The sequence below is a fragment of the Zoogloea sp. genome (assembly GCF_017302315.1).
Classification (GTDB): Bacteria; Pseudomonadota; Gammaproteobacteria; order Burkholderiales; family Rhodocyclaceae; genus Zoogloea.
On sequence record NZ_JAFLDT010000007.1, the window covers coordinates 1 to 101,530 of the forward strand.

The 101,530-nt window shown below is 64.6% G+C and carries 91 protein-coding genes and 1 tRNA gene; 42 read left to right on the plus strand and 50 right to left on the minus strand.

The genetic code is table 11. The features are described 5' to 3' along the window. The coding region (locus tag J0L98_RS03875; RefSeq protein ID WP_296410213.1) for a histidinol dehydrogenase at positions 1–351 on the plus strand (351 nt) is incomplete at its 5' end. Between the two features lie 1,002 nt (positions 352–1,353). On the opposite strand, the gene recQ is transcribed toward J0L98_RS03875, so the two are convergent. From recQ to J0L98_RS03890, 3 genes are all read right to left on the minus strand, one after another. Next, the gene (recQ, locus tag J0L98_RS03880; RefSeq protein WP_296410214.1) at positions 1,354–3,174 is read right to left on the minus strand and encodes a DNA helicase RecQ; all 1,821 of its coding nucleotides are present in this window, start codon (positions 3,172–3,174) and stop codon (positions 1,354–1,356) included. Between the two features lie 34 nt (positions 3,175–3,208). Further along, entirely contained in the window at positions 3,209–4,183 is a 975-nt protein-coding gene (locus J0L98_RS03885; protein ID WP_296410215.1) for a hypothetical protein, read from the minus strand. 70 nt (positions 4,184–4,253) lie between these two features. After that, a complete protein-coding gene (locus tag J0L98_RS03890; protein WP_296405884.1) occupies positions 4,254–4,517 on the minus strand; it encodes a hypothetical protein in 264 nt (87 codons plus the stop codon). Positions 4,518–4,662: 145 nt separating this feature from the next. On the opposite strand from J0L98_RS03890, the gene J0L98_RS03895 reads away from it, so the two are divergent. Then, on the plus strand, positions 4,663–5,607 hold the full coding sequence (locus J0L98_RS03895) for an MBL fold metallo-hydrolase (protein WP_296410216.1): 945 nt from the start codon (positions 4,663–4,665) through the stop codon (positions 5,605–5,607). A gap of 418 nt (positions 5,608–6,025) precedes the next feature. Here J0L98_RS03895 and glnE read toward each other — a convergent pair whose 3' ends face one another. Beyond that, positions 6,026–8,713: a bifunctional [glutamate--ammonia ligase]-adenylyl-L-tyrosine phosphorylase/[glutamate--ammonia-ligase] adenylyltransferase gene (gene glnE, locus J0L98_RS03900; RefSeq protein WP_296410305.1), complete on the minus strand. Its 2,688-nt coding sequence runs from the start codon at positions 8,711–8,713 to the stop codon at positions 6,026–6,028. Between the two features lie 192 nt (positions 8,714–8,905). On the opposite strand from glnE, the gene J0L98_RS03905 reads away from it, so the two are divergent. From J0L98_RS03905 to J0L98_RS03925, 5 genes are read left to right on the plus strand one after another with little or no spacing between them, the layout of a single operon-like run. Then, complete coding sequence (locus J0L98_RS03905) at positions 8,906–12,781, plus strand: YhdP family protein (protein ID WP_296410218.1); 3,876 nt, start codon at positions 8,906–8,908, stop codon at positions 12,779–12,781. Beyond that, complete coding sequence (locus J0L98_RS03910) at positions 12,778–13,590, plus strand: carbon-nitrogen hydrolase family protein (protein WP_296410220.1); 813 nt, start codon at positions 12,778–12,780, stop codon at positions 13,588–13,590. Before J0L98_RS03905 ends, J0L98_RS03910 begins: the two co-directional genes overlap by 4 nt. Positions 13,591–13,617: 27 nt before the next feature. Beyond that, entirely contained in the window at positions 13,618–15,075 is a 1,458-nt protein-coding gene (gene tldD, locus J0L98_RS03915) for a metalloprotease TldD (protein ID WP_296410222.1), read from the plus strand. Position 15,076: 1 nt separating this feature from the next. Beyond that, a complete protein-coding gene (locus J0L98_RS03920) occupies positions 15,077–15,892 on the plus strand; it encodes a type IV pili methyl-accepting chemotaxis transducer N-terminal domain-containing protein (RefSeq protein ID WP_296410224.1) in 816 nt (271 codons plus the stop codon). Next, on the plus strand, positions 15,876–16,457 hold the full coding sequence (locus J0L98_RS03925) for a hypothetical protein (protein WP_296410226.1): 582 nt from the start codon (positions 15,876–15,878) through the stop codon (positions 16,455–16,457). Before J0L98_RS03920 ends, J0L98_RS03925 begins: the two co-directional genes overlap by 17 nt. A 150-nt stretch (positions 16,458–16,607) precedes the next feature. Here J0L98_RS03925 and J0L98_RS03930 read toward each other — a convergent pair whose 3' ends face one another. Then, positions 16,608–17,687 (minus strand): PA0069 family radical SAM protein, encoded by a 1,080-nt coding sequence (locus J0L98_RS03930; protein ID WP_296410227.1) that lies wholly within the window; start codon positions 17,685–17,687, stop codon positions 16,608–16,610. A gap of 136 nt (positions 17,688–17,823) precedes the next feature. On the opposite strand from J0L98_RS03930, the gene J0L98_RS03935 reads away from it, so the two are divergent. From J0L98_RS03935 to aroG, 4 genes are all read left to right on the plus strand, one after another. Continuing rightward, the gene (locus J0L98_RS03935) at positions 17,824–19,365 is read left to right on the plus strand and encodes a DUF4118 domain-containing protein (RefSeq protein WP_296410228.1); all 1,542 of its coding nucleotides are present in this window, start codon (positions 17,824–17,826) and stop codon (positions 19,363–19,365) included. After that, complete coding sequence (locus J0L98_RS03940; protein ID WP_296410229.1) at positions 19,362–20,048, plus strand: response regulator; 687 nt, start codon at positions 19,362–19,364, stop codon at positions 20,046–20,048. The genes J0L98_RS03935 and J0L98_RS03940 overlap by 4 nt, the downstream gene beginning before the upstream one ends. Positions 20,049–20,074: 26 nt before the next feature. Next, on the plus strand, positions 20,075–21,949 hold the full coding sequence (locus J0L98_RS03945; RefSeq protein ID WP_296410230.1) for a potassium transporter Kup: 1,875 nt from the start codon (positions 20,075–20,077) through the stop codon (positions 21,947–21,949). A 99-nt stretch (positions 21,950–22,048) separates the two neighbouring features. After that, positions 22,049–23,131, plus strand: a complete 1,083-nt coding sequence (gene aroG, locus J0L98_RS03950) for a 3-deoxy-7-phosphoheptulonate synthase AroG (protein WP_296410231.1) — start codon at positions 22,049–22,051, stop codon at positions 23,129–23,131. A gap of 293 nt (positions 23,132–23,424) precedes the next feature. Here aroG and J0L98_RS03955 read toward each other — a convergent pair whose 3' ends face one another. From J0L98_RS03955 to J0L98_RS03965, 3 genes are all read right to left on the minus strand, one after another. Next, positions 23,425–24,489 (minus strand): acyltransferase, encoded by a 1,065-nt coding sequence (locus J0L98_RS03955; RefSeq protein ID WP_296410233.1) that lies wholly within the window; start codon positions 24,487–24,489, stop codon positions 23,425–23,427. 452 nt (positions 24,490–24,941) lie between these two features. After that, complete coding sequence (fdhD, locus tag J0L98_RS03960) at positions 24,942–25,802, minus strand: formate dehydrogenase accessory sulfurtransferase FdhD (RefSeq protein WP_296410234.1); 861 nt, start codon at positions 25,800–25,802, stop codon at positions 24,942–24,944. Positions 25,803–25,887: 85 nt separating this feature from the next. Then, positions 25,888–26,856 (minus strand): helix-turn-helix domain-containing protein, encoded by a 969-nt coding sequence (locus J0L98_RS03965; RefSeq protein WP_296410235.1) that lies wholly within the window; start codon positions 26,854–26,856, stop codon positions 25,888–25,890. A gap of 289 nt (positions 26,857–27,145) precedes the next feature. On the opposite strand from J0L98_RS03965, the gene eat reads away from it, so the two are divergent. The 6 genes from eat to J0L98_RS03995 all read left to right on the plus strand — a co-directional run bounded on the left by eat (position 27,146) and on the right by J0L98_RS03995 (position 33,314). Further along, the gene (gene eat / locus J0L98_RS03970; RefSeq protein WP_296410236.1) at positions 27,146–28,534 is read left to right on the plus strand and encodes an ethanolamine permease; all 1,389 of its coding nucleotides are present in this window, start codon (positions 27,146–27,148) and stop codon (positions 28,532–28,534) included. Between the two features lie 191 nt (positions 28,535–28,725). Next, complete coding sequence (locus J0L98_RS03975) at positions 28,726–30,108, plus strand: ethanolamine ammonia-lyase subunit EutB (protein ID WP_296410237.1); 1,383 nt, start codon at positions 28,726–28,728, stop codon at positions 30,106–30,108. A gap of 12 nt (positions 30,109–30,120) precedes the next feature. After that, positions 30,121–30,921, plus strand: a complete 801-nt coding sequence (gene eutC / locus J0L98_RS03980; protein ID WP_296410239.1) for an ethanolamine ammonia-lyase subunit EutC — start codon at positions 30,121–30,123, stop codon at positions 30,919–30,921. Between the two features lie 44 nt (positions 30,922–30,965). Then, a complete protein-coding gene (locus J0L98_RS03985; RefSeq protein WP_296410240.1) occupies positions 30,966–31,814 on the plus strand; it encodes a TorF family putative porin in 849 nt (282 codons plus the stop codon). A 226-nt stretch (positions 31,815–32,040) separates the two neighbouring features. Next, positions 32,041–32,598, plus strand: coding sequence for a cold shock domain-containing protein (locus J0L98_RS03990; protein WP_296410242.1), 558 nt, complete (start codon positions 32,041–32,043; stop codon positions 32,596–32,598). Between the two features lie 296 nt (positions 32,599–32,894). Further along, positions 32,895–33,314: a BLUF domain-containing protein gene (locus J0L98_RS03995; protein ID WP_296410243.1), complete on the plus strand. Its 420-nt coding sequence runs from the start codon at positions 32,895–32,897 to the stop codon at positions 33,312–33,314. Here J0L98_RS03995 and J0L98_RS04000 read toward each other — a convergent pair. The 6 genes from J0L98_RS04000 to J0L98_RS04025 form a co-directional block, all read right to left on the minus strand. Further along, positions 33,311–34,624, minus strand: coding sequence for a GGDEF domain-containing protein (locus J0L98_RS04000; RefSeq protein WP_296410244.1), 1,314 nt, complete (start codon positions 34,622–34,624; stop codon positions 33,311–33,313). The two genes, J0L98_RS03995 and J0L98_RS04000, sit on opposite strands and share 4 nt — an antisense overlap. Before the next feature lie 217 nt (positions 34,625–34,841). Next, positions 34,842–36,488, minus strand: a complete 1,647-nt coding sequence (lldP, locus tag J0L98_RS04005; RefSeq protein ID WP_296410245.1) for an L-lactate permease — start codon at positions 36,486–36,488, stop codon at positions 34,842–34,844. 177 nt (positions 36,489–36,665) lie between these two features. Further along, complete coding sequence (locus J0L98_RS04010) at positions 36,666–39,446, minus strand: FAD-binding and (Fe-S)-binding domain-containing protein (protein WP_296410246.1); 2,781 nt, start codon at positions 39,444–39,446, stop codon at positions 36,666–36,668. Positions 39,447–39,521: 75 nt separating this feature from the next. Further along, positions 39,522–40,982, minus strand: coding sequence for a LutB/LldF family L-lactate oxidation iron-sulfur protein (locus J0L98_RS04015; RefSeq protein ID WP_296410247.1), 1,461 nt, complete (start codon positions 40,980–40,982; stop codon positions 39,522–39,524). Then, positions 40,979–41,653 (minus strand): lactate utilization protein, encoded by a 675-nt coding sequence (locus tag J0L98_RS04020; protein ID WP_296410249.1) that lies wholly within the window; start codon positions 41,651–41,653, stop codon positions 40,979–40,981. Before J0L98_RS04020 ends, J0L98_RS04015 begins: the two co-directional genes overlap by 4 nt. Further along, the gene (locus J0L98_RS04025) at positions 41,650–42,471 is read right to left on the minus strand and encodes a (Fe-S)-binding protein (protein ID WP_296410250.1); all 822 of its coding nucleotides are present in this window, start codon (positions 42,469–42,471) and stop codon (positions 41,650–41,652) included. The genes J0L98_RS04020 and J0L98_RS04025 overlap by 4 nt, the downstream gene beginning before the upstream one ends. Positions 42,472–42,743: 272 nt before the next feature. Here J0L98_RS04025 and J0L98_RS04030 point away from each other — a divergent pair, with 272 nt between their 5' ends. The 3 genes from J0L98_RS04030 to J0L98_RS04040 are packed head-to-tail and all read left to right on the plus strand — an operon-like array spanning position 42,744 to position 45,087. Next, entirely contained in the window at positions 42,744–43,565 is an 822-nt protein-coding gene (locus tag J0L98_RS04030; protein ID WP_296410251.1) for an FCD domain-containing protein, read from the plus strand. A 35-nt stretch (positions 43,566–43,600) separates the two neighbouring features. After that, on the plus strand, positions 43,601–44,929 hold the full coding sequence (locus J0L98_RS04035) for a leucine-rich repeat-containing protein kinase family protein (RefSeq protein ID WP_296410253.1): 1,329 nt from the start codon (positions 43,601–43,603) through the stop codon (positions 44,927–44,929). After that, positions 44,926–45,087 (plus strand): hypothetical protein, encoded by a 162-nt coding sequence (locus tag J0L98_RS04040; protein ID WP_296410255.1) that lies wholly within the window; start codon positions 44,926–44,928, stop codon positions 45,085–45,087. Before J0L98_RS04035 ends, J0L98_RS04040 begins: the two co-directional genes overlap by 4 nt. A 165-nt stretch (positions 45,088–45,252) precedes the next feature. Here J0L98_RS04040 and J0L98_RS04045 read toward each other — a convergent pair whose 3' ends face one another. The 4 genes from J0L98_RS04045 to J0L98_RS04060 form a co-directional block, all read right to left on the minus strand. Continuing rightward, the gene (locus tag J0L98_RS04045) at positions 45,253–45,669 is read right to left on the minus strand and encodes a hemerythrin family protein (protein WP_296410257.1); all 417 of its coding nucleotides are present in this window, start codon (positions 45,667–45,669) and stop codon (positions 45,253–45,255) included. Between the two features lie 98 nt (positions 45,670–45,767). Beyond that, positions 45,768–46,457 (minus strand): response regulator transcription factor, encoded by a 690-nt coding sequence (locus J0L98_RS04050; RefSeq protein WP_296410258.1) that lies wholly within the window; start codon positions 46,455–46,457, stop codon positions 45,768–45,770. Then, positions 46,457–47,866 (minus strand): HAMP domain-containing sensor histidine kinase, encoded by a 1,410-nt coding sequence (locus J0L98_RS04055; RefSeq protein ID WP_296410260.1) that lies wholly within the window; start codon positions 47,864–47,866, stop codon positions 46,457–46,459. The genes J0L98_RS04050 and J0L98_RS04055 overlap by 1 nt, the downstream gene beginning before the upstream one ends. Positions 47,867–48,017: 151 nt before the next feature. Further along, positions 48,018–48,094: transfer RNA gene (locus J0L98_RS04060), tRNA-Met, on the minus strand. Positions 48,095–48,143: 49 nt separating this feature from the next. Between J0L98_RS04060 and miaB the strand changes: the two genes are divergently transcribed. From miaB to J0L98_RS04095, 7 genes are all read left to right on the plus strand, one after another. Continuing rightward, a complete protein-coding gene (gene miaB / locus J0L98_RS04065) occupies positions 48,144–49,478 on the plus strand; it encodes a tRNA (N6-isopentenyl adenosine(37)-C2)-methylthiotransferase MiaB (protein WP_296410261.1) in 1,335 nt (444 codons plus the stop codon). Between the two features lie 55 nt (positions 49,479–49,533). Further along, positions 49,534–50,514, plus strand: a complete 981-nt coding sequence (locus tag J0L98_RS04070) for a PhoH family protein (protein ID WP_296410262.1) — start codon at positions 49,534–49,536, stop codon at positions 50,512–50,514. After that, entirely contained in the window at positions 50,511–50,993 is a 483-nt protein-coding gene (ybeY, locus tag J0L98_RS04075; protein WP_296410263.1) for an rRNA maturation RNase YbeY, read from the plus strand. Before J0L98_RS04070 ends, ybeY begins: the two co-directional genes overlap by 4 nt. Positions 50,994–51,081: 88 nt before the next feature. Further along, positions 51,082–51,924, plus strand: a complete 843-nt coding sequence (locus J0L98_RS04080) for a transporter associated domain-containing protein (protein ID WP_296410264.1) — start codon at positions 51,082–51,084, stop codon at positions 51,922–51,924. Beyond that, positions 51,924–53,417 carry an apolipoprotein N-acyltransferase gene (gene lnt, locus J0L98_RS04085; RefSeq protein ID WP_296410265.1) on the plus strand — a complete coding sequence of 498 codons (1,494 nt, stop codon included), beginning with the start codon at positions 51,924–51,926 and terminating at the stop codon, positions 53,415–53,417. Before J0L98_RS04080 ends, lnt begins: the two co-directional genes overlap by 1 nt. Before the next feature lie 55 nt (positions 53,418–53,472). Beyond that, entirely contained in the window at positions 53,473–53,874 is a 402-nt protein-coding gene (locus J0L98_RS04090; protein ID WP_296410266.1) for a hypothetical protein, read from the plus strand. 79 nt (positions 53,875–53,953) lie between these two features. After that, entirely contained in the window at positions 53,954–55,327 is a 1,374-nt protein-coding gene (locus J0L98_RS04095; RefSeq protein WP_296410267.1) for a TrpB-like pyridoxal phosphate-dependent enzyme, read from the plus strand. A gap of 93 nt (positions 55,328–55,420) precedes the next feature. Here the strand turns inward: J0L98_RS04095 and J0L98_RS04100 are convergent, their stop codons facing one another. Further along, a complete protein-coding gene (locus J0L98_RS04100; protein ID WP_296410268.1) occupies positions 55,421–57,046 on the minus strand; it encodes a methyl-accepting chemotaxis protein in 1,626 nt (541 codons plus the stop codon). Positions 57,047–57,285: 239 nt separating this feature from the next. On the opposite strand from J0L98_RS04100, the gene glyQ reads away from it, so the two are divergent. The 6 genes from glyQ to gloA are packed head-to-tail and all read left to right on the plus strand — an operon-like array spanning position 57,286 to position 62,715. Continuing rightward, a complete protein-coding gene (gene glyQ, locus J0L98_RS04105) occupies positions 57,286–58,194 on the plus strand; it encodes a glycine--tRNA ligase subunit alpha (RefSeq protein ID WP_296410269.1) in 909 nt (302 codons plus the stop codon). Beyond that, the gene (gene glyS / locus J0L98_RS04110; RefSeq protein ID WP_296410270.1) at positions 58,194–60,278 is read left to right on the plus strand and encodes a glycine--tRNA ligase subunit beta; all 2,085 of its coding nucleotides are present in this window, start codon (positions 58,194–58,196) and stop codon (positions 60,276–60,278) included. Before glyQ ends, glyS begins: the two co-directional genes overlap by 1 nt. Before the next feature lie 9 nt (positions 60,279–60,287). Continuing rightward, a complete protein-coding gene (gene gmhB, locus J0L98_RS04115; protein WP_296410271.1) occupies positions 60,288–60,821 on the plus strand; it encodes a D-glycero-beta-D-manno-heptose 1,7-bisphosphate 7-phosphatase in 534 nt (177 codons plus the stop codon). Between the two features lie 11 nt (positions 60,822–60,832). Continuing rightward, positions 60,833–61,582 (plus strand): lysophospholipid acyltransferase family protein, encoded by a 750-nt coding sequence (locus J0L98_RS04120; protein WP_296410272.1) that lies wholly within the window; start codon positions 60,833–60,835, stop codon positions 61,580–61,582. Beyond that, the gene (locus tag J0L98_RS04125) at positions 61,582–62,301 is read left to right on the plus strand and encodes a SprT family zinc-dependent metalloprotease (protein WP_296410273.1); all 720 of its coding nucleotides are present in this window, start codon (positions 61,582–61,584) and stop codon (positions 62,299–62,301) included. Before J0L98_RS04120 ends, J0L98_RS04125 begins: the two co-directional genes overlap by 1 nt. 15 nt (positions 62,302–62,316) lie before the next feature. Further along, positions 62,317–62,715 (plus strand): lactoylglutathione lyase, encoded by a 399-nt coding sequence (gloA, locus tag J0L98_RS04130; protein WP_296410274.1) that lies wholly within the window; start codon positions 62,317–62,319, stop codon positions 62,713–62,715. A gap of 184 nt (positions 62,716–62,899) precedes the next feature. Here the strand turns inward: gloA and J0L98_RS04135 are convergent, their stop codons facing one another. The 7 genes from J0L98_RS04135 to fliO are packed head-to-tail and all read right to left on the minus strand — an operon-like array spanning position 62,900 to position 71,573. Continuing rightward, positions 62,900–65,992, minus strand: a complete 3,093-nt coding sequence (locus J0L98_RS04135; protein ID WP_296410275.1) for a response regulator — start codon at positions 65,990–65,992, stop codon at positions 62,900–62,902. Beyond that, positions 65,989–67,035, minus strand: a complete 1,047-nt coding sequence (locus tag J0L98_RS04140) for an HD domain-containing phosphohydrolase (RefSeq protein WP_296410276.1) — start codon at positions 67,033–67,035, stop codon at positions 65,989–65,991. The genes J0L98_RS04135 and J0L98_RS04140 overlap by 4 nt, the downstream gene beginning before the upstream one ends. Before the next feature lie 52 nt (positions 67,036–67,087). Next, positions 67,088–69,316, minus strand: coding sequence for a PAS domain S-box protein (locus tag J0L98_RS04145; RefSeq protein WP_296410277.1), 2,229 nt, complete (start codon positions 69,314–69,316; stop codon positions 67,088–67,090). Continuing rightward, positions 69,316–70,119, minus strand: coding sequence for a flagellar biosynthetic protein FliR (gene fliR, locus J0L98_RS04150; RefSeq protein WP_296410278.1), 804 nt, complete (start codon positions 70,117–70,119; stop codon positions 69,316–69,318). Before fliR ends, J0L98_RS04145 begins: the two co-directional genes overlap by 1 nt. 11 nt (positions 70,120–70,130) lie before the next feature. After that, positions 70,131–70,400 carry a flagellar biosynthesis protein FliQ gene (gene fliQ, locus J0L98_RS04155; protein ID WP_296405725.1) on the minus strand — a complete coding sequence of 90 codons (270 nt, stop codon included), beginning with the start codon at positions 70,398–70,400 and terminating at the stop codon, positions 70,131–70,133. A 10-nt stretch (positions 70,401–70,410) separates the two neighbouring features. Continuing rightward, complete coding sequence (gene fliP / locus J0L98_RS04160) at positions 70,411–71,139, minus strand: flagellar type III secretion system pore protein FliP (protein WP_296406137.1); 729 nt, start codon at positions 71,137–71,139, stop codon at positions 70,411–70,413. Between the two features lie 14 nt (positions 71,140–71,153). Next, positions 71,154–71,573: a flagellar biosynthetic protein FliO gene (gene fliO, locus J0L98_RS04165; RefSeq protein WP_296410279.1), complete on the minus strand. Its 420-nt coding sequence runs from the start codon at positions 71,571–71,573 to the stop codon at positions 71,154–71,156. Between the two features lie 170 nt (positions 71,574–71,743). Here fliO and J0L98_RS04170 point away from each other — a divergent pair, with 170 nt between their 5' ends. After that, entirely contained in the window at positions 71,744–71,956 is a 213-nt protein-coding gene (locus J0L98_RS04170) for a hypothetical protein (RefSeq protein WP_296410280.1), read from the plus strand. A gap of 18 nt (positions 71,957–71,974) precedes the next feature. On the opposite strand, the gene fliN is transcribed toward J0L98_RS04170, so the two are convergent. From fliN to fliF, 9 genes are all read right to left on the minus strand, one after another. After that, the gene (gene fliN / locus J0L98_RS04175; RefSeq protein ID WP_296405717.1) at positions 71,975–72,433 is read right to left on the minus strand and encodes a flagellar motor switch protein FliN; all 459 of its coding nucleotides are present in this window, start codon (positions 72,431–72,433) and stop codon (positions 71,975–71,977) included. A 9-nt stretch (positions 72,434–72,442) separates the two neighbouring features. Continuing rightward, positions 72,443–73,435 (minus strand): flagellar motor switch protein FliM, encoded by a 993-nt coding sequence (gene fliM / locus J0L98_RS04180; protein WP_296410281.1) that lies wholly within the window; start codon positions 73,433–73,435, stop codon positions 72,443–72,445. 14 nt (positions 73,436–73,449) lie between these two features. After that, positions 73,450–74,022 (minus strand): flagellar basal body-associated FliL family protein, encoded by a 573-nt coding sequence (locus tag J0L98_RS04185; RefSeq protein WP_296410282.1) that lies wholly within the window; start codon positions 74,020–74,022, stop codon positions 73,450–73,452. A gap of 93 nt (positions 74,023–74,115) precedes the next feature. After that, the gene (locus J0L98_RS04190) at positions 74,116–75,240 is read right to left on the minus strand and encodes a flagellar hook-length control protein FliK (protein WP_296410283.1); all 1,125 of its coding nucleotides are present in this window, start codon (positions 75,238–75,240) and stop codon (positions 74,116–74,118) included. Between the two features lie 73 nt (positions 75,241–75,313). Then, positions 75,314–75,763 (minus strand): flagellar export protein FliJ, encoded by a 450-nt coding sequence (fliJ, locus tag J0L98_RS04195; RefSeq protein WP_296405710.1) that lies wholly within the window; start codon positions 75,761–75,763, stop codon positions 75,314–75,316. A gap of 84 nt (positions 75,764–75,847) precedes the next feature. Further along, positions 75,848–77,251, minus strand: a complete 1,404-nt coding sequence (gene fliI / locus J0L98_RS04200) for a flagellar protein export ATPase FliI (protein ID WP_296410284.1) — start codon at positions 77,249–77,251, stop codon at positions 75,848–75,850. Then, complete coding sequence (locus J0L98_RS04205) at positions 77,251–77,964, minus strand: flagellar assembly protein FliH (protein ID WP_296410285.1); 714 nt, start codon at positions 77,962–77,964, stop codon at positions 77,251–77,253. The genes fliI and J0L98_RS04205 overlap by 1 nt, the downstream gene beginning before the upstream one ends. Before the next feature lie 15 nt (positions 77,965–77,979). Continuing rightward, the gene (gene fliG, locus J0L98_RS04210; RefSeq protein WP_296410286.1) at positions 77,980–78,981 is read right to left on the minus strand and encodes a flagellar motor switch protein FliG; all 1,002 of its coding nucleotides are present in this window, start codon (positions 78,979–78,981) and stop codon (positions 77,980–77,982) included. Further along, positions 78,965–80,671: a flagellar basal-body MS-ring/collar protein FliF gene (fliF, locus tag J0L98_RS04215; protein ID WP_296410287.1), complete on the minus strand. Its 1,707-nt coding sequence runs from the start codon at positions 80,669–80,671 to the stop codon at positions 78,965–78,967. The genes fliG and fliF overlap by 17 nt, the downstream gene beginning before the upstream one ends. A gap of 155 nt (positions 80,672–80,826) precedes the next feature. Between fliF and J0L98_RS04220 the strand changes: the two genes are divergently transcribed. The 3 genes from J0L98_RS04220 to fliE all read left to right on the plus strand — a co-directional run bounded on the left by J0L98_RS04220 (position 80,827) and on the right by fliE (position 83,737). Then, positions 80,827–81,930, plus strand: coding sequence for an ATP-binding protein (locus J0L98_RS04220; protein ID WP_296410288.1), 1,104 nt, complete (start codon positions 80,827–80,829; stop codon positions 81,928–81,930). A 34-nt stretch (positions 81,931–81,964) separates the two neighbouring features. Continuing rightward, the gene (locus J0L98_RS04225; RefSeq protein WP_296410289.1) at positions 81,965–83,353 is read left to right on the plus strand and encodes a sigma-54 dependent transcriptional regulator; all 1,389 of its coding nucleotides are present in this window, start codon (positions 81,965–81,967) and stop codon (positions 83,351–83,353) included. Positions 83,354–83,416: 63 nt separating this feature from the next. Then, positions 83,417–83,737, plus strand: a complete 321-nt coding sequence (gene fliE, locus J0L98_RS04230; RefSeq protein ID WP_296410290.1) for a flagellar hook-basal body complex protein FliE — start codon at positions 83,417–83,419, stop codon at positions 83,735–83,737. A 102-nt stretch (positions 83,738–83,839) separates the two neighbouring features. Here fliE and J0L98_RS04235 read toward each other — a convergent pair whose 3' ends face one another. From J0L98_RS04235 to rpiA, 3 genes are all read right to left on the minus strand, one after another. Beyond that, positions 83,840–84,604, minus strand: a complete 765-nt coding sequence (locus J0L98_RS04235; RefSeq protein WP_296410291.1) for a flagellar brake protein — start codon at positions 84,602–84,604, stop codon at positions 83,840–83,842. A gap of 145 nt (positions 84,605–84,749) precedes the next feature. Then, on the minus strand, positions 84,750–85,448 hold the full coding sequence (gene phoU / locus J0L98_RS04240; RefSeq protein WP_296405694.1) for a phosphate signaling complex protein PhoU: 699 nt from the start codon (positions 85,446–85,448) through the stop codon (positions 84,750–84,752). A gap of 66 nt (positions 85,449–85,514) precedes the next feature. Next, entirely contained in the window at positions 85,515–86,177 is a 663-nt protein-coding gene (rpiA, locus tag J0L98_RS04245) for a ribose-5-phosphate isomerase RpiA (RefSeq protein ID WP_296410306.1), read from the minus strand. A gap of 227 nt (positions 86,178–86,404) precedes the next feature. Between rpiA and J0L98_RS04250 the strand changes: the two genes are divergently transcribed. After that, positions 86,405–86,836, plus strand: coding sequence for a YidB family protein (locus tag J0L98_RS04250; RefSeq protein WP_296410292.1), 432 nt, complete (start codon positions 86,405–86,407; stop codon positions 86,834–86,836). Between the two features lie 29 nt (positions 86,837–86,865). Here J0L98_RS04250 and J0L98_RS04255 read toward each other — a convergent pair whose 3' ends face one another. The 7 genes from J0L98_RS04255 to clpS form a co-directional block, all read right to left on the minus strand. Beyond that, positions 86,866–87,720 (minus strand): sulfurtransferase, encoded by an 855-nt coding sequence (locus tag J0L98_RS04255; protein ID WP_296410293.1) that lies wholly within the window; start codon positions 87,718–87,720, stop codon positions 86,866–86,868. 12 nt (positions 87,721–87,732) lie between these two features. Then, entirely contained in the window at positions 87,733–88,095 is a 363-nt protein-coding gene (locus tag J0L98_RS04260; protein ID WP_296410294.1) for an STAS/SEC14 domain-containing protein, read from the minus strand. A gap of 184 nt (positions 88,096–88,279) precedes the next feature. Continuing rightward, positions 88,280–89,143: an EamA family transporter gene (locus tag J0L98_RS04265; RefSeq protein WP_296410295.1), complete on the minus strand. Its 864-nt coding sequence runs from the start codon at positions 89,141–89,143 to the stop codon at positions 88,280–88,282. 137 nt (positions 89,144–89,280) lie between these two features. Then, positions 89,281–90,582 carry an isocitrate lyase gene (gene aceA / locus J0L98_RS04270; protein WP_296410296.1) on the minus strand — a complete coding sequence of 434 codons (1,302 nt, stop codon included), beginning with the start codon at positions 90,580–90,582 and terminating at the stop codon, positions 89,281–89,283. A gap of 308 nt (positions 90,583–90,890) precedes the next feature. Continuing rightward, positions 90,891–91,370 carry a ribonuclease E activity regulator RraA gene (gene rraA / locus J0L98_RS04275; protein ID WP_296405679.1) on the minus strand — a complete coding sequence of 160 codons (480 nt, stop codon included), beginning with the start codon at positions 91,368–91,370 and terminating at the stop codon, positions 90,891–90,893. An 83-nt stretch (positions 91,371–91,453) separates the two neighbouring features. Continuing rightward, complete coding sequence (gene clpA / locus J0L98_RS04280) at positions 91,454–93,736, minus strand: ATP-dependent Clp protease ATP-binding subunit ClpA (RefSeq protein WP_296410297.1); 2,283 nt, start codon at positions 93,734–93,736, stop codon at positions 91,454–91,456. Position 93,737: 1 nt separating this feature from the next. Then, a complete protein-coding gene (gene clpS / locus J0L98_RS04285) occupies positions 93,738–94,046 on the minus strand; it encodes an ATP-dependent Clp protease adapter ClpS (RefSeq protein ID WP_296405675.1) in 309 nt (102 codons plus the stop codon). A gap of 390 nt (positions 94,047–94,436) precedes the next feature. Here clpS and J0L98_RS04290 point away from each other — a divergent pair, with 390 nt between their 5' ends. After that, positions 94,437–94,640, plus strand: a complete 204-nt coding sequence (locus J0L98_RS04290) for a cold-shock protein (protein ID WP_079433360.1) — start codon at positions 94,437–94,439, stop codon at positions 94,638–94,640. A 198-nt stretch (positions 94,641–94,838) separates the two neighbouring features. Here the strand turns inward: J0L98_RS04290 and rpmG are convergent, their stop codons facing one another. The 3 genes from rpmG to radC all read right to left on the minus strand — a co-directional run bounded on the left by rpmG (position 94,839) and on the right by radC (position 96,068). Continuing rightward, positions 94,839–95,006 (minus strand): 50S ribosomal protein L33, encoded by a 168-nt coding sequence (gene rpmG / locus J0L98_RS04295; RefSeq protein ID WP_153161166.1) that lies wholly within the window; start codon positions 95,004–95,006, stop codon positions 94,839–94,841. Between the two features lie 28 nt (positions 95,007–95,034). Next, positions 95,035–95,271, minus strand: coding sequence for a 50S ribosomal protein L28 (rpmB, locus tag J0L98_RS04300; protein WP_079433361.1), 237 nt, complete (start codon positions 95,269–95,271; stop codon positions 95,035–95,037). A gap of 119 nt (positions 95,272–95,390) precedes the next feature. Next, positions 95,391–96,068, minus strand: a complete 678-nt coding sequence (gene radC, locus J0L98_RS04305; protein WP_296410298.1) for a DNA repair protein RadC — start codon at positions 96,066–96,068, stop codon at positions 95,391–95,393. Positions 96,069–96,115: 47 nt separating this feature from the next. On the opposite strand from radC, the gene coaBC reads away from it, so the two are divergent. From coaBC to J0L98_RS04320, 3 genes are read left to right on the plus strand one after another with little or no spacing between them, the layout of a single operon-like run. After that, positions 96,116–97,306 carry a bifunctional phosphopantothenoylcysteine decarboxylase/phosphopantothenate--cysteine ligase CoaBC gene (gene coaBC, locus J0L98_RS04310; protein ID WP_296410299.1) on the plus strand — a complete coding sequence of 397 codons (1,191 nt, stop codon included), beginning with the start codon at positions 96,116–96,118 and terminating at the stop codon, positions 97,304–97,306. 27 nt (positions 97,307–97,333) lie between these two features. Next, positions 97,334–97,783, plus strand: a complete 450-nt coding sequence (dut, locus tag J0L98_RS04315) for a dUTP diphosphatase (RefSeq protein WP_296410301.1) — start codon at positions 97,334–97,336, stop codon at positions 97,781–97,783. Further along, on the plus strand, positions 97,783–98,211 hold the full coding sequence (locus J0L98_RS04320; RefSeq protein WP_296410302.1) for an NUDIX domain-containing protein: 429 nt from the start codon (positions 97,783–97,785) through the stop codon (positions 98,209–98,211). Before dut ends, J0L98_RS04320 begins: the two co-directional genes overlap by 1 nt. A gap of 57 nt (positions 98,212–98,268) precedes the next feature. Here the strand turns inward: J0L98_RS04320 and J0L98_RS04325 are convergent, their stop codons facing one another. Both J0L98_RS04325 and J0L98_RS04330 read right to left on the minus strand, forming a co-directional pair. Continuing rightward, on the minus strand, positions 98,269–100,947 hold the full coding sequence (locus J0L98_RS04325; protein ID WP_296410303.1) for a 3-hydroxybutyrate oligomer hydrolase family protein: 2,679 nt from the start codon (positions 100,945–100,947) through the stop codon (positions 98,269–98,271). Between the two features lie 138 nt (positions 100,948–101,085). Continuing rightward, on the minus strand, positions 101,086–101,530 hold a 445-nt coding region (locus J0L98_RS04330; RefSeq protein WP_296410304.1), incomplete at its 5' end, for an isocitrate dehydrogenase kinase/phosphatase-domain containing protein.

The window sequence follows — 101,530 nt, forward strand, 5'->3', positions numbered from 1 at the left end:
GCCGAGGCCTGCGACATCGCCAACCGCATCGCGCCGGAGCACCTGGAGCTGTCCCTGGCCGAGCCGGGCCCGTGGGTGGATCGCATCCGCCACGCTGGCGCGATCTTCATCGGTCACCACTCCGTCGAGGCCCTGGGCGACTACTGCGCCGGCCCCAACCACGTGTTGCCGACCATGCGCAGCGCCCGCTTCTCCAGCCCCCTGGGGGTCTACGACTTCCAGAAGCGCACCAGCCTGATCGACGTATCCGAAGCCGGCGCCCAGACCCTGGGCCGCATCGCCTCGGTGCTGGCCCACGGCGAAGGCCTGCAGGCCCATGCCCGCTCGGCGGAGATGCGGCTGAAGCCTTGATCCGGCGGCTTTCCGTGGGTTCGAGGTCATTCGGCCTCGAACCGGTGAGCTCTTACGGACGGCTTTCCCTTGTATTACGTCACATTGGCCGGGTCTCGCCCCGGCGGGCGACCTTCTTTCTTGTTGCACGACAAGAAAGAAGGCAAAGAAGCGTGCCCCGCTGTCGCGCCCCCTTCGGGGGTTCCCGCCCACGGTCGGATTTGCACATCCGACCGGCTGCGGTGGCGCGGAGCATGCTCCGCGAAACCCCACCTTCGCCCTTCCGGGCCCGTCAGGCGGGGTCTGCGCAAACTCGCCCTGCGGGCTCAAACATGCGCAGCCCTTTTTCCGTCTGCCGAACCCTCCAGTCGGCGTGCCAGAGGGGAAAGGAAATGCAGGCGATCAACGGTCCGTTGCCCAGCCCTGTATCAGTAAAGGCTCGATGTGTGTGAAAGCCCGTCTGAGCCGCCGAGCAGCGCAGCAACGGGCGGGGAAGTCCGGCGCGGCTGTTTGAGCCCGAAGGGCGAGTTCCGCGCCGGCCGCCCGTTGGGAGCAGCGCAGGGGAGTCGGCCGAAGGCCGACCGGTGAAGCCGGGTCGCCTTCTTTGCCTTCTTTCTTGGCGAAGCAAGAAAGAAGGTCGCCCGCCGGGGGCGAGTCCCCGGCCGATGTGACGTAATGCAACGGAAAACCGTGCCGTAAAGGCTCACCGGTTCGAGACCGAATGAACCTGATTTCCTCCGTTTGACGCGTCGTCTGACAGTCGATACGGCCTCTCCTGTAGGGGCGACTTCAGTCGCCCATCCGCGCGTTAATCACCGACACCCCCTTGATTGACGTCCGCGGGCGACTGAAGTCGCCCCCACAGTCCCTCTAGCTGCCCTCAGCGCGTTCCATAAACCCCTTCAGCTTCACCCATCGGGTGATCCGGTCACGGAGGACGAACCCGCGTCAGCATTGGGTTTGCGCCTGGTTCGGGGAGGACAACCGAGGAAAACAGGATGAATCCGACCCTAAGGCGCTCGATCAGTCGGTGTCGGCGAGAAGCGCCAGGATGTCCTTGCCGTAGGCTTCCAGCTTCCGGTCGCCCACCCCCGAGATGGTCCCCAGGCCTTCGACGCTGTCGGGGCGCTGGTGGGCGATGTCGCGCAGGGTGGCGTCGTGGAAGATCACATAGGCCGGCACGTTGCGTTCCCGGGCGGTGGCGGCGCGCCAGCTACGCAGGCGTTCCAGCAGGCGGGCCTCGGCACCGCTGGCTTCGGGCCACTCGCGCAGCTTGCGGGTGGTGTCGGCCTTGCGGCTCTTCTTGGCCGGGGCCGTGTCGATGCGCAAGGTGAAGCTCGTCTCGCCGCGCAGCAGGGGGCGGGCGGCTTCGGTGAGGGTCAGGGCGCCGTAGCGTTCATGGTCCACCGCCAGGGCGCCGTGGGCGACGAGTTGGCGGATCAGGGTGCGCCAGCCCTTGTCGTCGAGCTCGGTGCCAATGCCGAAGGTGCTCACCTGATCGTGCTGCCATTCCTTCACCTTGTCGGTGGTCTTGCCGATCAGCACATCCACCACATGGCCGGCACCAAAGCGGCTGCCGGTGCGGAACACGCAGGACAGGGCCTTCTTGGCCGACTCGGTGGCATCGCGCACCTGGGGTGGGTGCAGGCAGGTGTCGCAGTTGCCGCAGGGGGCCGAGTCTTCGTCGAAGTAGCCCAGCAGGCGCTGGCGCCGGCAGCCGGTGGTCTCGCACAGGCCGAGCAGGGCGTCGAGCTTGGCGGTGGCCACGCGCTTCACCTCGGCGTCGGCTTCGCCCTGATCGATGAAGCGGCGCTGCAGCACCAGGTCGGCCACGCTGTAGGCCATCCACGCCTCGGAGGGCAGGCCGTCGCGGCCGGCGCGGCCGGTCTCCTGGTAGTAGCCCTCAATGGAGCGGGGCAGATCCAGGTGGGCGACGAAGCGCACATCGGGCTTGTCGATGCCCATGCCGAAGGCCACGGTGGCCACCATGACGATGCCGTCCTCGCGCAGGAAGCGATCCTGGTTGGAGGCGCGCTCGTCGGAGGCCATGCCGGCGTGGTAGGGCAGGGCCGTGATGTCCTTCTCCGCCAGCCAGGCGGCGGTCTCGTCCACCTTCTTGCGTGAGCTGCAATACACGATGCCGGCCTCGCCCAGGTGCCCGTCGCGGATGAAGGCGAGGAGCTGGGCGCGGGGGTTGTCCTTGGGGACGATGGTGTAGCGGATGTTGGGCCGGTCGAAGCTGGAGACGAACTCCCGCGCGGTGGTGAGGCACAGGCGCTCGGCGATCTCGCGGCGGGTCTGGGCGTCGGCGGTGGCCGTGAGGGCGATGCGCGGGATCTGCGGGTAGCGCTCCTGCAGGATGGACAGCTGCAGGTACTCGGGCCGGAAATCGTGGCCCCATTGGGACACGCAGTGGGCTTCGTCGATGGCGAACAGGGCGAGCTGGCCGGCCTCGTGGAGGTGGTCCAGCAGGTCCAGGAAGCGCGGGGTGACGAGGCGCTCCGGCGCCACGTAGAGCATGTCCAGCGCCCCCGCCAGCATGGCCCGCTCGATCTCCATGGCCCGGTCGAAGCTCAGGCTGGAATTCAGAAAATCCGCCGCCGCCCCGACTTCCTTCAGCGCACTGACCTGGTCCTGCATCAGGGCGATCAGCGGCGACACCACGATGGCCACCCCGGGGCGCAGCAGCGCCGGGATCTGGTAACACAGGGATTTGCCGCCGCCCGTGGGCATCAGCACCAGGGCGTCGCCGCCCGCCGCCACGTGCTCGACGATGTCCTCCTGGGGACCGCGGAACTGGGTGTAACCGAAGACGTGGAATAGGGTTTCGCGGGCGCGGCTCATAGGGCCGGGATTTTACCCCGACCAGCCGCGCACATCAGAACAGCTTTGCGAGGTGGCCTTGCAGGCCGGTCGGGCTCACGAAAGTGAGTTCGTACATGCTGGAGAGGCCCGCCGCCTGCTCGTCGCCGAGGCCCAGGCAGCACAGGATGAACTGGCTCCGGTCGATGCCCAGGCGTTTGCGCAGGCGCAGGTACTTGTCGATGTCCTGGCGGAACTCGCCGGTCTTGCATTCGATGCACACCGGCGTGTTGCCATCCACCAGGAAGAACACATCCAGCTCGTGCAGGTCTTCATTGGGGAAGATCACGGACAGGTTGCGGGTGCAGGAAAAGGGCTTCTGCCGCTCCTGGAAGAAGGTCAGCAGCTTCATCAGGGCATACCACTCCAGCCAGTCGCCGGCAAAGAAGTTGCGAATGGCCGGGGCCGTCTGGATGGTGGCCCGGCCGAGCTTGTCCTGCTTCTGGTAGTAGTACTTGGACAGGAAGGTGTGGTCATGGAGACGCTTGCAGAAGGCGTTGATGGCCTGACCATCCTTCTGGCTCAGTTCGCCGAGCTTGAGGCTGAAGTTGGGCACGTCCTTCTGCTGGGCCCAGCGGATCTTGCCGACGACATCACCGAGCAGGGCGTAGTTGTCGCCGATCTCCACCGCGAACTCATCGAAGAACCCGGTGGTGTCCACCGCATCGGGGCTGGTGCGCACAGTGATCTGGCGGCGCTGGAACCAGCCCACGATCTCGGCGTGCCAGGCCTCGCTGGTGAGATGCGCGGTGTTGTGGAGGTCGATGCCCGCCAGATTGTTGCCCGTTGCCGAACTGGGAGTGGGGGCTGGGCGCAGTTGCTTCACTTCTTCCTGAAGTGCGAAGTACTGCTGAAGCACCTTGCGCACGAACAGCACCGTGTCGTAGACCGGAACCTGATTGCCGCAGGCCGGGCAGGGGGTGTGGGTGCCGATCTGGTCAGCAGGGGCCTCGGCCACATGGCCGCATTTGTTGCAACGAAGGAGGGCCATCGGGGAGCCAATGAAAGACGGGTCGGCGAATTATGCCAACCCGCTGCCCGTCTGGCGACCCTGGTGCTGTTCAGGCGCCGCCGTGGTGCTCGGCCAGATAGTGTTTGAGGACGGTTCGCAGCAGGGCGGCGTGGCGGACGTCACCCCTGTCCCGGGCATGCTGGATGTCGTCGGCGATCATGCGGCGGATGCGCTTGTCGCCATCCGGGGTGTGGCACAGATAGCAGCCCATCTCGACGGCCACCATCTCGGGCAGGTGCTCATGCTCGGCGATGGCGAGGATTTCGTCTTCGGTCAGATCGGACAGTTCGATACAGTCTTGTAGTGTCAACATGGGAAGCCCTCCTACTTTCTTCTGGTGTGAAAGCTTCGTTACGTTGATTTGACGCCTGTCACGGAAAGACCGTGTTGATCCAGGACAAGTGGGACCGTACTGCTGCAATGCGGCTAAAATCAATGTTTTTTCAAGGGGATGGGCAATGCAGGGTCTGACGCACTTCGGGGATGGCATCTACGCCGTGGATTCGGGTTACACGGGGCCCGATGTGGCGGCCATCCACCTGATCGAGGAGGCCGGCCGGGCGGCGCTGGTGGATACCGGCAACAACGACTCCCTGCGCCATGTGCTGGAAGCCCTGGCCGAGACCGGCCTGTCGGCAGAGGCGGTGGATTACGTGCTGCTCACCCACATCCACCTGGACCACGCGGGCGGGGCGGGTGCCTTCATGCAGGCCTTCCCGAACGCCAAGCTGGTGGTGCATCCGCGGGGCGCCCGCCACATGGCCGAACCATCCAAGCTGTTTGCCGGGGTGTCGGCGGTTTACGGGCCGGAGCGGGCGAAGGAACTGTATGGCGAGCTGATCCCCGTGCCGGTGGAGCGCATCATCGAGGCCGGTGACGGCCATGAGCTGAAGCTGGGCGGGCGTGTCATCCGCGTCTTCGACACCCCGGGCCATGCCCGCCACCACGTGTGCTACTTCGATACGAAGAGCCGGGCCTTCTTCACCGGCGATACCTTCGGCCTGTCCTACCGGGCCTTCGACGTGGATGGGCGGCCGAGCATCTTCCCGACCACCACGCCGGTGCAGTTCGAGCCGGAGGCCATGCACGCCTCCATCCGCCGCATGGAGGCCGAGCAGCCCACCGCCATGTACCTGACCCACTACGCCCAGGTACGCGACGTGCCGCGCCTGGCCGCCGACATGCACCGCCTGATCGACGCCCACGTGGCCATCGCCGAACGCCACGAGGCGGCCGAGGGTCGCAAGGCCCTGATCGAGCAGGACATCTGGGCGCTGGTAGGCGAAGAGGCCGCCAGGGCGGGCTGGGGTGTGCCGGAGGCCGAATGGCGGCGCATCCTCGCGCTTGATGTGGAGCTGAATGCCCAGGGGCTGGATGTGTGGCTGGAGGCGCGCAAGGGCTGAGCGCAGCCGGGAGTGCCGCTGTGCAGGCGGCTTTCCGGCTTGATCGCTTTACGTTGGCCGGAAATTCGCTCCTGCGGGGTCGGAGCGGGCTTTGATCGTGGTCGGTGACTTACTGGTACTGCGCTTCGGATGGCTGGAGAGACTGTGGGGGCGACTTCAGTCGCCCGCGGACTTCAATTAAGGGCATGCCGGTGATCGGCGTGCGGATTGGGCGACTGAAGTCGCCCCTGCACGTCGCCCCCACAAGTCGCCCCTGCACGTCGCCCCCACAAGTCGCCCCTGTGGGGGCGGCTGCACGGATCGTCAGGCGACGCATCAAACCGGGGAAATTAGGTTCATTCGACCCCGATGCTCTGGATCAACGGCCTGCCTTTGATCGGAGACGGGGGCCGATTGAATGCGCCCCCACAAGGGCCGCTCAGCGGGCGGTGCCGAAGACGGTCTGCCACAGGGCCTGCACCCCCGCCGCCGCTTCGGCGACCTGTTCCCGTTCGACGCGGGAGGCTTGGTTGTTGAGGCGCAGGCCGTGTTGCAGGCGGCGGTATTCCCGGTAGGTGTCGGCCACGGTGCTGGCCTGGTCGGTGGGGATCAGGCCGAGTTCGCCGGCCATGTGGAGCAGGGCGATGTTGCCCAGGTTGCCGCACAGGCCGGGGTGTTCATGGGCGTGGCCCAGGACCAGGTACTGGACCATGAACTCCACGTCCACCAGGCCGCCCTTGTCGTGCTTGAGGTCGAACAGGCTCGTCTTGTTGGGGTGGCCGTCGGCCATGCGCTCACGCATGGCCAGCACTTCCTCGCGCAGCTTGGTGAGGTCGCGTTTCTGGCGCAGCACTTCGATGCGGATGGCCTCGAACTTGGCACCGATGGCCTTGTCGCCGGCGCAGAAGCGGGCCCGGGTGAGGGCCTGGTGTTCCCACACCCAGGCGTTCTCCAGCTGGTACTGGCGGAAGGCATCGAGGGACACCACCATCAGGCCCGAGTCGCCGTTGGGGCGCAGGCGCAGGTCGGTCTCGAAGAGGTGGCCGGCGGGGGTCTGGGCGGACAACCAGGTGTTGGTGCGCTGCCCCAGGCGGGTGTAGACCTCGGCGGATTCGGGGGCGTCATCGTCGTGCACGAAGACCATGTCCAGGTCGGAGGCGTAGCCCAATTCCTTTCCGCCCAGCTTGCCGTAGGCCAGCACGGCAAACTTCGGGTCGTCCCGGTGGCGGGTCTTGATTTTGCGCCAGCACATGGTCACGGTGAGGTCCACCATGATGTCGGCCAGGGCGGACAGAAAGTCCGCGTGGCGTTCGACGGTGAGCTTGCCGGCGATGTCCTTGGTGAGCAGGCGGAAGACCTGGGCGTGGTGCTGCTCGCGCATCAGGTCCATCTGGCGTTCCATGTCGGGCTCGATCTCGTCGAGCTGGGTTGCCAGGTCGGTGCGGAAGGCGCTGAGGTCGATCTCCTCCTCAAGCATGCGCGGGTCGAGGGCTTCGTCGAGGAGGATGGGGTGACGGTTGAGGAACTGGGCGGCCCAGGCCGAGGCGCCCACCAGCTCGGCCACCTTGTGCAGGGTCTGGGGATATTGCTGCAGCAGGGCCAGGTAGGAGCCGCGCCGGCTGATGGCGTCGAGCATGTCGAGGAGGCGCTCGAAGGTGGCGTTGGGGTCGGTGGTTTCGGCGGCGGCCTCGACGACCCGCGGAATCAGCGGGTCGAAGCGGGTCTTGATGGACGGGGGCATCTGCAGGTAGCGGTTGCCGGTCTTGAGGGTGGCCAGGCGGCGGGCGGCGGCGGCCGGGTCGGGGTAGCCCAGGCGTTGGAACTCCTCGCCGCAGCGTGCTTCGTCACCGGCGCAGGCCCACAGGGTGTCCAGGTCGTGGCCCTTTTCGTTGGGGTCGCCGAAGACGCTGTTGAAATGGCGGGCAACGGCGGAGCGGTGATCGTCCAGCTCGGTAAGCAGGGCCTCGTAGGAGCCAAAGCCCATGGATCGGGCGATGATGGCCTGGTCGGCGGGTTCGGTCGGCAGGTTGTGGGTCTGGGCGTCGTCCAGGTATTGCAGGCGATGTTCCACCCTACGCAAGAAGTCGTAGGCGGCGGCCAGTTCGCGATCGGCCTCGTGGGTGATGATGCCCCGTTCGGCCAGACGGCCCAGCACCTTGAGGGTGGGCTTGATCTGCAGGGAGGTGTCCCGCCCGCCGCGGATGAGCTGGAAGACCTGGGCCAGGAACTCGATTTCGCGGATGCCGCCGGGGCCGAGCTTGACGTTGTTCACCATATCCTTGCGGGCCACCTCGCGGCGGATCTGGGCGTGCAGATCACGCATGGCGTTGATGGCACCGAAGTCGAGGTATTTGCGGAAGATGAAGGGCCGGGAGATGGCGGTGAGCTCGGCGCTGCGGATGCCGGTCATCACCCGGGCCTTGATCCAGGCGTAACGCTCCCACTCGCGGCCCTGGGTGATGAAGTAGTTCTCGAGCATGTCGAAGCTCGCCACCAGGGGGCCGGATTCGCCATTTGGGCGCAGGCGCATGTCCACCCGGAAGACCTGCCCGTCACCGGTGATGTCGTTGATGGCCTGGATCAGGCCACGGCCGAGCTTGGTGAAGAACTCGAAGTTGTCGATGATCTTGGGGCCGGCGGTGCTGCCGTCCTCGGGGTAGACAAAGATCAGGTCGATGTCCGACGACACGTTGAGTTCGCGACCGCCGAGCTTGCCCATGCCGATGATGATGAACTCCTGCTCGCGCCCGTCGGCCGACAGGGGCGTGCCGTGGCGGGCTACCAGTTGTGCCCGCAGGACATCGTGGGTGGCCTCCACTGCAATGTCGGCCAGCAGGGTCATGGTTTCGGTGACTTCGGTGAGGTCCGCCAGGTGGGCGATGTCGCGCACCATCACGTGGGCGATCACCCACGCCCGCAGCTTGCGCAACACCGGCTTGAGGGTGTTGTCGTCCACCTTTTCATCGCGCAGGTAGTCGCGCAGGGCGGTGGCGTCGAGGGGGGCGCCGATGCTTGCGGCAAGGCGTTCGGCGAGCCACGGGCGGCTGTCGAGCTGGCGGCGCAGGAAGCGCGAGCAGGCCAGGGCGTCGAGGATGGGCTGGGGCAGGATGGCGGGCTGTTCGGACATGGCGTGGGGCGATTGGTAGAATGCGGAATTGTTCATGTTCACCCCGTCTTATGTCTGCCGGACTGATATTCGTCAAGCCTGATGCCGGATGGGCCGCCATCCGCGTGCCTGTCCGGTCTTTCCGTGATGCCGTCGCCAGGCCGCTGTCACCTGCCCCGATGGCCTGCCATCCGGCGCGTGGCTGAGGGCCGCTTGTCCCTCCTGCGGCCCTCGGGCCGGTGGCTCAGGCGCCTGGCGTGGGCGGGGCTGATCGCCTACTTCGTCTGCGGTCTGGCTTTCCTGGGGCTGCGCCACCTCGTGCTGCCCGAGGTGCCGGCCTATCGGGGCGAGGTGGCGCGGCTCCTGTCCGCGTCCCTTGGCTTGCCCGTGGCTATCGCCAGTCTCTCGGCCGACTGGCAGGGGCTGCATCCGCGGCTGCATTTGGGCGGGGTGACGATCCATGATGGTGCCGGCCGCGCCGCCCTGAGTCTCGACCGGGTGGACGCCGAAGTGGGCTGGAGTTCGCTGTTGCGGATGCGCCTGCGTCTCCACCGGCTTGAGATCGACTCGCCGCAACTGGCCATCCGGCGCGGTACCGACGGGCAGGTGTTCGTGGCCGGCCTGCCCGTTGTCGCCGGGGGCGACCAGGGGGATTTCACCGCGTGGCTCCTGGACCAGCGCCAGGTGGTGGTCCGCAATGCCCGTGTGGCGTGGTCCGACGCCTTGCGCGGGGCTGACACCTTGGTGCTCGACAAGCTGGAGTTCCGCCTCGACAACCGGGGCGATCATCACCGCTTCGGGCTGCGTGCCCAGCCTCCGGGCCAGTTGGCCGCTGCCCTCGATCTGCGTGGCGACCTGATCGGGCGCGATGCCGCCCATCCCGAGACGTGGCGTGGCGAGCTCTACGCCAGCCTCGACTACGCCGACATGGGCGCCTGGCGGGCCTGGGTGGACTATCCCCTCGATATCAGCGGTGCCGGGGGCCTGCGGGCCTGGCTGGAGATCGCCGATGGCACGCTGCTGGGGGCGACGGCCGACTTTGCCCTGCGTGACGCCCGCGTGCGTTTGGCCCCCGAACTGGAAGACATCGCCATGACCGAGGCGGCCGGCCGCCTGCGGGTGCGCCACCTCAAGGGCGGCCTGGAGGCCAGTGGCAGCAAGCTGCGTCTGCAAACCGACGATGGCCTGAAGGTGCAGCCCACCGACTTCTTCCTGCGGCTTGTGGCGTCCGATGGCACCCAGCCTGCCCGGGGCGAGTTCGTGGCCAACCAGCTCGACCTCGGCGTGCTCTCGCGGCTGGCCGGCCGTCTACCCTTCGACCAAGGGCTGCGCAAGCGTCTGGCCACCCTGGCCCCGGCGGGTCGGGTGGCGCCGGTGGATCTCAAATGGAGCCTGAAGGGCGACACATTGGCCACCTACACGGTGGATGCCCGCTTCGAGCGGCTGGGCATCGAGCCCCTCGGCGCCTGGCCGGGCTTTGCCGGCATGGCGGGGCGCATCGAAGGCAATGAGCGGGGCGGGCGTTTCACCCTCAGCGGGCGGGACGCCGGCCTTGAGCTGCCCCAGGTCTTTCCCGAGGCCCATCTGCGACTGTCGGAGCTGGCGGCGGAAGGGAGCTGGAGCCACCCCGAGGGCGCATTGGAGGTGACGCTGGCAAGCGCCAGTTTTGCCAACGAGGATGCCCGCGGCACCGCTTCCGGCCGCTACCGGGCCACGCCCGACACCCCCGGACGGATCGACCTGCAGGCGCGCCTCTCGGAGGCGGATGCCACCGCCGTGTGGCGCTACATTCCCCATGTGGTGGGCAAGGCGGCCCGCGACTGGCTGCAGCGGGCACTGGTGGGCGGCAAGGCGGCGGACACCCGCCTGGTGCTGAAGGGCGACCTGTCGCGCTTCCCCTTCCGTGATCCGCGGGAGGGGAGCTTCCGGGTGGCTGCGCGGATCCGCGACGGGCAGTTGGACTACGCCCCGGGATGGCCGAAGATCGACGGCGTCGCCGGTGAGCTGGTTTTCGAGGGTGCGGGGATGACGGTGAAGGCCCAGAGCGGGCGCATCCTCGGGGTGGCGCTGAAGGATGTGAGCGCCGTTCTGCCCGATTTCGAGACAGATTCGGTCATCACCATCCGGGGCGCGGCGGAGGGGCCGACGCCGGATTTCCTGCGCTTCATTGCCGAGAGCCCGGTGGCCGGCATGATCAACCACTTCACCGACCCCTTCCGTGCCGAGGGGCGGGGCAAGCTCGACCTGCAATTGGTGCTGCCCCTGCACAAGTTGGAGCAGTCCCGGGTCAAGGGCGAGTACCAGTTCACCCGCAACCAGCTCCAGCCCGACCCGGCCATGCCGGTCCTCACCGAGGCGTCGGGGCGGGTCGAGTTCACCGAGAGCCAGCTTGGCGTGCGCAACGGCGCGGCACGGATCTTCGGCGACCCGGTGAGCGTCTCCGGGGGCAGCCGGCCCGATGGCAGCATCCTTCTCAATGCCCAGGGCAGTCTGAGCATGCCGGCCCTGCGCCGGGAGCTGGATCTGCCCTTGCTTGATCATCTGTCGGGTGCCGCGGCCTGGAAGGGCAGCATTGCCGTGATGCCGCGGGGCGGTGTCGAGTTCGTGCTTGACAGCGGTCTGCAGGGGGTGTCGTCGAGTTTGCCCGAGCCCCTCAACAAGTCGGCCGCCGCCACCCTGCCCTTCCGCTTCGAGATGGCGGTGGCACCGGGGGGGGGCGTTCCCGGCGACACCCTCAGGCTGGCCGCCGGGTCGGTGTTCCAGGCGCAGTTCCAGCGTCGCCGCGAAGGTCGGCAGATGATCATCACGCGCGGTGGCGTCGCCCTCAACGAACCGGTGCGTCTGGCAGAGAAGGGCGTGCTTGTGGCGGTCCGGGCGGATCGCCTGGATGCGGATGGCTGGCGCAAGGCCCTGGCCGGCAAGCCGGCGTCCGGTCAGACCGGCAGCGGCCAGGGTGCGGGGGGGGAATTCCCCCTCTCCGGCCTGGCCCTGCGGGTCGGCGAACTTCAGGTTCTTGGTCGGCGCCTCAATGACGTGAACTTGCGCGCGGTGATGGAGGAGGGGGGCTGGCAGGCGCGCCTCGGCAGCAAGGAGGCCAGCGGCGACATCCTCTGGCGCGAGCAGGGGCGGGGGCGTCTGCAGGCTCGTTTCAAGCAGCTTTCCATCGGCACCGCCCCCGGTGGTGCGACGGAGGCCCCGGGCACGCCCCCCGACGAGGATCGCCTGTCCGGGCTGCCCGGCCTGGATGTCAGTGCGGAGAGTTTTGTACTGCGTGGTCATTCCCTGGGTCGCCTGGAGCTGAAAGCCGTGAACCGGGGTGACAACTGGCTCCTGGAGCAACTCAGTATCGTCAATCCGGATGGCAGTCTGAACGGGGATGGGGTGTGGCGCCCGGGCGCCCGGGAGGAGACCCGCCTCAAGTTCAAGCTGGATGTGGGTAGTGTTGAGAAGATGCTCAACCGCCTTGGCTACCCCGAGGCGGTGCGGCGTGGCCAGGGCAATCTTGAGGGGCAGCTCGTGTGGAAAGGGCCGCCGACGGCCTTGCATCTGCCCAGCCTGACCGGAAAGATGGAGGTCCGGGTGACCAGCGGCCAGTTCACCCAGCTCGAACCCGGGGTGGGGCGCCTGCTCGGGGTGCTCAATCTGCAGGCGCTGCCCCGGCGGATCACCCTGGACTTCCGCGACGTATTCTCCGAAGGATTCGCCTTCGACCGCATTTCCGGTAGCATCGGACTTGATGGCGGCGTGTTGCGCACTGAAGATTTCGAGATTCTCGGCCCCGCGGCCCGTGTGTTCATGAAGGGCGAAGCTGACGCCGTGAGGGAGACCCAAAGCCTTCGTGTGAAGGTTCAGCCGACCCTCTCCGAGTCCGTCGCGGTGGGCTCGGCCATTGCCACCACCGGCGCCCTCAACCCGGCCCTCGGATTGGCGGCCTACCTGGTGCAGAAGGCCCTGCGTGATCCCGTGGAAAAGCTCTTCAGTTTCGAGTACGCCGTGACCGGTGGCTGGTCCGACCCGAAGGTGGAGAAACTTTCGGGCCTTCCCGCAGCCTCATCTCAACCTGCCGTGCCCTCAAGGACTCTCCCATGAACACTCCGGTTTGCCGAATCGCCGCCATCCAGATGGTTTCCGGGCCCGAAGTGGACCGCAACCTGGCCGAGGCCGACCGTCTGATCGGCGAGGCCGCCGCAGCCGGAGCACGCCTCGCGGTGTTGCCGGAGTACTTTCCCCTGATCACCGGCGACGAGACCGCCAAGGTGCGTATCCGCGAGCTGGAGGGGGCGGGGCCGCTGCAGGACTTCCTGCGGGACGCCGCCCGACGTCACAAGTTGTGGTTGATCGGCGGCTCCTGCCCCATGGCGGCCGACAGCCCGGACAAGGTCAAGAACTCGACGCTGGTCTTCGACGATGATGGCCGGCGGGTGGCCCGCTACGACAAGGTTCATCTCTTCGGATTCCGCAAGGGCGAGGAGTGTTACGACGAATCCGCCACCATCGAGGCCGGTAACGAGGTGGTGGCCTTCGAAGCGCCCTGTGGCCAGGTGGGGTTGTCGATCTGCTACGACCTGCGTTTTCCCGAACTTTTCCGGGCCATGGGCGAGGTGGATCTGATCGTCCTGCCCGCGGCCTTCACCTACACCACCGGCCAGGCCCACTGGGAGATCCTGCTGCGTGCCCGGGCCATCGAAAACCAGTGCTACGTGCTCGCCAGTGCCCAGGGCGGGCGCCACCCCAGCGGCCGCCGCACCTGGGGCGACAGCATGATCATTGACCCCTGGGGCGAGGTGCTTGCGCGCCTCCCCGAAGGCCCCGGTGTGGTGGTGGCCGACCTGGACCCCGCCCGCATCGCCGATGTTCGCGCAAGCCTGCCGGCGCTGCGCCACCGCAAGATCAGTTAAGCCAACCGAATTCATCCCCGAGAGACCATGAGCAAGAATCCCCCCCCCAATGCCCTCAAGCTTGCCAGCAAGCTGCTGCTCAAGCCCTACGACCTGGACTTCGAGGATCTCGACAAGGTCTTCAGCAAGCTCTACCGCCATAAGCTCGACTACGCCGACCTCTATTTCCAGTATCACCGCTCCGAGGCCTGGAGCCTGGAGGAGGGCATCGTCAAGTCGGGCAGCTTCAACATCGAGCAGGGTGTCGGTGTGCGTGCCGTCACGGGCGAGAAGACGGCCTTTGCCTACTCCGACGACATCAGCCTGAAGGCGCTCAAGGATGCCGCCGACGCCACACGGGCCATCGCCGACAGCGGGCGTCGCAAGACCTGCAAGATCGAGGTCGCGAAGAAGTCTCCCCCCGCCCTCTATCGGGCCGACAACCCCCACGACTCCCTGGACGATGTCAGCAAGGTCAAGCTGCTGGAGCGCCTCGAAGCCATGGCCCGGGCCGAAGACCCGCGGGTCAAGGAGGTCATGGCCAGTCTGGTCGGCTCCTGGGAGGTAGTCATGGTGGCCCGCAGCGATGGCCACCTGGCGGCTGATGTGCGCCCCCTGGTGCGGGTGTCCGTGACGGTCATCATGGAAGAAAACGGTCGCCGCGAGCAGGGCTCCGGCGGTGGCGGCGGGCGCTACGACTACAGCCGCTTCAGTGACGAGGTGCTCACCGGCTTTGCCCGTGCGGCCGTGCGCCAGGCCCGGGTCAACCTGGGCGCCAGCCCGGCCCCGGCCGGCCTGATGACCGTCGTGCTCGGCAACGGCTGGCCCGGCATCCTGCTCCACGAGGCCATCGGCCACGGCCTGGAAGGTGACTTCAACCGCAAGGAAAGCTCCGCCTTCGCCGGCCGCATCGGCCAGCAGGTGGCGGCCAAGGGCGTGACCGTGGTGGACGACGGTACGCTGCCGGATCGCCGCGGCTCGCTGACCATCGACGACGAAGGCAACCCGACCCAGCGCACCGTGCTGATCGAGGACGGCATCCTCACCGGTTACATGCAGGACACCCTCAACGCCCGCCTGATGGGCGTCAAGCCCACCGGCAACGGGCGTCGCGAGTCTTTCGCCCACCTGCCCCTGCCGCGCATGACCAACACCATCATGCTGGCCGGCGAGCACGAGCCCGCCGAGATCATCGCCTCGGTGAAGAACGGCCTGTATGCGGCCAACTTCGGTGGCGGCCAGGTGGACATCACCTCCGGCAAGTTTGTCTTCTCCACCTCCGAGTGCTACCTCATCGAGGATGGCAAGGTGACCCGCCCGGTGAAGGGCGCCACCCTGATCGGCAACGGCCCCGACTGCCTGACACGGGTGTCCATGATCGGCAACGACATGGCCCTCGACCCAGGGGTTGGCACCTGTGGCAAGGATGGCCAGAGCGTGCCGGTGGGGGTTGGCCAGCCGACCCTTCGCATCGATGGGCTGACGGTCGGTGGCACGGGGGGCTGACATGGATCGGCGAGTCTTTCTTGCTCTGGCGGGCGCGGCGTGCGCCCTTCCCCTGGAGCAGGTTCGGGCGGCACGTGTGGCGCCGGCGGCGGTCGCCGGCCTGTCGCTGCCGGCGGCCATCAACAAGGCCGGCCGTCAGCGCATGCTCTCCCAGCGCACGGCCAAGGCCTGGCTGATGTTGGTGCTGGGCGTGCTGCCCGAGCGCGCCAAGACCCTGCTTGCCCAGTCCACAGCGCTCTTCGAAGCCCAGCTGGCCGAACTCAAGACCCTGCTGCCCAGCGACGAGCTGCGTACCCTGTGGCTGCAGCTTGAACATGACTGGGGGCGCTATCGTCCCTTGCTGGTGGATATCCACAGCGATGCGAAGGCCGTCTGGGCGGGCAATGAGGCCGTGCTGGCCAGTGCCCACAAACTGACCCTGGCCTACGAGAAGTTTGCCGGCTCTCCCGCCGGGCGCCTGGTCAACCTCTCCGGTCGGCAGCGCATGCTCTCCCAGCGCATGGCCAAGGCCTATTTTTTCCGGCAGATGGACGTCAACGCCGGCCCGGCCGGGGAGATGCTCGATACCGCCATGAAGGAATTCGCCAAGGCCCATGAAGAGCTCAAGTCGGCGGGTGTCAACACCGCCCAGATCCGGGACGAGCTGACCCTGGTGGAACAGCAGTGGTTCTTTTTTCAAAATGCGCTGGGAATGCGCGATGCCGGCAGCCAGAAAAAGGCCGCCTCCGATGTGGCTACCACCAGTGAGCGCATCCTCGAACAGATGGATCTGGTCGTGGGGCATTACGAGCGGCTTGCCCTTGGCACCCCCCGCTGAGAGCCGTGTCGCCCTGCGTCTGCGGGGCCTTCTGTGTGCGGCCATGCTGCTGCTGGCGGCCTGTGCCACGCCCCCTTCGTCCGATCCCCGGGCGGTGCGCCGTCTCGATCCTGCCGAGCTCGCCCGCACGGACGCGGCTCGCCCGGGGCGACCCCTGGCCTTGGACGAAATCGTGCGCCGTTCGCGGGAGGGCGTGCCGACTGCCGCGCTCCTCGACGTCCTGCGCAGTACCGGGACGCATCATGCCCTCAGCCCCTCCGAGGTCTTGCGCCTGCGTGAGCAAGGCGTGGCGCCGGAAGTGCTTGACGCCCTGGCCGAGGCCCAGGCTCGCCACGACCGGGACCAGGCCACGGCCGACAAGGTGCGTCAGCAGACCGAACAGGCCGCAGCCGTCGAACGGGCCAGGGCCGAGGCCTATCGCCGGGGTGTGCGGGACGCGTATCCGGCCTACCCTTACGGCACGATCCGCTACGGTTATCCCCAGCCCTTTGGTTTTCCGTACTACGGCCCAGGCCTGCCTCGGGGGCGAGGCGGTATTCACTGGGGTATTGGTATCCGCCACTGAGTATTTGTGAATATCGGCCCGTTTTGCCCTAGCGACGCGCATCATGTCCCATGTATGGCTGCGCTTCTCTGCGTGCACTCGAACCGCTTGCTACGATTTCTTCACTCCCCCCTGACCTGTTTTTCCGGGCCGATTAAGCAGGACCGGCGCCTAGAACAGGTTCATCTGTGGCCCCCGGGCCGGCGGGCGGAAAACTTCGGTATTCAGCGGGCGATGCGTGCGCTGGAACCCCAGCCGTTCACAGGTGCGTTGCATGCGCTGACGGTAAAGGTCGGCAAACACGCCCTGGCCACGCATGCGGTGGCCGAAGCGGCTGTCGTTGAGCTGGCCGCCGCGTAACTGGCGCACGAGGCTCAAGACATGGCTTGCCCGGTCGGGGAAATGGCTGTGAAGCCAGTCTTCGAAGAGGGCCTTCAATTCGAGGGGCAGGCGCAGCAGCACGTAGCCTGCGCTTTCGGCCCCGGCAGCGCGGGCCGCTTCCAGCACCCGTTCCAGCTCGTGATCGTTCAGTGCCGGAATCAGCGGTGCGAACAGCACGCCGACCGGCACGCCGGCCCGGTGCAGGGCTTCCATGGCGGCCAGGCGGCGTGCCGGGGATGCGGCCCGGGGTTCGAGCCGGCGGGCCAGAAGCGGGTCCAGGGTGGTGATGGAGAACATCACCTGCACCAGGTGGTCCCGGGCCATGTCGGCCAGCAGGTCCGCATCCCGCTCGATGAGTGCCGATTTGGTGACGATGGATACCGGGTGGCGGGTTTCGGCCAGGACTTCAAGCAGGCGGCGGCTGAGGCCCAGCCGTCGTTCGACGGGCTGCCAGCCATCCGTGCTGATACCGAGGGCAATGGGCGCACAGCGGTATCCCGGGGCAGCCAGTTCCTTGCGCAGGATCTCCGGTGCATCGGGCTTCCAGACGATCTTCGTCTCGAAGTCGAGCCCGGGCGAGAAGCCCAGGTAGGCATGCCCGGGCCGCGCAAAGCAGTAGCTGCAACCATGTTCGCAGCCCCGGTAGGGGTTGATGGACTGGGTGAAGGGAACATCCGGCGACTGGTTGCGTACGATCACCGAGCGGGTCTGATCGAGGATCAGCGTGGTGAGGGGCCCATTGCCCGACTCCGCTTCGGGCGCGGCACCTTCCGCCCAGCCATCGTCACCGGCATCGCGCTGCCATTCGGTGAAGCGGTTGTCGGGGTTCAGGCGGCTGCCACGGCCGCGGGGTGGGGCGGGAGGGCTCATGGGGATGTTTGTGTATAAAAATACAGTATATCCCGGCCTTCGTGATCAGCAATTCGGCAGCGCGGTTTTTACGCCTTTTTTATGGAAGCGGTGCAACAATTTTCGGGTGTCGCCCCCACGATCGCCCGGAGTTGCCATGCTGTCGTCCATCCTGTTGTCGGAAGACCCGCTTTCCCCGCCCTGGCAACGCTACGGTCTGGCCGTGCTGGGCTGTGGCGCGGTGGCGGCGGTGCTATGGCCGTTCAGCAGCCAGCTGGATCTGCCCAACACGGTGATGTGCTTCCTGTTGGCGGTGGTGGTGGTGGCCCTGCGGGCCGGGCGCGGGCCGGCGGTGCTGGCTTCCGTGCTCAGCGTGGCCTTGTTCGACTTTCTTTTTGTGCCGCCGCGCTTCTCCTTCGAAGTCAGCCATGCCCCCCATGTGTTCACTTTTGTGGTGATGCTGGCGGTTTCGCTGATTGTCGGACAGCTCACCGCCGGTCTGCGCGCTCAGGCCCGGGACGCGGCCCGTCGGGAACGGGTTGCGCGGGGGCTGTATGGCTTGGCGCGGGAGCTGGCAGGGGCGATGGGCGTGGAGCAGGTGGATGAATCGGTGGCGCGTTTTCTGCAGGAGCAATGGAATGCGCCGTGCTGCCTGCTGTTGCCCACCGCCGAGGAGCGACTGCAGGCAGTTGGCGGGCGTGGCGGCGCGGTACCTGTGGTGGATGCGGGGCTGCTGCTGCAGGCCCGCGACGCCCAGCGTCCGCTGGCGCTGCTCGCAGACGATGGAAGCGGGTGCCATTGTCATGTCCTTCCGCTGGCCGGCACAACCCGAAACCGAGGCGTGCTGGTTGTCACGCTGCCGGGTGACGACGGCATCGGGCCACTGCTGGAGGCCTTGTCGGCCCTGGTGAGCACGGCCGTGGAGCGCCTGCATTTCGTCGAGGTGGCCCAGGCCGCCCAGCTGGAGGCAGTGTCCGAGCGTCTGCGCAGCTCCATCCTGTCGGCGCTGTCCCACGATGTGCGCACCCCGCTGACTGCGCTCTATGGTCTGGCCGATTCCCTGGTGGTGGGGCCGCCGCCGCTGCCAGACGAGGCCCGGGATGTCGCAGGGGCCATCCGGGACCAGGCCTTGCGGGTCAATGGCATGGTCGGCAACCTCCTCGACATGGCCCGCCTGCAGACCGGGCCGGTCTGCCTGCGCAAGGAGTGGCAGCCGGTGGAGGAGGTGGTGGGGGCGAGCCTGAAGCTGCTCGGCGGTGCCCTGGAGGGCCATCCGGTGCGGGTGCTGGGGCTGGCGGCGCTGCCCTTGCTTGAGTTTGATGCGGTGCTGATCGAGCGGGTCTTCTGCAACCTGCTGGAGAACGCTGCCAAGTATTCGCCGCCGGGTGCGCCGATCATCCTGTCGGCCGATGTTGGCCCGTTGATGGTGGAGCTGCGGGTGTCGAGCGGCGGTGGTGGTTTTCCGCCGGACAAGCTGCAAAAGGTGTTCGAGCTGTTCGAGCGCGGTCAGGCCGAGACGACGGTGGTCGGCATGGGCATCGGCCTCGCCATCTGCCGCGCCATCATCGAGGTGCATGGGGGCACCATCCGCGCCTTCAATCCGCCGGAGGGCGGGGGCTGTGTGGCCTTCTGCCTGCCCCGGGGCACGCCGCCGCCTGTTGAGCCCGAGGCCTTGCCTGCGGACGGGGAGGGCGCATGAAAGGGGCAACGATCCTGCTCATCGAGGACGAACGCCAGATCCGCCGCTTTGTGCGCAGCGCCCTGGAGAAGGAGGGGCTGAGGGTGAGCGAGGCGGAGACCCGGCGCGAGGGGCTGGTCGAGGCCGGCCGTTGCCAGCCTGAGCTGGTGATCCTGGATCTGGGGTTGCCCGATGGCGACGGCGTGGGGTTCGTGGACGACTTTCGTGCCTGGTCGGTGGCCCCGGTGCTGGTGCTGTCGGCGCGCTCCACCGAATACGACAAGATCGGCGTGCTCGACGCCGGTGCCGACGACTACCTGACCAAGCCTTTTTCCGTCGGCGAGCTGCTGGCCCGAGTGCGTGCGCTGCTGCGGCGTGGGCGTGCCCGGCCCGGCACCGAGGCCGCACGGGTGAGCTTCGGGGACGTGGAGGTGGACTTCTCCCTGCGCCAGGTGCTGCGCAGGGGCGAGGCGGTCCGCCTCACTCCCCTGGAATACCGTCTGCTCGCAGTGCTCGTTGCCAATGCCGGCAAGGTGATGACCCACCGCCAGTTGTTGCACGAAGTGTGGGGCCAGGCGACGGGCGACAACAGCCACTACCTGCGTATCTACGTGGGCCATCTGCGCCACAAGCTCGAAGATGATCCGGCGCAGCCACGCCACTTTCTCACCGAAACCGGGGTTGGTTACCGGTTTCACCTCTGATTGGCCGGTCTCCGGCGGAGTGAATAATGAATAGCTCGAACACGGATTCCCGAACCAGTACCGCAGCACTCGCCCTGGCCGCCCTGGGGGTGGTCTACGGCGATATCGGCACCAGCCCCCTGTATGCCTTCAAGGAGGCCTTTGCCGGTGCCCACGGCATCGACCCCACGGAGGCCAACGTGCTGGCGACCCTGTCGGCCTTTTTCTGGGCGGTGCTGGTGATCGTCTCCCTCAAATACGTGTGGGTGGTGCTGCGCTTTGACAACGAGGGCGAAGGTGGGGTGCTGGCCCTGACCGCCCGGGCTCACCGGGACGCCCCGACGCCGCTGTGGGCCAAGCTCGCGGTGGGGGCGGGCATCTTCGCAGCGGCCCTGTTCTATGGGGATGCCATCATCACGCCGGCCATATCGGTACTCTCGGCGGTGGAGGGCCTGAGTGTGGCCACGCCACATCTGGAGCACTACGTGGTGCCCATCACGGTGGGCATCCTGGTGTGGCTGTTCATGATCCAGAAGCACGGCACCGGGCAGGTCGGGCGTTTTTTCGGGCCGGTCACGGTACTGTGGTTCGTTACGCTGGCGGCGCTCGGTGTGGCCAGCATCGTCGAGACGCCGGAGGTGCTGCGGGCGGTGGATCCGCGTTACGCCATTGCCTTTGCCATTGCCAAGCCCCACGTGGCCTTCATCCTCCTTGCCGCCGTGTTTCTGGCGCTTACCGGCGGCGAAGCCCTGTACGCCGACATGGGGCACTTCGGCCCCCGACCGGTGCGGCTGGCCTGGTACGGCCTGGTGTGGCCGTCGCTGATGCTCAACTACTTTGGCCAGGGGGCTCTGGTGCTACGGGCACCCGTGTCCATCGAAAACCCCTTCTACCTGCTCGCGCCCGACTGGTTCCTGCTGCCCCTGGTGGGGCTCGCTACCCTGGCCACGGTGATCGCCTCCCAGGCCACCATCACCGGCGCCTACTCCATGACTCTGCAGGCCACCCGGCTGGGTTACCTGCCGCGCCTGCGCATCCTGCACACCTCCGACACCGAGCGCGGGCAGATCTACGTGCCCATCGTGAACTGGCTGATGCTGGTGTCGGTGATCATCCTGGTGCTGGAGTTCCGCTCCTCCGGAGCCCTGGCGGCGGCCTACGGCATCGCCGTGTCCGGTACGATGATCATCACCACCCTGCTGACGGTCTTCATCCTGCTGGTCTCGGATGTACGCGGGCGCATCGGGCTGCTGGCCGCCATGGCCCTGTTCGGCAGCCTTGAGCTGCTGTTCTTCAGCTCCAACCTGACCAAGCTCGGCGAGGGCGGCTGGATGCCCATGGCCCTGGGTGCCGGCATCTTCCTGATGCTGACCACCTGGAAGGAGGGCAGCCGTCTGCTGGCCGAGCAGCGGGGCTGCATCGACGTGCCCATGGCGGGCTTTATCCAGGGCCCCCTACCCGACGTGCCACATGTGTTCGGCACCGCCGTGTATCTCACCTCCGAGCCCTCGCTGGTGCCCAGCGCCCTGTTCCACAACCTCAAGCACTACAAGGTCATGCACGAGCGCACCGTGTTCCTGCATGTGGTGAATGAGGAGGTGCCGCGTATCGACGACCGGGACAGGGTCACGGTGACCCGACTCGCCGAGGGCATCTACAACGTGGACGCGCGCTTCGGCTTCCGCGAGGAACCCGACGTGCCGGCGGCCCTTGCCCTGGCCGGCCCGCTGGGCCTCGAACTGGAGCCGATGACCACCACCTACTTTGTTGCCCGTTCGACCGTGGTGGATGGCCCCGGCAAGATGCCGGCGTGGCGCTGCGGGCTCTTCGCCTGGATGATGCGCCAGTCGGAAGGCGCTGCCACCTACTTCAAGCTGCCCGCCAACCAGGTGGTGGAATTGGGGACTCAAGTCATGCTCTAGCTGTGACGGCGGGTGTCCCGCTGCGTCTGCCATGGCCGCGGGCAGGGGCCATGGGCTAGAATCATCGACTCACTCAAAAGCAAGCCGACAGGATTGACCATGCACGCCTCCTCGAAAGTCCATATCGACGATGTCCGGATCAAGGACATCAAGGAACTGGCCCCGCCCATCCACATGCTGCGGGAATTCCCGGCCACCCCCAAGTCGGCGGAGACGGCTTTCGAGGCGCGCGCGGCCATCCACCGCATCCTGTTCGGCGCCGACGACCGCCTGCTGGTGGTGATCGGCCCCTGCTCCATCCATGACACCGATGCGGCCATGGAATACGCCCGCCGCCTCAAGGCCGAGGCCGACCGCCTCAAGAACGACCTGCTGGTGGTGATGCGTGTCTACTTCGAAAAGCCCCGTACCACCGTGGGCTGGAAGGGCCTCATCAACGATCCCTTCATGGATGGCAGCTTCCGCATCAACGACGGCCTGCGCCTTGCCCGCAAGCTGCTGTGGGAAGTGAACGAGCTGGGCCTGCCCGCCGGCACCGAGTTTCTCGACATGATCACCCCCCAGTACATCGCCGACCTGATCTCCTGGGGTGCCATCGGTGCCCGCACCACCGAAAGCCAGGTGCACCGGGAGCTGGCCTCCGGGCTGTCCTGCCCGGTGGGCTTCAAGAATGGCACCGACGGCAACATCCGTATCGCCGTGGACGCCATCAAGGCCGCCCAGTCGCCCCACCACTTCCTGTCGGTGACCAAGGCCGGGCACTCGGCCATCGTGTCCACCGGCGGCAACGAGGACTGTCACCTGATCCTGCGTGGCGGCAAGGGCCCCAACTACGATGCCGCCAGCGTCGATGCGGCCTGCAAGGAGCTGGCCTCGTCCGGCGTGCCGGGCAAGCTGATGGTGGACTTCTCCCATGCCAACAGCCGCAAGCAGCACAAGCTGCAGGTGGACGTGGCCCGTGACGTGGCCGGCCAGATGGCCAATGGCGAAGACCGCATCATCGGCGTGATGGTCGAGTCCCACCTCAAGGAAGGCCGCCAGGATCTGAAGCCCGGTGTCGAGCTGGAGTACGGCAAGAGCATCACCGATGCCTGCATCGGCTGGGAAGACAGCCTCACCGTGCTCGACGTCCTAGCCGAAGCGGTGCGTCAGCGCCGCGTGAAGCGCGCCGATGTGGAGTAAGCGCAGCGGATTGTGAGATTCATGCAGGGCGGTCCTGGCCGTCCTGCCGCATTGATTTCGAAGTGATTGCCTGATTCGTCAGCGGCAGCCATCCCGTGGATGCCGAGGGCAAGAGGGCTTGGGGCAAGGCGGACAATTGCCTGCAGCAAGCTCGATATGCCAAGCGCACCCAGAGCGCACCATTCCCGGGGATGCTCTCTGTCGGGATGTACCGTTCCCTGCCATCCCTATCATTGCCATGCCCCCGTCTTGCACGCGTTCGGGTGCCTCTCAAGCGCCCCATGACGTGGGTTCTAGTGTTGTTGTGCGGTTTGAACCGGAAGCCACGATTTCCAGTTTCTGTTGAGCCATGTACGGGATGGCTTTTCAACAAGGTGATACGACAATAGAGAAACGATCATGGCACAGGCCAGCGCGCTGTAGGGGCCGCCAGGAAAGATGGCCTTCGTTGAATAGAACGGTTGTTGCCATAGGTAAATCGAGAAGGAACACAGGCCAGCCAGGCGCAGGGCCTGGGAGGACAGTAGCGTCTTGAACCAGGAGCGGGTTTCGGGCAGGTGATTTACTGCGAAGGCCAGCAGGGCCGGTGACGCCATGGGCTGCATCCACCAGCGGCCTCCCTGGCTCAGGAACATGGCGAGAATCAGCGACAGCACGGGGAGCCAGGGCGGGACGTATTGCCTGACTCGATCGCATACCAGGCGATACCCGGCGGACATGAGCAGGAATGACGCGGCAACTTCAGTGCCAAGCGAGCCCCAGAATGGCGCGTTGCTGCCAAGTCTCACGTAAACGAAACCGATGACAATGCACGCCGCCCCGCATGCGATCAGGAAAGGTCCTTCGCGCCTCTTGAGAAAGGGGAGCAGCGTGAGAAAGCTCATGAAGATGTAGGAGTGCTCTTCGATGTTCAAAGACCAGATATGACCGATGGGGATCTCTGTCTTCCAGATTCCGGGGTATGGAAAATAGGTGCGAGCGAAAAGTAGTGTCGAGATGAATTCGTTCCACGAGAAAGCCGTGTTCCACAGGCCACTGAGTGCGAACATCGTGGTGACGAAGAGAATGAACGTGGGGAGTATTCTGCTGATTCGTCGTCTGTAGAATTTCGCGAGGGCTTGCCTCTCGATGAACAGCAGGTTGCTCATGAGCATGCCCGACAGGGCGAAGAACATGCATACGCCAAAGCGGCCAAGATCGACCGGAATTGGCAAGGCGATGAAGTGTCCTTGGAGCACGCAGAGTATTGAAACCCCTCGCCAGCCATCAAGGTAATCCGTGCGTGGCGACGTTTCCGTATCAATGGTATTCACAGCTCCCTTCAGGTTGGGTCTCGTGACGTCGTGCTGTTGGGGCATGGGTGTCTGTCGTCTGGTGCGGTGTGTATGGCTGCGGTTTACGAGCGGATCCGTCACCCGAATCCCGTCTGTCACCGTTGTGAAGGTTTTTTACGATCAACGGTAGCGCCGATTCTGCCCGTTACACGCAAAAACACAAGGCGGGTCTGGCGTCGTAGCGTCCTCGTTCAATTCGTTGGCTTCGGGGAGGTGGCCGATATTGTCAGGCCACGTCTGATCCGGAACCGGAGGCGTTGTTGCTCAGATGGGGCTGATGCAGGTGGGACGGTGCTCCCGGTTTCAGAGAAGGCGTCCGCCAATGAGGCGCCCAATGCGTGGGGGGAGTCTGGGGTTGTGCCATCGGGGGGGGGCGGGGCCGAGGAGCATGAGGGCGGTGATTGCCGGGGTTGTCCCGGGCGGGGAGCTGTGGCGGCCGGGCTCGCGCTCATTTGAACGCGAGGCGTAAAGCTGAGTCAGGTTTTCAGATTGGCCGCCAGCCCCAGCCCTGCCGGGTGGCTGTAGACCACCAGCCGCTCGCCGCGGGCGAAGCCGGCCAGGGTGACGCCGGCGTCTGTGGCCAGTCTGACGGCCAGGGCCGTGGGGGCGGAGACCGCCACCAGGCAGCCGATGCCCAGCATTGCCACCTTCTGCACCATCTCGTAGCTGGCCCGGCTCGACACCAATACGAAGCCGCCGGAACGATCCGAGCCCGCCAGGTGGCCGAGAAGCTTGTCGAGGGCGTTATGGCGCCCCACATCCTCACGCAGGGCGAGGATGTGGCCGTCGCGGCTGATCCAGGCGGCGGCATGCACGGCCCCGGTGAGCTTGCGCAGGTGCTGCCAGGCCGGCAGTTCCGCCAGGCCGGTGGTGACTGCGGTGACGGGGATGGGGGGGAAGGCGGCGACCGGTGCCAGCGGGCGGGCCAGCGCATCCAGGCTTTCCACCCCGCACAGACCGCAGCCGGTGCGGCCGGCCAGGGTGCGGCGACGTGCCTTGAGCGCGGCGAAACGGCTGGAGGCGATCTCCAGGCGCAATTCGATCCCGTTGGCAGTGCTGGCGCATTCCAGGTCGTAAAGCTCGCTACGGCTTTCGAGAATGCCCTCGCTGAGGCTGAAACCCAAGGCCAGATCTTCCAGATCGGTCGGGGTGGCCAGCAGGACCGCGTGGGAAATGCCATTGAATACCAGCGCCACGGGCACTTCCTCGACCGCCTCGTCGAGGCAGGGCCGCATGTCGGGGCCGTCCACCCGCAGTACCGGCACGGGCCGTGAGGCGGGCTGGGTGGTGGGTTCAGGAGGCTCCGGCAGCGGTGGGGAGCAGGACAGATCAGTCATTGAGGCACTCTTTTGCGGGGCGAGGGGCTTCCCCAATTGTAGCCACGCCGCCGGGTGCGGACCGGAATTTGGCTTGCCCGGGAGGTCAGGCGTGGCGCAGGGATTCCGACGGCAGCTCGCCGAACAGGCGACGGTAGTCCCGGGCGAACTGGCTCATGTGGGTGAAACCCCAGTCGTAGGCGATGCTGGAGATCGGACGGAGGCCGCTGCCATGGCGCAGCTCACGGCGGACCGCGTTGAGGCGCAGGCTGCGCATGTAGGCCACGGGGGGCATCCCGGTGACGTCCTCGAAGCAGTTCTGCAGGGCTCGGCGGCTCAGGTGCAGGTGGGCGCACAGCTCCGGAATGGTCGGCGGGTGCTCCGGGTTGTCGAGCACGTACTGGCGAACCCGGTCCACCGTTGCCTGATGGATCAGGCGGGTCCGGCGGGTGGGCACCGGCTCCGTGTCGTGGCTCAACAGCGCGTCGGCGAGGGCCGAGAAGATGCGTTCCTGCAGTGCCTCCGCATCCGGAAAGTCGGGGTGGTGCGCATCGGCGAGGACGCGGGCCAGGGTGGCACACAGGCTTTCCTTGCGGCCGGGCGCCAGGTTGCGCACGTCACCCTGCAGGAGCAGGCGATCCAGATCCTGGCGGGCGGCCCGGTCCAGATAGTCGGCAAAGGCCAGGCGGTCCACCACGACGCCGAAGAGGTTGAAATCCGGTGCCGTGAGAAGGTCGAACTCGGCCCCGCCGTCGCGGATGCAGACCGCCCGGGAAGACAGGGGTTTGCCGCCGAGGGACATCATGCCGTCCCGCGCCGCGGGAATGCCGAACCACACCGATCGTGGCCAGGCGGCACAGGTCTGGCGAAGGGCGCGGTTGGCCGTTTCCATGAAGACCTGGCTCTTCGGTAGCCACAGTTCGGTCACGGAGCCTTCAAAGCTGCCCGGCGAGAGCTGGTCGTAGCGCTGATTCCATTGGGAGAGATTGTCAGCCTGTTCGTCCGCATCCCGGGCCCGGGTCACACGCCGCAGGGGCCAGGCATCGGTATCGGCGGGGAAGACGGGCAGGGGCATGGCGGGCATCCGGCGAGCGATCGTCCCCTTGAGTAGCAAGCCGCGTACCGCCGGCGAAAGGCCTCGCGGGGCGCGCATCCCCAAGCTGCCTGCGGCGATGGGGTGCGACGAAATTACCCCTGTTGGTGCATCGCAGCGCTCGACGGCACATTACTGGTGCAGGCCATGCCGGCATTGTTGCTCCTGTTTTGCTGCGATGCCAAAAATTGCTACTGGGGTGCTGAAACTTGATAGATGCACCCGGGGAGTGTGGGCCACGATTCATCCATCTAGTTTCCTGGAGTGAATCATGAGTGCATCCAAGCAACCCGCCCACGGCCTTTCGGCCACCCTGGGCACTTGGCAGTTGTGGGGTATCGCCGTCGGTCTGGTGATCTCGGGCGAGTACTTTGGCTGGAGCTTCGGCTGGGCCTCGGCGGGCACCCTCGGCTTTCTCGTCACCACCGTCATGGTGGCCGTCATGTACGGCACCTTCATCTTCAGCTTCACCGAGCTGACCGCCAGCATTCCCCACGCCGGTGGTCCCTTCGCCTACAGTTACCATGCCTTCGGCCCCACCGGCGGCTACGTGGCGGGCATGGCCACCCTGATCGAGTTCGTGTTTGCCCCGCCGGCCATTGCCCTCGCCATCGGCGCCTACCTGAATGTGCAGTTCCCGGCCCTTGATCCGAAAGTCGCCGCTGTGGGCGCCTATATCGTCTTCATGGGGCTCAACATCGTCGGGGTGACCATTGCGGCCACTTTCGAACTCTTCGTGACCCTGCTCGCCATCTTCGAGCTGCTGGTGTTCATGGGGGTGGTGGCGCCGGGCTTCTCCCTGGCCAATTTCACCAAGGGCGGCTGGGCCGGGGCCGACGAGTTTTCCCTCGCGGCGATTCCCGGCATCTTCGCGGCCATTCCTTTCGCAATCTGGTTCTTCCTCGCCATCGAGGGTGTTGCCATGGCTGCCGAGGAGGCCAAGGATCCGAAGCGTTCCATCCCCATCGCGTATACGGCGGGCATTCTGACCCTGGTTGTGTTGGCCATGGGCGTGATGGTGTTTGCCGGTGGCGTGGGCGACTGGACCAAGCTGGCCAACATCAATGACCCGCTGCCCCAAGCCATGAAGACCATCGTGGGCGAGTCCAGCGGCTGGCTGCACATGCTGGTGTGGCTGGGCCTGTTCGGGCTGGTGGCCTCTTTCCACGGCATCATCCTGGGCTACTCACGCCAGATCTATGCCCAGGCCCGTTCCGGCTACCTGCCGGCCTGGTTCGCCGAAGTCCACCCGCGCTTCAAGACGCCCCACCGGGCCATTGTGGCCGGTGGGGTGGTGGGCATCGCCGCCATCTTCAGCGACGAGCTGCTGTCCTTCGGTGGCCAGAGCCTCACCGCCAACATCGTCACCATGGCGGTGCTCGGCGCCCTGCTGATGTACGCACTGAGCATGGCGGCCCTGTTCAAGCTGCGTGCCAGCGAGCCCGGCCTGCCCCGTCCCTACAGGGTGCCGTTCTACCCGCTCTTTCCGGCGGTGGCGCTGATCGGAGCACTCATCTGTCTGGTCACCGTAGCATGGTTCAACCCCCTGCTCACGGGTCTGTTCGTGCTCATCCTGGCCCTGGGCTACGGCTACTTCCAGCTTACCCACAAGCAGCGGGAGGCGCTTCCCTTCGCCGCGCTTGCCAAGGCCGAGGGCTGAAAGTAGCTGACTTGATCTACCGTGCGATTCGAGTTCGCCCGGCGATGCTCCCCGTGCGAACTCGAATCGCAGGACTTCGCCACAAGCCCTGAGCGTTGGCACAGAAACTGCATCCGTGCTGCCTGCGCCGGCCCGGTACGGGAGGCCGGCGCAGGCAGCAGATGCGGGACGCTCACAAACAAAGAAGACCCATGAACTACGCCTGCACCCTCGGACTACGTCGCCACGTGTTTGGTGACCTGAAAACAGTGCTGGCCAAGGCCAGCCCGGCCCGCTCGGGTGACATGCTGGCCGGCGTGGCTGCGGCCTCGGAAGAGGAACGCATGGCCGCCCGCATGGTGCTGGCCGACTTGCCTCTCGATCGCTTCCTGCAGGAGGCGGTCGTGCCCTACGAGGATGACGAGGTGACGCGCCTGATCCTCGACGGGCACGACACCGCCGCCTTCGCCCCGGTTGCCGGCCTGACGGTGGGGGAGTTCCGCGACTGGTTGCTCTCCGATGCGGCCGACGGCGCCAGCCTGCAGGCCCTCGCTCCGGGCCTTACCCCGGAGATGGTGGCGGCGGTGAGCAAGCTCATGCGCAACCAGGACTTGATCCTGGTGGCCGCCAAGTGCCAGGTCATCACGCGCTTCCGCAACACCCTCGGGTTGCCCGACCGCCTGGCGGTGCGCCTGCAGCCCAACCACCCCACCGACGACCCGCGGGGCATCGCGGCGTCGATGCTCGACGGCCTGCTGTACGGCGTCGGAGATGCGGTGATCGGCATCAACCCGGCCACCGACAGCCTGCCCGCCATCACCACCCTGCTGCGCCTGATTGACGATTTTCGCGAGCAGTACGCCGTGCCCACCCAGAGCTGCGTACTGACCCACGTGACCAACACCCTCCGCGCCATTGAGAAGGGCGCCCCGGTGGATCTGGTGTTCCAGTCCATCGGCGGCACTGAGTCAGTGAACCGCAGCTTCGGCGTGAGCGCCGCCCTGCTCGACGAGGCCAACGCCGCCGCCCTGGCCCTGGGCCGCGGCAGCGTCGGCAACAACGTGATGTACTTCGAGACGGGGCAGGGCAGTGCCCTGTCGGCCAACGCCCACCATGGTGCCGACCAGCAGACCCTGGAGGCCCGCGCCTATGGCCTGGCCCGGCGCTATCGGCCGCTGCTGGTGAACACCGTGGTCGGCTTCATCGGGCCGGAATACCTTTACGACGGCAAGCAGATCATTCGTGCCGGGCTGGAGGATCACTTCTGCGGCAAGTTGCTGGGCCTGCCCATGGGCTGCGACATCTGCTACACCAACCACGCGGAGGCCGACCAGGACGATATGGACACCCTGCTCACCCTGCTGGGGGTGGCCGGCATCAACTTCATCATCGGTGTGCCCGGGGCTGATGACATCATGCTCAACTACCAGAGCACTTCCTTCCACGACGCCCTGTACGTGCGCAAGGTGCTCGACCGCCGCCGCGCCCCCGAGTTCGAGGACTGGCTGGAGCGCATGGGCATTGCCGACTTTCGCGGCGATCTGTTGCCCCAGGGCGAGCAGCAGGCCCTGCTGGCCCTGGCAGCCACGCTGTAAGGGGAGACGTCCATGGGCAAGCCCGCCATCCTCACCCCCGACCCCTGGCTGCGCCTGCAGGGCCTGACCCGCGCCCGCGTGGCCCTGGGCCGCGCCGGGGTGAGCCTGCCGACCCGCGAAGTCCTGCGCTTCGGCACCGCCCACGCCCAGGCCCGCGACGCCGTGCACCAGGCCCTGGACGTGGCCACCCTGCAGGCCGACCTGGCGGACGTCGGTTTCACCAGCCTGGCCGTGCACAGTCAGGCCACCGACCGTGGCATGTACCTGCGCCGCCCCGACATGGGCCGCAGGCTGGCGCCGGACAGCCTCGCCCTGCTGGGCGAGCAGGGGCGGCGTCTGTGGTCGCTGCACCCGCCCGTGGCCGTGGTGCTGGCCGACGGCCTGTCGTCCCTTGCCACGGCCCGCCACGGCCTGCCCCTTTTGCAGGCCTTGCTGCCCTACTTTCCGGATCTGCCCGGCCTGCCCGTGATCATCGCCAGCCAGGCCCGCGTGGCGCTGGGTGACGAGATCGGGCATGCCTTGGGCGCCGCGCTGGTGGTGGTCATGATCGGCGAGCGTCCCGGCCTGTCGTCGCCCGACAGCCTGGGCCTTTACCTTACGGCCCGACCCCGGCCCGGGCTCACCGACGCCGAGCGCAACTGCATCTCCAACGTGCGCCCGGAAGGTCTGCCCTATGCCGACGCCGCCCGCAAGCTCGCCTTCCTGATGGCCGGCGCCCACAGGCTGGGGCGGACCGGCGTGGACCTGAAGGATGACAGCGATGCCGCGCCAGCCCTGACCGACTCCCCGTACCCGGGCCTCGCCTCACCCTAGGTTTCCATCCCGATTTACCTGCCATCCCATCCAAGGAGAAAACCATGTCCCATACCGTCCTGCGTGCTGCTGCCACCCTGTGCCTTGCCTGCACCGCCTGGGGGGGCACCCCGGCCCTGGCCGCTGAAGGCGAGTCTGCCTGGACCGTTCCGGTCAGCCTCAGCCTGGTGAGCGACTACATCTTCCGTGGTCAGACCCAGACCTGGGGCAAGCCCGCCCTGCAGTTCAGCGTGGAGGCGGCGCACACCTCCGGTGCCTATGCCGGCTTCTTCGCCTCCAATGTGTCCGACCACTGGCTGCCCGGCGCCGCGGTGGAGATGGACTTCTACGGCGGCTATCGTGGCAAGGTGGCCGATACCCTTGGCTACGATGCGGGTCTGATCTACTACACCTACCCGGGCGGCAACTGGACGGACTCGGTGTTTGCCGGCTACAACCGCTCCAACAGCCTCAACACCATGGAGGCCTACATCGCCCTGAGCTACGAGTGGCTCACCTTCAAGACCGGCCGCAATCTCACCGAGTACTTCGGCTGGAGCACCAATAACTCCCCCACGAACGGTGGCTTCTTCGGCGATGCCAGCGCAGGTGTCACCGGCAACACCCGGGGCTCCCACTTCTATGAGCTGAACGCGGCCTACGACGTGGCCGAAGGCTGGAACCTCAGTGGCCAGATCGGCCGTCAGGTCATCGCCCACGCCACCGGCCTCGACATCAACTACTACAAGGTCGGCATCACCAAGGCCCTGCCCGAGGGCTGGAGCGCCGGCGCCTTCTTCTCGGCCACCAGCGAGCCCGATGCCTATCGCAGCTACTACAGCCTCAACAACGGTACCTCCAAGCACGACATCGCCAAGGAAAAATTCTTCGTGAGTGTCACCAAGGCGTTCTGACCCCGATCGTCCGGGGCCCGCGGCCCGGTAGCCGGGACACGGGCCCCGCGCCCTGTTGTCCCGGCAAGGGGGTATGTCAGTAGTGCATCTTCATCGAGTGATTCAGTCCATAGAGGTTGTGTGAGGGCTTGTGACACCATGAAACAACACGAGTACCTGCCCTGCACCCATGGGCAGGGAACCCTACGGGCCTGCGGTTGGCAGCCCTCAAACGTGGTTCGTGGTCATGTCCGTGCGCATCGAAGGCTCTCTCGTCAAATGGAACAATGAGCGTGGTTTCGGCTTTATCGCGCCTGACCAGGGGGGGGCGGATGTGTTTGTTCATGCGGTCGCGTTTCCCCACGACGGCATCCGTCCATACGTAGGTGAGCGGCTCAGCTTTGAGATCGGGGTGGATGTGGACGGGAGGAGGCGCGCCCGGAATCTCCAGCGTATCAGGAGACAGGCGAAGGTCCGTCCCGAGCGCCGGCCCGCTGCGCGGAAGTGCAAGCGTGGATCGGGCCTTGCTCCGGGGCTTGTGCTGGCTCTGATCATCGCTGGCCTGGCCTACCACCTGTATGGCGAGTACAGTGCCGTCAGGCAGCTGCAGACAGCGGTCGATCCACTGGTCGCCAGGGTTGAGTCTTCCCGTTATCGCTGCGATGGACGAAGGTTCTGCTCGGAGATGCGCTCCTGTGCAGAGGCAACCTATTTTCTGCAGCGCTGCCCGGACGTGGAGATGGATGGCGACGGTAATGGCATCCCTTGCGAGCAGCAGTGGTGCTCGGGCCTGCGGACCCGCTGAGGGCTGCCTGTCTTTCGATGAAGGCGTGTTCGAATACATGGTCGGCGCGGTCGCTGATGCGCTTGGATATGCGGAACCCGCGCTCGTCCAGCATGGTGCCCGGAGACGAGATTCTGCGTAGAAGCCGCGGACTTCCTGCGGCACTGCAGGGAGATGGGCGGTAACGGGGATGGGGGGCCGTGCGACAGACTGTGGCGAGGATGTTCGGCGCGCCACAGTCTGTGACAAATAGGCCTGATTGCGTGAAACAGAAGAGCCTTTCGGGTAATATTTCCTGATTGTTTCATGGAGCAGACATGCCCTTGGTTCAACTGATTTACGTGAGCTCGGCCTGCAAGGATCTGTCCGAAGACGAGCTGTACGACATCCTCGAATCCTCCATTCGTCACAATACGCAGCAGGGGATCACCGGTGTGCTTCTGTACACGAATGGCAGCTTCATGCAGGTCATCGAGGGTGAAGAAGCCGCCATCGACGAGACTTACAGCCGGATTTGCGCTGATGATCGTCACAAGGACATTTTCCTGCTGTCCAAGGAGGCCATTTCCAAACGGGAGTTCCCGCGCTGGGCCATGGGTTTCCGTCGCCTGAGCAGAGGGGAGTTTGAGTCTCATCCGGCGTATGCCCCCTTTCTCCCGGACGGTTTTGATGCCGAACGGATTGGGGCTCAGCCTGGGGTCGCGACAGAGATGCTCAAGGAGTTCAGCGGGGCCTAGCCCATCTTCGCGCGGTACATACCGCCATCGGCATGCTTCAGCAGGGCCTCGGCGTCAGTGCCGTCGTCCGGGTAGATGGCCACGCCAATGCTCGCTTCAGTGTGCAGCGTGCTTCCACCCAGCGTGATGCCATTTCGCAGCGCGCTGCGGATCTTGTCGGCGACCGCGTCGGCATCCTTCCGGCCATGGACCTCCTCAAGGATCACCACGAATTCGTCGCCGCCCAGGCGGGCGACAGTGTCGGCCTTGCGGACACAGGCCTCCAGGCGACGGGCAATGTGCTGAAGCAGCACGTCGCCAGCGGAGTGACCCAGGGTGTCATTGACATGCTTGAAATCGTCCACATCGATGTATAGCAGTGCCATGCGGCCGCGCTTGCGCTGGCTGCGGGCCAGCGCTGTGTCGAGGCGGTCGTGGAAGAGGCGGCGGTTGGGCAGGTTGGTGAGTTCGTCGTACTGGGCAGCACGCAGCAGTTGGGCCTTGAGCTGGCCGTGTTCGATGGCGGAGGCCACCTGGGCCGAGACAAAGTGCAGCAGCTCCAGATCGGCGTCATCGTAGCGGGCGCCGACTGGGGCCTGCAGCACCAGGGCGCCGATGGTCTCCTGGCGGATGACCAGGGGCAGGATCAGCCAGGATGCGTCGCCCGGGTCATGGCCGATGGCGACCTGTACCAGGGCGTCGGTCGCGAGGTGTAACGCGGTGCCGTCGGCTATAACGCGGGCGCACAGGGCCCGGGCCCTGGCGTCGTCGAGGATGGGGGCGGAACCGCTCTCGCTGCGCTGGTATGGGAAGTCGAGCTCTCCGCTGTGGGGGTCGCGTATGGCCACGGCCAGACCCGCCAGCGCTACCCGCCCGGCGATGATGGCGTGGATCCACTCGAAGAGGCTGTCCAGGTCCGTGGCCTGGTGGGCCGCTTCGGAAACCGCGTAGGTGGCGATCTGGATGGCTTCTGCGCGTTTCTGCCGGGTCACGTCCCGGGCGACCCCGATGCGCAGGGCGTCAGTCTCGGACCAACGGGCCGACCACATGATGTGGACCACCCGGCCGTCTTTGTGGCGGTAGCGGTTCTCGAAGCCGACCCGCGGGTGTCCGGCCATCACGCGGGCAGATTCCCGCTCCGTGCGGGCACGGTCTTCAGGCAGCACGAAGTCCGCCATGGCCCGGCCGATCATTTCGTCCGGGGTGTAGCCGAGGATGCCTTCGCAGGCGGCATTGACGTAGACGATGTATCCCGCTTCATCGACGAGGAAAACGGCGTCGAGGAGCAGGCCGACACACTTGAGGAGTCGGTTTTCGAGGTGCTGTTCCATGCTGCCGGGGGATTCCTGAAGTGGCGCTTCGAAGGTGGCGCCTCGACCATAGAGTGGCCGATTCCGGGGCTGCACCGCAAGTGCTTCGCGCGCTGGAGCGAGCCCGCCGTGTGTTGCATCACGATGCGGTTGGCGGAAGAGAAAACGGCGACCGGGTGACCGGCCGCCGTCGAGGTTCCAGGGGACGTGTCGTCCCCCTCCTGAAGAAGGGTGGCCCTTACGGGATCATCCAGGTGAACACGTAGGCCTGCAGGGTGGTGATGATGCCCACCATGGTGGCAAACATCAGGCTGTGCTTGACGGTGAAGCGGAACAGGTCTGACTCCTTGCCGACCAGGCCGACCGCGGCGCAGGCCACGGCGATGGACTGGGGCGAGATCATCTTGCCTGTGACGCCGCCGGTGGTGTTGGCCGCCACCAGCAGGGTGTCGGACACGCCGATCTGGTGGGCGGTGGTGGCCTGCAGGGAGCAGAACAGGGCGTTGGACGAGGTGTCGGAGCCGGTGAGGAACACGCCCAGCCAGCCCAGGAAGGGCGAGAAGAACGGGAAGAGCACGCCGGTACCGGCCAGCAGCAGGGCCAGGGTGGCGGACAGGCCGGAGTAGTTGGCCACGAAGGCGAAGGCCAGCACCATGCCGATGGAGTAGATCGGGCGCTTCAGTTCGGAAACGGTCTCCTTGAAGGCCTTGGCGGCATCGCCGCTGCGCATGCCCAGCACGATCATGCTGATCAGGGCCGACAGGAAGATGGCGGTGCCGGTGGCGGAGAGGATGTCCAGCTTGTACACCGCGGCGTAGGGCGTGGCCTTGGCGACGATGGGTTCCATCTTGATGACCAGCTTGTCGAGCATGGGCACCGGGAACTGGAATACCAGCGAATACAGCGGGCCGTCCTTGGCAAACAGGGCCTTGAAGGGCTTCAGGCTCCAGAGGGTGACCATGATGGTCAGGATCACGAAGGGCGACCAGGCTTTGGCGATCTGGCCGAAGCTGTGGTGATCGTCCGCACCCTGCACGGCGGCGGGCTGGTTGTCGAAGCGGAAGATGCGCTTGGGCTTCCAGTTTTTCAGGAAGATGGTCAGGCAGATCAGGCTGACCAGGGCGGAGGTGATGTCGGGCAGTTCCGGTCCGATGTAGTTGGCGGTGAAGAACTGGGTGACGGCGAAGCTCAGACCGGCCACCAGAATGGCGGGCCAGGTTTCCTTGATGCCACGCCAGCCGTCCATCATGGCGATCAGCCAGAACGGGACGATGACGGATAGCAGCGGCAGCTGGCGGCCGGCCATTTGGCCGATCTTGAAGGGGTCGATGCCGGTGACCTGGCCGCCCACGATAATGGGGATGCCCATGGCGCCGAAGGCCACCGGGGCGGTGTTGGCGATCAGGCACAGACCGGCGGCGTAGAGGGGGTTGAAGCCCAGGCCGACGAGCAGGGCGGCGGTGATGGCCACCGGGGCGCCGAAGCCCGCCGCACCTTCCAGGAAGGCGCCGAAGGAGAAGCCGACGAGCAGCATCTGCAGGCGCTGGTCATCGGTGATGGAGACCACCGAGGCGCGGATGATGTCGAACTGGCCGGTCTTGACGGTGATCTTGTAGAGGAAGACCGCGGCGATGATGATCCAGGCGATGGGCCACAGGCCGTACAGGAAGCCGTAGCCGGCTGACGCAAGTGCCATTTCCACCGGCATCTTGTAGAAGAAGATGGCCACGGCCAGGGCGATGGCCACGGTGATGGTGCCGGCCACATGCCCCTTCAGGCGCAGGACGGCGAGCGCGACGAAGAAGAAGATGATGGGTAGTGCGGCGACCAGCGAGGACAACCAGAGGTTGCCCAGGGGGTCGTAAATCTGCATCCAGGGTTGCATTCGTGTTTCCTCCTTGGTGAATACGGGTGGGTGTGGTTGGTGCTGCGTGTTTCGCTGTCTTGTGGGGGCCGCTTTGTAGGGGCGACTTCAGTCGCCCTCGGACTTCGATCAAGGGCATGCTGGTGATCAACGCGCGGATGGGCGACTGAAGTCGCCCCTACGGGTGGCCGGGCATATTCAGCAGGTGGCCAGGCGGGCGGCCTCCTCACTGCACTCGTCGAGCAGATGGACGATGGAGCGGTAGGGCAGGCCGGTGGCGTGGGTGAGCCCGATCTCGCAGGTCTGGTTGCTGGAGTAGCCACCGCAGCAGCCCGCGGGCACGTCGGCGTGGAGCTTGCGCAGGGCGTGGGCGTTGAGCTCGGGCACCACGAAGCCGCGGTCGCCGCCAAAGCCGCAGCACTTCACTTCGGCGGGCAGCACCACCTGGGTGGCGCAGGCCTCGGCGAGCTTCTTCAGCTTGGCTTCGGCACCCATGCGGCGGGCGGAGCAGTTGAGATGAACCAGCACCGGCTCCGCCCTCTTGTGCAGCATCAGGCGGGGGAGCAGGGCGTCGTGGGCGAACTCCACCAGGTCGTAGACCTTCAGCCGCTCGGCCAGGAAGGTCTTCATGCGCAGGGAGCAGGCGCTGGCGTCGAGGATCACCGGGTATTCGCCGTTGTTGCTGGCCTTCATCAGGGCGGCTTCGAGCTCGGCCGACTTGCGGTCGGCGTCGGCTTCCAGGCCCTTGCTGGCGAAGGACTGGCCGCAGCACAGGCTGTTGACGTCGTCGGGGATGATGGGCGCGTAGCCGGCACGTTCCAGCACCCGGATGACGGTGGCGGAGAGAGCCTGCTCGGGGCTTTCGGCACCGAACATGCGCCCGGCGCAGGTGGGGAAATACACCACCTTGTCGCCCTGCTGGCGGGTGGCCCGGCCCAGGGGCTGGGGTTTGGGCATTCCTTCCTTCCACGCACCACCGCTGAGGCGTGACAGGGCCCGGGTGCCGATGATGCTTTCGGCCAGGTGGCCGGCCTTGAGGGCGCTGCGGGCCAGGGCCTGGGTGGCGCCGAAGTGGTTGGCAGCCACCTGGCCTAGGCTGCGGGCCACGCTGGAGAGCTTTTCGCCGCGCACGGCGCGTGTCAGGGCGCCGGTCTCGATGCCCACCGGGCAGGCCGTTGAGCACAGGCCGCAGGTGGCGCAGGTGTCCAGGCCCATGTAGAGGTAGTCCTCGGCGAGCTGGCCCGGCGCCTCGCCGGCGGCCTGGCGGCGCGACAGCTCGCGCCAGCCGACGATCCGCTGGCGCGGCGACAGGGTGAGGCCATGGGACGGGCACTGGGGCTCGCAGAAGCCGCACTCGATGCAGCGGTCCACCGGGGCGTAGAGCTGGCCGGCGGCGGGCATGGGCTTGAGGTTCTTGAGGTGGGCCTCGGGGTCGTCGTTGATGATGACGCCCGGGTTGAGCAGGCCTTCGGGGTCGAAGAGCTGCTTGATCTCCTTCATCAGGGCATAGGCCTGGGTGCCCCATTCCAGCTCGACGAAGGGCGCCATGTTGCGGCCGGTGCCGTGTTCGGCCTTCAGGGAGGCGTCGTACTTGGTGACCAGCACCGTGCACAGCTCATCCATGAAGGCGGCGTAGCGGGCCACCTCGGATTCGATGCCGAAGTCCTGGGTGAACACGAAGTGGACGTTCCCCTCCAGGGCGTGGCCGAAGATGATGGCCTCGTGATAGCCGTGCTTGGCAAACAGGTGCTGCAGGTCGAGGCAGGCGGCGGCCAGGTCGGGCACGGCGACGGCCACGTCCTCGATGATCACCGTGGTGCCGGGCTTGCGCACCGCGCCGACGGCCGGGAAAGTGCCCTTGCGCACGTTCCACAGACGCTCGATCTCGGCCGGGTCGGTGGTGAAGGCGGGGGCTTCGATCAGCGGGTAGGCGCCCAGCTCGTCGAGCACCGAGGCAATCCGCACTTGCAGATCGCCAGCCGAGGGTGCGCGGGTTTCGATGAGCAGGGCGGTGGCGCCCTCGGGCAGGGTTTTCAGCAGCGGCGGCATGCCCGGCTTGTGGGCGACACAGCGCAGGGAGGCCCGGTCGAGCAGCTCCACGGCATCCACAGGGCGCTCCTTCAGGCCCACCACGGCGCGGCAGGCGCTTTCCATGTCCGGGAAGAAGGCCAGGGCGCTGGCCTTGTGGGCATACTCGGGGACGGTCTGGTAGGTGATGCGGGAGATGAAGCCGAGGGTGCCCTCGGAGCCGATCATCAGGTGGGCGAGGATGTCCACCGGGTCGCTGTAGTCCACCAGGGCGTTGAGGCTGTAGCCGGTGGTGTTCTTGATCTTGTACTTGGCACGGATGCGGCTGGCCAGGGCCTTGTCGGCGCGCACGTCGGCGGACAGGGCGGCAAGGCGCTCCAGCAGGCTGCGGTGACTGATCTTGAAGGCCGCCACGCTGCTGCTGTCGCCGGTGTCGAGCACGGTGCCATCGGCCAGCAGCACGCGGATCGAGCCCAGGGTGTTGTAGCTGTTCTGGGCGGTGCCGCAGCACATGCCGGAGCTGTTGTTGGCAGCCATGCCGCCGATCTTGGCGGCGTTGATGGAGGCCGGGTCGGGGCCGATCTTGCGCCCCAGGGGGGCGAGGCGGCGATTAACCTCGGCGCCGATGATGGCCGGGCCCACCTGCACGGTATTGCCGTCGGTGCTGATGGTGCAGGTGGCGAGACCTTCGCCCAGCAGCACCAGCACCCCATCGGTGACGGCTTGGCCGCACAGGCTGGTGCCGGCGGCGCGGAAGGTGACGGCGCGCTGGTGCTGGCGCGCCAGCTCGACCACGCTGCGCACTTCACCCTCGTCATTGACCACCGCCACCACTTCGGGGATCAGGCGGTAGAAGCTGCCGTCGGTGCCGTAGGCAAGGCGGCGCAGTTCGTCGGTAATCACGCGGTCGGCGGAGAGCCGCTGGCGCAGGGCGTCGATGAGAGCGGACATGGCGGGTCCTCCCGTCAGGGATTGAGGTTGAACTTTTGGGGGGGATGTAGGGGCGGCTTCAGCCGCCCATCCGCACTAGCGTCGGTCTTTGACCATGTCTCGGAGCCTTCGCGGGGCGGGTTGCAGGGGCATGCGGGCCGCCGTCCAGCCGCCCTGCCGTTTGGGCGTGAAGGCGCGGAAGCGGGTGGCCAGCCAGCTGAAGGCCCTATAGCTGCCGGGGCGGGCATGGACCCGCGCCCACATACGCCACACGAAGCTCACCAGTGCGCTGTGCCCGGCGCCCTGACCCACCATGGCCGGGTTGGCGTGGGGTTCGCTGTTGGCTTCGCCGCGCAGGCGGATCAGCAGTTCGGGGATGGGGATCTTCACCGGGCAGACTTCGCCGCAGGCACCGCACAGGCTGGAGGCGGTAGGCAGCAGGTGGGTCTGCTCCAGCCCCATCATGTGGGGCGAGACGATCTTGCCGATGGGGCCGGGGTAGGTGGTCCCGTAAGCATGACCGCCGATCCGGGTGTAGACCGGGCAGTGGTTCATGCAGGCGCCGCAGCGGATGCATTGCAGCGTCTTGCGCAGTTGTTCGTCGGCGTAGGCCTGGCTGCGGCCGTTGTCGAGGAGCACCAGGTGCACTTCCTCCGGGCCGTCCTTGTCTTCGCCCCGGCGCGGGCCGGAAATCATGTTGAAGTAGGTGGACACGGCCTGGCCGGTGGCCGAGCGGGTGAGGATGGAGAACAGCGGGGCGACGTGCTCCAGCTTCTCCACCACCTTCTCGATGCCGGTGATGGCGATGTGCACCTTGGGCACGGTGGTGCACATGCGGCCGTTGCCTTCATTCTCGACGAGGCACAGGGTGCCGGTCTCGGCCACCGCGAAGTTGACGCCGGAGAGGCCGACGTCGGCGATCTCGAACTTCTCGCGCAGCACCCGGCGGCCGATCTGGATCAAGGCATCCACGTTGTCGGTGTAGGTGACACCGGGGATGTGCTCGGCGAACAGCTTGGCGATCTGCTGCTTGGTCTGGTGGATCGCCGGCATGATGATGTGGGAGGGCTTCTCGCCGGCGAGCTGGACGATGTATTCGCCCATGTCCGATTCGAGGGCACCGACGCCGGCGGCTTCCATGGCGTGGTTGAACTCGATCTCCTCGCTGACCATCGATTTGCCCTTGACGATCAGCTTGGCCTGATGGCGCCGGGCGATGTCCAGCATGATGGCGTTGGCTTCATCGGGGGTCTCGGCCCAATGCACCTGCACGCCGTTGCGGGTCAGGTTGGCTTCGAGTTGTTCCAGCAGATCGGGCAACTTCGACAGGCTGTACTGGCGGATGGACTCGGACAGGCTGCGCAGGGAGTCCAGTTCGTTCGCATCGGGAAACTGGGCGGCGCGCTTGGCCATCAGGAAGTCCATGGCGCCACGGAAGCTGGTGCGCAGGTGTGGGTCGTTCACCGCGTCATGCATGCGCGCCCGCAGGGCCTGGGCCGAGACGAACGCGATGGGCTGGCCGGCGTCCTTGCCGGCGGTGTTGGCCTGGGCGCTCATTGCACGTCTCCTTCGGCGTTGATGACCAGCACGATCAGCTCCTTCGGGCCGTGGGCGCCGTAGGCCAGGGTTTGCTGGATGTCGGCGGTCTTGGACGGGCCGGAGATCAGCAGGGCGTTGGTGGGCAGCCCTGCCGCCCAGTTCTCGCTCACCAGGGCGTCGTAGAAGGTGGGGTGGATGTGGGCCGCGTCAAGCAGGGCGAAGTGGATCGGCGGCACCAGCGACAGGGTGCGCGGCTCGTCGGCGGACGACCACAGGATCAGGCTGCCGGTCTCGGCGATGGCGCCGCGGGTTTGGGTGAAGCCGGCGTCCACCGTGTGGAACAGGTCGGCCTTGATGTCTTCCACCTGACCGGCCCAGGGGCGCAGGGTGGTGCCGGCAAACGTCGCGGGATCCAGGCGGCGGCCGGCCGGGGTTTGAGCCCCGAAAAGGAGGGTGCCCACGCCCTTGTCGGCGCACAGGCGGGCAAGCAGGGCAGGCCAGTCGGCCTCGGTGCTGACATGCACATCGGCGTGGAAGCCTTCGATGCCGGTGCGGAAGCGGGCCAGCCGTTCGGCCTTCGATTCGTTGTGGGCCCGGGGCGCGTAGTGGGCGTCGAGGGTGGGCGCCGGTAAGGCCTGAGCGGGCTGGGTGCCGCGCAGCTTGGCGAGGATGCGGTCGCGGGCGCTCATGTCGTGCTTCCTCCGGTGCGGCGGAGCAGGAAGGTGGCCAGGTGCTCGCCGGGCAGGGAGGCGCTGGCACGGCCGGCGTCCTGGTCTTCCCGGGCGGCGCGCTGGGTGATGTTGAGCATGCAGCCGCAGTCTGCGGTCACCATCTGGCAGGCGCCGGTGGCCTTGATGGAGGCGACCTTGTCGCTGACCATGGCGGTGGAGACGTCCGGGTGCTTGAGGGAGAAGGTGCCGCCGAAGCCGCAGCATTCCGACTCGTGATCGTGGATGGCCAGGGTCACGTTGCCCAGGCGGGCGAGCAGTTCGCGGCCCACCAGCAGGGTACCCATCTCGCGGCGGGCCGAGCAGGAGGTGTGCAGCGCCACGGTAAGCGCAGGGCCCTGGTCGGGGCGCTTGAAATCCAGCACATGCACCAGAAACTCGGCGAACTCGAAAGTGCGTTCGGCGATGGCGGCTGCCCGGGCCTTGAGGGCCGGGTCGTTGGCGACGACCTTCTCCCAGTTCCAGCGGATCATGCCGCCGCAGGAGCCGGAGGGCACCACGATGGGGTAGTCGCCGGGAAACAGGTCGAGCTGGGATTCGACCACCTGGCGGGCTTCGTCCGGGAAGCCGCTGGTATATGCGGGCTGGCCGCAACAGGTCTGGTTGTCGGGAAAGATCACACGGATGCCTTCGCGCTCCAGCAGGGCGATGGCGTCCATGCCGGCCTCGGGCACGAACATGTCCACCAGGCAGGTGGCGTAGAAATACACCGCAGCGGGGCGGGGCGGGTAGCTGCGCGTGGCATGTCCGGCGCCCGCAGCCTCGGGGGCTTTGCTCATGTCTCCTCCAGTCCTGCCGGCGGGCGACGGGGGCGTCGCTGCGGCGATCGGCTATCAGTATTTGATTGATTCCGGTAAATTGGTAAGACCAATTGATCGGATGGGTGAAAATTTACGCTCTGGCTCGACGCACGTCAATCCCGGGTTTACCTCAAGGGACTGATTTCATGAGTTTCCACGGGTAAACCTCTAGCGCTGGGGGGTGTGCCGTGCTTGTGATCGGCCCTGAGGACGCCGTAAGATCTGGTCTTACCAATTTGAGTATCAAGCCCATGGCCAACGGCAAGCTGGCGGTGCAACGCCTTTCCGACACCATCGCCCACGAACTCGAGCGGCGCATCCTGGATGGCGCCCTCAAGCCCGGTGACCGCCTGCAGCCGGAGCGCGAGCTGGCGGTCGAGCTGGGCGTTTCGCGCCCGTCCCTGCGCGAGGCCATCCAGAAGCTTGTCTCGAAGGGCCTGCTGCACAGCCGCCAGGGCGGTGGCACCTACGTGACCGACCGCCTTGATGCGGGCTTCATCGATCCATGGCAGGAGATGTTGCGCCAGCACCCCAACATCCAGGGCGATCTGCTGGAGTTTCGCGGCATGCTGGAGTGCGAGGCCGCATCCCTGGCCGCACGCCGCGCCACCGACGCCGATCTGCAGCGCATCGATGAGGCCTTTGCCCGGGTCGAGGCGCTGTTTGCCCAGGGCACCTCGCCGGAAGTGCTGGAGCAGCAGGTGAAGGCCGACCTGGCCTTCCACCAGGCGATTGCCGAGGCGGCCCACAACGTGATGTTCGGGCACCTCACGGCCAGTCTGTTCCGCGTCATCAATGACCACATCGACCGCAACCTGCGGCACCTGCGGCGTACCGAAGGCGACTGGAAGGAGCTGCGTGACCAGCATCGTGCGATCTGGAAGGGCATCCGCAGCCGCGATCCGGCCTTGGCCTCGGCGGCGGTGCGCCGGCACATCGATTTTGTCAGCGAAAGCATGGTGGCCCGGGCACGCCACGAAGAGCGGGAGACCCGCGCCCGTGTGGCCCGCAACCTTGTTCGGTCGGCACCCCTGAAGGGGGAGGCGGCCGAGGTGGAGAGCGGATCGCAGTAGAATCGTCGTCCCTTCGCCGGCTTTCAGCACCATCCATGCATTCCCTTGAAGACCTGCGCGCCGGGCGCCTGAACGGTGCGCGGCAGCTCCGCCTGTGTGCCGGCCTGGGCGAGTTTCCCCGGGAGATTTTCGATCTTGCGGACACCCTGGAAGTGCTCGACCTTTCCGGCAATCAGCTGAGCACGCTGCCGGACGATCTGCCGCGTCTGCACCGGCTGCGCATCCTGTTCTGCTCGGGCAATCCCTTCCGGGTGCTGCCCGAGGTGCTGGGGCGCTGCCCGCAACTGGAGATGGTGGGCTTCAAGTCGTGCCAGATTGAACGGGTGCCCGCCGAGGCGCTGCCAACCCGCCTGCGCTGGCTGATCCTCACCGACAATCAGGTCGAGGTGCTGCCGGCTGCCATCGGGCGCTGTACCCGGCTGCAGAAACTGATGCTGGCCGGCAACCGCCTGCGCAGCCTGCCGCCCGAGCTGGCCGCGTGCACCCGGCTCGAACTGCTGCGCATCGCCGCCAATCAGCTCACCGGGTTGCCCGGCTGGCTGCTGCGCCTGCCCCGCCTGGCGTGGCTGGCCTATGCCGGCAATCCCTTCTGCACGGCGGCGGAGCAGGCCGCGCAGGGGGCAGATCGGGCCGATCCGGTGCCCTGGCATGCCCTGGCCCTGCAGCAGGTGCTGGGGGAGGGCGCCTCCGGAGTGATCCATCGTGCCGCCTGGCAGGACGGTGCCTACTGCCGGGATGTGGCGGTGAAGCTGTTCAAGGGCGCCGTGACCAGCGACGGCCTGCCCCTCAACGAGATGGCCGTGTGCCTGGGGGCCGGCGATCACCCCAACCTGATCCCGGTGCTGGGCCGCATCGCGGGTCATCCGGCCGACGGGCATGGGCTGGTGATGGCCTTGATCGACGCGGGCTTCCGCAGCCTCGCCGGGCCGCCCAGCTTCGAGTCCTGCACCCGTGACGTGTATGCGCCGGATGCCCGGTTCGCGCCGGGCGTGGCCCTGCGCATTGCCCGGGGAATCGCCTCGGTGGCCTGCCATCTGCACGCCCGGGGCATCAACCATGGCGATCTCTACGCCCACAACATCCTGCATTGTGGAGAGGGGCAGGCCGTGCTCGGTGATTTTGGCGCCGCGTCCTTCCATCCACCCGGCGACCCGGGGGCGGCTGAGGCCTTGCAGCGTATCGAGGTGCGGGCCTTCGGATGCCTGCTGGAGGAGTTGGTGGAGCGCAGCACGGACGGGCCGGAGGGCGGCCCGAGAGTGGCTTTGGCTCGCCTTCAGGCGCGCTGCATTGACCCCGACCCCCGAGCTCGCCCGCTGTTTGCGGAGCTCGAACAGGCTCTTGTCAGGCTTGGGGAGAGGGCGTGAAAGCAGCCTTCCTGCAGTGGATCCGTCAGCGCATCCAGGGTCGCAAGGTGCTTACGGAGATCGAGCGCGCCCGTATGCTCATCGCCGCCATCGACCGGGGCGGCATTCCGCTCAATCCTGCCCGGGTGAACGCCATCGCCCGGGATCTGGGGCTGTAGGTGTCGAGGAAGGCGCCGGTGGAGGAAACGGTGGAGCGGATCCGGGGGTGTCTGTTGCGGCACCGGGAGTGGGATCAGTGAGCGCCCATTTCTGACGTGGGGCGCGAGTGCGTCAGTGCTTCCTCCGGGCGCGAGCTCGTGCTGCCCCTGTCGGGGGGCTGATCATCAGGGGGCTGTCGTTCCGCTCCGGGAGGCGTGCAGGGGCGCATCAACGACCAGGATGTGATGGACCAGCTTGTCCTCGACCAGCACGCATAGTTCCTCACGGGACAACTGCCCGGCTTCAAAGCGGGCGACGCCCTCCGTCAGGGTGTCAAGGTAGCGCCGGTGCAGCCGGGCGTGCTCCGTCAGCTCGCCGCCGCCCTGCACGTTGAGTGCGTCCTCCTCGCGGGAAAAGTGATGAGCTGACAGTGTGGCAAAGTCGTGCACCAGGGGGCGGACCCGCGCGTTATCGGTGCAGCTCATGATCGCCCGGGCGGTCCGGGTGGCCATGACGATCAGCTGGCAGCGCGGTGCGTCGAGTGTCCTGTCGCCGATGGTGAGATCCTTGATGCGGGAGAGCAATTGGTTTTTGACGGGCATTCTGCAATTCCGCTCGCCGGAGCACGGTGTCGAGAGCTGTCCGTGAGCGTAGCGGGCAAGGAGGCCGAAACCTGTCAAATCCTTGCAGGGGGCCTGCCTCAGTCGATCTCGAGCGATATCAATAGCTGATAGCCTCTGCCCCGCAGCGCACGGATGAGGGGCGCCGCCGGATCGGGATGGAGTGGCGCAAGTTTGCGCCGCAGGCGACTGATCACGACTTCCAGGTAGTTCTTCTCATGCTCTATGGTCTGATCGCCGCAGACTTGCAGCAACTGCTCCGAACTGGCCGTACTGTCGGGGCCGGTCGCCATGGTGCGGATCACCGCGCATTCCAGTAGCGAAAGAGGCGCGCTTGCGCCCGCCGGGCTGGTCAGCACGCCAGTGAGTGGGTCCAGGTGCCAGGCAGGCCTGGCGGCGGGCGCGAGGCGACGTTGGAGGCTGCGCAGGACGGCGATCAGTTCCTCGCCTGATACGGGCTTGGTCAGATAGACATCGGCGCCGGCCTCATAGCCGATAATCCGGTCAGTGGATTGCTTGCGGCCCGTGAGCATGACGATGCCGATGCGCGGATAGGTGCGACGGAGCCTGGCGGCGATGCTCAGCCCGTCTTCCCCTGGCAGATTGAGGTCGAGCACGGCGATGTCGGGCGGGCCGCCGTGTTCCATCAGCCAGTCGTCCACGGCCAGACCACAATTCACGCCCTCTGCGCGGTAGGCATTGAGGCGCAGAAAATGCAGCAGCTCCTCGCGCAGGATGCCGTGGTCCTCGACGATGAGGATGTCTTCCATCAGGCCGTCCTGCCTTCCGGCCCTGCCGCCGGAAGGCTCAGTTCGAATTCCATTGCGGTCTCGTGGTCGATGTCGAAACGGATGTCGCCGCCCTGAAGGTGGGCCAGGGAGCGCACCAGGTGCAGCCCGAGCCCGGTTCCCGTGAATTCATGGGCTTCCGGGCCACGGTAGTAGCGCTCGAAAACGCGTGCCGGATCCGGCAGGGCAGACGGACTCACCTGGTTGCGGATGCGGATCACCGTGTAGCCGTGGCCCGCCTCATCGGGCCTCATGGTGACGCGCAGCCCGACCCTGCTGTCGGCAGGGGAGTATTTGAGCGCATTGTCGATGAGGTTCTCGAGCATGATGTCCAGCAACTGCCGGTCGGCCCGGACGGAGGCATCGGCCGGCACGGAGAGATCCAGACGTCCGTGGCCATCCGGCGTGTGGCATGCCAGATCGGCGAATACCGCGGTCAAGGGGCATGCCGCGAGGAGGACAGGTTGTTCCCGGCGCTCAAGGCGATCAAGCTGGAGGCAACGATCGATGATCTTGCTCATGGCATCGCTGGCTTTGCGCATGGAGTCCAGTCTTTGCAGGATGTCGGCGGGTGCATCGGCGAGCTGGAGGCGCAGGGAGCTGCCCGAGATCTTCACGATCCCCAGGGCGGCGCGCAGCTCATGGGTGAGCATGTCCAGAAATTGGTCCTGCAGTTTGAGGCGCGCCCGTTCTCGTGCTTCGCTCGCCTGCAGGGACAGGTCGTCCGCTTCTTTCATCAGCAGCACAAAGGCCAGGGTGCCCACTTGCAGAAAGCTGAACTGGACCGCGAAGGTGAGAGACTGGATAAGCGTCGGATCCAGCAGGCCGGCGCCAGTGGTTGCGGAGTGCACCACCCTCATCAACATGATCGGAACGAAAAGGAGAAAGAGCAGGCCTGTGAGTCGCTGCAGGCGCGACGCCCCCTTGCTGGCCAGAAGGGCGACGCCGCCTGTGGCATAGATGCTTGCCACTGTCGAGCCGGACACGGCCACGAGCTCGCCGGGGGAACGCGCAAAGAGCCACAGCAGGAGTACTCCGCTTACGACCTCTGCGGCCAGGACGAGGTTGAGAACCGAGCGGATCCGCCAGGGGATGATCAGCAACCCTGCTTCGAGCGCAAAGCCCGTCATGATCAGCGGGTTTCCCACATGGGCCGAGAGAACGAGCGGGATCTCTCCCCGAAGGTTGATCAGGGTCCAGCCCGCTGCCTGGAGGAGCTTGCTGAGGACAAACAAGCGGACCGGATTCCGGCTCACCGCATTTTTTCCGTAGGCGAGGGCCATCGTCATCGCAATCAGGTTGCCGATGACGAGCAGATGCAGAACGGTGGAAAGCTGCAGAACGGGCACGATGGAAGGCCAGGTCGGGGCGCTGTCGGGAAAACGCGCCATTCGGCGAGTTTATGACGAAATGCCCGGCACCGGGACCCTGCTCACGGCCCGGGACCCTCGCCGTTTGACCCCCCGCTCGCTGGCCCTTTTCCCGAATCCGCAAAAGCAAAAAGGCCAACCCTTTCGGATTGGCCTTTTTGCTTGAATCGGGTGGTGGTGATGGGCGGAGTCGAACCGCCGACCTATGGGTTATGAATCCATCGCTCTAACCATCTGAGCTACATCACCAACCGAAGCCCGCTATAATAGGGGTTTGATTGTTGTCGGTCAACACGTGATGAAAAAGCTCTATATCCGTACCTTCGGTTGCCAGATGAACGAGTACGACTCGGACAAGATGGCGGATGTGCTCGGGGCGGCCGATGGGCTGGAGAAGACGGATAACCCGGAAGAGGCTGATGTGATCCTCTTCAATACGTGTTCCGTGCGTGAGAAGGCCCAGGAAAAGGTGTTCCACGACCTCGGGCGGGTCAAGCACCTCAAGCAGAAGAACCCCAACCTGATCATCGGTGTGGGCGGCTGCGTGGCCAGCCAGGAGGGCGAGGCCATTGTGGCGCGGGCGCCCTATGTGGACCTGGTGTTCGGGCCGCAGACCCTGCATCGCCTGCCCAAGCTGATCGCCGAGCGCAAGGCGTCGGGGCGTTCCCAGGTGGACATCTCCTTCCCCGAGATCGAGAAGTTCGACAACCTGCCGCCGGCCCGGGTGGAAGGGGCGAGCGCCTTCGTGTCGATCATGGAGGGCTGTTCCAAGTACTGTACCTTCTGCATCGTGCCCTACACCCGGGGGGACGAGATCTACCGCCCCCTGGCCGACGTGCTGGCCGAAGTGGCCGGGCTGGCGGCCCAGGGCGTGAAGGAAGTGACCCTGCTCGGCCAGAACGTGAACGCCTGGCGTGCGCCTGTGGATGGCGACGGCGGCGAGATGGCCGACTTTGCCTTCCTGCTCGAGTGCGTGCACGAAATCCCCGGGATCGAGCGCCTGCGCTACACCACTTCGCATCCGCGGGAAATGACCCAGCGCGTGGTGGACGCCTATGCCAGGCTGCCCAAGCTGGTGTCGCACCTGCATCTGCCGGTGCAGGCGGGGTCCGACCGGGTGTTGGCGGCCATGAAGCGGGGCTACACGGTCCTCGAGTACAAGTCCCTGGTGCGCAAGCTGCGTGCGGCGCGGCCCGACATCTCCCTGTCGTCGGATTTCATCATCGGCTTCCCCGGCGAGACCGAGGCCGATTTCGAGGCCACCATGAAGCTGATCGACGATCTGGGCTTCGACACGTCCTTCAGCTTTGTGTACAGCTCACGTCCCGGCACGCCGGCAGCCGATCTGGCCGACGACACGCCCCAGGACGTCAAGCTGGCGCGGCTGGCCCGGCTGCAGAAACGTATCGAGGAGCATGCCGCGACGATCAGTGCAGGTATGGTCGGGTCGGTGCAGCGCATTCTCGTCGAGGGGCCGTCGAAGAAAGACCCCAATGAGCTGGCTGGCCGGACGGACAACAATCGGGTGGTCAATTTCGCCGGCAACCCGCGCCTCGTGGGGCACTTTGTGGATGTGAGCATCGTGTCGGCGCTGCCCCATTCCCTGCGTGGCGAGATCGTGACGCGGGATTGACGATTTTGATGGTTTTCACTTCCCCGGCGGGCTTCAGTCTGGCAGCATGCGGCCAATGAAGCCCACGGAAATTGTCCTGCATCCCCTCGACAACGTCCGCCTCGCCAATCTGTGCGGGGCGCTCGACGAGAACATCCGCCAGATCGAGACGGCCTTCGACGTCACCATCGCCCGCCGCAGCGAGCGTTTCACCCTGCAGGGCACCTCGGCCCAGACCCACCATGCGGCGCGGGCCCTGCGCCACTTCTACGAGAAATCCGACGCGCCCCTGTCGGTGGATGATATCCAGCTAGGGCTGATCGAGGTGGTCAAGCTGGGCGAAGGCACCGGCCCGGCGCCGGTGCTGATGACCCGCAAGAGCGAGCTGCACGGGCGCACGCCGCGCCAGGTGGACTACCTGCGCCAGATTCAGGAGCACGACATCACCTTCGGCATCGGCCCGGCCGGCACCGGCAAGACCTACCTCGCGGTGGCCAGCGCTGTCGACGCCTTCGAGCGCGAACACGTGGAGCGCATCGTACTCACCCGTCCGGCGGTGGAGGCCGGCGAGCGCCTGGGCTTCTTGCCCGGCGATCTGGCCCAGAAGGTGGACCCTTACCTGCGTCCGCTCTACGACGCCCTCTATGACCTGATGGGTTTCGAGCGGGTGGCCAAGCTGTTCGAGCGCGGCTGCATCGAGATTGCGCCCCTGGCCTTCATGCGTGGCCGCACCCTGTCGCGGGCCTTCATCATCCTCGACGAGGCCCAGAACACCTCGCCGGAGCAGATGAAGATGTTCCTGACCCGCATCGGCATCGGTTCCCGGGCCGTGATCACCGGTGACCTGACCCAGGTGGACCTGCCCCGCGGGCAGAAGAGCGGTCTGGCCGAGGCCGTGCAGGTGCTGGCTGACGTGCGTGGCGTGGCTTTCACCCGCTTCCTCAAGGAGGACGTGGTGCGTCACCCCCTGGTGGCGCGCATCGTCGATGCCTACGAGAAACACGGGCTGCGCACCGCCGCCCCGCCTGCCCAGCAACAACAAGTCCAGCAACAATGAGCGACATCAAGCTGCCCCGCCGCCTCGACCTGTCCGTGCAATACGCCTGTAACCGCGACGGCGTACCCTCACGGGTCGAATTTCGCCGCTGGTTGCGGGCTGCCGAGCCCGGCGCGGCGCGCATCACTGTACGCATTGTCGATGAGGATGAGGGGCGTGAGCTGAACCGGGACTACCGGGGCAAGGATTACGCCACCAATGTGCTGACCTTCGCCTATGGTGAAGGGGAAGACATGCCCCTGCCTGAAGGCCTGCCCCTGATGGGTGATCTGGTGCTGTGCCGGCAGGTGGTGGAGCGGGAGGCGGCGGAGCAGGGCAAGCCCCTGGACGCGCATTACGCCCACTTATCCGTGCATGGTATGCTGCATCTGCAAGGTTTTGATCACCTGGAAGACACCGAGGCGGAAGACATGGAAGCCCGGGAACGCCAGATTCTGGCCGCCCTGGGCTATGCCGACCCGTATGCGGGAGAACGCTGAGCGGTGAGGTGAGCAATGCGCCATGGGCGATGGAGGGGGCCGGGACCGGTCTCCATCGCCCATGGCCCATTTCTCATCCACCTTTTTTATGGAACCCTCCAGTAGTAAGCCGTCCTTGCTTGAACGGCTTTCCGCCCTCCTGACCCGGGAGCCGGAAGACCGGGAAGAATTGCTGCACCTCCTGCACTCCGCCCACGACCGCAACCTGTTTGACGCGGATGCGCTGGCGATCATCGAAGGTGCCTTGCAAGTCTCCGACATGCAGGTGCGGGATGTGATGGTCCCGCGGGCACAGATGGACGTTGTGTGCCTCGATGATTCCGTCGAGGACATTACCCGCTTTGCCATCGGTGCGGCCCACTCGCGCTTTCCGGTTGTCGGCGAGAACAAGGACGACGTGGCCGGCATCCTCCTCGCCAAGGATCTCCTGCGGGTCTTTGCCGGCGAATCCTTCAATCTCCGCGACATGCTGCGCCCGGCCGTCTTCGTGCCGGAGTCCAAGCGCCTCAATGTGCTGCTGCGAGACTTCCGGGTCAGCCGCAATCACATGGCGATCGTGGTGGACGAGTACGGCGGCGTGGCCGGGCTGGTGACCATCGAAGACGTGCTGGAGCAGATCGTCGGCGACATCGAGGACGAATATGACTTTGACGAAACCGCCGACAACATCCGTCTCGATCAGGCCGGACGTTACCGGGTCAAGGCCGGCACCGAGATCGAAGACTTCAATGAGGCCTTCGCCACCACCTTCAGCGATGCCGAATACGACACCGTTGGCGGCCTGCTGATCCGCAAGCTCGGGCGCCTGCCCAAGCGCAACGAGATCGTCGAGCTCGAAGGCCTGCGCTTCCAGGTACTGCGGGCCGACAGCCGGCGCGTCCATTCCCTCCTCGTCGAACGCATGCCCGACCCCGAGGCGATCGGCGGCTGATGGCTCTCTGGCGCCAGGGCCTGGCCCTGCTGGCGGGGGGCGCGTCGGTGCTCGCCTACGCGCCGTTCGAGCTCTTCCCCCTGGCTTTCCTGAGCCTGGCCGTGCTATATGGCTTGCTCGACCCCATGGCGCCGACAGGTCTGTCAGGGATGCCGCGCCGACGCAGGGCGCGGTATGGGTTTTCCATCGGCTTTGCCTGGGGGCTTGGGGCCATGTTGGCCGGAGTGTCGTGGCTTTATGTGGCTCTCCATCGCTATGGCGGCATGCCCGTACCCTTGGCCGCCTTCGCCATCCTGCTCTTCTGTGCGGCCATGGCGTTGTATGCCGGTCTGGCGGGGGCACTGTTCGCCGCGCTCAGGCGGGGCAGGGCATGGGGCGACGCGGCCCTGTTTGCCGCCCTGTGGCTGCTCACCGAATGGCTGCGAGGGTGGCTGTTCACCGGGTTTCCGTGGCTGGCTAGCGGCTACAGTCAGAGCCCCCCCAGCCCCCTGGCCGGCTTCGCGCCGGTGTTCGGGGTTTTCGGGGTGGGGGGGCTGGTGGCCCTGGTGGCCGCCTGGACATGCCGGGCGGTGCTCGCACGCCGTCACGGGCCGCTGCTGGCGGCGCTGGTCGTGCTCGCCGTGGGGGGCGTTCTGCGCCAGGTCTCGTGGACGGAGGCCGTCGGTACGCCGGTGAAGGTCGTACTGCTGCAGACCAACATCGAGCAGGGCCTCAAATGGCGCCCGGAGATGCTGCAGCGCTGGCTCGATGTGAATGTCACCATGCTCCGTGCCAACCCCGCCGACATCGTCGTCCTGCCCGAAACCACGCTGCCCCTGCTGGTGGAGTACCTGCCGCCGGGCTACCTGGACGAGCTGCAGCGCATTGCCGTGGCCAACGGAGGCGATGTGATCTTCGGCACCTTCACCCGTAACGAGGCCGGGCACATCTTCAACGCGGCGATCAGCCTGGGGCGCTCGCCAGCGGGGCACTACGCCAAGCAGCACCTGGTGCCCTTCGGCGAGTATTCGCCACCCCTGTTCCGCTGGTTTTACGGGCTGGTGAACATCCCCATGGCCGACCAGACCCGGGGTGCCGAGGGGCAGCCGCCCCTGGCCCTGGCCGGGCAGAAGGTCGCGGTGAATATCTGCTATGAAGATGTCTTCGGCGAGGAGTTGATCCGCAGCCTGCCGGAGGCCACGCTGATGCTCAATATCTCCAATCTGGCCTGGTACGGTGACTCCCTGGCCCAGCCCCAGCACCTGCAGATCGCCCGCCACCGGGCCCTTGAGACGGGGCGGCCGATGCTGCGTGCCACCAATACCGGAATGACCGCCCTGGTGATGCCCGACGGCGCCGTGGCGGCCGTACTTCCTGCCTTCCAGGCCGCCGCGCTGCCGGTGGAGGTGCGTGGCTACCAGGGGCTGACGCCCTACACCCGCTGGGGCAACGGGCTGGCGGTGGGGCTGGCAGGGCTGGCCCTGCTGGCGTGTGCCGGGTGGCGGCGGAGCTGAGGAGGACGGCGTATCATCGCGGTTCGCCCATCAATACGAAGAAAAGCCCCGAACCATGCGCTCCTACCCTACGAACAGTCCCGAAGCCCTGGCCCGCCTGATTGCCATGGCAATTCTTGCCGATGGCCGTCTGGACAACCGGGAAGTGGACTGGATCAAGCACAACGATACGGCCGCCCTGCTGGGCGTCGATCGGGACACCCTGATCCAGGTTCTCCTGGATTGCTGCCGTGACGTGATCAACGAAGCCGAGCAGGAGCGTGTCTTCCTGCTTGAGGACCATCGCCTCGCCCGCCTCGCCGACGACCTCACCGATCCTTCCCTGCAAAAGGTGGCCCTGTCCGCCATGCTGATCCTGGCCAAGACCGATGGCAGCGTGAGCGGCGGCGAGGAGACTCTGCTGCGCTTCCTGATGAGCCGCTGGGGCCTCACCCTCGAAGACCTGGCCGCGGCCTGACCTGGGCGGGCGGTCTTGCTCCGCCCGAGCCGTTTTCTGCTTTCGACCCATAAGACCAAGACCATTCAGGAGGATAGCCATGAGCGACCAGATCAAGTATCTGCTCGAAGAATCCCGCATGCCCAAGGCCTGGTACAACATCGCCGCCGACCTGCCGGTGCCTCTGCCGCCGCCCTTGCATCCCGGCACCCTGCAGCCCCTGGGCCCGTCCGACCTGGCGCCGATCTTCCCGAACGCGATCATCGCCCAAGAGATGTCCACCGAGCGCTGGATCGATATCCCCGAGCCGGTCCGCGAGGTGCTGGCCCAGTGGCGCCCCAGCCCCCTGTTCCGTGCCCGTCGGCTGGAGAAGCTGCTCGGTACGTCGGCCAAGATCTACTACAAGTATGAGGGCGTCTCCCCCGCCGGCAGCCACAAGCCCAATTCGGCCGTGCCGCAGGCCTGGTACAACGCTCAGGAAGGCGTCAAACGCCTGTCCACCGAAACCGGTGCCGGCCAGTGGGGGTCGTCCCTGGCTTACGCGGGTGGGCTCTTCGGGCTGGATGTGACGGTGTTCCAGGTGCGTGTTTCCTACGACCAGAAGCCTTACCGGCGGGCGCTGATGGAAACCTGGGGCGCACGCTGCATTGCCTCCCCGTCGCCAGAAACCGAGTACGGCCGTGCCGTGATGGCTCGGTTCCCGGACCACATCGGCTCCCTCGGCATCGCCATTTCCGAGGCGGTGGAGGTGGCGGCCAAGAACGACGACACCAAGTACGCCCTGGGCTCGGTGCTCAACCACGTGCTGCTGCACCAGACCATCGTCGGTGAAGAGGCCATCCTGCAGATGGAAATGGCTGGCGACGATCCGGACGTGGTGGTGGGCTGCGTGGGCGGTGGCTCCAACTTCGCCGGTATCGCCTTCCCCTTCATCGGTCTGCAACTGCGCGGTGGCCCCAACGCCAGGAAGCGCCGCATCGTGGCCGTGGAGCCGTCGGCCTGTCCGTCCCTCAGCCGTGGCAAGTACGCCTATGACTTCGGCGATACGGCCCACCTGACCCCGCTGGTCAAGATGCACACCCTGGGCAGCGACTTCACGCCCCCCGGCCTGCACGCCGGTGGCCTGCGCTACCACGGCATGGCGCCGCTGGTCAGCCATGTGAAGGAGCTTGGGTTGATCGAAGCCAAGGGGGTGCATCAGACTGCCTGTTTTGAGGCCGGTGTGATGTTCGCGCGCAGCGAGGGCATCGTTCCGGCGCCCGAATCCACCCACGCCATCCGCGGCGCCATCGACGAGGCCCTGCGCTGCAAGGCGGAAGGCAAGAGCGAGACCATCCTGTTCTGCCTGTCGGGCCACGGCCATTTCGACATGACCTCCTACACCAACTACCTGTCGGGCAAGCTGACCGACCAGCCCTACGACGAGCAGGCCCTGGCGCTTGCCCTGGCCGGTCTGCCAAAGGTCGACGCCTGAGATACGGCGCGTTCCGGGGAACGGGAAAGGGGGCCGTGAGGCCCCCTTTCCCATGGTGCTGTCCCGGTGCGGCAAAGACCGCCGGGCCTCGGTCTATACCCGGAAGCGCGCGATCTGATCCTTCAGACTGACGGCGATACGTTCCAGGCCGGCCGCGGCGTCGGCGGCACCGCGGATGTTCTCCGAAGTGCTTTCAACCATGTTCGATATTTCCTCGACGCGCTGGGCGATGGAGGTGCTGGCCGCGCTCTGCTCGCGGGTGGAGTCTGCAATTTCCCGCACCCGCTCCAGTGTCTGGCGGGCACCGGTTTCGATGGCCTGCAGCGCTTCTGCAGCCGACGCGGCCAGGGATACGCCCAGATCGACCTCCGGCAGGGCCGCGTTCATGGCATTGACGGCGCTGCTGGTGTCACCCTGGATCCCCGCGATCATCTGCTCAATCTCGGTGGTGGCCGACGAGGTACGCTCAGCCAGTTTGCGCACTTCATCCGCAACGACGGCAAAGCCGCGACCCTGTTCGCCCGCCCGTGCAGCTTCAATGGCGGCGTTGAGCGCCAGCAGGTTCGTCTGTCCGGCAATCTCCTTGATCACATTGGCGATGGATGACACCTGGCCGATGCGCTCTTCAAGGGCCAGGATGCGACTGGAGGCCCCGGTCACGGTTTCGGACATCTTGCGGATGGCCGCCGAAGCCTGGCCGACCCGCTCGCTTCCTTCCGCTGCCAGGCGCATGGCCTCCTGAGAGTTCTGCTCGGTTTCCAGGGCGCTGGAGGAAATGTGGCTTGAGCTGACGGTCAGCTCCTCCATGGCGGCAGCCATGGCCGCCGTGGCATCCGACTGGCGCACCGCCGCATCGGCAACCTGTCGGGAAACCCGGCTGATGTGATCGGCGTTGCCGACCAGCTGATTGGCGCCACCGTTGATCTCGCCCATCATCGTGCGCAGTGTTCCCATCATGTTTGACAGGGCCTTGAGCATGGAGCCTTCGCGGGCGTCGCCCACGGCCACGGTGAGGTCACCGGCAGCAGCTTGTTGCATGACCGAGGTAGCTTGCCTAGGCTCTCCGCCCAATTGGGTGGTGACACTGACGCTGATCCGCCAGCCAAGCAGGCCCAGCACGATCAGCATGACGGCTGAAATGCCGCCGAGGAGCATGGCCGTGCTGCGGAACTCGCGATCGACATCGTCGACATAGATACCCGTGCCGATGACCCAGCTCCAGGGTGCGAAGGCTGCCGCATAGGACAGTTTGGGTTGGGGCTCCGTCTCGCCGGCCTTGGGAAACCAGTAGTCCACGAAGCCCCCGCCGGCGTTGGCGGTCCCGATCAGTTCGGCAAAGATGCTCTTGCCCTTGGCGTCCTTCAGGCCGCTAGCATCCGTGCCTTCCCGCTCGGGCTTGGGCGGCATCAGTACGTAGTGACTGCGTTGATCCACCACGAAGAGATAGTTGGTCTTGTCGTAGCGCATGTTGCGAAGGGTCTCCACGGCAGCCTTGCGCGCGTCGGCGTCGCTCAGCGTCCCGGCCTGGGCGAGCTTGTGGAAGTGTTCGATGACCCCGCTGCCGGTCTCGACAAGATGTTTCGTCTGCAGTTTGCGGTCTTCGATCATGCTGCTGCGCACATTGAACAGGCTCGCAGTGCACAGGACGACCAAGCCGACCAGCGCCAGGGCAACGAGAAGCCGGATGCGCGTGGCGACATGCATGTTTTCAAGATTCATGGTGGGATACCTTCCTCAGCGCCGATGTGTGTCGGGGTAACGGAACAGTCATCGGGTGATGCCGACGTTTATTGTATTTCCTCCATTTACGGAGAACTGTTCACTAACTTGACACTTTTGGAAGCGAAGCCACGACGCCGCGTTCGAGTTGCCCGTGCCATCAGGCATTCCCTGACCGTGGAAACCCAGTAAAATCCGCGTTTTGCCCAAATTCGCGCGGCCCCTGCCGCGGAGCGCCCATGTCCGTCCAAAAACCGACTTTCCAGCAGATCATCCTGCGCCTCTCGAACTTCTGGGCCGAGCACGGCTGCACCCTGCTCCAGCCCTACGACATCGAGGTCGGCGCCGGCACCTTCCATACCGCCACCTTCCTGAGGGCGATCGGGCCCGAGCACTGGAACGCTGCCTACGTGCAGCCTTCCCGTCGCCCGAAGGATGGCCGTTACGGTGAAAACCCCAACCGGCTCCAGCACTACTACCAGTACCAGGTGGTACTCAAACCGTCGCCGGTGAATATCCAGGAGCTATACATCGACAGCCTGCGGGCGCTGGGCATCGACCCCAACGCTCACGACATCCGCTTCGTCGAGGATGACTGGGAATCGCCCACCCTGGGCGCCTGGGGCCTCGGTTGGGAGGTCTGGCTGGACGGCATGGAAGTCACCCAGTTCACCTACTTCCAGGAGGTGGGTTCCCTGAGCTGCAAGCCGGTGCTGGGCGAGATCACCTATGGTCTCGAGCGGTTGGCCATGTACCTGCAGGGCGTGGAAAACGTCTACGATCTGGTGTGGTCCATCGGTCCCGATGGCACGCCGGTCACTTACGGCAATGTCTATCACCAGAACGAGGTGGAGCAATCCACTTACAACTTCGAGCACTCCAACGTGGACTGGCTGTTCCGCCTGTTCGGCGAGTACGAGGCCGAGGCCAAGCGCCTGATGGCGGTGCCGCTGGTGCTGCCGGCCTTCGAGATGGTCATGAAATGTTCCCACACCTTCAACCTGCTCGATGCCCGCGGCGCCATCTCCGTCACCGAACGCGCCGCCTACATCGGCCGCGTGCGTGCGCTGGCCCGTGAAGTGGCCCAGGCCTATTACAACTCCCGCGAAGCCCTCGGCTTCCCGATGCTGAAGAAGGAGGCCGCGTGATGACCAGCGCGACCCTGCTCGTAGAACTGCTGACCGAAGAACTTCCGCCCAAGGCCCTGCCCAGGCTGGGCCAGGCCTTTTCCAACGGCATCGTGGCCGGCCTGCGGGCCCGCGGGCTGGCCACGGCCGATGGCGCCTTCCGCTGGTTTGCCACGCCGCGCCGCTTGGCGGTGACCATCTCCAACGTGGTCTCCGAAGCGGCAGCCAAGGACGTGACCGAGAAGATCATGCCGGTGTCTGTGGCCCTCACCGCGGACGGCCAGCCGACGCCGGCCCTGGGCAAGAAGCTCGAGGCCAAGGGCATTCCCCTGTCTGCCGTGGCCAGTTTCGAGCGTCGCATGGACGGCAAGGCCGAAGCCCTGTTCTACACCTCCACGGTGGCCGGGGCGAAGCTGGCCGAGGTGCTCGGCGGTATCGTCCACGACGCCCTCAAGCAGCTACCCATTCCCAAGGTGATGCGCTGGGGTGATGGTGACGCCACCTTCGTGCGTCCCGCCCACATGCTGACCCTGCTGCACGGTGCCGACGTGGTGCCGGGCTCGGTGCTCGACATCCAGTCTGGTCGCACCACCAAGGGCCACCGTTTCATGAGCCGTGGAGAGATCGAGATCACCACCGCCGACGCCTACGAGCCAACCCTGCTGGCCGAAGGCAAGGTCATCCCTGATTTCGCCGAGCGTCGCGCCAACATCGAGAAGCAGCTGGTGACCGAGGCGGGCCGTCAGGGTGCCACCCTGGGCGAGTACGCCGATCTGCTCGAGGAAGTGACCGCCCTGGTCGAGCATCCGACGGTCTATGTCGGCGAGTTCGAGGCCGAGTTCCTGGCTGTGCCCCAGGAGTGCCTGATCCTCACCATGCGGGCCAACCAGAAGTACTTTCCCCTGTTCAATGCCGAAGGCAAGCTGCTCAACCGCTTCCTGATCGTCTCCAACATGGATCTGGCCGACCCGTCCAACATCATCATCGGCAACCAGCGCGTGGTGCGCCCGCGCCTGTCCGATGCCCGTTTCTTCTTCGAGCAGGACATCAAGGCCGGCCTGACATCCCGTGTGGTCAAGCTGGATGCCGTGGTCTACCACAACAAGCTCGGCTCCCTGGGTGATCGGGTGCAGCGTCTGTCCATCGTCGCTCGCAAGATCGCGGGCTTGCTTGGGGCTGACGAGAACCTGGCCAACCGTGCCGCGCTGCTGTCCAAGGCCGACCTGCTGACCGACATGGTCGGCGAGTTCCCCGAACTGCAGGGCACCATGGGGCGCTACTACGCCCTCGCCGAAGGGGCATTCCCGGTAGTGGCCGAAGCCATTGAGCAGCACTACCGCCCGCGTTTTGCCGGCGACGCCCTGCCGGACAGCAACATCGGCCGCGCCCTGGCCCTGGCCGACAAGCTCGATTCCCTGACCGGTTTCTTCGGCATCGGCCAGATTCCGACCGGCGACAAGGATCCGTTCGGATTGCGCAGGGCGGCCCTGGGTGTGCTGCGCATCCTGATGGAGGCTCCCCTGCCCCTTGACCTGGACAATCTGATCAAGGAGTCGGCCGCGGCCTTCCCGCCAGGCAAGCTGGGTTCCGAGGTGGCAGCCCCGCTCTACGATTTCATGCTTGAGCGGCTGCGCAACACCCTGCGTGATGCCGGTCATTCTCAGGACGTGGTGGATGCGGTGCTGGCCCTCAAGCCGACCCGTATCGATCTCGTGGTGCCCAAGCTCGATGCCGTGCTGGCCTTCCAGCAACTGCCCGAAGCGGCGGCCCTGGCTGCCGCGAACAAGCGGATCGTCAACATCCTCAAGAAGGCCGAGGGGGAAATCGGTGAGCCTGACGTGGCCCTGCTGGTCGAGGATGCCGAGAAGGCCCTGTTCCATGCGATTGTGGAGGTGGCACCCCTGGCCCGCTCCCACTTCCAGAACGAGGCCTACACCGACGCCCTGCGTGTGCTGGCCGGCCTGCGGGCCGCGGTGGACCGCTTCTTTGATGAGGTGATGGTGATGGCGGAGGAGCCTCTGATCCGTCAGAACCGCCTGGCCCTGCTCAACCAGCTGGCCGGCCTGATGAACCAGGTGGCCGACATCTCCCGTCTGTCCGCCTGAGGGCAAACCATGAAGATCATCGTGCTCGACCGGGATGGGGTCATCAACTTCGACTCCGACCAGTTCATCAAGTCTCCGGACGAATGGAAGCCGATTCCCGGTTCCCTCGAAGCCATTGCCCGCCTTAACGAAGCGGGCTGGCGGGTGGTGGTGGCTTCCAACCAGTCCGGGGTCGGGCGCGGGCTCTTCGACATGGATACCCTCAACGCCATCAACGAGAAGATGACCAAGGCCCTCGGCCACGTGAGCGGGCGGCTGGACGCTATCTTCTTCTGCCCCCACGCGGCGGATTCCCCGTGTGCGTGCCGCAAGCCCAAACCGGGCATGTTTCTGGAGATCGCCCAGCGCTTCAACGTTGATCTCAAGGGCATGCCGGTGGTTGGCGACAGCCTGCGCGACCTGCAGGCGGGGGTTGCGGTGGGTTGCAAGCCCTATCTGGTGAAGACCGGAAAGGGCAGCAAGACCGCGCTTGATCCTGCCCTGCCCGCAGGCACCGAGATCTTCCCCGACCTGGCGGCCGTGGTCGCGCACCTAACTGCTTGAGAGATGCCCCCGTGGTCCTGATCCGCAACCTCCTCTTCATGCTGGCCCTGGCCGTGTTCACGCCCCTCTATGCGCTGATCGGCATGGCCAGCTTTCCGTTTGGTCCCAAGACCCGTCACAAGCTGATCCGTGGTTGGCCGCGCATCATGGCCTGGGTCATCAAGCACGTGCTGGGCATCCCCTACCGGGTGATCGGCCGGGAGAACATTCCGGTGGGCCCGGCCATCGTGGTTTCCAAGCACATGTCGGCGTGGGAGACCATCATGCTGCAGGACATCTTCCCGCCCATGGTTTTCGTCATGAAGAAGGAGATCCACAAGGTGCCCTTCTTCGGGTGGGGAATCTCCCAGATGCCGATGATCGCCATCGACCGGGCTGCCGGGAAGGACGCGCTGACCCAGGTGGAGGCCCAGGGGCGGGATCGTCTCGCCCATGGTTTTTGGGTGACGATCTTTCCCGAGGGGACGCGTGTGGCCCCGGGAAGCAAGAAGCGCTACAAGGCCGGCGCCTCGTGGCTGGCCGCACAGACGGGAACCCCGGTGGTGCCCGTGGCCCACAATGCCGGGGAGTTCTGGCCGCGCAATGCCTTCTTCAAGCGTCCTGGCGAAGTGGTGGTGAGTGTCGGTCCGGTGATCGATACCACCGGCCTGACCGCGGAGGAAATCAATGCGCGCGCCGAGGCCTGGGTTGAGGGCGAAATGCGCCGGCTGTTTCCCCATCATTACCGTACGTCGCGCAGCAAGGAAGCCAGCACGGCGTGATGGCGACGCCTGCGGAGGCCCGCGAGATCCTCCTGGACGGGCAGCGGGTTTCCTACAGCTTGCGGCGGAGTGCCCGCAAGACGCTCGGTCTGCGCATTGATCATCGTGGGCTGACCGTGGGCGTGCCCCTGCGGGCCGGACTTTCCGATGTGGAGTCCTTCATCCGCAGCCACGCCCGGTGGATAACAGACAAGCTCGCCGCCCGCTCCGCCGCGGCCGATGTAGCGCGTTTCGAGCCCCGGGACGGGGCCGTGTTGCCGCTTCTGGGCGATGTCTGGCGCCTGCAAATCGGGCGGGGCAACAATCGGGTCGTTTGGCATGAGAGGGGGGCCGAGCCGGTCATTGAGCTGGCCTTGCGGGCCGGGGGCGATGCCCGCCAGCTCTTGTTGCGGGGCCTGCAGGAGCGGGCTCTGGCGGTGTTCTGCCATCGGGTGGAGGAGTTCTGTCTGCGCCTCGGGCGACCGGTGCCGGCCGTCGGGCTATCCAGCGCACGTACCCGTTGGGGAAGCTGTAGCGCGCGTAGTGGCATTCGGCTGCATTGGCGTTTGATCCACCTGCCGCTTCCATTGATTGACTATGTGGTTGCCCACGAGGTGGCACATCTGGTCGAGATGAACCACTCACCCCGTTTCTGGTCTGTGGTGTCGTCCCTCTACCCCGAGCATGTGGCGGCACGTCAGGCCCTCCGCAAGGCCGGCGCAGCGCTTCCTGCCCTTTGATACAAGGAAAACTCCATGCGTCTGCTTCACACCATGCTCCGCGTCGGCGATCTTGATCGTTCCATCACTTTCTATACCGAAGTTCTGGGGATGCGCCTGCTTCGCCGCCGGGACTATCCGGACGGCAAGTTCACGCTGGCCTTCGTTGGCTACCAGGACGAAGCGGCCGGGGCGGTGCTCGAACTGACCCACAACTGGGGTGTCGAGTCGTATGAGCTGGGTACGGCCTATGGCCATATTGCCCTCGAAGTGCCCGACGCCTACGTGGCATGCGAAACCATCAAGGCCCGTGGCGGCAAGGTGGTGCGCGAGGCCGGCCCGATGAAGCACGGCAGCACGGTCATTGCCTTTGTCGAGGATCCGGATGGATACAAGATCGAACTGATTCAGGCCAAGGGGACCGATGCCCCGTGAGGGCCTGTGGGCGCAGGTGCGTAGATCGACAGCGCAGTCCGATTGAGCCCCTGCGGCTCAGCGTACACCTTGCACGGCTGCGCTTCCCGGCGCGAACTCTGGCTGTTGGCTAGGACTTTTCGCAAGCGCCGAGTCCCTTTCCGTCCCGGTGTTGCGCCGGCACTGCATCGGCGCACCTCCGGGTTCAATGGTGTTTGAAAGCCTCGCTCAGGGCTGCCAGCTCGTGCTTCAGTTCGGCCAGGGCGGTGGACGCGTTGCCGAGCTTTCTTTCCCGGCCCATGCGCTCCAGTTGCTGGGCCTTGGCCTGGGCCCGTCCCGCGCAGAAGTTTGACACGGCGCCCTTAAGGGCGTGGGCGCTCCCGTAAAGGGCGTCGGCGTCACCGGCCTTCACTGCGGCCTCGACTTCGGCCAGCAGGCGCGGTTCGTCTTCGCTGTACATGACCATCAGTTGGGCCAGCAGGTCTTCGTCGTCACCGAGGTTGGAGAGTACCTGCTCCCGGTCGAAAATCGGACCGCTGGGCGGCGGCGACTCAGTTTGGGGCGCGGGCGCTGGATCATTGTGGCCGGCTTGCAGGATCAGGGCCTCGACAAGATCAGGTGCGTGCACGGGCTTGGAGAGGTATCCGTCCATGCCCGCCTGCAGGCAGCGCTCCCGGTCACCCTTCATGGCATGGGCGGTCATGGCAATGATAGGGGTGCGCGCCATGCCTGCTGACTCCCGTTGGCGAATCACAGTAGTGGCTTCGAAGCCGCCCATGATGGGCATTTGCACATCCATCAGGATGGCGTCGAAATGGGTTGCCGCATGGAGATCAAGGGCTTCCTGGCCATTGTTGGCGACCTCGACGTGATGCCCCAGCTTGGTCAGCAGGCGGATGGCCAGTGTCTGATTCACCACGTTATCCTCGGCGAGCAGCACGTGGAGCTGGCGGCGCTGCTCGCGTAAGGAGTGACGTGTGATCAGGGGGCGCTCATCGATGGGGTCTACCGACAAGAGTATGGCGTTAAGCAGATCGGAGGCTTCAACCGGCATGGGCAGGTAGGCGGCGATGCCCAGCTCGCGGCAGCGGGCGCCGTCGCCACGGCGACCCTCGACCGCCAGCATGATCACGCAGGGCTGCGGAAGGTTCGAGCTGGTGATTGTCTCCGCCAGGGAGAAACCCTCCGAGTCGGGTAGCTGGGTGCCAAGCACGACGACGCGATAGGGGAGATTGTTGCTGGCCGCCTGGGCAAGCTCGCGCAGGCAGGTGTTGGCGTCCGGCGCGTAGGTGGGGGCCATCCGCCACTGCCCCAGCAGTTCGATGAGGGTATGGCGCTCGACGGGATTGTCCACTGCGACGAGGACGGGCAGACCTTCCAGGTGCGCCCGCTCTTCCGTTACGGCACTGGCCTGACCGGGTTCGAAGTGGGCGCTGAAATGGAAGGTGCTTCCCTGGCCCGGGGTGCTTTCCACGCGAATCCTGCCTCCCATGGCCTGAACCAGCTGGGCGCTGATGGTCAGCCCAAGGCCGGTGCCGCCGTAGCGGCGGGTGGTGGAGGAGTCCGCCTGGGAGAAGGCTTCGAAGATCAGATCCTGCTTTTCCGGGGGAATGCCGACCCCCGTGTCCTGTACGCTGAACTGGATGGATATCCGTTCGTCCATCGGGGCGCCGGGCTGGACGATCACGCTGACGCCCCCTTCGTTGGTGAACTTGATGGCGTTGGAGAGGAGGTTGATCAGGACCTGGCGCAAGCGATGCGGGTCACCTACCAGACTGTCGGGGGCTTCCGGTGCGACCTGAACACTGAGCAACAGATCTTTCTCGGAGGCCCGTTGCTGAAGGGTTCTGACGGCCAGGGCGACACAGTCCCGCAGGCTGAAGTTGATGTGTTCGAAATCGAGCTTGCCGGCCTCGATCTTCGAGAAGTCGAGAATGTCGTTGATGATGCCGAGGAGGGCGTTTGCAGAACTCTTCACGAGGGTCAGATACTCGCGCTGTTCCTCGTCGAGTTCGGTCTCCAGGGCAAGATCGGTCATGCCCAGGATGGCATTCATGGGCGTACGGATCTCGTGGCTCATGTTGGCGAGGAAGTCGCTCTTGGAGCGGCTGTTGGCTTCAGCGGATTCTTTTGCCTGCCGCATGACGCGTTCGGCCTCCTTGCGGTCCCCGATATCCCGCAGATAGGCGGTGATCAGGCGGCTACCACCGCTTTCCAGCGCAACGAGGGCCATTTCCACCGGAAATTCGTCGCCATTGCGGCGCTTTGCGAGCGTTTCGACGCGTTGCCCCAGGGTGTCGCCAAGGGGGGCTTCCAGGAGTTGTTCCAACTTGGCGGCGTGGATCTCGCGCAAAGATTCGGGAAAAAGAAGCTCCGACACGGGTTGATGCAAGGCATCGGCCCTGGAAATCCCGAAGGTTCGCTCGGCCGCGGGGTTGAACTCGAGGATGCGGCCGCTGGCGTCAACAGTGATGATGCTGTCGAGGGCGGCTTCAGCGATAGCCCGATTGCGAAGCTCGCTCGCCGACAGGGCTGACTGGCCGTCGAAAAGGCGGATGGATGTCCAATTGAGGGCGTCCACCAGCTTGCGGATCTCGACGGCCGAACTTGCTTCGTGAAGCGTGTCGCCCTGGCAGTTCTCCATGCTCTCGGCAAAGGCGGTGGCCCGTTCCAGGCTGCGGAGGGGGGGGCGCAGGAAGATCAGGATTGTTGCCGTACCGATCAAGAGGGTCAGTAAGCCTGCCACAGCGCTGTCCTGGAGGATGTTATGGAGGCTGTCGATGGCGGCGGCCGGATGGATCTCGCTGCGCAGCCAGCCCATTGGCGCGATCTCGCCGATACCGACCCAGGCGATGATGGCGGAGCGTCCGGCCGTGACTTCGACGCTGCTGGCACGGCGGCCTTGATCCGGGAGGGGAAAGGGGGTGGTGCTGTCCGGCTCGGGGGTCAGCGCTGTGGTGCTCGTGGCGCGATGCACGCTTACGAGCGGGGTACCCTGCCGGTCGGTGACCGTGAGTCGAAGAATGGCGGTGTTGTCAGCAACTTCAAGGAGGTGTGCGGTGATGGCACGACGGTCGCCTGCCGCAACGTGTGGTTCCAGTACGGCGGCCAGATGCCGGGACAGTTCATCGGCATGGGCGCGTTCCAGTCGTTCCACGTAGCCGGCTTGTTCGAAGCCGGTGTAAAGGGAGTAGGCCAAGACCGACAGTGTGAGCAGTAGCGCAAACAGCGCGGCGAGTTGTTGACGGAGGGAATGCAGCCCAAGACGGTCTGCCACGTAGTGGAGCAGTCGGCTCATTCTTCATCGTCCTTATAGCGCTCGCGGATCGCCAGCACCGCCGACCATTGGTCGAAAAAGGCATCCACGCACGTGGGGTCGAAGTGTTGACCGCGTTCGCCCTTCAGGAACGCTACCGCCCGGTCAAGCTCCCAAGCGGGCTTGTAGGGTCGCGCCGAGGTGAGAGCGTCGAAGACATCGGCGACCGCAACAATCCGCCCGGACAGCGGAATCGCTTCTGCGGCAAGGCCTCCGGGATAGCCGCTGCCGTTGAATTTCTCGTGATGGCTGAGGGCGATCTCGGCGGCCAGCTGAATCATGGGCGACGAGGAGCCCTTGAGGATGTCGTGGCCGATGGTGGCGTGGCGACGCATGATCACCATCTCCTCGTCGGTTAGGCGCCCTGGCTTGAGAAGGATGTGATCTGGCGTCCCGACCTTGCCCACGTCATGCATGGGCGCGGCACTCAGGATGCGTTCGCACAGTTCCGGTTCAAGCCCCAGGCGCTGGGCAATCAGTTGCGAGTAGTGGGCCATGCGCAGAATGTGGGCGCCGGTTTCCGGGTCGCGGAATTCGGCTGCGCGGGCCAGACGGGCAATGGTCTCCCGTTCGCGTGCCACGATGTCTGCGGTCTTGTGGATGACGGCCTGGCGCAGGTCGTCGTTCCAGCTACGTAGCCGGGTGTGGCTGTTGCGCAGGGCGAGCATGGTACGCACACGGGGGTCGAATTCGTGGCGATCAATGGGCTTGGTCAGGAAATCGTTGGCACCGGCGGTCAGGCTCTGGTAGCGGATTTCCTTTTCATGGGCGGCGGTGACCATCAGAATCGGTACCACGTCCGCCGGGTGAAACTGGCGTACCGCGTCAATGAACTCGATGCCGTTCAGATCGGGCATCATGTAATCGACGATGATGAGGTCGGGCTCGTGGGCGCCGCACCAGTCGAGGCCTTCCCTTGGAGAGGTGAAACACACGATCTCGGTGCCGGCAGGGGCGAGTTTGCGGACCAGAGCCTGAATCAGGGTCAGGTTGAGGGGCGTGTCGTCAACAATGGCAATGGCCATGGAGGCTCCGTGGGGAGGGGCGCACAGGCCTGTCCCGGTGACGTGGTGGAACTCAGATTATCGGCCCGGCATCCTCGAAGTTTAACCAAGGCCTTCTGGCTGTGGGTATCGCCATGGCATTGTCCTGGGGGGCGTCGGCAGGAGCGATGCACGGCAGCGTCAGGGTGAAGCAGGTGCCGGAGCCCGGGGTGCTCCCCACCTGGATTTGTCCGCCCAGGGTGCAGGTGACGAGGTTGTAAACGATGTAGAGTCCGAGCCCGCTGCCTCCCTTGCCGAGGCGGGTGGTGAAAAACGGGTCGAATATTCGCTGCAGGCTGCTCTCATCAATGCCGATGCCGTTGTCGGCAATGCGGATGCTGACACTGTCGGCCTGGGCCTGGGTGGTCACCACGATGCGCCCCCCCACGTGGTCTGGAAAGGCATGGATCAGTGCATTGCCGATCAGGTTGGTGAGGATCTGGCCGAGCGCGCCCGGATAGCTGTCCATGCGCAAGGTGTCCGCGGGGGCTATGTCGAGGGTGCAATGGGAAGCCTTCAGCATGGGCCCGAGGGTGACGGCGATTTCGTGAAGCATTTCGCCGAGTTCAAAGGGGCGGCGCTTTTCGCTGCTTTGATCGACCGCAACCTGTTTGAAACTGCGGACCAGTTCCTGGGCGCGCAGGAGGCTGCGCATGAGCAAGTCTCCAGCTTCCCGGGCGTCGTTCACGTAGGTCTCGAAGCTTCTCCTGCGCAATTCGCCGGATGCGAACTCCTGCGCCATCGCCTCCGTGCGGCTGGATAGGGTGGTGGCGACCATCACACTATTGCCGATGGGGGTGTTGAGTTCATGGGCGATGCCCGCGACGAGGGACCCGAGGGCGGCCAGTTTTTCACGGCGTACCAGTTCGTTCCGAGCCTGACTCAGGGTGGCCAGGGTAGCCTCCAATTCGGCGGTGCGATCGGCAACCCGCCGCTCCAGGCCTTCGTTGAGTTCTTCAATGTGGCCCTGAATGCGCCTTAGCTCGGAGATGTCCACGAGCGACCACAGGCCGCAGTCTTCCCCATGAATACGCAGGCGGCAGCCGGATACCAGGCAGGTGGCGATCTCGTCGCGACCGCGAGGACGAATGCGTACCTCGCGTTGATCAACGACTTCATCACGGGCGATGCGCGCGTAGAGATCGTCGTAGACCTCCGTGTCCACCCAGAAGCCAAGCTCGCCGGTGCTGCGGGTCAGGACAGCCTGGCGTTGGAGACCGAAGAGGTTCTCCCAGGCCGGGTTGGCGTCCACATGAGTGCGGTCGGCAAGCCGGGTGACAGACATGGCGACCGGTGCAGAGGCGAAGATCCGGGAGAATTTTGCCTGGCTCTCCTGAAGGGCATCGTCGGCGGCCTTCTGCTCGGAAACATCCCGAACAATCGCGACCAGGCAGGTTTGTTGTTCGATCACGATGCTGGAGGCGTTGAGCAGGCAGTGGCGCCGCGAGCCGTCGCGGGTGCCGATGGTGCAGGGAAAGTTGCGCACGGCCCCGTCCCTGTTGACCCGTTCGACCACGGAGGCGCGTTCTTCGGGAATGGGCCACAGACCCAGGTCCACAGAGCGGGTACCGATGGCTTCCTCCCGCGACCAGCCCACCAGCTGGACAAAGGCTTGGTTGAGCTCAAGCAGGGTGCCGTCGGCAAGTCGGCTGATGGTGATGTAGTCGGGGCTGCAATGAAAGGCCGCGGAAAAGATGGCCTCGGAGATCCGCTGTGACTCCGTGGCGGCCCGTTCGGCCCGTTCGAGCCGCAACTGCTCGCTGATGTCGCGAAACACGGTAAGTACGCAGGCCCGTGTCCCGATCTCCAGCAGGCAAGCTCGGGCAAGGGTTTCAATGATGCTTCCGTCCCACCGGCGCAGGGAGATCGGCATGTTGTGAACAGATCTGCCCGCGCGCAGACTTTCGAGTATGGCATCTTCATCCTCAGCCCTGGACCACATGCCGAATGCCTGGCCGTGCTGGCCGACGCACGCTTCGTGGTCGTAGCCGAGGGTGGCGCTCCAGTTCAAGTTCATGTCGATGAGTCGCCCGTCTTCGAGGCTGCTCAGGGTCACCAGATCAGGCAGGAAGCGGAAGACTTCGGAGAAGCGCTCATGGGCTGCATCCAGGGCGTGTTCGGCCTCCCTGCGGTGTGCCCGCTCGTCCTCCAGGGCATCGGCCAGGCGGCTGGCCAGCCGGCGCGCCGAGACCAGCCTCGTCCAGAGAAGGCCGAAAGCCATGAGGGTTGCGCTGACGAGCAACGCCACGACAAGCGGTGACATCAGGGACGCACTCCCACGCTCTGACCGAGGGTGCGCAAGAGGGTGGCCATCGTGTCGAAGCCCATGTCATAGAATCGCTGCAGCAAGGGGGCCAGGTGCCCCAGGGCGAGTAGCAGGACACCAAAACCGACGGTCAGGGTGATGGGGAAGCCGATGGCGAAGAGGTTCAGTTGGGGCGCGGCGCGGGTCAGGATGCCCAGGGCGATGTTGGTGATGAGCAGGGCGGTGACCACCGGAAGTGCCATCAGCAGCCCTGCTGCGAAGATCATCGCGCCGGAGCGGACCAGTACCATCCATCCCTCCTTGTTCAGGTTGGTGCTGCCGATCGGGAACCACTCGAAACTTCTGGCCAGGGTGTCCAGCATCAGCAGGTGGCCATTGAGCGACAGGAAGACGAGGGTGGCGAGAAGGGTCAGAAATTCCGCCACCACCGCCGTCTGCCCGCCCGCCAGGGGGTCGAAGAAGGTGGCAAAGGAGAGGCCCATCTGCAGGCTGATGAGTTCGCCCATCAGGTCCAGGGCGGCAAAGGCCACGCGCATCGCCAGACCCATCGCGATACCGATCAGCGTTTGCTCGAAGAGGATCAGCAGACCGGCCCAGGAGTCGAGGGGAACCGCCGGGACTGGGGGAAAGGCAGGGGCGAGGCCGACTCCAACGGCCAGTCCGACTACCAGTTTGACGCGCCGGGGCAGGGAGTTGTTGCCAAACACGGGGCCGGCACCGACCAGACCCAATACCCGTGCCAGGGGAAAAGCGAAGGCGGCCAGCCAGGCATCGAGCTGGGCCGCGGTGACGGTCAGCATGGGCCGCGGCCTCAGCCGATCATCGCCGGGATGTTCTCGAACAGGCGCCGGATGAAGTCGGTCATCATCGTGATCATCCACGGCCCGGCCAGCACCAGGGTGATGAAGGTGGCGATCAGTTTGGGTACGAAGGACAGGGTCTGTTCGTTGATCTGGGTTGCGGCCTGAAAGATCGAGATGATGAGGCCGGTGGCAAGGGCCGCAATGAAAAGGGGGGCCGAGATCAGCAGGGTGAGTTCCAGGGCCTGGCGGCCCAGGTCGATGACGGTCGTGGGGGTCACGGGGGCTCTCCTATCCGAAACTCTGCACAAGGGAGGCGATCAGCAGATTCCAGCCGTCCACCAGCACAAAGAGCATGATCTTGAAGGGCAGGGCAACGATGGCCGGGCTCATCATCATCATGCCCATGGACATCAGCACCGAGGCGACGACCATGTCGATGATCAGAAAGGGAATGAAGACGATGAAGCCGATCTGGAATGCCGTCTTCAGTTCGGAGGTGACGAAGGCCGGGATCACCACCCGCATCGGCAGGTCTTCGGCTTTGTCCACCCGAGGGGTCTTGGCCAGTTTGGAGAACAGGTTGAGGTCGGGTTCCCGCACTTGCTTGAGCATGAAGGTCTTGACCGGGACGGTGGCACGATCAAGGGCTTCGTTGAAGGTGATGCGATTCTCCGACAAGGGTTGCCAGGCTTCGGTGTAGACCTTGTCAATCACCGGGGACATGATGAAGAAGGTAAGGAACAGGGACAGGCCGATCATCACCTGATTGGGTGGCGAAGTCTGGGTGCCCATGGCGTGGCGCAGCAGGGACATGACGATGATGATCCGGGTGAAGCTCGTCATCATCAGTACGACTGCGGGCAGGAAGCTCAGGGAGGTGAGCAGCAGCAGGGTCTGGATGGACAGGCTGTACTGGGTGCCACCGCCGCCAGCAGGCGTGCTGGTGAGTGCGGGCATGGCCTGGGCAAGGACGGGCAGGGGCAACAGCAGGAGCAGCGGGGCACAGCGCCGGAACATGAGCGGGAGGTGTTTCATCTGGAACGGCGTTCGAGGGTCTGCTTGAGCCAGGTCTGGAAGTCCTTGCCGCCGGAAAGGGGGTGGCCTCCATCGGGATCTCGAGGGATCTCCCCCGCGTCGAGGGTGTGCAGGGTATTCACCCGCCCGGGCGCGACGCCGAGCACCAATATCCTGTCCGCCACTTCCACCAGTACGACTCTCTCCCGCGGCCCGACGGCTGCAGCACCAAGGATCTTCAGCACGGCTCCGGCCTGCGTGTTGCCGCCTCCGATACGCCGCAGGATGTGCAGTGTCGCGTAAAGCAGGCCGATCACCAGGCCCAGGCCCAGCAGCATCTGGATCACGCTTCCCGTGGCATCAAGAGTGCTGCCGTCCGCGGAGATCGCGGGGCCGGTCAGAAGCAGCAGGCCGGCAGCATGAAGCGGAGAGGGCATGGCGGGCGGGCGTGTAGGGGAGTCTGGCGCTTAGCTTATTCCCCAAGCGTGGCCTGGCATGGCTTGATTAGGCATGTAAAACAGGCATATTTTTGTGCTTTGCGCCTTTGCCGGCGAACTGCCTGATGTGCTATCAATCAAAGGGAGTGTCGGGTTCAGGAGGTGTGATCATGCTGCTGTGGCATCGTGACATCCAGCCGGTGGCTGGCGCGTCGGAGAAGAACGTTCCGGAGTTGTCCTCTGGCAGTGCCTATGAGGCCAAGCGCCAGCGGGCGCTGCAGATACTCGGGGAGCGCTGGCTGCTGCATCGGGCCAATGCGCCGGACCGGCGGCCGATACGCTCGGTGCTGGCCCGGCCTGCGGGGCGCCCGGTTTCCCCGTGATGCCGCTCGCAGGGCGGCTTAGTTACGGAGTTTCCGGATGCGTTCTGCCGGCGTGATGATGTCGGTCAGGCGGATGCCGAACTTGTCGTTCACCACGACCACTTCGCCTTGCGCGATCAGGGTGCCGTTGACCAGTACATCCATTGGCTCGCCCGCCAGCCCGTCCAGTTCCACTACCGATCCATGGGCCAGCTGCAGCAGGTTGCGGATGGCGATCTTGGTGCGTCCCAGCTCCACGGTGAGTTGCACCGGGATATCCAGGATCATGTCGTAATCGTTGATTGATCCGCCCTTGGCTCCCGTCTGGCCAAAATCCGGGAAGAGCTGGCTGGCGGGCTTGGCCTGGTAGGGGGATCCATCGTCCTCGGCAGGCTCGGCCGGATCGGTGAGGCCCTCCGCCGCAGCCTGCTCCTGCATGGCCGCAGCCCAATCGTCGTCGCTGATCTGGTTTTCGTCGGGGGTGTCGGTTTCTGACATGGTGTGCTCCTAGCCCTTGGTCGTGGCTTCTTCTTCCTGGGCGAGGAAGCGTTCCACCTTGAGGGCGTATTGGCCGCGCTGGATGCCGTAGCGGCACTCCATGAACGGTATGCCGTCCACTTCCGCCTGCACGGTATCGGGGATGTTGAGGGGAATCACGTCACCCGGCTTCATGTGGACGATATCCCGCAGGGTGACATTGGCGGTGCCCAGACGTGCCACCAGGGTGACCTCTGCCGTCTGTAGCTGTTTCCCCATCATATTCACCCAGCGATTGTCTTGGGTGATGTGATCGCTCTGCATGGTCGAGTAGAGCGTCTCGCGAATGGGTTCAAGCATCGAATACGGGAAGCAGAAGTGCATCTCTGCCTGGGACCCACCGAATTCGAGGGTGAAGGACGCTGCCACGACGATCTCGCTGGGCGTGGCGATGTTGGCAAACTGGGGGTTCATTTCCGAGCGCACGTACTCGAATTCGAGTTTCTGCACGGGCGCCCAGGCTTTGGCATATTCGTCGAAGGTGACCTTCAGCAGGCCCTGGATGATGCGTTGCTCTGTCGGGGTGAAGTCACGGCCTTCCACCCGCGTATGGAAGCGGCCGTCCCCGCCGAAAAGGTTGTCCACCACCAGAAACACCAGGTTAGGGTCGAGGACGACGAGCCCGGTACCACGAAGGGGTTTGGAAATGAACAGGTTCAGGTTGGTGGGAACCACCAGATTGCGCACGAACTCGCTGAACTTCTGGACCTTGATGGGGCCGACCGAGACTTCGACGTTACGGTGCATGTAGTTGAACATGCCGATGCGCAGGTAGCGGGCGAAGCGCTCATTGATGAGCTCCATGGTGGGCATGCGCCCACGCACGATGCGCTCCTGGGTCGCCAGGTTGTAGTCCCGGACCCCGCTCGTGTTCTCTTCCGCATGCTCTGTGTCGTCACTCTCCCCGGTGACGCCCTTGAGCAGGGCATCCACCTCTTCCTGGGAGAGAAAGTCCTGGGCCATGACGAGATACCCCGTTACTGCACGATGAACTGGTTGAACAACACGGCAAGCACCGGCCCATCGTCTTCCGGGCGGTTGCGTTTACTCTTCTTTTTCGGGTTCGGCGCGTAGCCGAGCACATCGTTGGCCTCTTCCTTGATTTCGTCGGCGAGCTCCTCCCGGCCTTCGGAGCTGACCAGATCGGAGGGCTTCTTGGAGGACAGCAGCATGATGATGCGGTGCTTCAATTCAGGCATGTAGAGCTTCAGGGAGTCTCCCACCTTGGCGTCGGCGACCCGAAGCACCATCGTGGATTGGAGGAAGTGCTCCCCCTCTTCCGGCGCCAGGTTGACCGTGAATTGCTCCAATTGCACGAAGATCGGCGGCTTGGAAGGGTCCACCTTGACCTTGGGGGGCTCGTGGGACACTGCCTCTTCCTCGGCTTCTTCGCCCTCTGCGTGTTTCTTCTTGCCCATCATCATGAAGGCACCTGCGCCGGCAATGGCCAGCACGAGAACCGCCACGATGATGATGATCAATTTTTTCTTGCCACCCTTGGCAGGGGCTTCGCCTTCGGCGGCTTCCGCCTTGGCTGGTGCTTTCGACATGCTGGATCACTCCTTATCTGCATCCATTGTTATCCACCACGGCTGCCCGGCAAGCGTCGAATAGGGGCATCTGGGCCCGCCATTTGTGCCGCTTCAGGCAAACGTGTCTACCAAACCTTCGCCGCGTCTGGCCCATTGGGTCGGCACGGCGCTTCCTGCAAGTCCTTCGTCTGCGTTGCCGCTGTCCCGCCAGTTGCCGCTGCGCGGGCTGCGTTCCGGATTCCCCGGTTGCCCGGAGGTGCCCACATCTGTCTGCCCCAGGCTGATGCCGCTCTGTTCGAGGATTTCACGAAGACGCGGGAGGCTTTGCTCGATCAGTTCGCGGGCGGCGGGCGTCGCCGCCAAAAACTGGGCGCTGGTCTGGTCGCCGCTGACGGTGATGGAAACCTCCACCTTGCCGAGTTGGGGTGGCGTGAGCGTGAGCTCTGCATGGCTCTCGGTCTGTCCGACCATCCAGCTCACCCGGTCGCCAACCTCTTCCGGCCAGCCGGGGCTGCCGGCAGGCGTTGCCACGTGCATGGGCAGGGGGGATGGGGTTGGCGGTGGTGCTGCGCTCTGTAGATTGGCCAGGGCCGCCGCGTGGATTGCCGCGAAGCTGTTGGTGGGGGGGGCTGCGACGGTCGCATCAGCAGCCCTCAGGGAGACGTCCGCAGGCGCGACAGGGGCGCCGTGCAGGGAGATGTCCTGACCTGTGTTCTGGGAGGCGGCAGAATTTGCCGGCCTGTTGGCGGCGCCGTCTGCCGTTTGCAACGTGGCGTTGCCGCTTGCCGTCCACGCGATGGCTTCAGGGGCCGGCGAGATGTGCGTGGTGAAGAGGCCATTGCCGGGCCGGTCGTCGGCAAGCTTGTTGGACAACAATGGGGCGTCGTCGCTGCCGGGCGCGGCTGGCTCGGCGTCCGTAGGGATGCCCATCGCCGGGAGTGTCGCGGTGGGAATGAGTCCGTTCAGTAGTGCGGCGAGCTCGGGCTGGAGGGACGGCTGGGATTGTGCGGCAGCCTCGGCGCGGGCTGCCGCATCGGCTTCGGTGTCGCTCTTGGCGCCGCGCTCCTCGTCCGCGGGTGAGGCATCCTTCATCTGGCGCTTCAGCTCGGACGCGAAGCCCGTGCCCGCCTTGTCCGGTTCGGACTGGGCGGCGACATCCTGATTCGATGCCTCGGTGCCTTTTGGAGGTGCCGTGGGGGCGATGTTGGCGATAGGGGTCAAGGCCGGTCCGGACATGGTGTTGTTCCTGATGAGGATGCTGACGGATCCCTATCAGCAAGCCACGTGCCAGTGGCGGACAGAGCCCGCTTCATTCTTCTCCGGTACGATCCCGGAACTGTTTGGCAGCATGTTCATCGGTGAGTCTCTGTTCCTGCTTGGCTTCCTTGCGGGCCTGTTGGGTCTGGTGCCGGTGCGACAAGGTATCAAAGGCCTTGACTTTGTTGCGCTGATCAACCCAGTCCTGCTGGCCCTGCTCGACGCGACGTTTCGATTCCGAAACCACGCTCTGCTGGTGGGCAATGGCCTCGTCGAGCTTGGCGAGGAAGGCGCTGTAGTTGCGCCACGCGTCGGGGCCGATGCCATTACGGGCGGCTTCGACAAATCGGGCCTGATATTCCTGTCGATACTCGACAAGGAGGGCAAGCTTCTCCTCGACGGCCCGATCACTGGCGATAAGCTCGCCAAGCCGGCGGGCCGCATCGTCCATGCGGTTGTTGGCCAGATCCAGCAAGGGCTGCAGCGGGAACTGCTCTGTCATCTTCAGTTACTCTCGGCTTTTACGGACAGGGGGCGGAAATCTTTAGGGGCAGGGTTTGACGCCCTTGCTGGCCCCGGGGCGACCTCATGGGGAGGCGCCAAACAACATATGCAGTTTCTCCACGGCGGTTTCATAGGCCTCGCTTTCCTCGATGCGTTGCTGCAGGAAGGCTTCGAGGCGGGGGTACATGGCTACCGCCTGATCGAGGACCGGGTCGGATCCGGCGTGATAGGCGCCTACCGCGATCAGATCGCGGGAGCGTTGGTAGCGCGAGAACAGTTGCTTGAAGCGCCGCACCATGTCGAAGTGCTGGCTCTTGACCAGGTTGTGCATGGCCCGGGAGATGGACTGTTCAATATCGATGGCGGGGTAGTGCCCCTGGTCGGCGAGGTTGCGTGACAGCACGATGTGACCATCGAGGATTGCGCGAGCCGAGTCTGCAATCGGATCCTGCTGGTCATCACCTTCGGCAAGTACGGTGTAGAAGGCAGTGATGGAGCCGCCGCCTTCCGGTCCGTTGCCGGCTCGTTCGACCAATGCCGGCAGGCGTGCAAACACCGATGGCGGATAGCCGCGGGTAACCGGGGGTTCGCCGATGGCCAGGGCGATCTCCCGTTGGGCCATGGCGTAGCGGGTAAGAGAGTCCATGATCAGCAGTACCTGCTTGCCCTGGTCGCGGAAGTACTCGGCGACGGTGGTGGCATAGGAGGCCCCCTGAAGACGCATCAGGGGGCTGCAGTCGGCCGGGGCCGCAATGACTGCCGAGCGGGCGAGCCCCTCGGGGCCGAGGTTGTGTTCGATGAACTCCTTCACTTCGCGACCCCGTTCGCCGATCAGGCCGACCACGATCACGTCGGCGGCGGTGTAGCGCGCCATCATGCCGATGAGTACCGATTTGCCCACGCCGGAACCGGCGAACAGGCCCATTCGCTGACCGCGGCCCACGGTGAGGAGGGCATTGATGGCGCGGATGCCCACATCCAGGGACTGGCTGATGGGGGCGCGCTGGAGCGGGTTGATGGGCCGTGCCTGAAGGGGGCGGGAGTGGCGCACGGCCAGGGGGCCGAGGCCGTCGAGGGGGCGCCCGGCACCGTCCACAACCCGACCGAGCAATTCGTCTCCCATGGGCAGGTGCTTGGCACGGTCTGATGCCCTGCGACGTGGCTCGATGCGCTCGCCGGCGATGAGTTGCGGTTGTGTCGGCTCGACGGGAAGGACCTGGGCGCCGGGGGCGAGTCCGAACACGTCATCGGTCGGCATCAGGAAGATCTTCTCTCCGTGGAAGCCGACCACCTCGGCTTCCACGGAACTGCCGCCGGGGATGACGATGCGGCAGCCCGAGCCGAGGGGCAGTTTGAGCCCCGAGGCTTCCATGACCAGGCCGTTGATGCGGGTCAGGCGGCCGGATACCTGGTAAGGCGGGGTGGCGCCGACAAGCTTGCGCCCATCGGCCAGAAAGGCCTTCCAGGTTTCCGTGCCGTGTTCCATCAGGGGGCTTCCCCATCCCACGGAATGCTGCGGCTCAGGTTGTCCATGACACGACGCCAGCGGGTTTGTACGGTGGCGTCAATCTGGCTGCCGGCCGCTTCGATGCGGACCCCCCCGCGGGTGATGGTGGCATCTTCGATCAGGCGATGGCCCGCATGGGCGAGGTGTTCGCCGAGATAGTCCTTTGCCATCGACAGGTCGTCGGGGTTGATGTGGATCAGGGCATGGGCCTGGGGGAGTTGCAGAAGGGCTTCGCGGATCAGATCCACGACTGCCTCGGGTCGGAGCGCCAGGGTGTGGCGGACCATCTGGCGGGCCAGTTCGGTGGTCAGGGCGAGGATCTCGTCTGCGACTTCCTGGTCGAGCTGGGTCAGGGACGCTTCCAGGCTTTCAACCAGCCCGTGGAACTGCATGGCTTCGATGCGACCACGGGCTGTGCCTTCCTCGTAGCCGGCAGCATAGCCGTCCTTGCGAGCTTCCTCGTGGATGCGTTCGATGTCTGCGGCCGTTGGCAGATGGATTTCCGGTTCAGGGTCGGGGGGGATGATGGGGGCGGGCGGCTCGGGCTCGACAGTATCAGCGACCTCTGTCAGGGTGTTTGCTGCCGCCTCGTCCTCGATCTCCGGTGGGGCGACAGCCGGGGCGGGCGCATCGAAGGACGGTAGATCCCAACGCTGGTAGGCGCCGACAGCCTGATGGCGGTTCATGGACATGATGATGGTGCGTCCTTAAACGAAGGCATCGTCGCCGCCACCGCTGGACAGAGCGATCTGGCCTTCCTCGGCCAGCCGACGGGCTGTCTTGAGGATCTCCTTCTGTTCGGCTTCCACTTCCGATAGTCGCACGGGGCCGCGGGATTCGAGGTCTTCCCGCAGCATTTCGGCGGCGCGCTGGGACATGTTCTTGAAGATTTTTTCGCGCATCTCGGGTGGCGCACCCTTGAGGGCGATGACCAGGGAATCGCTCTGGACCTCCCGCAGCAGGGTCTGGATGCCCCGGTCGTCCAGTTCCATGAGATTCTCGAACACGAACATCTCGTCGAGGATCTTCTGGGCCAGATCCGGATCGTACTCACGCACGTTGTCGAGGATGGCTGTCTCCGCAGCCGAACCGACGAAGTTGAGAATGTCTGCGGCATGGCGCACGCCACCCATGGCAGTCTTCTTGACGGTGGACGCACCGGCCAGCATGCGCGTGAGCGCTTCGTTGAGTTCGCGCAGGGCGACCGGCTGTACGCCGTCCAGGGTGGCAATGCGAAGCAGCACATCGTTGCGCAGGCGGTCGGTGAAGTGCTTGAGGATTTCCCCGGCTTGATCGAACTCCAGATGGACCAGGATGGTGGCGATGATCTGGGGGTGCTCGTTCTTGATCATGTCGGCGGCGGTCGGTGCATCCATCCACTTCAGGCTTTCGATCCCGGCGGTGTCGGAGCCCTGCAGCACGCGGCTGATCAGGTGGGTGGCCCGCTCGTCACCGAGGGCCTTGGTCAGCATGGCCTTGATGTGTTCGTGGTCGGCCTCGATGGGCGTACCCTTGTCGGCGAAGGCGATCAATTCGTCGAGAACGATTTCGACCTTCTCGCGTGGTTGGGACGCCATGCTGGCCATGGCTGCGCCAAGCTTCTGGACCTCCTTCGGGCCGAGTTGCTTCAGCACCTCGGCCGCTTCATCGGCCCCCAAGGTCATCAACAGCAGGGCGCCCTTCTCCTGGCCCTCATCGTTGCTGTTCATTGCTTCCCATCCATTCCTTGATCAGGTTGGCGACCACGCGCGGGTTGTTCTTGGCGATCTCGTGCACCTTGGCGAGTTTCTCGTCGTAGGCCAGGCGGGCGGCAGCTTCCGGCGACAGGGCCACCTCGGCGCCTTCCTCGTCCGTGCCTTCTTCGCCTTCTTCGCCTTCTTCCCCGTCGGCCCGGCCGGCCGCGGCGGCGTCGTCTTCTTCCTTCTCCTCGGGCGGAGGCGGCATGACTTGCTTCATCAGCGGCCGGATCACCCCGAAGGCGACGAACGCGATCACGCCGGCGATGACCAGATACTTGATGAGTTCCTTGAACAGGGCGATGTTGTCCGGATCCTTCCAGATCGGGGTTTCAAAGCTGTCCTTGTCGGAGACCACGAAGGCGCTGCTCGCGACGTTGATGGTGTCCCCTCTGTCCTTGCTGTAGCCGACCGCCTCGCGGACGAGGTCTTCAACCTGCTTGCGCTCGTCGTCGGTCAACGGGACGGTCTTGATGTTGCCGTTCTTGTCCTTCTCTTCCTTGTGGTTGATGGCCACGGCCACCGACAGGCGCTTGATCTGGCCGAGGGCCTTGCGCGTGTGCTGGATGGTCTTGTCCACCTCGTAGTTGATGGTCGCACTCTTGCTGGTGGTGAGCGGTAGTTGCCCGTCGGCACCGGCAGTGCCCGGCACGGCAGGGGTGGTTACGGGCGCCGTGGCAGGCACGGGCGGCTGGTTGCTGAGGGCGCCGGGAACCCCTTGCGGGCCCTGATCGCGGGTCTGGCTCTCGTTGCTTTGCTGGCTGCGGATGGCCTGCTCGGGAGAGGGGTTGGGGCGATAGGTTTCGGCGGTCTGTTCGGTCTGGTTGAAGTCCACGTCGGCGGACACCTGGGCGCGGAAATTGCCCTTGCCGAAAAGCGGCGTGAGGATGGCGTTGATGCGCCCGATGTAGCCTTCCTCGAGCTCGCGGGTGTACTTGATCTGGGTGGCGTCGAGGGAGGTGCGCAGGGGGTCGGGCTTCTTGGTGAGGAGGCTGCCGTCCTGGTCGATGACGCTCACATTGTCATTGGACAGGTTGGGCACGCTTGACGAGATCAGATGAACGATACCGGCGATCTGGGCCTGGTCCAGGCTGCGGCCGGTGTGCAGGTTCACCATCACCGAGGCGGTGGGCTTCTGCTCGTCGCGCAGGAAGGCCGTTTGCTTGGGAATCGCAAGATGCACCCGCGCGCCGGCGACGCTGGCAATGGACGAGATCGTGCGGGACAGCTCGCCTTCCAGGGCGCGCTGGTAGTTCACCTGCTCATGGAACTGGGACAGGCCGAGCTTCTGGGTCTCCATCAGCTCGAAGCCCACCAGGCCGCCCTTGGGGATGCCCTGGGCGGCCAAGCGCAGGCGCAGGTCGTGGACCTGGGTGGCGGGCACCAGGATGGCGTTGCCGTTTTCGGAGAACTTGTAGGGAATGTTCTGTTGCTGGAGGCTGGCAACGACGGCGCCGCCATCCTTCTCTGCGAGGTTGGAGAACAGGACGGAATAGTCCGGTTGGCGGCTCCACAACAGTACGCCGACGATCAGGGCAATGCCGAACGCCAGCGCAGCGCCGGCAGCGAGCTTCTGGCGCTGGGACAGGTTGCGGATGTTCTCCTGCACCTGTGCAAAGGGTGAGGCGGGCGGTACCGGAGCGGCGGCCTCTTCTGCTGCCATGGAAACATTCCCCCTATTTCGGATGTTCGCATTCTGGCGTGCCGGATTGCCGTTCTACGGGGGGATTAGCAGCGCTTTTTGCCGCCTATTTGCCGCCTTGCCGGGGTGTTGGCGGGCCTAAGCTGCGAACCGGTGAATTTCGTCTCTGTCGTCCCATGACCGACCCTGCTGCTGAAGACCGCCTTGATGCCCGCCAACTGGCCGATGCCTTTCGCCAGTTCAGCCTCGCATCGGAGGCGCTGACCGGCGCCTATGCGGGGCTGCAGACCCAGGTTGGTCAGCTGACCGAGCGTTTGAGCGTGCTGATGGGTGCCTTGCCGGCAGGTGTGGTGGTGCTGGATCGGGATGCCCGGGTTGTCCAGGCCAACAAGGCGGTGGAGAGCATGTTTGGTGTCGTCCTGGCGGGGATCCACTGGACGGATTTTTGCGCAGGCCGGTTGACTGAGACAGAGACACCCGGCGAGTGGCAGCTTGAACTGGGTGGTGAAACGCGACGCGTCACTCGGGTCGATGCCCCTCTGGAGTCCGGGGAGGGGCGCATCGTGTTGCTTACGGATGTGACCGATGCCCATCGCATGCGCCTTGCCGCCGAGCGCAACGAGCGTCTGGCGGCAATGGGCGAGATGGTTGCCGGCCTGGCGCATCAGCTACGCACCCCCCTGTCGGCCGCACTCCTGTACACGGCGACCCTGGTTCAGCAGGACATGGGGCCTGCGGACAAGGAGCGTGTGGGCAGTCGTGCCCTGGAGCGCCTGCGCCACCTGGAGAAGCTCATCCGCGACATGTTGCTGTTTGCCCGTGGAGAGACGCTCGGGCGGGAGCCTTTTGCCATCTGTGATCTCGTGGCCGAGCTGGCCCAGACCCTGGAGCCTGTGGCCAGAGCCCGGGGGTTGCGCTTCGATGCCACGTGCACCTGCGGCGCCACCCGTGTCGTGGGTGACCGCAAGGCGATTGCAGGTGCCCTGACCAACTTGCTGGAGAACGCGGTCCAGGCCCTGGATGCGGGAGGCTCCATTTGCTTTCGTGCCGAGCAGGATGGCATGCAGGCCCGTTTCCGGGTTGCCGATGACGGGCGGGGGATTGAACCTGCTCTTCAGTCAAGGCTATTTGAGCCGTTCTTTACTACCCGATCCGATGGAACCGGCTTGGGGCTGGCCATCGCCCGGGGGGTTGCCCGTGCCCATGGTGGCGACATCGGCATCGAGTCGGAACCCGGCCGAGGCTCCACCTTCACCCTGACCCTCGCCATGGGCGGATGACGCCCTGCTCTATCCGAGTACTTGAGAGATCTCCATGTCCGAATCCCTCCACATTCTGGTTGTCGAAGACGATGCGCCCTTGCGGGATGCCGTGTGCCTGACCCTTGAGCTTGCCGGCCATACGGTGTCGGGCGTCGGGGATGGTCCGGCGGCGCTGGCCGAGGCGGATCGGCAGGCCTTCAACTTGGTCTTGTCGGATCTGAAGATGCAGCCCATGGACGGCCTTCAACTTCTGGCGGAACTGCGTCAGCGTCTGCCCCAATTGCCCGTATTGCTGATGACTGCCTTTGGGGATGTGGAGAAGGCGGTCGATGCAATGCGTGGTGGTGCCTGCGATTTCCTGATGAAGCCTTTTGAGCCCGGGATACTGCTTGAACATGTGCAGCGCTATGCCGTGACCCGCCAGGCCGACGGGATGATCGCCGCCGATCCCCATACACGCAATTTGCTGGCGCTGGCCGACCGGGTGGCCGAGACGGATGCGACGGTGCTGCTCACCGGAGAGTCTGGTACGGGCAAAGAGGTCTTTGCTCGCTATCTGCATGAGCATTCCCTTCGGCGCAACGGGCCGTTTGTGGCCATCAACTGCGCCGCGATTCCGGATACGCTCCTGGAGGCCACGCTGTTCGGCCACGAGAAGGGGGCGTTTACCGGGGCTGCTTCCTCCCAGGCAGGCAAGTTCGAGCAAGCTGAAGGCGGCACCCTGTTGCTTGATGAGATTTCGGAAATGCCCCTTGGTCTGCAGGCCAAGCTGCTGCGTGTATTGCAGGAACGGGAGGTCGAGCGGGTGGGCGGCAAGAAGGCCATTCCCCTGGACATCCGGGTACTGGCCACGACCAACCGGGACATGAGCAAGGAGGTCGCGGCGGGGCGCTTCCGGGAGGATCTGTTCTATCGGCTCAATGTATTTCCCCTGGGGATTCCATCCCTGCGCGAGCGGCCAGGCGACATCGTTCCGTTGGCACGGCACTTTGCCCTGATGCACGGGGTGCGCCTCAAGCGCGCGGGGAAGCTCTCGCCAGAGGCCGAGGCCCTTCTGGTGACCTATCCTTGGCCAGGCAACGTCCGGGAGCTGGAGAACACGGTCCAGCGTGCGTTGATCCTGAGTGGTGGCGAGGCGGTGTCGGCGGAGACCATCCGGCTGTGTCTGCCCCACTGGAATGGTGAGCCGGTGCGACTGCCGGTGCCCACGCTTGCCGTTACGGCAGTTTTTGCCGCAGAGTCGGCAGTATCTGCCGGAGAGGCGGCCAAGGATGTGGGGCGTCCGGCCAATATGAAGGATCTCGAGCGCGAGCACATCCTCCAGGTTCTGAAGGAGGTTGGGGGGTCGCGAAAACGCGCAGTAGCGCAGCTCGGCATCTCGGAGCGGACGCTGCGTTACAAGCTTCAGCAGTATCGCCAGGAGGGGCTGTTCTCCGGCTGATGGCCCATTGTGCCGCTTGGCACGTGGCTTGCTCTGCTATAGTCGAGAAAAAGGAGCAGGATCATGGATACCCGCGGAATCGACCAAATGCTGTCCGAGCTGCGCGCCACTTCGCAGGTGGCGTCGGGCAAGTCTGCCCAAGCGGCTGCGTCCGCCGGGGCCACCGATTTCGGGCAGGTTCTGCAGAGTGCCATCGCCGACGTGAGTTCGGCGCAGATGCAGGCGCAGGAGATGGCCAAGGGCTTCTCGGCCGGTGACCCGAATGTCAATCTTCAGGATGTAATGGTGAATCTGCAGAAAGCGAACCTGTCTTTCCAGCAGATGGTGCAGGTGCGCAACAAGCTGGTCACGGCTTACCAGGACATCATGAACATGTCGGTGTAAGCGCCAAGGCGATCCGTCGCGCAGTGCTTCATGTGGAAACAATGAGAAGAGCCGGCCTTGCCGGCTCTTCTCATTGAGGGCCTGCCTTTACCTGCAAGCCCGTCAACGAATACGTTCCCTTGCGTTGCGTTCCCGCTCGGTGCGCAATATGTAGCGCTGTATTGACGATGCCATGCTGGCAGGCAGATTCATGAACTCGCAGCCGGCGCGCAGCACTACACTGCCGTCCCGATTGGTGATGCGGAACAGATTGCGTACCCTGAGGGTGGTGGCGATGGGACCAACGTCCGGGAGCATCAGCCGGCAGTCGGCAAATTCCATGTCGGGCTCGAAAGGCACCCCGCTGGGCGGGACAGTGACTGCCAATCCCCCCCCGCTGATATCCACGACGTCTGCTTCGACGGTGACAAACTTGTTTTCGCCATCCACCAGAACGGGAATCCGGCAACTCAGGTTGTGGGGGCTGGGGGCAGTGAGGCGATAGTATTCCCGTCGCTGCAAGCGCAACAGCACATCCGGGAGTGCGATCCGGAAGGCCTGATGCCCTTCATGGGGAAAGCGCTCGATATCGGTGGCGGCAAACTGGATCTTGATCTTGTCAAGCTGGGTTACGCAGATCAGCTTTTCGGCCGCTTCAACGCGCAGATTGATGGCTTCATCGCTGGCCGCATCAAGAATGAGATGCTGCTCGTCGGCCGTGATAGCGAGGATTGCGCTCAGGAAGGAGTCTGCACTGGCGTCAATGAATGCGCTCAGCATCGCGCGCCTTTGCATCAAGGCCCGTAGATTGTAGAGGATGTCGGTTTTTTCGCGCAGCAGGTAACGGGAATAGTCGTCGGCCTGCAGGAGTTCGAACTTGAGAGGCATGGTGGCGGTGGCGTCCGGCAATCGGATGATGAGCCGGATTCTAGCAGCCCCGCATGGGCTGCCGGAGCCGCCGTTGCCATGATCCGATCAGCAGTGGCGATTTGCCGGGACACCGGGGGGCAAAGCCCCCCGTGCGGAATGCCGTTCAGCGGGTTGCTTCGCGTTCGATCTCTTCAAGGCTGGTGTGGCGCACATCACGGCCCTTGACCATGTAAACCACGTACTCGGCGATGTTCTTGGCATGGTCGCCGATACGCTCCACCGATTTGGCCACGAACATCAGTTCGATGGATTGGGAAATGGTGCGCGGGTCTTCCATCATGTAGGTGATGAGCTGGCGCATGATGCCCTTGAATTCGGCGTCCACTTCCTTGTCCTGCCGGACCACCTGGGCCGCCGAGATGGTGTCCAGGCGGGCGTAGGCGTCGAGGGAGGTGCGCAGCATGTCGACCACCGCCGTCGCGATATGGGCGAGACGGATCTGGGGCGTGAAGTTCGATCCAGTGGTGTGTAGCTGCTTCGCCGTCTTGGCGATCTTCTTGGCCTCATCACCGATCCGTTCCAGGTCGGTGATGGTCTTCTGGACGGTGCTGATCATGCGCAGATCAACAGCGGTGGGTTGGCGTTTGGCGATGACCTGGTTGCAGGCTTCGTCCAGTTCGATTTCCAGATGGTTGACCCGGTTGTCGTTCTCGATGACCTGATCGATCAGCAGCAGATCTCCGTCGGAGAGGCCTTCCATGGCCTTCACGATCTGCAGTTCGACCATGCCGCCCATCTGCAGAACCCGGGTTCGGATACCTTCCAGTTCGGCGTCAAACTTCTTGGAGGTGTGCTCGTTCATGGGGAAATCCTGTTGGAGAGGGTATGTAATCAACAAAGCCTAGCAGTGCAAGATGACGATTTTGTTTCAACTCCGTTCATAGGTCATCACGCCGTCGGCCGTCGCAAGCAGGAGAACGTCCGCGCCCCGCTTGGCAAACAGGCCGCTGGTGACGACGCCGACGATCCCGTCAATCGCGATCTCCAGGCCGGCAGGGTCGTCGATGGCAAGATCATGAACGTCAAGGATCAGGTTGCCGTTGTCGGTGATGAAGCCGTCCCGTAATACCGGGCGGCCGCCCAGCCGGACAAGCTCACGCGAGACCTGGGCGCGGGCCATGGGGATCACCTCTATCGGAAGGGGGAAGCGGCCTAGGCGTTCCACCTTCTTGCTTGCGTCGCAAATGCATACGAAAGTGCGCGCGACCGCCGCAACGATCTTTTCCCGAGTCTGGGCTCCTCCGCCACCCTTGATCATGGCCAGGGATGGGTCGATTTCGTCTGCACCGTCGATGTAGATGGGGAGCGATTCGACTTCGTTCATGTCCAGAAGCCGGATACCATGGCCCGCCAGTCGGCGGGCCGATGCTTCGGATGAGGCGACGGCGCCTTCGATTCGATCCCTCATCGTGGCCAGCCCGTCGATGAAGAAGTTGGCGGTGGAGCCGGTGCCTACGCCGACGATCTTGCCTTCGATCACGTAGTCGAGTGCCCGCAGCGCGGCCTGTTGCTTGAGTTCGTCCTGGGTCATGGTGGTGTTGGCCACTGCAAAAAGATTAAATTCTAACGGGGCGGCACAAACCGGTCAGATTCGGCGAGCCGCTGGGGTAGGATCCAGCTCTGTAAAGAGTGTAAACATCCTGTGGCGCTTGCGGGGAACCATGATGTGGCCCACGCCGCAGGATCTGCGATGGTTGAGGTGGTTTTGCATGGCGGGTCCGGAACTTCCCGGATCGTCTTTTTGACTGGAGGCAACGTATGGGTTTGCTCGATCAACTTGCAGGACAGGTTCTGGGTTCGCTGGCAGGAGGCGCGCAGGGTGGCGGTCAGTCGCCCTTGCTTCAGCTTGTGCTGAACCTGATTCAAAACAGTGAAGGTGGGCTGGGCGGACTTCTCTCCAAGTTCAATCAGGCCGGTCTGGGTGACCAGGTGGCTTCGTGGGTCGGGACGGGCCAGAACCTGCCGGTCAGCGCGGAGCAGCTCGGGCAGGCCCTCGGCGGGGCCGGTGGTTTGGGAGATATGGCCGCACAGCTTGGCTTGCCGCAAGAGCAATTGGCCGGACAGCTCGCCCAGTTGTTGCCCCAGGTCATTGATGGCCTGACCCCGAATGGTCAACTGCCCGCTGAAGGGAGCGATCTCTTGGGGCAAGGGTTGTCGTCGGTTCTTGGCAGTCTGCTTGGCAAGGCCTGAGAGGGTGTCAAGAAAACTGCTGCGCGTGTTCAGCCCGGTCCGGTCGCCACAGGCCGGGTCGGGTCCGCGCACCATTCGCTCCACGAGCCGGGATACAAGCGTGCCCCATCCAGACCGGCGACCTCCATTGCGAGCAGGTTGTGGCATGCCGTGACGCCGGAGCCACACTGTAGAACCGCTATATTTGCGTTCCCGCCCTTGAGGATCTGACCGAAGTCCTCCTGAAGCTCCGACGCCTGTTTGAAGCACCCGTCCGGGCCGAGATTGTCCTTGAAGAAACGATTGACGGCGCCGGGGATATGCCCGCCAACGGGGTCAAGGGTTTCATTTTCGCCCCGATAGCGGTCGGGCGTGCGGGCATCAACAAGCAGCATCCCGGGTTTATTCAGATGGTTCAGCACGTAGTCTGCATCGACCTTCATGTTGTCCTGCGGCCGGAGAACGAATGTCGTGGCGCGGGGCTCCGAGGTCTCGGTGCTCAGGGGAAGACCGTTGGAGAGCCAGGCCTGCAGCCCCCCATTGAGGACTGCCACGTGATCGTGTCCCAGCCAGCGCAGGAGCCACCATAAGCGAGCGGCAAACATTCCGCCCGCATCGTCGTAGGCGACCACCTGCGTCCGGTCGTCAACGCCCAGGCTGCCAAGTTTTTCGGCCAGCCGTTCCGGTTCGGGCAGCGGGTGGCGTCCATTGCGCCCGGTAAGAGGGCCTGACAGGTCGGTCTCCAGGTCGAGGAACAACGCCTCAGGAAGATGCCCGGATGCATAGGCCTTCCTGCCGTACCCTGGGTCGCCAAGATTGAACCGGCAATCAAAAATACGCCAGGCGGGGCTGGCTTGCCGGGCAAGGTCCGTGGCGCTGATCAGGCTTGTGAACGGGACGGACATGGCCTCCGGACCTCAGCTTACCGGGGTCTCGATGCCGCCCAGCCACGCTTCGGCATCTTCGGTGTCGTCGAAGACTCGAACATCGGCGTCCACAAACATTTGCGACAGCCAAGCGCTCCAGGCAATCCATTGATCCCTGGTGAGGATGGCAATACGGGCGAAATCGCGGGCATGGGCCCGTGCGAAGCGGATCTCCTCGAGTGCCATATCCACCGTGAAGCCGCTCATCTCCCTCAGGTCGAAGAGAAGATCGACGGGGCCTTCGAACTTCACTTTGAAGTTGATGACTTCTTCGAACTCCTTGTAATCGGCCAGGGTGAACTCTCCCAGGACGGTTACGTTGACCCGGTTTTCCTTGTGGTCGGTGGTGATCATCGTCTGCTTCCTTTCTGGGCTGAGAGCTTGTCAATATACCTACGAGCGGCCTGATTTCGCTCCTGCGGTGCTTGTGGCTTGCCTCGTGCGGCTGTGCTTCCCGGCGCGAACTCGAACCGCTCGCCACGATTTCTTCACATGCTCTGACTGGGCCGTACCAGTGTAGCCCCCCGTTGCCCGCGCTTCAATCGGACTCCAGGGCTGCGGTGGGTTTTCGCGATGCCATGGATACCCAGACACCGCTGGCAATGATGATGAGGATCGCCAGTATCGAGGTCCATGGCAGGCGCTCGTCCCACAAGGCAACACCGAAAAGGCTGGAGAAGATCACGGTGGTATAGGCAAGGTTGGCCGACACGATGGTCTTTCCGTAGCGGTAGGCACGTGTCATGGCCAGTTGTGCGCATCCGCCGAATCCGCCAACGCCGAGCAGGATGGCTGCATCCTTCAGGCTCACGGTGTTTGCGCTGCCTGAGGCAAGCGCCCATGGCAGGCCGCAAGCGGCTGTGATGAGTGAAAACCAGAGCACGGTGCGGGCTTCCGGTTCGCCCAGACGACCGAGCTCCCGGACGTTCAGGTATGCAAGGCTGGCAATCAGGCCAGAGCCCAGCCCGCCGAGTGCTCCAGCCCATTGCGCGGGGTCGAGGGTGGGCTGGAGCAGGAGAACGACACCGATGAAACCCAACGCGACAGCCGCGAACAGATGCTTTCCGACACGCTCCCGGAACCAGCAGGCGAGGAGCAAGGCGACAAACAGTGGCGAGGTGTAGTTGAGTGTCACCGCTGTGGCCAAGGGCAGGATGCCGAGGGCAAAGAAGTAACACATCAGGGCGATGGTCCCTGACACGCCCCGGGATAGCTGCAGGCGCCAGTGGGGCGTTGCGCATGAAAGTGCCTGCAGGCGAAGCAGTCCGAACATCATCACAAAGCCGACCAGGCCACGGTAGAACACCAGCTCACCCGTTGTATAACGGGCTGAGCCGAGCTTCACGCAAACCCCCATGCATGCGAACAACAGACTGGCTACGATCATCCACAGGGATTGCATGATGCGGTGCGGAAGGCGAAAGGCGCCATTCTACTGGAGGCCTCACCACCATGCTGCGGACGAGAAAAAGCCCCCGCAGTTTACCTGCGGGGGCTCATCAACCAGGCGTGCCGGTGAGGGGTACCGGCGATCCGGGCTTAGTGGAACTGCTCTTCTTCGGTGGAGCCGGTCAGGGCCGTCACGGAGGACTTGCCACCCTGGATCACGGTGGTCACATCGTCGAAGTAACCGGTACCGACTTCCTGCTGGTGCGACACGAAGGTGTAGCCACGATCCCGGGCAGCGAATTCCGGCTCCTGAACCTTCTCAACGTAGGCAGACATGCCGCGGGCGGCGTAGTCCTGGGCCAAGTCGAACATGTTGTACCACATGGAGTGGATGCCAGCCAGGGTGATGAACTGGTACTTGTAGCCCATGGCACCCAGCTCCTTCTGGAACTTGGCGATGGTAGCGTCGTCCAGGTTCTTCTTCCAGTTGAAGGACGGGGAGCAGTTGTAGGCCAGCATCTTGCCCGGGTGAACCTTATGCACGGCTTCGGCGAACTTGCGGGCAAATTCCAGATCCGGCGTGCCGGTTTCGCACCACACCAGGTCGGCGTAGTCGGCGTAGGCGATGGCGCGGGAGATGGCTTGATCCAGGCCCTTCTTGGTCTTGTAGAAGCCTTCAGCGGTGCGCTCACCGGTCAGGAAGGGCTTGTCGTTCTCGTCGTAGTCGGAGGTCAGAAGGTCGGCAGCTTCGGCATCGGTACGGGCGATGACCAGGGTCGGCACGCCATAGACGTCGGCAGCCATACGGGCAGCGATCAGCTTTTGCACGGCTTCGGTGGTCGGAACCAGAACCTTGCCACCCATGTGGCCGCACTTCTTGACGGAAGCCAGCTGGTCTTCCCAGTGCACGCCAGCAGCGCCGGCGCGGATCATGGCCTTCATCAGTTCGTAGGCGTTGAGCACGCCGCCGAAACCGGCTTCAGCGTCAGCAACGATCGGCAGGTGGTATTCCACGTGGCCGGCATCACCCTTGTTGATGTTCTTGGACCACTGGATTTCGTCAGCACGGTTGAAGGCATTGTTGATGCGCTCGACAACTTTGGGCACGGAGTCAACCGGGTACAGGGACTGGTCCGGGTACATGGCGGCGTACTCGTTGTTGTCGGCAGCAACCTGCCAGCCGGACAGGTAGATGGCCTTGATGCCGGCCTTGGCTTGCTGAACGGCTTGGCCGCCGGTCAGGGCGCCCAGACAGTTGACGTAGGGCGTGTTGTTCACCAGATCCCACAGCTTTTCGGCACCGCGGCGGGCCAGGGTGTGCTCGACCTGGAAAGAGCCGCGCAGGCGGACGACGTCAGCTGCGGAGTAACCGCGCTTGATGCCTTTCCAGCGGGGGTTTTCAGCCCAGTCTTTTTCGAGGGCGGCGATTTGCTGTTCGCGAGTCAGAGACATACGACATCCTTTACTAACGTTGGAGGGGAGGGAAAACCGGCGGAGCGGTCCGGCCCTGGAGTGGGCGGCAGACCCCATCCTGCTTATTTGTCCGGTGTCCTGGAGACTTGTGGGGTCTGAAAGGAGAGTCCGGTCAGTGGGTGAGAGTATAGGCAGGATTCTGCACGGCAGCAACAGGTCTTATATAAGACATAAGAAATAAATTTCTTTTTAAAAACATGTCACTATGTAAAATATTTTGCATTGTGAAACGCCGTCGGTGATTGTGAAAAGAAAATCCGCTGCACCGCGGCGTTTTTCGATGCCGCTTACAGCAATGGGGCCTCGGAAACGATCACGCCATCCTCATCGGCGTATACATATTGGCCGGTGGAAAAGGTGACGCCCCCAAAGCTCACGGGGATGTCGAGGTCGCCGGCCCCTTTCTTGACGCTCTTCATCGGGTGCGTTCCGAGAGCAAAGACACCCAGGTCCATGCCGCTTATCGGGCCGGAGTCCCGGATGCAGCCGTACATGATGACGCCGGACCAACCGTTCTTCACACCAAGCAGGGCCAACTGGTCGCCAAGCATCGCGCAGCGCGTCGAGCCACCCGCGTCGACGACGAGTACGGCACCATTCCCGGGCGTCTCCAACGTTGATCGGACGAGGGCGTTGTCCTCGAAGACCTTCAGGGTCCGGACGGGGCCTGAAAAGCGGGTCTTGCCACCGAAGCTGCGGAACATGGGGGCGACGGCACGCACCTTTCCTTCGTTGGCATCACAAAGGTCGGTAGTCTGGAATTCCATGCTGACTCCATTGAGTTGAGGGAGGGACAAAGAAAGCGGGCGGCCTAGGCCGCCCGCAGGACAAGGGTTTCGGTTGGGGAAAACTATACCGCAGCTTCAGCCAACTCTTCGAACACAAGCCTGACCTTGTCGCTATCGTCCAAGTCGATGGTGACGGTTCCTCCGCTGGACAGGCGCCCAAAGAGGAGTTCGTCGGCAAGGGCGGAGCGGATGGTGTCTTGAATCAGGCGGGCCATGGGGCGGGCGCCCATGAGGGGGTCAAAGCCCTTCTTGCCCAGCCACTCCTTGAGCCGTTCGGTGAAGTGCGCTTCGACTTTCTTCTCGTGGAGCTGGGCCTCAAGCTGCATGAGGAACTTCTCGACGACGCGAGTGATGATGTCGTGATCCAGCCCCTTGAAGGAGATGATGGCATCAAGGCGGTTGCGGAATTCCGGCGAGAACAGGCGTTTGATGTCGGACATTTCATCACCCTGCTCGCGCTTGGCCGAAAAGCCGATGATGGCCTTCTGCATGGTTTCGGCGCCGGCGTTCGTGGTCATGATGATGATGGTGTTGCGGAAGTCTGCCTGGCGCCCATTGTTATCAGTCAGGGTGCCATGATCCATGACCTGCAGGAGAATGTTGTAGATGTCGGGGTGAGCCTTCTCGATCTCATCCAGCAGCAGTACACAGTGCGGCTTCTTGTTAACTTGCTCGGTCAGCAGCCCACCCTGGTCGAACCCGACATAGCCCGGTGGCGCACCGATCAGGCGCGATACGGCATGGCGCTCCATGTACTCGGACATGTCGAACCGTACAAGCTCGATGCCGAGGGTGTAGGCGAGCTGGCGTGCAACTTCGGTCTTGCCCACGCCAGTGGGGCCGCTGAACAGGAAAGAGCCGATCGGCTTGTGGGGATTGCCGAGGCCCGAGCGCGACATCTTGATGGCCTTGCCGAGCGCCTCAATGGCGGCGTCCTGGCCAAAGACGACGTTTCTGAGATCCCTCTCCAGTGTTCTGAGGGCTGCCTTGTCATCGTTGGAGACACTGCGCGGCGGGATGCGTGCGATCTTGGCAACGATTTCTTCAATCTCGGTCTTGCCGATGAGCTTCTTCTGGCGCGACTTCGGCAGGATGCGTTGTGCAGCCCCGGCCTCGTCAATCACGTCGATCGCCTTGTCGGGCAGGTGACGATCATTAATATAGCGGGCGGAGAGCTCTGCCGCGCTTGAAAGCGCGGAGGCAGAGTACTTGATGCCGTGGTGCTGCTCGAAACGCGACTTCAGCCCCTTGAGGATCTCCACCGTCTCGGACACAGAGGGCTCGACCACGTCCACCTTCTGGAAACGACGGGACAGGGCGTGATCCTTTTCGAAGATCTGACGGAACTCGTTGTAGGTGGTTGCGCCAATGCACTTCATCTGGCCTGACGAGAGGGCTGGCTTGAGCAGGTTGGACGCATCCAGCGTGCCGCCGGATGCTGCGCCGGCACCAATCAGGGTGTGAATCTCGTCAATGAACAGGATGGCGTTAGGGTGATCGGCAAGCTGCTTGAGGACCGCCTTGAGCCGCTGTTCGAAATCTCCCCGGTACTTGGTGCCTGCCAGCAGTGCTCCCATATCCAGTGCGTACACCTGGGCATCCGCGAGGATCTCGGGCACGCGCCCTTCCACGATGCGCCGGGCAAGCCCTTCGGCGATGGCAGTCTTGCCCACGCCAGCCTCCCCAACCAGCAGGGGGTTGTTCTTGCGGCGTCGGCACAGGGTCTGGATGACGCGCTCGACTTCCTTCTCGCGCCCGATGAGGGGGTCGATCTTGCCCATCAGGGCCTGCTGATTGAGATTCTGGGTGTAATTGTCGAGCGCTCCGCCGGCCGAATTGCCTTCCTGCTCCTGTTCGCCCTGCTCCGACTCACCCGCCGGCCGGCCGGTAGCCGGGTTCGCCCCTTGTTGCGGGGTCTTGGTGATGCCATGGGAAATGAAATTCACGACGTCCAGGCGGGATATGTTCTGGCGTTGGAGAAAGTAAACTGCGTGAGAGTCCTTTTCACCGAAGATCGCGACCAGCACATTGGCGCCAGTGACTTCCTTCTTGCCCGACGACTGGACGTGCAGGATGGCTCGCTGGATGACGCGTTGGAAGCCGAGCGTCGGTTGCGTGTCGATATCCTCGGTGCCTTCGACCTTGGGCGTGTGCTCGTTTACAAAATTGGTAAGTTCCTTGCGCAACTCGTCGGTCTTGGCCGCGCAGGCGCGCAAGACTTCTGCAGCGGAGGGGTTGTCGAGGAGAGCAAGCAGAAGGTGCTCCACGGTAATGAACTCATGCCTCTTTTGCCGTGCTTCGACAAAGGCCATGTGCAGACTGACTTCAAGCTCTTGCGCGATCATTTCAGTTTTCCTCCATGACGCAAGCCAGCGGGTGCTGATGCTGACGTGCGTACGCGATGACCTGCTCGACTTTGGTGGCCGCGACGTCCCTTGGGAAGACACCACAAACCCCAACGCCCTCTCTGTGTACTTTGAGCATGATCCGAGTTGCTTGTTCGCGATCCTTGCCAAAGTATTTCTCTATCACAGCCACCACGAAATCCATGGGGGTGAAATCGTCGTTAAGGAGCATGACCTTGAAAAGGGGTGGGGGTTTGACCCGCGTCACCGCCGTTTCAAGTACAGACTCTTCCTGCTTTTTGATGACCATGCGACCCATTCTAAACAACCCCGATGATTGTGCAAGAGTGACTTGGCACACTCGCCGGGGCATTCCAAAGCGGTGCACTTGCCCCGTCATGGTGCATTGCAGGCGGGACGAAAGCAGCGTTGAAATGTCGGGTTTTGTTGGGAAGCGCACAAAAACCGACATTTTTCTGCCACTTTCGTGTTGTGCTGCAACATTTGTGCCGGTTTACAAATGCGTTGACGAGGTGAATCAAGTCACGTAAAAGCATTTTTGTGTTCGTGCCGAGTATGAGGCGACAGGGTTTGCGTCGCGTGTTCAAAGAAACGCCCTCGAAAGTCTTGCGCTTGTCTTGTCCCGATCGCACGCCGGAGGTCCGGATCGTATTACTGCAATCAAGAAGGAAATAGCAATATGGCAACTGGTACTGTTAAGTGGTTCAACGACGCCAAGGGTTTCGGCTTCATCACGCCGGACGATGGTAGTGAAGACCTGTTCGCGCACTTCTCCGCGATCAACATGAATGGGTTCAAGTCGCTGAAGGAGGGGGAGAAGGTTCAGTTCGAGGTCACTCAGGGGCCGAAGGGCAAGCAAGCGTCGAACATCCAGCGCGCTTGATACGCTTCGATCCGCCGGGGCCGATGGTCTTGGCGCCGTGATCCTGACCGCCGACATGCGCAAGCCTGTCGGCGGTTTTGTTTGGTGTGATCAGTCTTGCTTCTGGCGGCCTCTTGATCGACCTGGCCGAGAAGCAAAAAACCCGCACAAGGCGGGTTTTTCGTGGTGCAACAAGCGGTAATCGCGTGCCGGAAGCAATTACTTGAGTTTCACTTCCTTGTACGGCACGTGCTTGCGGGCAACGGGGTCGTACTTGCTGAACTCAAGCTTGTTCGGGGTGGTGCGCTTGTTCTTGGAGGTGGTGTAAAAATGCCCGGTGCCAGCAGTGGACTCGAGCTTGATCTTTTCGCGGCCGCCTTTTGCCATGTCGATTTATCTCCGGTGGTGAAAAGGCTCAGACCTTTTCGCCGCGAGCGCGAAGCTCGGCGACGACGGCGTCGATGCCCTTCTTGTCAATGGTGCGCAGGGCCGCATTGGATACGCGCAGGCGCACCCAGCGATTCTCGGCTTCGCTCCAGAACTTGCGGTTTTGCAGGTTCGGCAGGAAGCGGCGCTTGGTTTTGTTGTTCGCGTGGGAAACGTTGTTACCCACCATCGGTGCTTTTCCGGTCACTTGGCAAACGCGAGCCATTTGTTGCTCCAAACTGGTTTTGATTCGATAAGACTCTCGATTATAAGCGACGAAGTTCACTCGAATCAATACCTTGGTGTGTTTCAGATGATGAATATGCCGCTTGTCGCGGCCGGAACCTAGAGCAGACCACGCTCTGCAAAGGAAACGGGGGCTGCGTTGCCTGCCACGATGAAGTGGTCGAGAACCCGCACATCCACCAGCGCCAGGGCCTGGGTGAGGCTCTTTGTCAGCGATTGGTCGGCGATGCTGGGTTCGCCGACGCCCGAGGGGTGGTTGTGGGCAAGGATCACCGCGGCGGCATTGTGCTCAAGGACAAGCTTGACGACTTCCCGCGGGTAGACGGAGGTTTGGGTCAGCGTACCGCGAAAGAGTTCGAACTTGCCCATGACCCGGTTTTGAGCGTCGAGGAGCAGGATCATGAAGACTTCATGGGGGAGCTGCGCGAGCTTGAGGCGCAGCCAGTCGCGCACGGCACGGGGGGAGTCGAGCACGTCACGGCGGGCCATCTCCTCGCCGAGTGCGCGACGTGCCAGTTCGAGTACGGCTTGCAGCTGGGCGTACTTCGCAGGGCCCATGCCCGGAATGGCGGAGAAGGCCGAGGCTGACGCGGCACACAGGGGTGAAAGGCCGCCAAAATGCCCCAGGAGGTCGCGGGCAAGATCGACGGCACTCTTGCCGCGGATGCCGACCCGCAGGAACAGGGCCAGCAGTTCGGCGTCGGACAGGGCGCCGGCACCAAGGGCGAGAAGGCGCTCCCGCGGGCGTTCGTCGGCAGGCCAGTCGGTGATTGCCATGGCGTGTACAATTCCAGCTTCTGAAGGACTCGGATAATACCATTGGCATGAGCGAGCTCAAGGGCAGGAAACTGGTGTTGGGGGTGACGGGAGGCGTGGCCGCCTACAAGGCGGCTGAGTTGGTTCGCCTGCTGGGCAAGGCCGGGGCGGATGTCCACGTGGTGCTGACGGAAGGGGGCGCACGCTTCGTGACGGCGGTCACTTTCCAGGCCCTATCCGGCAACCGGGTGTGGACCGACCTGTGGGATCCGCGCATGGATAACAACATGGCGCATATCGATCTGACCCGCGATGCGGATGCGATCCTGATTTCTCCGGCCACGGCTGATGTCATGGCCAAACTGGCCCATGGTCTGGCGGACGATCTTTTGACAACGCTGTGTCTGGCGCGGGATTGCCCCCTGCTGGTGGCGCCAGCAATGAACCGACAGATGTGGGAACACCCGGCCACACAGCGCAATGTTGCCCAGTTGCGCGCCGACGGGGTGACCCTGTTCGGACCGGCGGCGGGCGAGCAGGCCTGTGGCGAAGTGGGATTGGGGCGCATGCTGGAGCCGGAAGACCTGTGCGAAGCGGTGATCGGCTTCTTTCAGCCGCGTCTGCTTGCCGGACGGCGGGTGGTCATGACGGCCGGCCCGACCTTCGAGGCCATTGACCCGGTGCGCGGTATCACCAACTCAAGTTCCGGGAAGATGGCCTATGGCTTGGCCCGCGCCTGCTCCCAGGCCGGGGCCGAGGTGACCCTGGTCAGTGGCCCCGTTGCCCTGCCCGTGCCGGCGGGGGTTCGCCGGGTGAATGTGCGCAGCGCGCTCGAAATGCGTGAAGCGGTGTTTGCTGCCCTGCCCGGCGCGGATGTCTTCATCGGGGTGGCGGCCGTGGCGGATTATCGTCCGGCCACGTCTGCCGAACACAAGATCAAGAAGTCCGGTGCCGAGTTGTCCATTACGTTGACACCCAACCCCGATATCCTCGCAGACGTCGCCAACTTGCCGAAGCCGCCATTTTGCGTCGGCTTTGCCGCCGAGAGCCGCAATCTGGACGACTATGCGGAAGGCAAGCGCAAGGCCAAGAAGCTGCCCCTGATCGTTGGAAACCTGGTTCAGGATGGCCTGGGTGGAGACGACAACCTGATCGTGCTCTACGATGACGCCGGCCGTCACCCCTTGCCGCGAGCACCGAAGCCTGATCTCGCACGGGCCATCGTAGCCCACTTGGCGAGCCTGTTGCCCGAAGTTTGAAACCCAGCCCTGAACGATTGGATTGTCATGCACCAGATCGATATCAAGATTCTTGACGAACGCCTGAAGTCCCAGCCGCCCGCGTATGCGACCGACGGTTCGGCCGGCCTGGACCTGCGGGCCTGCATTGATGCACCGATCAACCTTGCTCCCGGGCACACGGCCTTGGTGCCGACCGGCCTGGCGATCCATCTGGCCGATCCCGGACTGGCGGCGATGATCCTTCCCCGCTCGGGTCTTGGGCACAAGCACGGTATCGTGCTTGGCAATCTGGTGGGTCTGATCGACTCGGACTACCAGGGGCAGATCTTCGTGTCGGCGTGGAATCGTGGGCACGAACACTTTACCGTGCAGCCCATGGAGCGCATCGCCCAGCTGGTTGTCGTGCCGGTACTGCAGATGGCTTTCAACGTGGTCGACGACTTTGACGCCAGCGAGCGGGGTGCCGGTGGTTTTGGCAGCACGGGAAAACACTGATGCGTCATCCGGGGATCCCGACCGGCGTGCACGTCCTGCTCGAACGGGACGGCCGGATACTGCTGATGCGCAGAGCTGGGACGGGGTTCTTCGACGGGCTGTACAGCTTGCCGGGCGGGCATGTCGAGGATGGAGAGTCCGTGGAGCAAACGGCTGTCCGCGAGATGGCCGAAGAGCTCGGCGTCAGGATTGACGCATCCGTTCTGAGGGTCGTGGGGGTGATACACCGCCGCTCCGACACGAACCGGATCGACTTCTTTGTCAGCGCGCCGGTATGGGGCGGTGAGCCGCATGTTGCGGAGCCAGACAAATGCGACGCGCTGGGCTGGTTTCCGCGGAATGCGTTGCCGGAGTCCGTTGTGCCGTATGTCCGAGAGGCCCTTGCAGAGGGGGATGGCCCATGGATCAGGGAGTCCGGCTGGCGCTAGTATGAAAAACCCCGGTCCTGAGAACCGGGGTTTTTCCTTTACGGCCAGCAGGCCCGCTTATTCGGGAACGCTGACCGTTCCACCGTTATAGGAAATGACATCGCCAGCTGCCGGGGTGCTTGCAATGGGGGGGACATTGCCCGCGGACAACGCTGGCGCCGAGCCCGCCGCGCCGCCGCGCGGCGTGGTGCGAATCACCTGGGAGTCGGGCAGTGCAGTGCCGTTCTTCAGGTGGGCATACATGATGTCCATGCCACGATTGAAGTACACATGAAGGGGCACCAGATTGCTGTCGTAGCCCGGCAGAAGGCCGTTATCGATGAACGCATCGAAGTGCTGGGCGTTGGTGACTTCGTAGTAGCGGAGCTTGCTGGCAGATCCGTCCGACTTCCGGCTAGCCCCGTAGTAAGCACGGGACGCATGATTGACCGGGATCAGGGTATCCGAGCGGCCGGACACGATGACCGTGGGCTTGCCGTTCAGCATTCCGGTGGCCTGTACTTCCGCAATGCCCTGGCGGACGCGGTCGGACTGGGTGAGCAGGGTGCCACTCAGCTTGCTGCCGGTCACCGCATCCGTGCCGGTGACAAGGGAGCGGGCGCACAGGGCGCCGTCGAGGGCTGCGTCGGCGAGGCCCGTGGAGGGAGATACGGCGAGGACATCCCGCTTGGCGCCGCCGCTGGCCTCGTTGTAGACCAGATTGATGCCGCCGGTTGGAGGAACGCCGTTGCCGGAGGCAAAGATGCCTGCCTGAACCAGTGCGCTGGTCGCCGTGACATTGCCCAGCGTGGCACCTGCCGTAGCGACCGTGCTGGCGAAGCTGAAGCCGCAAACATTGTCAGCCACGCTGAAACGCCCGAGGGTGTTCAGGTAGGTGACGACGATGGACGGTGTGGCAAAAGCGTGATGGGAGGCGTGATACAGATCGTGTTCAGTGCTCCAGCCATAGGCGCGCAGTTTCTGTAGGGCTTCGTCGGCTTGTGCCTGCAGCGTCGTACCGGCCAGGAGGCCCTTGGCCTTGAGCGCGGTGCATCGATTGGTCGCATAGCCGGCGACAAAGGCGGCACCGGGTGAGCCTGTGGCCGCGCTGGCCAAGGCTGCGCAGGGTTGGTAGAGGTTTGCGTAGGTGAAGTAGTCGATCAGCGGCTTGCCGATGGTGCTGACCGTGGTGGAGCCCTGTTTGACGCCGATACCGCTCACGTCCTTGGGCTGGATCTGGGGCTCGCCCACCGCCACGCCATCAATCAGACCGAGGCTGTCCTGCTCGGCGGCGAGGAGCGCAGCACCGGCGCCGTTGGATACCGAAGAGGCGATGACCAGCGTATTGGCCGGGCGGATGTTGCGGGGCTTCTTCCCGCTTGCATCGGTCGTACCAAACTTCTCATTGAGCACATAAAAGGCGAACCCTACCGCATCAAGGGTATTGCGGCCCCAGTCCTTTTCGGGGTTCTGCTGGGAGTGGGCGTGCTTGTAGGCGATCCGGTTGGGGAAGGCGGCGTTGAAGGCGTCGAGCTGGGTCTTGGTGAGGTTTGCCACGAAATGCGCCCGCGTACCGGCAGCGCTGGCCGAGGACACCGTTCCATCGATCAGGTTGGTGGTGTCGAGGGCCAGATCATGCATGCCGTTGCCGCTACCCTTGTCGGTATAGGCGACGGCGCAACCATGCTTCAGGCCCCATTCACCCGCCGTACCGATGGCGCCATAGATGCCCCGTGAGCCGGAGGAGGTGGCGGTCACCAGACAGGGTTGGGAGGTGCTGAAGTTCGCCGGAATCTGCACCATGACCGTGACCTGGCGCGTGCCGTCTGCGTTGCCGGAATAGGCGATGGCCTCGGTGCCGGCAATCTTGCCTTCACCCAGGGTATCGCCGCCGTTGATGTCGATGTTGGGTCCGTAGAACGTGCCGTAGCCGCCGGTGGGCTTGTTGGCGTCCACAAGGGCGCGATAGTTGTTGTAAATGGCGTTGCGGCGCAACTCGGCCGCCGTTGGAGCCGCGGAATTGGCATAGGCCGGCGCCACGGCGCTGCCGAGTCCGGTCTTGCCGAGTCCTGCGGTGAGGAGGTCGTCGCTGCTTCCGTCGTAGGACTGAATGCGGTAGGAGTCGGCGCGGATGCGTTCTGGGCGGCGGTTGTAGGCGATGAAGCCGGTGCCGGAGGGGCGCAGATCGACGAGGGTCAGCAGGCGGTCCGTTTCATCGCCGTCGATGCTGGCCGTGCCAGGCTGAAACTTGGCATGCCTCAAGGAGGCCGGGCGCTTGCCCAGTTCCGATTCCAGGGCATCCAGCAGTCGGGTGTCCGCGTTGGCGACAGTGGCCGCACTCACTTGGCTGAAGGTGGCTGCGTTGAACGCCGCCTTCAGCGCGGCATCGGATGTGACGCCCAGGGCGAGCAGGGCAATGCTGTTGGTTGCGGAGTTGATGTTGATCGGCTTGCCGGCATCATCCTCGGTGACCAGGGCATGCCACACACCCTGGCTTCCGGTGACCTGGAGCATCAGCGGAAAGCTCAGGCCGACTGTTTGCACGGAATAGTTGCCGTTGCTGTCGGTGGTGGCCGTCCGGGTTTGGCCGGATCTGTCCTTGATGGTGACCGTGTTGTTCGCAATGGCCAGCCCTTCGGCTGCAATGCCGCTCATCTGGATGCTGCTGTCCTTGTCTCCGCCACCACCACAGGCGCCCAGAATCAGAGCGCTGCCAACCGCCACGACGAGAGCCTTCAGTTGAAACCGGTGTTTCATGTCTCCTCCTTTATTGGTTATGGAAGTGCCATTCGAATGGCTGCTTCACATCCATGGTGGTGCCTGGCGGGAAAGAGCGACACTGGGGTTTACCTGAATCAAGGTAAAAGACGCAATAACGGGGCGGAGCGTGCCAAGTCAGGGAAGGGGCGCCGGGCCGGGAGGCTCGGCCTTGAAGGCGTTGCAGAAGCGCAGTTCCTGAGGATAGGGGTAGAAGTCTTCCACGTGCCCGTCGCGGATTCGGGCCTGGGCCTCCTGCCAGAACCGAGGATCAAGCAGGTTGCGGTGGTGCTTGAGAAAAGCTTTGCGGATCTTCGGCTGGCCAAGCAGGAAGGTGGCGAATTCTTCGGGAAAGACATCCATCGGGCCGGCCGAGTACCAAGGCTCGCCGGACATTTCCATGTCTTCGTTGGGGGCGGGAGGAATCTTGCGGAAATTGCAGTCCGTCATGTATTCGATTTCGTCGTAGTCGTAAAAGACGACTCGCCCATAACGGGTCACACCGAAGTTCTTCCAGAGCATGTCACCGGGGAAGATGTTGGCGATGGCCAGCTCACCGATGGCCTGGCCGTACTCCCGCACA

What these genes read in the sequence shown, in the direction of transcription:
- recQ (WP_296410214.1), bottom strand. Translation starts at nt 3,174, where the DNA reads ATGAGCCGCGCCCGCGAAACCCTATTCCACGTCTTCGGTTACACCCAG.
- J0L98_RS03885 (WP_296410215.1), bottom strand. Translation starts at nt 4,183, where the DNA reads ATGGCCCTCCTTCGTTGCAACAAATGCGGCCATGTGGCCGAGGCCCCT.
- J0L98_RS03890 (WP_296405884.1), bottom strand. Translation starts at nt 4,517, where the DNA reads ATGTTGACACTACAAGACTGTATCGAACTGTCCGATCTGACCGAAGAC.
- J0L98_RS03895 (WP_296410216.1), top strand. Translation starts at nt 4,663, where the DNA reads ATGCAGGGTCTGACGCACTTCGGGGATGGCATCTACGCCGTGGATTCG.
- glnE (WP_296410305.1), bottom strand. Translation starts at nt 8,713, where the DNA reads ATGTCCGAACAGCCCGCCATCCTGCCCCAGCCCATCCTCGACGCCCTG.
- J0L98_RS03910 (WP_296410220.1), top strand. Translation starts at nt 12,778, where the DNA reads ATGAACACTCCGGTTTGCCGAATCGCCGCCATCCAGATGGTTTCCGGG.
- tldD (WP_296410222.1), top strand. Translation starts at nt 13,618, where the DNA reads ATGAGCAAGAATCCCCCCCCCAATGCCCTCAAGCTTGCCAGCAAGCTG.
- J0L98_RS03920 (WP_296410224.1), top strand. Translation starts at nt 15,077, where the DNA reads ATGGATCGGCGAGTCTTTCTTGCTCTGGCGGGCGCGGCGTGCGCCCTT.
- J0L98_RS03930 (WP_296410227.1), bottom strand. Translation starts at nt 17,687, where the DNA reads ATGAGCCCTCCCGCCCCACCCCGCGGCCGTGGCAGCCGCCTGAACCCC.
- J0L98_RS03935 (WP_296410228.1), top strand. Translation starts at nt 17,824, where the DNA reads ATGCTGTCGTCCATCCTGTTGTCGGAAGACCCGCTTTCCCCGCCCTGG.
- J0L98_RS03940 (WP_296410229.1), top strand. Translation starts at nt 19,362, where the DNA reads ATGAAAGGGGCAACGATCCTGCTCATCGAGGACGAACGCCAGATCCGC.
- J0L98_RS03945 (WP_296410230.1), top strand. Translation starts at nt 20,075, where the DNA reads ATGAATAGCTCGAACACGGATTCCCGAACCAGTACCGCAGCACTCGCC.
- aroG (WP_296410231.1), top strand. Translation starts at nt 22,049, where the DNA reads ATGCACGCCTCCTCGAAAGTCCATATCGACGATGTCCGGATCAAGGAC.
- J0L98_RS03955 (WP_296410233.1), bottom strand. Translation starts at nt 24,489, where the DNA reads ATGCCCCAACAGCACGACGTCACGAGACCCAACCTGAAGGGAGCTGTG.
- fdhD (WP_296410234.1), bottom strand. Translation starts at nt 25,802, where the DNA reads ATGACTGATCTGTCCTGCTCCCCACCGCTGCCGGAGCCTCCTGAACCC.
- J0L98_RS03965 (WP_296410235.1), bottom strand. Translation starts at nt 26,856, where the DNA reads ATGCCCCTGCCCGTCTTCCCCGCCGATACCGATGCCTGGCCCCTGCGG.
- eat (WP_296410236.1), top strand. Translation starts at nt 27,146, where the DNA reads ATGAGTGCATCCAAGCAACCCGCCCACGGCCTTTCGGCCACCCTGGGC.
- J0L98_RS03975 (WP_296410237.1), top strand. Translation starts at nt 28,726, where the DNA reads ATGAACTACGCCTGCACCCTCGGACTACGTCGCCACGTGTTTGGTGAC.
- eutC (WP_296410239.1), top strand. Translation starts at nt 30,121, where the DNA reads ATGGGCAAGCCCGCCATCCTCACCCCCGACCCCTGGCTGCGCCTGCAG.
- J0L98_RS03985 (WP_296410240.1), top strand. Translation starts at nt 30,966, where the DNA reads ATGTCCCATACCGTCCTGCGTGCTGCTGCCACCCTGTGCCTTGCCTGC.
- J0L98_RS03990 (WP_296410242.1), top strand. Translation starts at nt 32,041, where the DNA reads ATGTCCGTGCGCATCGAAGGCTCTCTCGTCAAATGGAACAATGAGCGT.
- J0L98_RS03995 (WP_296410243.1), top strand. Translation starts at nt 32,895, where the DNA reads ATGCCCTTGGTTCAACTGATTTACGTGAGCTCGGCCTGCAAGGATCTG.
- J0L98_RS04000 (WP_296410244.1), bottom strand. Translation starts at nt 34,624, where the DNA reads ATGGAACAGCACCTCGAAAACCGACTCCTCAAGTGTGTCGGCCTGCTC.
- lldP (WP_296410245.1), bottom strand. Translation starts at nt 36,488, where the DNA reads ATGCAACCCTGGATGCAGATTTACGACCCCCTGGGCAACCTCTGGTTG.
- J0L98_RS04010 (WP_296410246.1), bottom strand. Translation starts at nt 39,446, where the DNA reads ATGTCCGCTCTCATCGACGCCCTGCGCCAGCGGCTCTCCGCCGACCGC.
- J0L98_RS04015 (WP_296410247.1), bottom strand. Translation starts at nt 40,982, where the DNA reads ATGAGCGCCCAGGCCAACACCGCCGGCAAGGACGCCGGCCAGCCCATC.
- J0L98_RS04020 (WP_296410249.1), bottom strand. Translation starts at nt 41,653, where the DNA reads ATGAGCGCCCGCGACCGCATCCTCGCCAAGCTGCGCGGCACCCAGCCC.
- J0L98_RS04025 (WP_296410250.1), bottom strand. Translation starts at nt 42,471, where the DNA reads ATGAGCAAAGCCCCCGAGGCTGCGGGCGCCGGACATGCCACGCGCAGC.
- J0L98_RS04030 (WP_296410251.1), top strand. Translation starts at nt 42,744, where the DNA reads ATGGCCAACGGCAAGCTGGCGGTGCAACGCCTTTCCGACACCATCGCC.
- J0L98_RS04035 (WP_296410253.1), top strand. Translation starts at nt 43,601, where the DNA reads ATGCATTCCCTTGAAGACCTGCGCGCCGGGCGCCTGAACGGTGCGCGG.
- J0L98_RS04045 (WP_296410257.1), bottom strand. Translation starts at nt 45,669, where the DNA reads ATGCCCGTCAAAAACCAATTGCTCTCCCGCATCAAGGATCTCACCATC.
- J0L98_RS04050 (WP_296410258.1), bottom strand. Translation starts at nt 46,457, where the DNA reads ATGGAAGACATCCTCATCGTCGAGGACCACGGCATCCTGCGCGAGGAG.
- J0L98_RS04055 (WP_296410260.1), bottom strand. Translation starts at nt 47,866, where the DNA reads ATGGCGCGTTTTCCCGACAGCGCCCCGACCTGGCCTTCCATCGTGCCC.
- miaB (WP_296410261.1), top strand. Translation starts at nt 48,144, where the DNA reads ATGAAAAAGCTCTATATCCGTACCTTCGGTTGCCAGATGAACGAGTAC.
- J0L98_RS04070 (WP_296410262.1), top strand. Translation starts at nt 49,534, where the DNA reads ATGAAGCCCACGGAAATTGTCCTGCATCCCCTCGACAACGTCCGCCTC.
- ybeY (WP_296410263.1), top strand. Translation starts at nt 50,511, where the DNA reads ATGAGCGACATCAAGCTGCCCCGCCGCCTCGACCTGTCCGTGCAATAC.
- J0L98_RS04080 (WP_296410264.1), top strand. Translation starts at nt 51,082, where the DNA reads ATGGAACCCTCCAGTAGTAAGCCGTCCTTGCTTGAACGGCTTTCCGCC.
- lnt (WP_296410265.1), top strand. Translation starts at nt 51,924, where the DNA reads ATGGCTCTCTGGCGCCAGGGCCTGGCCCTGCTGGCGGGGGGCGCGTCG.
- J0L98_RS04090 (WP_296410266.1), top strand. Translation starts at nt 53,473, where the DNA reads ATGCGCTCCTACCCTACGAACAGTCCCGAAGCCCTGGCCCGCCTGATT.
- J0L98_RS04095 (WP_296410267.1), top strand. Translation starts at nt 53,954, where the DNA reads ATGAGCGACCAGATCAAGTATCTGCTCGAAGAATCCCGCATGCCCAAG.
- J0L98_RS04100 (WP_296410268.1), bottom strand. Translation starts at nt 57,046, where the DNA reads ATGAATCTTGAAAACATGCATGTCGCCACGCGCATCCGGCTTCTCGTT.
- glyQ (WP_296410269.1), top strand. Translation starts at nt 57,286, where the DNA reads ATGTCCGTCCAAAAACCGACTTTCCAGCAGATCATCCTGCGCCTCTCG.
- glyS (WP_296410270.1), top strand. Translation starts at nt 58,194, where the DNA reads ATGACCAGCGCGACCCTGCTCGTAGAACTGCTGACCGAAGAACTTCCG.
- gmhB (WP_296410271.1), top strand. Translation starts at nt 60,288, where the DNA reads ATGAAGATCATCGTGCTCGACCGGGATGGGGTCATCAACTTCGACTCC.
- J0L98_RS04125 (WP_296410273.1), top strand. Translation starts at nt 61,582, where the DNA reads ATGGCGACGCCTGCGGAGGCCCGCGAGATCCTCCTGGACGGGCAGCGG.
- gloA (WP_296410274.1), top strand. Translation starts at nt 62,317, where the DNA reads ATGCGTCTGCTTCACACCATGCTCCGCGTCGGCGATCTTGATCGTTCC.
- J0L98_RS04135 (WP_296410275.1), bottom strand. Translation starts at nt 65,992, where the DNA reads ATGAGCCGACTGCTCCACTACGTGGCAGACCGTCTTGGGCTGCATTCC.
- J0L98_RS04140 (WP_296410276.1), bottom strand. Translation starts at nt 67,035, where the DNA reads ATGGCCATTGCCATTGTTGACGACACGCCCCTCAACCTGACCCTGATT.
- J0L98_RS04145 (WP_296410277.1), bottom strand. Translation starts at nt 69,316, where the DNA reads ATGTCACCGCTTGTCGTGGCGTTGCTCGTCAGCGCAACCCTCATGGCT.
- fliR (WP_296410278.1), bottom strand. Translation starts at nt 70,119, where the DNA reads ATGCTGACCGTCACCGCGGCCCAGCTCGATGCCTGGCTGGCCGCCTTC.
- fliP (WP_296406137.1), bottom strand. Translation starts at nt 71,139, where the DNA reads ATGTTCCGGCGCTGTGCCCCGCTGCTCCTGCTGTTGCCCCTGCCCGTC.
- fliO (WP_296410279.1), bottom strand. Translation starts at nt 71,573, where the DNA reads ATGCCCTCTCCGCTTCATGCTGCCGGCCTGCTGCTTCTGACCGGCCCC.
- J0L98_RS04170 (WP_296410280.1), top strand. Translation starts at nt 71,744, where the DNA reads ATGCTGCTGTGGCATCGTGACATCCAGCCGGTGGCTGGCGCGTCGGAG.
- fliN (WP_296405717.1), bottom strand. Translation starts at nt 72,433, where the DNA reads ATGTCAGAAACCGACACCCCCGACGAAAACCAGATCAGCGACGACGAT.
- fliM (WP_296410281.1), bottom strand. Translation starts at nt 73,435, where the DNA reads ATGGCCCAGGACTTTCTCTCCCAGGAAGAGGTGGATGCCCTGCTCAAG.
- J0L98_RS04185 (WP_296410282.1), bottom strand. Translation starts at nt 74,022, where the DNA reads ATGTCGAAAGCACCAGCCAAGGCGGAAGCCGCCGAAGGCGAAGCCCCT.
- J0L98_RS04190 (WP_296410283.1), bottom strand. Translation starts at nt 75,240, where the DNA reads ATGTCCGGACCGGCCTTGACCCCTATCGCCAACATCGCCCCCACGGCA.
- fliJ (WP_296405710.1), bottom strand. Translation starts at nt 75,763, where the DNA reads ATGACAGAGCAGTTCCCGCTGCAGCCCTTGCTGGATCTGGCCAACAAC.
- fliI (WP_296410284.1), bottom strand. Translation starts at nt 77,251, where the DNA reads ATGGAACACGGCACGGAAACCTGGAAGGCCTTTCTGGCCGATGGGCGC.
- J0L98_RS04205 (WP_296410285.1), bottom strand. Translation starts at nt 77,964, where the DNA reads ATGTCCATGAACCGCCATCAGGCTGTCGGCGCCTACCAGCGTTGGGAT.
- fliG (WP_296410286.1), bottom strand. Translation starts at nt 78,981, where the DNA reads ATGAACAGCAACGATGAGGGCCAGGAGAAGGGCGCCCTGCTGTTGATG.
- fliF (WP_296410287.1), bottom strand. Translation starts at nt 80,671, where the DNA reads ATGGCAGCAGAAGAGGCCGCCGCTCCGGTACCGCCCGCCTCACCCTTT.
- J0L98_RS04220 (WP_296410288.1), top strand. Translation starts at nt 80,827, where the DNA reads ATGACCGACCCTGCTGCTGAAGACCGCCTTGATGCCCGCCAACTGGCC.
- J0L98_RS04225 (WP_296410289.1), top strand. Translation starts at nt 81,965, where the DNA reads ATGTCCGAATCCCTCCACATTCTGGTTGTCGAAGACGATGCGCCCTTG.
- fliE (WP_296410290.1), top strand. Translation starts at nt 83,417, where the DNA reads ATGGATACCCGCGGAATCGACCAAATGCTGTCCGAGCTGCGCGCCACT.
- J0L98_RS04235 (WP_296410291.1), bottom strand. Translation starts at nt 84,604, where the DNA reads ATGCCTCTCAAGTTCGAACTCCTGCAGGCCGACGACTATTCCCGTTAC.
- phoU (WP_296405694.1), bottom strand. Translation starts at nt 85,448, where the DNA reads ATGAACGAGCACACCTCCAAGAAGTTTGACGCCGAACTGGAAGGTATC.
- rpiA (WP_296410306.1), bottom strand. Translation starts at nt 86,177, where the DNA reads ATGACCCAGGACGAACTCAAGCAACAGGCCGCGCTGCGGGCACTCGAC.
- J0L98_RS04250 (WP_296410292.1), top strand. Translation starts at nt 86,405, where the DNA reads ATGGGTTTGCTCGATCAACTTGCAGGACAGGTTCTGGGTTCGCTGGCA.
- J0L98_RS04255 (WP_296410293.1), bottom strand. Translation starts at nt 87,720, where the DNA reads ATGTCCGTCCCGTTCACAAGCCTGATCAGCGCCACGGACCTTGCCCGG.
- J0L98_RS04260 (WP_296410294.1), bottom strand. Translation starts at nt 88,095, where the DNA reads ATGATCACCACCGACCACAAGGAAAACCGGGTCAACGTAACCGTCCTG.
- J0L98_RS04265 (WP_296410295.1), bottom strand. Translation starts at nt 89,143, where the DNA reads ATGCAATCCCTGTGGATGATCGTAGCCAGTCTGTTGTTCGCATGCATG.
- aceA (WP_296410296.1), bottom strand. Translation starts at nt 90,582, where the DNA reads ATGTCTCTGACTCGCGAACAGCAAATCGCCGCCCTCGAAAAAGACTGG.
- rraA (WP_296405679.1), bottom strand. Translation starts at nt 91,370, where the DNA reads ATGGAATTCCAGACTACCGACCTTTGTGATGCCAACGAAGGAAAGGTG.
- clpA (WP_296410297.1), bottom strand. Translation starts at nt 93,736, where the DNA reads ATGATCGCGCAAGAGCTTGAAGTCAGTCTGCACATGGCCTTTGTCGAA.
- clpS (WP_296405675.1), bottom strand. Translation starts at nt 94,046, where the DNA reads ATGGTCATCAAAAAGCAGGAAGAGTCTGTACTTGAAACGGCGGTGACG.
- J0L98_RS04290 (WP_079433360.1), top strand. Translation starts at nt 94,437, where the DNA reads ATGGCAACTGGTACTGTTAAGTGGTTCAACGACGCCAAGGGTTTCGGC.
- rpmG (WP_153161166.1), bottom strand. Translation starts at nt 95,006, where the DNA reads ATGGCAAAAGGCGGCCGCGAAAAGATCAAGCTCGAGTCCACTGCTGGC.
- rpmB (WP_079433361.1), bottom strand. Translation starts at nt 95,271, where the DNA reads ATGGCTCGCGTTTGCCAAGTGACCGGAAAAGCACCGATGGTGGGTAAC.
- radC (WP_296410298.1), bottom strand. Translation starts at nt 96,068, where the DNA reads ATGGCAATCACCGACTGGCCTGCCGACGAACGCCCGCGGGAGCGCCTT.
- coaBC (WP_296410299.1), top strand. Translation starts at nt 96,116, where the DNA reads ATGAGCGAGCTCAAGGGCAGGAAACTGGTGTTGGGGGTGACGGGAGGC.
- dut (WP_296410301.1), top strand. Translation starts at nt 97,334, where the DNA reads ATGCACCAGATCGATATCAAGATTCTTGACGAACGCCTGAAGTCCCAG.
- J0L98_RS04320 (WP_296410302.1), top strand. Translation starts at nt 97,783, where the DNA reads ATGCGTCATCCGGGGATCCCGACCGGCGTGCACGTCCTGCTCGAACGG.
- J0L98_RS04325 (WP_296410303.1), bottom strand. Translation starts at nt 100,947, where the DNA reads ATGAAACACCGGTTTCAACTGAAGGCTCTCGTCGTGGCGGTTGGCAGC.